Annotated in this window: 122 protein-coding genes, 1 other RNA gene and 3 pseudogenes (2 of these 126 running past the window's edge); 107 read left to right on the forward strand and 19 right to left on the reverse strand. The window is 43.8% G+C overall.

Annotated features, from left to right (window positions below; translation table 11 throughout):
* The 26 genes from aspS to GFC28_RS17555 form a co-directional block, all read left to right on the forward strand.
* Positions 1–607, forward strand: the end of a protein-coding gene (gene aspS, locus GFC28_RS17435) for an aspartate--tRNA ligase (protein WP_044744646.1). It extends 1,178 nt beyond the left edge of the window; the window shows 607 of its 1,785 coding nt (coding positions 1,179–1,785); its start codon lies beyond the left edge, outside the window; its stop codon occupies positions 605–607.
* Positions 608–657: 50 nt separating this feature from the next.
* Positions 658–841, forward strand: a non-coding RNA gene (ssrS, locus tag GFC28_RS17440) — 6S RNA.
* A gap of 455 nt (positions 842–1,296) precedes the next feature.
* The gene (locus GFC28_RS17445; protein WP_044744645.1) at positions 1,297–2,061 is read left to right on the forward strand and encodes a tRNA threonylcarbamoyladenosine dehydratase; all 765 of its coding nucleotides are present in this window, start codon (positions 1,297–1,299) and stop codon (positions 2,059–2,061) included.
* A 300-nt stretch (positions 2,062–2,361) separates the two neighbouring features.
* Complete coding sequence (locus GFC28_RS17450; protein ID WP_044744644.1) at positions 2,362–3,234, forward strand: TetR/AcrR family transcriptional regulator; 873 nt, start codon at positions 2,362–2,364, stop codon at positions 3,232–3,234.
* 62 nt (positions 3,235–3,296) lie between these two features.
* Complete coding sequence (locus GFC28_RS17455) at positions 3,297–4,586, forward strand: replication-associated recombination protein A (protein WP_044744643.1); 1,290 nt, start codon at positions 3,297–3,299, stop codon at positions 4,584–4,586.
* 58 nt (positions 4,587–4,644) lie between these two features.
* On the forward strand, positions 4,645–5,283 hold the full coding sequence (locus tag GFC28_RS17460) for a YczE/YyaS/YitT family protein (protein WP_044744642.1): 639 nt from the start codon (positions 4,645–4,647) through the stop codon (positions 5,281–5,283).
* Positions 5,284–5,293: 10 nt separating this feature from the next.
* Complete coding sequence (gene cymR / locus GFC28_RS17465) at positions 5,294–5,710, forward strand: cysteine metabolism transcriptional regulator CymR (RefSeq protein ID WP_044744641.1); 417 nt, start codon at positions 5,294–5,296, stop codon at positions 5,708–5,710.
* Between the two features lie 23 nt (positions 5,711–5,733).
* Entirely contained in the window at positions 5,734–6,879 is a 1,146-nt protein-coding gene (locus tag GFC28_RS17470; protein ID WP_044744640.1) for a cysteine desulfurase family protein, read from the forward strand.
* A 12-nt stretch (positions 6,880–6,891) separates the two neighbouring features.
* The gene (gene mnmA, locus GFC28_RS17475) at positions 6,892–8,007 is read left to right on the forward strand and encodes a tRNA 2-thiouridine(34) synthase MnmA (RefSeq protein ID WP_044744639.1); all 1,116 of its coding nucleotides are present in this window, start codon (positions 6,892–6,894) and stop codon (positions 8,005–8,007) included.
* Positions 8,008–8,083: 76 nt separating this feature from the next.
* The gene (locus GFC28_RS17480) at positions 8,084–8,746 is read left to right on the forward strand and encodes a tetratricopeptide repeat protein (RefSeq protein WP_044744638.1); all 663 of its coding nucleotides are present in this window, start codon (positions 8,084–8,086) and stop codon (positions 8,744–8,746) included.
* Between the two features lie 19 nt (positions 8,747–8,765).
* Complete coding sequence (gene recD2, locus GFC28_RS17485) at positions 8,766–11,123, forward strand: SF1B family DNA helicase RecD2 (RefSeq protein WP_044744637.1); 2,358 nt, start codon at positions 8,766–8,768, stop codon at positions 11,121–11,123.
* A 106-nt stretch (positions 11,124–11,229) separates the two neighbouring features.
* On the forward strand, positions 11,230–11,421 hold the full coding sequence (locus tag GFC28_RS17490) for a hypothetical protein (RefSeq protein ID WP_044744703.1): 192 nt from the start codon (positions 11,230–11,232) through the stop codon (positions 11,419–11,421).
* A 21-nt stretch (positions 11,422–11,442) separates the two neighbouring features.
* On the forward strand, positions 11,443–11,577 hold the full coding sequence (locus GFC28_RS19040) for a DUF3918 family protein (protein WP_172798665.1): 135 nt from the start codon (positions 11,443–11,445) through the stop codon (positions 11,575–11,577).
* 89 nt (positions 11,578–11,666) lie between these two features.
* Complete coding sequence (locus GFC28_RS17495; RefSeq protein WP_369818756.1) at positions 11,667–12,728, forward strand: AI-2E family transporter; 1,062 nt, start codon at positions 11,667–11,669, stop codon at positions 12,726–12,728.
* Positions 12,729–13,056: 328 nt separating this feature from the next.
* Positions 13,057–15,693, forward strand: a complete 2,637-nt coding sequence (gene alaS / locus GFC28_RS17500; protein ID WP_044744635.1) for an alanine--tRNA ligase — start codon at positions 13,057–13,059, stop codon at positions 15,691–15,693.
* A 73-nt stretch (positions 15,694–15,766) separates the two neighbouring features.
* Entirely contained in the window at positions 15,767–16,024 is a 258-nt protein-coding gene (locus GFC28_RS17505; protein WP_044744634.1) for an IreB family regulatory phosphoprotein, read from the forward strand.
* Positions 16,025–16,036: 12 nt separating this feature from the next.
* A complete protein-coding gene (gene ruvX / locus GFC28_RS17510; RefSeq protein ID WP_044744633.1) occupies positions 16,037–16,453 on the forward strand; it encodes a Holliday junction resolvase RuvX in 417 nt (138 codons plus the stop codon).
* A 14-nt stretch (positions 16,454–16,467) separates the two neighbouring features.
* Positions 16,468–16,761: a DUF1292 domain-containing protein gene (locus GFC28_RS17515; protein WP_044744632.1), complete on the forward strand. Its 294-nt coding sequence runs from the start codon at positions 16,468–16,470 to the stop codon at positions 16,759–16,761.
* A gap of 111 nt (positions 16,762–16,872) precedes the next feature.
* Entirely contained in the window at positions 16,873–17,967 is a 1,095-nt protein-coding gene (gene mltG / locus GFC28_RS17520; protein WP_044744631.1) for an endolytic transglycosylase MltG, read from the forward strand.
* 116 nt (positions 17,968–18,083) lie between these two features.
* Positions 18,084–18,737, forward strand: coding sequence for an O-methyltransferase (locus GFC28_RS17525; protein WP_044744630.1), 654 nt, complete (start codon positions 18,084–18,086; stop codon positions 18,735–18,737).
* Positions 18,734–19,663 (forward strand): peptidase U32 family protein, encoded by a 930-nt coding sequence (locus GFC28_RS17530; RefSeq protein ID WP_044744629.1) that lies wholly within the window; start codon positions 18,734–18,736, stop codon positions 19,661–19,663. The genes GFC28_RS17525 and GFC28_RS17530 overlap by 4 nt, the downstream gene beginning before the upstream one ends.
* 24 nt (positions 19,664–19,687) lie before the next feature.
* Positions 19,688–20,953, forward strand: a complete 1,266-nt coding sequence (locus tag GFC28_RS17535; RefSeq protein ID WP_044744628.1) for a peptidase U32 family protein — start codon at positions 19,688–19,690, stop codon at positions 20,951–20,953.
* Between the two features lies 1 nt (position 20,954).
* Positions 20,955–21,590, forward strand: coding sequence for a uridine kinase (gene udk, locus GFC28_RS17540; protein WP_044744627.1), 636 nt, complete (start codon positions 20,955–20,957; stop codon positions 21,588–21,590).
* A gap of 156 nt (positions 21,591–21,746) precedes the next feature.
* Positions 21,747–22,223 carry a transcription elongation factor GreA gene (greA, locus tag GFC28_RS17545; protein ID WP_044744626.1) on the forward strand — a complete coding sequence of 159 codons (477 nt, stop codon included), beginning with the start codon at positions 21,747–21,749 and terminating at the stop codon, positions 22,221–22,223.
* A 55-nt stretch (positions 22,224–22,278) separates the two neighbouring features.
* On the forward strand, positions 22,279–24,054 hold the full coding sequence (locus tag GFC28_RS17550) for a peptidoglycan D,D-transpeptidase FtsI family protein (RefSeq protein ID WP_044744625.1): 1,776 nt from the start codon (positions 22,279–22,281) through the stop codon (positions 24,052–24,054).
* A gap of 110 nt (positions 24,055–24,164) precedes the next feature.
* A complete protein-coding gene (locus tag GFC28_RS17555) occupies positions 24,165–24,788 on the forward strand; it encodes a YrrS family protein (protein ID WP_044744702.1) in 624 nt (207 codons plus the stop codon).
* Between the two features lie 29 nt (positions 24,789–24,817).
* On the opposite strand, the gene GFC28_RS17560 is transcribed toward GFC28_RS17555, so the two are convergent.
* Positions 24,818–25,024 (reverse strand): YrzA family protein, encoded by a 207-nt coding sequence (locus GFC28_RS17560; protein WP_044744624.1) that lies wholly within the window; start codon positions 25,022–25,024, stop codon positions 24,818–24,820.
* 379 nt (positions 25,025–25,403) lie between these two features.
* Between GFC28_RS17560 and GFC28_RS17565 the strand changes: the two genes are divergently transcribed.
* The 5 genes from GFC28_RS17565 (at position 25,404) to GFC28_RS17585 (ending at position 29,196) form a co-directional block, all read left to right on the forward strand.
* Entirely contained in the window at positions 25,404–26,045 is a 642-nt protein-coding gene (locus GFC28_RS17565) for a class I SAM-dependent methyltransferase (protein ID WP_044744623.1), read from the forward strand.
* A gap of 18 nt (positions 26,046–26,063) precedes the next feature.
* Positions 26,064–26,765 (forward strand): 5'-methylthioadenosine/S-adenosylhomocysteine nucleosidase, encoded by a 702-nt coding sequence (gene mtnN, locus GFC28_RS17570; RefSeq protein WP_044744701.1) that lies wholly within the window; start codon positions 26,064–26,066, stop codon positions 26,763–26,765.
* Positions 26,766–26,818: 53 nt separating this feature from the next.
* The gene (locus GFC28_RS17575) at positions 26,819–27,742 is read left to right on the forward strand and encodes a PLP-dependent cysteine synthase family protein (RefSeq protein ID WP_044744622.1); all 924 of its coding nucleotides are present in this window, start codon (positions 26,819–26,821) and stop codon (positions 27,740–27,742) included.
* Positions 27,743–27,744: 2 nt separating this feature from the next.
* Positions 27,745–28,878: a bifunctional cystathionine gamma-lyase/homocysteine desulfhydrase gene (locus GFC28_RS17580; protein ID WP_044744621.1), complete on the forward strand. Its 1,134-nt coding sequence runs from the start codon at positions 27,745–27,747 to the stop codon at positions 28,876–28,878.
* Between the two features lie 72 nt (positions 28,879–28,950).
* Positions 28,951–29,196, forward strand: coding sequence for a YrhC family protein (locus GFC28_RS17585; protein ID WP_044744620.1), 246 nt, complete (start codon positions 28,951–28,953; stop codon positions 29,194–29,196).
* 902 nt (positions 29,197–30,098) lie between these two features.
* Here the strand turns inward: GFC28_RS17585 and GFC28_RS20335 are convergent.
* Positions 30,099–30,242, reverse strand: a pseudogene (locus GFC28_RS20335) (transposase); the annotation flags it as partial.
* Between the two features lie 165 nt (positions 30,243–30,407).
* Here GFC28_RS20335 and GFC28_RS19050 point away from each other — a divergent pair.
* From GFC28_RS19050 to GFC28_RS17660, 14 genes and pseudogenes are all read left to right on the forward strand, one after another.
* Positions 30,408–31,315 (forward strand): annotated as a pseudogene (locus GFC28_RS19050) (transposase); the annotation flags it as partial.
* A 298-nt stretch (positions 31,316–31,613) separates the two neighbouring features.
* Entirely contained in the window at positions 31,614–33,830 is a 2,217-nt protein-coding gene (locus GFC28_RS17595) for a helix-turn-helix domain-containing protein (RefSeq protein ID WP_044744618.1), read from the forward strand.
* Between the two features lie 109 nt (positions 33,831–33,939).
* Positions 33,940–34,797 carry a 3-hydroxyacyl-CoA dehydrogenase family protein gene (locus GFC28_RS17600; RefSeq protein ID WP_044744617.1) on the forward strand — a complete coding sequence of 286 codons (858 nt, stop codon included), beginning with the start codon at positions 33,940–33,942 and terminating at the stop codon, positions 34,795–34,797.
* A gap of 72 nt (positions 34,798–34,869) precedes the next feature.
* Positions 34,870–35,649: an enoyl-CoA hydratase/isomerase family protein gene (locus tag GFC28_RS17605; protein ID WP_044744616.1), complete on the forward strand. Its 780-nt coding sequence runs from the start codon at positions 34,870–34,872 to the stop codon at positions 35,647–35,649.
* 170 nt (positions 35,650–35,819) lie between these two features.
* A complete protein-coding gene (locus GFC28_RS17610) occupies positions 35,820–37,172 on the forward strand; it encodes an MFS transporter (protein ID WP_044744615.1) in 1,353 nt (450 codons plus the stop codon).
* A 339-nt stretch (positions 37,173–37,511) separates the two neighbouring features.
* Positions 37,512–39,053 (forward strand): class I adenylate-forming enzyme family protein, encoded by a 1,542-nt coding sequence (locus GFC28_RS17620; protein ID WP_044744613.1) that lies wholly within the window; start codon positions 37,512–37,514, stop codon positions 39,051–39,053.
* Between the two features lie 19 nt (positions 39,054–39,072).
* A complete protein-coding gene (locus GFC28_RS17625) occupies positions 39,073–40,251 on the forward strand; it encodes an acetyl-CoA C-acetyltransferase (RefSeq protein ID WP_044744612.1) in 1,179 nt (392 codons plus the stop codon).
* 83 nt (positions 40,252–40,334) lie between these two features.
* Positions 40,335–41,444: a cupin domain-containing protein gene (locus GFC28_RS17630; RefSeq protein WP_082063736.1), complete on the forward strand. Its 1,110-nt coding sequence runs from the start codon at positions 40,335–40,337 to the stop codon at positions 41,442–41,444.
* A gap of 241 nt (positions 41,445–41,685) precedes the next feature.
* On the forward strand, positions 41,686–42,549 hold the full coding sequence (locus GFC28_RS17635) for a fumarylacetoacetate hydrolase family protein (RefSeq protein WP_044744610.1): 864 nt from the start codon (positions 41,686–41,688) through the stop codon (positions 42,547–42,549).
* A gap of 94 nt (positions 42,550–42,643) precedes the next feature.
* A complete protein-coding gene (locus tag GFC28_RS17640) occupies positions 42,644–43,870 on the forward strand; it encodes an FAD-dependent monooxygenase (protein WP_044744609.1) in 1,227 nt (408 codons plus the stop codon).
* Between the two features lie 15 nt (positions 43,871–43,885).
* On the forward strand, positions 43,886–44,314 hold the full coding sequence (locus GFC28_RS17645; protein WP_044744608.1) for an acyl-CoA thioesterase: 429 nt from the start codon (positions 43,886–43,888) through the stop codon (positions 44,312–44,314).
* Entirely contained in the window at positions 44,315–45,262 is a 948-nt protein-coding gene (locus tag GFC28_RS17650; protein WP_044744607.1) for a fumarylacetoacetate hydrolase family protein, read from the forward strand.
* Positions 45,253–45,753, forward strand: a complete 501-nt coding sequence (locus GFC28_RS17655) for a DinB family protein (protein WP_044744606.1) — start codon at positions 45,253–45,255, stop codon at positions 45,751–45,753. The genes GFC28_RS17650 and GFC28_RS17655 overlap by 10 nt, the downstream gene beginning before the upstream one ends.
* A gap of 16 nt (positions 45,754–45,769) precedes the next feature.
* On the forward strand, positions 45,770–46,894 hold the full coding sequence (locus tag GFC28_RS17660; RefSeq protein WP_044744605.1) for a cupin domain-containing protein: 1,125 nt from the start codon (positions 45,770–45,772) through the stop codon (positions 46,892–46,894).
* Between the two features lie 295 nt (positions 46,895–47,189).
* Here the strand turns inward: GFC28_RS17660 and GFC28_RS20030 are convergent, their stop codons facing one another.
* Positions 47,190–47,324, reverse strand: a complete 135-nt coding sequence (locus GFC28_RS20030; protein WP_255363068.1) for a hypothetical protein — start codon at positions 47,322–47,324, stop codon at positions 47,190–47,192.
* Between the two features lie 125 nt (positions 47,325–47,449).
* Here GFC28_RS20030 and GFC28_RS20340 point away from each other — a divergent pair.
* Positions 47,450–47,620: pseudogene (locus tag GFC28_RS20340) on the forward strand (transposase); the annotation flags it as partial.
* 135 nt (positions 47,621–47,755) lie between these two features.
* Here the strand turns inward: GFC28_RS20340 and sigK are convergent.
* Complete coding sequence (gene sigK / locus GFC28_RS17665; RefSeq protein ID WP_044744603.1) at positions 47,756–48,466, reverse strand: RNA polymerase sporulation sigma factor SigK; 711 nt, start codon at positions 48,464–48,466, stop codon at positions 47,756–47,758.
* A gap of 191 nt (positions 48,467–48,657) precedes the next feature.
* Between sigK and gltP the strand changes: the two genes are divergently transcribed.
* On the forward strand, positions 48,658–49,926 hold the full coding sequence (gene gltP / locus GFC28_RS17670) for a glutamate/aspartate:proton symporter GltP (protein WP_044744602.1): 1,269 nt from the start codon (positions 48,658–48,660) through the stop codon (positions 49,924–49,926).
* A gap of 149 nt (positions 49,927–50,075) precedes the next feature.
* Positions 50,076–50,672 carry an undecaprenyl phosphate transporter UptA gene (locus GFC28_RS17675; protein WP_044744601.1) on the forward strand — a complete coding sequence of 199 codons (597 nt, stop codon included), beginning with the start codon at positions 50,076–50,078 and terminating at the stop codon, positions 50,670–50,672.
* 7 nt (positions 50,673–50,679) lie between these two features.
* Here the strand turns inward: GFC28_RS17675 and GFC28_RS20035 are convergent, their stop codons facing one another.
* Positions 50,680–50,802 carry a hypothetical protein gene (locus tag GFC28_RS20035; protein ID WP_255357487.1) on the reverse strand — a complete coding sequence of 41 codons (123 nt, stop codon included), beginning with the start codon at positions 50,800–50,802 and terminating at the stop codon, positions 50,680–50,682.
* A gap of 321 nt (positions 50,803–51,123) precedes the next feature.
* Here GFC28_RS20035 and GFC28_RS17685 point away from each other — a divergent pair, with 321 nt between their 5' ends.
* Both GFC28_RS17685 and ytvI read left to right on the forward strand, forming a co-directional pair.
* On the forward strand, positions 51,124–51,903 hold the full coding sequence (locus GFC28_RS17685; protein WP_044744600.1) for an undecaprenyl-diphosphate phosphatase: 780 nt from the start codon (positions 51,124–51,126) through the stop codon (positions 51,901–51,903).
* A gap of 112 nt (positions 51,904–52,015) precedes the next feature.
* Positions 52,016–53,041: a sporulation integral membrane protein YtvI gene (ytvI, locus tag GFC28_RS17690; RefSeq protein ID WP_044744700.1), complete on the forward strand. Its 1,026-nt coding sequence runs from the start codon at positions 52,016–52,018 to the stop codon at positions 53,039–53,041.
* A gap of 71 nt (positions 53,042–53,112) precedes the next feature.
* Here the strand turns inward: ytvI and motB are convergent, their stop codons facing one another.
* From motB to pssA, 3 genes are all read right to left on the reverse strand, one after another.
* Positions 53,113–53,862, reverse strand: coding sequence for a flagellar motor protein MotB (motB, locus tag GFC28_RS17695; protein WP_044744599.1), 750 nt, complete (start codon positions 53,860–53,862; stop codon positions 53,113–53,115).
* Positions 53,855–54,646, reverse strand: coding sequence for a flagellar motor stator protein MotA (gene motA / locus GFC28_RS17700; RefSeq protein ID WP_044744598.1), 792 nt, complete (start codon positions 54,644–54,646; stop codon positions 53,855–53,857). Before motA ends, motB begins: the two co-directional genes overlap by 8 nt.
* A 332-nt stretch (positions 54,647–54,978) precedes the next feature.
* On the reverse strand, positions 54,979–55,518 hold the full coding sequence (pssA, locus tag GFC28_RS17705) for a CDP-diacylglycerol--serine O-phosphatidyltransferase (protein ID WP_044744597.1): 540 nt from the start codon (positions 55,516–55,518) through the stop codon (positions 54,979–54,981).
* A 123-nt stretch (positions 55,519–55,641) separates the two neighbouring features.
* Between pssA and GFC28_RS17710 the strand changes: the two genes are divergently transcribed.
* Positions 55,642–56,421, forward strand: coding sequence for a phosphatidylserine decarboxylase (locus GFC28_RS17710; RefSeq protein ID WP_044744596.1), 780 nt, complete (start codon positions 55,642–55,644; stop codon positions 56,419–56,421).
* 30 nt (positions 56,422–56,451) lie between these two features.
* Here GFC28_RS17710 and GFC28_RS17715 read toward each other — a convergent pair whose 3' ends face one another.
* The gene (locus tag GFC28_RS17715; protein ID WP_063504925.1) at positions 56,452–56,592 is read right to left on the reverse strand and encodes a sporulation histidine kinase inhibitor Sda; all 141 of its coding nucleotides are present in this window, start codon (positions 56,590–56,592) and stop codon (positions 56,452–56,454) included.
* A 340-nt stretch (positions 56,593–56,932) separates the two neighbouring features.
* Here GFC28_RS17715 and GFC28_RS17720 point away from each other — a divergent pair, with 340 nt between their 5' ends.
* From GFC28_RS17720 to GFC28_RS17755, 8 genes are read left to right on the forward strand one after another with little or no spacing between them, the layout of a single operon-like run.
* Positions 56,933–57,448: a YqeG family HAD IIIA-type phosphatase gene (locus GFC28_RS17720; RefSeq protein WP_044744699.1), complete on the forward strand. Its 516-nt coding sequence runs from the start codon at positions 56,933–56,935 to the stop codon at positions 57,446–57,448.
* Between the two features lie 4 nt (positions 57,449–57,452).
* The gene (gene yqeH / locus GFC28_RS17725) at positions 57,453–58,550 is read left to right on the forward strand and encodes a ribosome biogenesis GTPase YqeH (RefSeq protein WP_044744595.1); all 1,098 of its coding nucleotides are present in this window, start codon (positions 57,453–57,455) and stop codon (positions 58,548–58,550) included.
* 26 nt (positions 58,551–58,576) lie between these two features.
* Positions 58,577–59,419 (forward strand): shikimate dehydrogenase, encoded by an 843-nt coding sequence (aroE, locus tag GFC28_RS17730; RefSeq protein WP_044744594.1) that lies wholly within the window; start codon positions 58,577–58,579, stop codon positions 59,417–59,419.
* The gene (yhbY, locus tag GFC28_RS17735; RefSeq protein WP_044744593.1) at positions 59,413–59,706 is read left to right on the forward strand and encodes a ribosome assembly RNA-binding protein YhbY; all 294 of its coding nucleotides are present in this window, start codon (positions 59,413–59,415) and stop codon (positions 59,704–59,706) included. The genes aroE and yhbY overlap by 7 nt, the downstream gene beginning before the upstream one ends.
* A gap of 30 nt (positions 59,707–59,736) precedes the next feature.
* Positions 59,737–60,309, forward strand: a complete 573-nt coding sequence (locus tag GFC28_RS17740) for a nicotinate-nucleotide adenylyltransferase (protein ID WP_044744592.1) — start codon at positions 59,737–59,739, stop codon at positions 60,307–60,309.
* Entirely contained in the window at positions 60,296–60,865 is a 570-nt protein-coding gene (gene yqeK, locus GFC28_RS17745) for a bis(5'-nucleosyl)-tetraphosphatase (symmetrical) YqeK (RefSeq protein WP_044744591.1), read from the forward strand. The genes GFC28_RS17740 and yqeK overlap by 14 nt, the downstream gene beginning before the upstream one ends.
* A 4-nt stretch (positions 60,866–60,869) precedes the next feature.
* Positions 60,870–61,226: a ribosome silencing factor gene (gene rsfS / locus GFC28_RS17750; RefSeq protein WP_044744590.1), complete on the forward strand. Its 357-nt coding sequence runs from the start codon at positions 60,870–60,872 to the stop codon at positions 61,224–61,226.
* Positions 61,223–61,966, forward strand: coding sequence for a class I SAM-dependent DNA methyltransferase (locus GFC28_RS17755; RefSeq protein ID WP_044744589.1), 744 nt, complete (start codon positions 61,223–61,225; stop codon positions 61,964–61,966). The genes rsfS and GFC28_RS17755 overlap by 4 nt, the downstream gene beginning before the upstream one ends.
* 310 nt (positions 61,967–62,276) lie before the next feature.
* Here the strand turns inward: GFC28_RS17755 and comER are convergent, their stop codons facing one another.
* Positions 62,277–63,098 carry a late competence protein ComER gene (gene comER, locus GFC28_RS17760; protein ID WP_044744588.1) on the reverse strand — a complete coding sequence of 274 codons (822 nt, stop codon included), beginning with the start codon at positions 63,096–63,098 and terminating at the stop codon, positions 62,277–62,279.
* A 105-nt stretch (positions 63,099–63,203) separates the two neighbouring features.
* Between comER and GFC28_RS17765 the strand changes: the two genes are divergently transcribed.
* From GFC28_RS17765 to GFC28_RS17775, 3 genes are all read left to right on the forward strand, one after another.
* Positions 63,204–63,818, forward strand: coding sequence for a helix-hairpin-helix domain-containing protein (locus GFC28_RS17765; protein ID WP_044744587.1), 615 nt, complete (start codon positions 63,204–63,206; stop codon positions 63,816–63,818).
* A 70-nt stretch (positions 63,819–63,888) separates the two neighbouring features.
* A complete protein-coding gene (locus GFC28_RS17770; protein WP_044744586.1) occupies positions 63,889–64,338 on the forward strand; it encodes a ComE operon protein 2 in 450 nt (149 codons plus the stop codon).
* Positions 64,339–64,407: 69 nt separating this feature from the next.
* Positions 64,408–66,699: a DNA internalization-related competence protein ComEC/Rec2 gene (locus GFC28_RS17775; protein ID WP_044744585.1), complete on the forward strand. Its 2,292-nt coding sequence runs from the start codon at positions 64,408–64,410 to the stop codon at positions 66,697–66,699.
* 203 nt (positions 66,700–66,902) lie between these two features.
* Here the strand turns inward: GFC28_RS17775 and GFC28_RS19060 are convergent, their stop codons facing one another.
* The gene (locus tag GFC28_RS19060) at positions 66,903–67,037 is read right to left on the reverse strand and encodes a YqzM family protein (RefSeq protein WP_044744584.1); all 135 of its coding nucleotides are present in this window, start codon (positions 67,035–67,037) and stop codon (positions 66,903–66,905) included.
* A gap of 285 nt (positions 67,038–67,322) precedes the next feature.
* Here GFC28_RS19060 and holA point away from each other — a divergent pair, with 285 nt between their 5' ends.
* Complete coding sequence (holA, locus tag GFC28_RS17780; protein ID WP_044744583.1) at positions 67,323–68,372, forward strand: DNA polymerase III subunit delta; 1,050 nt, start codon at positions 67,323–67,325, stop codon at positions 68,370–68,372.
* Between the two features lie 172 nt (positions 68,373–68,544).
* On the opposite strand, the gene rpsT is transcribed toward holA, so the two are convergent.
* Positions 68,545–68,811, reverse strand: a complete 267-nt coding sequence (gene rpsT / locus GFC28_RS17785; protein ID WP_044744582.1) for a 30S ribosomal protein S20 — start codon at positions 68,809–68,811, stop codon at positions 68,545–68,547.
* Positions 68,812–69,021: 210 nt separating this feature from the next.
* Between rpsT and gpr the strand changes: the two genes are divergently transcribed.
* The 13 genes from gpr (at position 69,022) to deoC (ending at position 84,107) form a co-directional block, all read left to right on the forward strand.
* Entirely contained in the window at positions 69,022–70,140 is a 1,119-nt protein-coding gene (gene gpr, locus GFC28_RS17790; protein ID WP_044744581.1) for a GPR endopeptidase, read from the forward strand.
* A 77-nt stretch (positions 70,141–70,217) separates the two neighbouring features.
* Entirely contained in the window at positions 70,218–71,423 is a 1,206-nt protein-coding gene (gene spoIIP / locus GFC28_RS17795; RefSeq protein ID WP_044744580.1) for a stage II sporulation protein P, read from the forward strand.
* A gap of 12 nt (positions 71,424–71,435) precedes the next feature.
* The gene (locus GFC28_RS17800) at positions 71,436–71,774 is read left to right on the forward strand and encodes a YqxA family protein (RefSeq protein ID WP_044744579.1); all 339 of its coding nucleotides are present in this window, start codon (positions 71,436–71,438) and stop codon (positions 71,772–71,774) included.
* 222 nt (positions 71,775–71,996) lie between these two features.
* Positions 71,997–73,823 carry a translation elongation factor 4 gene (gene lepA / locus GFC28_RS17805; RefSeq protein WP_044744578.1) on the forward strand — a complete coding sequence of 609 codons (1,827 nt, stop codon included), beginning with the start codon at positions 71,997–71,999 and terminating at the stop codon, positions 73,821–73,823.
* 63 nt (positions 73,824–73,886) lie between these two features.
* Positions 73,887–75,029 (forward strand): radical SAM family heme chaperone HemW, encoded by a 1,143-nt coding sequence (gene hemW / locus GFC28_RS17810; protein WP_044744577.1) that lies wholly within the window; start codon positions 73,887–73,889, stop codon positions 75,027–75,029.
* A gap of 83 nt (positions 75,030–75,112) precedes the next feature.
* Positions 75,113–76,147, forward strand: a complete 1,035-nt coding sequence (gene hrcA, locus GFC28_RS17815) for a heat-inducible transcriptional repressor HrcA (protein WP_044744576.1) — start codon at positions 75,113–75,115, stop codon at positions 76,145–76,147.
* Positions 76,148–76,264: 117 nt separating this feature from the next.
* Complete coding sequence (gene grpE, locus GFC28_RS17820; protein WP_044744575.1) at positions 76,265–76,849, forward strand: nucleotide exchange factor GrpE; 585 nt, start codon at positions 76,265–76,267, stop codon at positions 76,847–76,849.
* Between the two features lie 21 nt (positions 76,850–76,870).
* Positions 76,871–78,703 carry a molecular chaperone DnaK gene (dnaK, locus tag GFC28_RS17825; RefSeq protein ID WP_044744574.1) on the forward strand — a complete coding sequence of 611 codons (1,833 nt, stop codon included), beginning with the start codon at positions 76,871–76,873 and terminating at the stop codon, positions 78,701–78,703.
* Between the two features lie 148 nt (positions 78,704–78,851).
* Positions 78,852–79,991 carry a molecular chaperone DnaJ gene (gene dnaJ, locus GFC28_RS17830; protein ID WP_044744573.1) on the forward strand — a complete coding sequence of 380 codons (1,140 nt, stop codon included), beginning with the start codon at positions 78,852–78,854 and terminating at the stop codon, positions 79,989–79,991.
* 8 nt (positions 79,992–79,999) lie between these two features.
* Positions 80,000–80,938: a 50S ribosomal protein L11 methyltransferase gene (prmA, locus tag GFC28_RS17835; protein ID WP_044744572.1), complete on the forward strand. Its 939-nt coding sequence runs from the start codon at positions 80,000–80,002 to the stop codon at positions 80,936–80,938.
* 15 nt (positions 80,939–80,953) lie between these two features.
* Positions 80,954–81,703 carry a 16S rRNA (uracil(1498)-N(3))-methyltransferase gene (locus tag GFC28_RS17840; protein ID WP_044744571.1) on the forward strand — a complete coding sequence of 250 codons (750 nt, stop codon included), beginning with the start codon at positions 80,954–80,956 and terminating at the stop codon, positions 81,701–81,703.
* A gap of 10 nt (positions 81,704–81,713) precedes the next feature.
* Entirely contained in the window at positions 81,714–83,069 is a 1,356-nt protein-coding gene (gene mtaB / locus GFC28_RS17845) for a tRNA (N(6)-L-threonylcarbamoyladenosine(37)-C(2))-methylthiotransferase MtaB (protein ID WP_044744570.1), read from the forward strand.
* Between the two features lie 366 nt (positions 83,070–83,435).
* The gene (gene deoC, locus GFC28_RS17850) at positions 83,436–84,107 is read left to right on the forward strand and encodes a deoxyribose-phosphate aldolase (protein WP_044744569.1); all 672 of its coding nucleotides are present in this window, start codon (positions 83,436–83,438) and stop codon (positions 84,105–84,107) included.
* An 8-nt stretch (positions 84,108–84,115) separates the two neighbouring features.
* Here deoC and GFC28_RS17855 read toward each other — a convergent pair whose 3' ends face one another.
* Complete coding sequence (locus GFC28_RS17855) at positions 84,116–85,042, reverse strand: Na/Pi symporter (RefSeq protein ID WP_044744568.1); 927 nt, start codon at positions 85,040–85,042, stop codon at positions 84,116–84,118.
* A gap of 153 nt (positions 85,043–85,195) precedes the next feature.
* On the opposite strand from GFC28_RS17855, the gene rpsU reads away from it, so the two are divergent.
* The 21 genes from rpsU to GFC28_RS17955 all read left to right on the forward strand — a co-directional run bounded on the left by rpsU (position 85,196) and on the right by GFC28_RS17955 (position 101,164).
* Positions 85,196–85,369, forward strand: a complete 174-nt coding sequence (gene rpsU, locus GFC28_RS17860; RefSeq protein WP_027407847.1) for a 30S ribosomal protein S21 — start codon at positions 85,196–85,198, stop codon at positions 85,367–85,369.
* A 14-nt stretch (positions 85,370–85,383) separates the two neighbouring features.
* On the forward strand, positions 85,384–85,830 hold the full coding sequence (locus GFC28_RS17865) for a GatB/YqeY domain-containing protein (protein ID WP_044744567.1): 447 nt from the start codon (positions 85,384–85,386) through the stop codon (positions 85,828–85,830).
* A gap of 98 nt (positions 85,831–85,928) precedes the next feature.
* On the forward strand, positions 85,929–86,126 hold the full coding sequence (locus GFC28_RS19425; protein WP_156487553.1) for a hypothetical protein: 198 nt from the start codon (positions 85,929–85,931) through the stop codon (positions 86,124–86,126).
* A gap of 158 nt (positions 86,127–86,284) precedes the next feature.
* Positions 86,285–86,569, forward strand: a complete 285-nt coding sequence (gene yqfC, locus GFC28_RS17870) for a sporulation protein YqfC (RefSeq protein WP_044744566.1) — start codon at positions 86,285–86,287, stop codon at positions 86,567–86,569.
* 17 nt (positions 86,570–86,586) lie between these two features.
* Positions 86,587–87,774: a sporulation protein YqfD gene (gene yqfD / locus GFC28_RS17875; protein WP_044744565.1), complete on the forward strand. Its 1,188-nt coding sequence runs from the start codon at positions 86,587–86,589 to the stop codon at positions 87,772–87,774.
* A gap of 3 nt (positions 87,775–87,777) precedes the next feature.
* Positions 87,778–88,740 carry a PhoH family protein gene (locus GFC28_RS17880; RefSeq protein WP_044744564.1) on the forward strand — a complete coding sequence of 321 codons (963 nt, stop codon included), beginning with the start codon at positions 87,778–87,780 and terminating at the stop codon, positions 88,738–88,740.
* Between the two features lie 309 nt (positions 88,741–89,049).
* Positions 89,050–89,520, forward strand: coding sequence for an rRNA maturation RNase YbeY (gene ybeY / locus GFC28_RS17885; protein ID WP_044744563.1), 471 nt, complete (start codon positions 89,050–89,052; stop codon positions 89,518–89,520).
* 3 nt (positions 89,521–89,523) lie between these two features.
* Positions 89,524–89,895 (forward strand): diacylglycerol kinase family protein, encoded by a 372-nt coding sequence (locus tag GFC28_RS17890; RefSeq protein ID WP_044744562.1) that lies wholly within the window; start codon positions 89,524–89,526, stop codon positions 89,893–89,895.
* 110 nt (positions 89,896–90,005) lie between these two features.
* Positions 90,006–90,404, forward strand: a complete 399-nt coding sequence (locus GFC28_RS17895; RefSeq protein ID WP_044744561.1) for a cytidine deaminase — start codon at positions 90,006–90,008, stop codon at positions 90,402–90,404.
* Positions 90,397–91,305 carry a GTPase Era gene (gene era / locus GFC28_RS17900; protein WP_044744560.1) on the forward strand — a complete coding sequence of 303 codons (909 nt, stop codon included), beginning with the start codon at positions 90,397–90,399 and terminating at the stop codon, positions 91,303–91,305. Before GFC28_RS17895 ends, era begins: the two co-directional genes overlap by 8 nt.
* Before the next feature lie 123 nt (positions 91,306–91,428).
* A complete protein-coding gene (locus GFC28_RS19065; RefSeq protein ID WP_080862293.1) occupies positions 91,429–91,572 on the forward strand; it encodes a YqzL family protein in 144 nt (47 codons plus the stop codon).
* Between the two features lie 30 nt (positions 91,573–91,602).
* Entirely contained in the window at positions 91,603–92,358 is a 756-nt protein-coding gene (gene recO, locus GFC28_RS17905) for a DNA repair protein RecO (protein ID WP_044744559.1), read from the forward strand.
* Between the two features lie 213 nt (positions 92,359–92,571).
* The gene (locus tag GFC28_RS17910) at positions 92,572–93,201 is read left to right on the forward strand and encodes a transcriptional regulator CcpN (protein WP_044744698.1); all 630 of its coding nucleotides are present in this window, start codon (positions 92,572–92,574) and stop codon (positions 93,199–93,201) included.
* A gap of 11 nt (positions 93,202–93,212) precedes the next feature.
* A complete protein-coding gene (locus tag GFC28_RS17915; RefSeq protein ID WP_044744558.1) occupies positions 93,213–94,013 on the forward strand; it encodes a pyruvate, water dikinase regulatory protein in 801 nt (266 codons plus the stop codon).
* A gap of 565 nt (positions 94,014–94,578) precedes the next feature.
* The gene (locus GFC28_RS17925) at positions 94,579–95,028 is read left to right on the forward strand and encodes a YaiI/YqxD family protein (RefSeq protein WP_044744556.1); all 450 of its coding nucleotides are present in this window, start codon (positions 94,579–94,581) and stop codon (positions 95,026–95,028) included.
* A 32-nt stretch (positions 95,029–95,060) separates the two neighbouring features.
* Positions 95,061–96,863, forward strand: coding sequence for a DNA primase (gene dnaG / locus GFC28_RS17930; RefSeq protein WP_044744555.1), 1,803 nt, complete (start codon positions 95,061–95,063; stop codon positions 96,861–96,863).
* A 33-nt stretch (positions 96,864–96,896) separates the two neighbouring features.
* Positions 96,897–98,021 (forward strand): RNA polymerase sigma factor RpoD, encoded by a 1,125-nt coding sequence (gene rpoD / locus GFC28_RS17935; protein WP_044744554.1) that lies wholly within the window; start codon positions 96,897–96,899, stop codon positions 98,019–98,021.
* Between the two features lie 195 nt (positions 98,022–98,216).
* Positions 98,217–98,750 carry a hypothetical protein gene (locus tag GFC28_RS17940; RefSeq protein WP_044744553.1) on the forward strand — a complete coding sequence of 178 codons (534 nt, stop codon included), beginning with the start codon at positions 98,217–98,219 and terminating at the stop codon, positions 98,748–98,750.
* Positions 98,751–98,883: 133 nt separating this feature from the next.
* Positions 98,884–99,246, forward strand: coding sequence for a cytochrome c550 (gene cccA / locus GFC28_RS17945; protein ID WP_044744552.1), 363 nt, complete (start codon positions 98,884–98,886; stop codon positions 99,244–99,246).
* Positions 99,247–99,335: 89 nt separating this feature from the next.
* Complete coding sequence (locus GFC28_RS17950; protein ID WP_044744697.1) at positions 99,336–100,046, forward strand: tRNA (adenine(22)-N(1))-methyltransferase; 711 nt, start codon at positions 99,336–99,338, stop codon at positions 100,044–100,046.
* Entirely contained in the window at positions 100,043–101,164 is a 1,122-nt protein-coding gene (locus GFC28_RS17955) for a Nif3-like dinuclear metal center hexameric protein (protein ID WP_044744551.1), read from the forward strand. The genes GFC28_RS17950 and GFC28_RS17955 overlap by 4 nt, the downstream gene beginning before the upstream one ends.
* Positions 101,165–101,198: 34 nt before the next feature.
* On the opposite strand, the gene GFC28_RS17960 is transcribed toward GFC28_RS17955, so the two are convergent.
* Together GFC28_RS17960 and vrrA are read right to left on the reverse strand one after the other, a co-directional pair.
* A complete protein-coding gene (locus GFC28_RS17960; protein ID WP_044744550.1) occupies positions 101,199–102,158 on the reverse strand; it encodes a 4-hydroxy-3-methylbut-2-enyl diphosphate reductase in 960 nt (319 codons plus the stop codon).
* 80 nt (positions 102,159–102,238) lie between these two features.
* On the reverse strand, positions 102,239–102,784 hold the full coding sequence (vrrA, locus tag GFC28_RS17965) for a VrrA/YqfQ family protein (RefSeq protein WP_052660994.1): 546 nt from the start codon (positions 102,782–102,784) through the stop codon (positions 102,239–102,241).
* Between the two features lie 167 nt (positions 102,785–102,951).
* Between vrrA and GFC28_RS17970 the strand changes: the two genes are divergently transcribed.
* The gene (locus GFC28_RS17970; RefSeq protein ID WP_044744549.1) at positions 102,952–104,262 is read left to right on the forward strand and encodes a DEAD/DEAH box helicase; all 1,311 of its coding nucleotides are present in this window, start codon (positions 102,952–102,954) and stop codon (positions 104,260–104,262) included.
* A 28-nt stretch (positions 104,263–104,290) separates the two neighbouring features.
* Positions 104,291–105,187 (forward strand): deoxyribonuclease IV, encoded by an 897-nt coding sequence (locus GFC28_RS17975; RefSeq protein WP_044744548.1) that lies wholly within the window; start codon positions 104,291–104,293, stop codon positions 105,185–105,187.
* A gap of 628 nt (positions 105,188–105,815) precedes the next feature.
* Here GFC28_RS17975 and GFC28_RS17980 read toward each other — a convergent pair.
* Positions 105,816–106,076, reverse strand: coding sequence for a DUF2624 domain-containing protein (locus GFC28_RS17980; RefSeq protein WP_044744547.1), 261 nt, complete (start codon positions 106,074–106,076; stop codon positions 105,816–105,818).
* A 403-nt stretch (positions 106,077–106,479) separates the two neighbouring features.
* Between GFC28_RS17980 and GFC28_RS17985 the strand changes: the two genes are divergently transcribed.
* Genes GFC28_RS17985 through GFC28_RS17995 form a run of 3 tightly spaced genes read left to right on the forward strand, consistent with a single transcriptional unit; the run spans position 106,480 to position 108,519 of the window.
* Positions 106,480–107,238, forward strand: coding sequence for a metal ABC transporter ATP-binding protein (locus GFC28_RS17985; RefSeq protein ID WP_044744546.1), 759 nt, complete (start codon positions 106,480–106,482; stop codon positions 107,236–107,238).
* Positions 107,239–107,253: 15 nt separating this feature from the next.
* Complete coding sequence (locus GFC28_RS17990; RefSeq protein ID WP_044744545.1) at positions 107,254–108,087, forward strand: metal ABC transporter permease; 834 nt, start codon at positions 107,254–107,256, stop codon at positions 108,085–108,087.
* A 6-nt stretch (positions 108,088–108,093) separates the two neighbouring features.
* Entirely contained in the window at positions 108,094–108,519 is a 426-nt protein-coding gene (locus tag GFC28_RS17995; protein ID WP_044744544.1) for a zinc uptake transcriptional repressor Zur, read from the forward strand.
* Here the strand turns inward: GFC28_RS17995 and GFC28_RS18000 are convergent.
* Positions 108,514–109,101: a nucleotidase gene (locus tag GFC28_RS18000; protein ID WP_044744695.1), complete on the reverse strand. Its 588-nt coding sequence runs from the start codon at positions 109,099–109,101 to the stop codon at positions 108,514–108,516. The genes GFC28_RS17995 and GFC28_RS18000 overlap by 6 nt on opposite strands.
* A gap of 143 nt (positions 109,102–109,244) precedes the next feature.
* Here GFC28_RS18000 and GFC28_RS18005 point away from each other — a divergent pair, with 143 nt between their 5' ends.
* A complete protein-coding gene (locus GFC28_RS18005) occupies positions 109,245–109,598 on the forward strand; it encodes a hypothetical protein (protein WP_044744543.1) in 354 nt (117 codons plus the stop codon).
* A 24-nt stretch (positions 109,599–109,622) separates the two neighbouring features.
* On the opposite strand, the gene ispG is transcribed toward GFC28_RS18005, so the two are convergent.
* Positions 109,623–110,726 (reverse strand): flavodoxin-dependent (E)-4-hydroxy-3-methylbut-2-enyl-diphosphate synthase, encoded by a 1,104-nt coding sequence (ispG, locus tag GFC28_RS18010; RefSeq protein ID WP_044744542.1) that lies wholly within the window; start codon positions 110,724–110,726, stop codon positions 109,623–109,625.
* Positions 110,727–110,819: 93 nt separating this feature from the next.
* Positions 110,820–111,143 (reverse strand): type IV pilus assembly protein FimV, encoded by a 324-nt coding sequence (locus GFC28_RS18015; protein ID WP_044744541.1) that lies wholly within the window; start codon positions 111,141–111,143, stop codon positions 110,820–110,822.
* Between the two features lie 411 nt (positions 111,144–111,554).
* Here GFC28_RS18015 and GFC28_RS18020 point away from each other — a divergent pair, with 411 nt between their 5' ends.
* The 4 genes from GFC28_RS18020 to helD form a co-directional block, all read left to right on the forward strand.
* Positions 111,555–112,460, forward strand: coding sequence for a phosphate ABC transporter substrate-binding protein PstS family protein (locus GFC28_RS18020; protein ID WP_172798666.1), 906 nt, complete (start codon positions 111,555–111,557; stop codon positions 112,458–112,460).
* A gap of 368 nt (positions 112,461–112,828) precedes the next feature.
* Positions 112,829–113,719: a phosphate ABC transporter permease subunit PstC gene (gene pstC, locus GFC28_RS18025; RefSeq protein ID WP_044744539.1), complete on the forward strand. Its 891-nt coding sequence runs from the start codon at positions 112,829–112,831 to the stop codon at positions 113,717–113,719.
* A 1-nt stretch (position 113,720) separates the two neighbouring features.
* Positions 113,721–114,638: a phosphate ABC transporter permease PstA gene (gene pstA / locus GFC28_RS18030; RefSeq protein ID WP_044744538.1), complete on the forward strand. Its 918-nt coding sequence runs from the start codon at positions 113,721–113,723 to the stop codon at positions 114,636–114,638.
* Between the two features lie 472 nt (positions 114,639–115,110).
* Positions 115,111–115,343: the beginning of an RNA polymerase recycling motor HelD gene (gene helD, locus GFC28_RS18035; RefSeq protein WP_044744537.1), read on the forward strand. 2,134 nt of this gene lie beyond the right edge of the window; the window shows 233 of its 2,367 coding nt (coding positions 1–233); the start codon lies at positions 115,111–115,113; its stop codon lies beyond the right edge, outside the window.

Genomic DNA, 115,343 nt, shown 5'->3' on the forward strand with positions numbered 1-115,343 from the left:
GCTGTTTGTCGCTGATTCCAAAGCGGTGGTCGCTGATGCTCTCGGTGCATTGCGTCTGAAGCTTGGAAAAGAGCTGCAGCTGATTGATGAAACCAAATTCCAGTTTCTCTGGGTCACAGATTGGCCGCTTTTGGAGTATGATGAAGAAGAAGGGCGCTATTATGCGGCCCATCATCCGTTTACAATGCCGGTGCGCGAAGATTTGCCTCATTTGGATACAGATCCGGGAAGCGTGCGTGCCCAAGCTTATGACCTTGTATTAAACGGCTATGAATTAGGCGGTGGCTCGCTGCGCATTTTTGAACGCGATGTACAGGAAAAAATGTTTAAAGTGCTTGGATTTACAGAAGAAGAAGCTCGCGAGCAGTTTGGCTTCTTGCTTGAGGCATTTGAGTATGGAACGCCGCCGCACGGAGGAATCGCTTTGGGATTAGACCGCCTTGTGATGCTGTTGGCAGGACGTACGAATTTACGTGATACTATTGCCTTTCCAAAAACGGCTAGTGCAACCTGCTTGTTAACAGAAGCACCGAGCCATGTAAGCGATAAGCAATTAGAAGAATTGCATTTAACTGTGGATGTAGAAAAAATCAAAAATTTCAGTTAATTCCCTTCTTGAAAAGGCGAAAAAAATATGATATGATGCTTTCAAACCTAACAGTCCTGATGTGTTCGTCGTATAACCTATTGTTTTGACCGAACAATATGTTATACGGGAGTCCGCAGTTTTCAAGCGGCGTACATGCCTCAAACCGAGAGGACGTGCAAACCTTGAAACAGGACACCCACCTGCGTGGAGCGGGATCAAAACGAAGGCATCGACGGCACGATTGGGACTTGAGGCGATAAGTTGAAAAGCTTGTAAATCCAATAAAGATGAGTCATTTGTGCCAAATCGGACACATGTCGGGAGCCAGGCAAAAAGGAAGTGTTCGGACTTGGCCAAATGAAAGGGAATGAATCCCCTATGTAAAGAGAATCCTTTACATAGGGGATTTTTTATCCATTCGTGGTGTTAGATCAAATCCATTCCCTTACTCCACGCTCTATACATAGGATCAATAAGCAGGATCTGGCAAAGCTTGCGGTCGTAAAGGCAAGCGCTCCACTTTCTTCGATGATCGAAAAGTCTCTCGCTTTTTTTCTGACTTTCTAAACGGTTCATTCTATCATTTCTCAAACAGATGGATGTTCAACTAATGGATTATCGAAAAATAAAATCCGATTGAAATACTGAACTTTATTGTGTAGGATAATATCGATGCAAAAATGATGAAAAATTCATGGAGGGTATCAATGCTACATCAATTTTCACGCAACGAATTAGCGATCGGCAAGGATGGACTAGAAACGTTAAAAAAGGCGACTGTAGCCATATTAGGAATTGGCGGCGTCGGCTCTTTTGCCGCTGAAGCACTGGCACGTTCGGGGGTCGGTCGGCTCGTCTTAGTAGATAAGGACGATGTGGACATTACGAATATCAATCGACAAATTCACGCGCTTCTTTCCACGGTAGGTCGTCCGAAAGTGGATCTAATGAAAGAGCGTATTGCGGATATTAACCCTGAATGTGAAGTTATCGCACTCAAAATGTTTTATACTGAAGAGACGTACGAGCAATTTTTCAGCTATGGGCTCGATTTTGTCATTGATGCTTCTGATACGATCACGTATAAAATTCATTTAATGAAAGAATGCTTGAAGCGCAATGTGCGGATTATCTCAAGCATGGGAGCGGCCAATAAAATGGACCCCACTCGTTTTCGCATTGCCGATATTTCGAAAACCCATACAGATCCCATTGCCAAAGTGATTCGGACTAAGCTGCGAAAAGAAGGAATCCGCAAGGGAATCCCTGTTGTTTTTTCTGATGAAAAACCGATTATTATTCGCGAAGATGTCCGCAAAAGGGTCGGCAACGATCAATCGGCGATTCGCAAAGCGCAAATGCCGCCATCATCGAATGCGTTTGTCCCTTCCGTAGCGGGGCTGATTATGGCTTCATATGTTGTGCGCGAGCTGCTAGAAGGAATCAAAATTTATCGCGTTGGTGAAGAATGAGCAAAGCAGGGCTTGCCTATGAAGGCAGCCCTGCTTTTACATAGATTTTCATTCCGTTTGTGCTGACAAAAGCATTGGAAAGGCTAATTTCTAAAAAGCGATGGAATAAGAGGATGAACGTCGCTGACATGATGGACACAGATGGGTGTTTTGGTCGAACAATTTTTTATCTGTCAAGCCAAGTGGAAGGAAAAGAAAAAGAGGGCTTGTCAAGCTTTCCTTTTTAGCCATTCAAATTCGCTTTTTGGTCATGTTATAATAAAAATAATTAGGATAGATAAGGCGAGGAAGGAGAGCGCATTGAATAAAAAAGAAACCATTATTCGGGCAGCTATGAAGCTATTTGCACAAAAGGGATATCACGCAACGTCGATGCAGGAAATTGCGGAACAAAGCGGAATGGCGAAAGGTTCGCTTTATAATTATTTCAAATCGAAGGAAGAAATCGCGGTATCGATTTTTCGTTACCACTATGAAATTTTGTTTCGCAAACTATTTGAAGTCAGCCAAGACAAAAATCTATCGGCAAGAGAAAGATTTGAAAAGCAGCTTTCCATTCAAATCGAAGAGTTCATTCGCCATAAAGAATTAGTGCGAATGCATATGGGGGAGCAGGCGGTGAAGGTGAATGATGAGGTTCATCAACTTGCTTTCCGCATTCGTGCTCGAATATTAAATTGGTATCGCCAAGCTATTATTGACATATATGGAGAGCCGGTTCGCCGCTTTTCGCTTGATTGCGCTGCCATCTTAAACGGCATGCTGAAGGAGTATATGTTTTATGTGGCGGTTGAGCAAAAAGAATTGCAGCGTTCCCATTTTGTTCCTTTCGTGCTTCGGCGCCTTGATGCGATTGTCAAAAGTCTGAAGGAGGAGGAAAAGCCGCTGCTAAACGATCAAATGATGGAAGATTATCTCTGTCTCGGACTATCAACTAAAGAGGAAGCGAGGCAGCAAATTGTCGCCTACATTCATCAAATGATGGACATGCTTAAGGACACGAGAATAAATGAAAGCGGCATCATCGACTCCCTTGAGACGTTAGAGCAAGAGTTTACCCAAGAGGATGACGTCCGAAAATTTATGGTTGAAGCCATTTTGCTTTATTTAGAACGCTTTTCGCTGCCATTGTGGAAGGAATTGAACGAAGCGATTGCCCGCTATTTTGCATAAAGTTCTCTGCTTTTGGAGCAGAGAGCTTTCTATTTTCAAAGGAACGAAGGAGGAAGCGAAAGATGCTTTTTTCACAAGAGCCCCTGTCGATCCGCATGAGGCCAAGAACGATTGATGAAGTGGTGGGACAGCAGCATATCATCGGTCCGCATACCGCTTTATATAAAATGATTCAAAACGGCTATGTGCCTTCCATGCTTTTATATGGAGAACCAGGAGTTGGGAAGACATCGCTCGCTTATGCGATTGCTGGAACTGTCGAGCGGGAATTTTTTGCATTAAATGCAACGACATCGGGAAAAAAAGAAATGGAAGAAGTGGTCGCGGTTGCAAAAATGTCGGGAAACGTTATTCTATTTATTGATGAAATTCACCGCTTTAATAAAGCACAACAAGATTATTTGCTGCCTAATATAGAAAATGGGTTGATCACATTGATTGGGGCCACGACGGAAAACCCGTTTCATGAAGTGAATCCGGCTATTCGCAGCCGCTGTGGACAAATTAAGCAGCTAAAGCGATTAACAGTTGAAGAGGTCACGGTTTTGCTACAACGAGCGCTGCACGATGACAAAAGGGGATTTGGCACTTTACCGATTGAAATGGACGACCGTTTGCTGCAACGCATTGCTGTCGGAACAAACGGCGATGCCCGTTCTGCATTAAATGCATTAGAAGCGGTTGTGTATGCTTCGCCAAAAAGCGGAGACCGCATTGTCGTCGATGAACAAACTGTCTCACAGTGCATAGAAAACAAAGGATTTTTCCATGACAAAAAAGGGGACGTCTATTATTCGTTATTGTCTGCATTCCAAAAAAGCATCCGAGGAAGCGATGTCGACGCGGCGCTTTATTATTTGGCGAGATTATTGGAAGGCGGCGACTTATCCGCTATTTGCCGGCGTTTGCTGGTGATTGCCTATGAAGATGTCGGCTTGGCCAATCCGCTGATGGGCATCAAGGTGAACGCGGCCATCCAAGCGGTGGAACGGCTGGGGCTTCCTGAAGCGAGGATTCCGCTGTCAGTTGTGACAATTGAATTATGTCTCTCGGCGAAATCCAATTCAGCATACAAAGCGATTGACCAAGCGATCCGTGATATCGAGCAAGGAAAGCTGGGAGAGATTCCTGCCCATCTAAAGGATGCGCATTATAAAGGAGCTAGCGTTCTTGGCCATGGAATAGGGTATCAATATCCGCACGACCATCCAAATGGGTGGGTAGCGCAGCAATATTTGCCAAGCGAGCTGGAAGGAACACAATATTATGTGCCGAAAGAAAACGGCGATGAGAAGCATTATGCGAAAGTGTATGAGCGTCTCTGTTCATTAAAAAGCAAGCAAATGAAGTAAGATGAAAAGTATGGTATAATGATTTCCGATTTATTGATTAAAAAAGTGGGGCGTGAATATGAAAGAGTCGATTGTTCGCTGGACCGTTTATTTTCTTGGTTTATTGGTCATGTCGTTTGGGATTGTTTTAACCATTAAGGCGGACATGGGAAGCGCTCCATGGGATGTGCTTCATATCGGTCTATATCGTCAGCTTGGCTTGACGATTGGTACATGGTCTATTATTGTGGGGATTATGGTTTTGGCGGCTTCCTCGCTTCTTTCGAAACAATGGCCCCAAATAGGGGCTTTTCTTAATATGTTGCTTGTGGGCTTGATGATCGATATGTATATGATGATCCCAGCACTGCAAACTCCCCATACATTTATCGGGAAAATGGCGATGCTCTTTGGCGGAATCATCATAACAGGCTATGGAATGGGACTTTATATTTCGGCGAAGATGGGAGCTGGACCGCGCGATAGCTTAATGCTCGTATTGATGGAGAAAACCGGATGGAGAGTGGAGTACATCCGCATTGCGATGGAAGTGTTTGTTTTGTTGGTCGGCTGGATACTGGGAGGACCTGTATCGATTGGCACGCTGGTTTTTAGTGTTACGATCGGCAAGGTCATTGGCATCGCCCTGCCGCAATGTCAGCAATGGACGGCGCGGATGGCAGTGGCGAAAACGGGAATGAATGGTTTAAGTCGTTAGGAGGAATAGGATGAAAATTTCAACAAAAGGTCGATACGGTTTAACAATGATGATTGAGTTGGCAAAAAAATATGGAGATCGCCCGATTTCGCTCAGATCGATTGCAAAAACGCATAATTTGTCTGAGCATTATTTAGAGCAACTCGTTTCGCCGCTTAGAAATGCAGGGCTTGTAAAAAGCATCCGCGGAGCGTATGGCGGCTATGTGTTGGCCGATCATCCGGCGAAAATTACGGCGGGAGATGTGATTCGGGTGCTTGAAGGGCCCATCAGCCCTGTAGAAGAATTGGAAGAAGAAGAGCCGGCTAAGCGTGAGTTGTGGATTCGCATTCGTGATGCTGTACAGGAAGTATTAGATAGCACAACACTTGAAGATTTAGCGAAATATAGCAATGGGGATCAAGAATCCTACATGTTTTATATTTAAGCAGTGAGAAAGGAGAATTTTGGTTGGAACGTATTTATCTTGACCATGCGGCGACATCTCCCGTTCATCCTGCCGTCGCTGAGCGAATGCTGCCGTTTATGACAGAATGCTTCGGCAACCCGTCGAGCATTCATTTTTTCGGCAGGCAAAGCCGGCTTGCGTTGGATGAAGCGCGTGAAACAGTAGCAAAAAGCCTTGGCGCAAAACCTTCGGAAGTGATTTTTACAAGCGGTGGAACAGAGGCGGATAATTTGGCGCTCGTAGGAGTGGCCTTAGCGAACCGGGAAAAGGGAACCCATATTATTACTTCATCTGTCGAGCATCACGCTGTTTTGCACACGTGTCATTATCTTGAAAAACAAGGGTTTGAGATTACTTATCTTCCAGTTGACGAATATGGAAAAATTTCATTGACAGATCTGAAAAAAGCGCTCCGCAACGATACCATCCTCGTCTCGATCATGTTCGGCAATAATGAGACCGGAGTGTTGCAGCCTATTCAACAGATCGGGGAAATGCTGAAAGACCATCCGGCTTTTTTCCATACGGATGCTGTCCAAGCATATGGGCTGATCCCCATCGATGTGAATCAACTTCATATTGATTTGTTGTCTGTTTCCGCACATAAAATTAATGGGCCGAAAGGTGTTGGCTTTTTATACGCTAAAGAAACCGTTAAGCTAATGCCTCGTTTATACGGGGGCGAGCAAGAGCGAAAACGGCGGGCTGGAACGGAAAACGTCGCCGGAATTGTCGGGATGGCAAAAGCCGTTGAAATTGCGCAGCAAACGATGAGCGAAAAAGCAGAGAAGTACCGTTCGTTTAGGAAGAAAATGCTCGCTATTTTTGCGCAAGCAGGGATTTCATACGCTGTCAACGGTGATGAACAGGAGGCGCTACCGCATGTATTGAATGTCACGTTTCCGGGAACGAACGTAGAATCGCTGCTTGTGAATCTTGATTTAGCGGGAATCGCCGTATCGAGCGGCTCAGCATGTACAGCTGGTTCCATTGATCCATCGCATGTTCTTGTGGCGATGTTTGGCAAGGATTCTGACCGCATCCGCTCCTCGATCCGCTTTAGCTTCGGGCTTGGAAATACGGAAGAACAAATTGAAAAGGCAGCGTATGAAACCGTAAAAATTGTTCAAAGACTTGTAAGCAAATAGAGGAGGAGAGAGATGAACAAAGCACCAAAAGACACGCGCGTCGTTGTTGGCATGTCCGGAGGGGTGGACTCATCGGTGGCTGCCCTTCTTTTAAAACAGCAGGGATATGATGTGATCGGGATTTTTATGAAAAATTGGGACGACACAGATGAAAACGGGGTGTGTACGGCAACGGAAGACTATGAAGATGTGATGCGTGTCTGCAATCAGATTGGCATTCCTTATTATGCGGTAAACTTCGAAAAACAGTATTGGGAGAAGGTATTTACGTATTTTCTTGATGAGTATAAAGCAGGGCGCACGCCAAATCCGGATGTGATGTGCAACAAAGAAATTAAATTCAAAGCGTTTTTAGAGCATGCGATGTCGCTTGGCGCCGACTATTTGGCGACAGGGCATTACGCGCGTGTTGCCTATTGCGATGGCGAATATAAAATGCTGCGCGGAGTTGATCAAAACAAAGATCAAACCTATTTTTTAAATCAGCTGGGACAAGCCCAATTATCGAAAGTCATGTTCCCGCTTGGAGAGCTTGAAAAAGCGCAGGTGCGTCAAATCGCCAAAGAAGCAGGACTGGCGACAGCAGGGAAAAAAGATAGCACAGGCATTTGTTTTATTGGTGAACGGAATTTTAAAGAATTTTTAAGTAACTACTTGCCAGCTCAGCCAGGAACCATGCAAACACTTGATGGCGAAATAAAGGGCAAGCACGACGGAATCATGTATTATACGATTGGACAGCGTCATGGTCTCGGCATTGGCGGGAATGGCGAGCCATGGTTTGTCGTTGGAAAAAATGTGAAAGAGAATATTTTATATGTTGCGCAAGGATTTGAGAATGAGCTGCTATATTCTGATTCGATCATCGCCACGAATGTCAGCTGGGTATCGGATCAAGTGCCGGCTGAACCGTTAAAATGTACCGCCAAATTCCGTTATCGTCAGCCGGATAACGGCGTTGCGGTTCATATCATCGACGACCGGACGGTGCGCGTTGTATTTGACCGTCCCGTTCGTGCTGTTACGCCGGGTCAAGCTGTCGTGTTTTATGATGGAGAAGAATGTCTTGGCGGCGGGACCATTGATGAAATTTTCCGCAATGGAGAAAAGCTTTGGTATGTGGGATAGCTTTGTAAAAACCTCAGCTCTTGGCGGAGTTGGGGTTTTTCCATTAAGATAAATGCAAAAGGGAGAGTTGGAAACGATGGAGAATCAAAATGCATTAGGCATTCAGCACATGCAGCAAGGGCGCTATGAGGAAGCAGTGAAATGCTTTCATGAAGCTATTGAAGCCAATCCAAACGATCCAATCGGCTACATTAATTTTGGAAATGTATTAGCGGCCGTGGGGGAAGAAGAGAAAGCGATCCGTTTTTTTAAAAAAGCGCTTGAGCTTGATCCAGAAGCGGCCACTGCTTACTATGGGCTTGGCTCCCTTTACTATAATCGCCAGCAATTTGTTTTGGCAAAGGACATGTTTGAACAGGCGGTGCAAAAAGGGATGGAGGACGGCGATGTATTTTTTATGCTCGGGATGTCACTCTTGCTTTTAGAGCAGCCGCGTCTGGCTTTGCCGTATTTGCAACGCGCCTCCGAATTGAACGAAAATGATGCAGAAGCGCTTTTTCAGCTTGGCTTGTGCTTAGCGCAGCTTGAACTTGTGGATGAAGCGATGAACTGCTTCGAGAGAACCGTCGCTTTAGATGAAGGGCATGCCGATGCCTATTATAATTTAGGAGTGGCTTATGCTTATAAAGATGATGCACAGCAGGCACTTCATATGTTTAGCAAAGCGCTTGCCATACAGCCAGATCATTTGCTTGCAGGACATGGGAAAAAATTGATGGAAAAAGCGCTGGAAAAATAAAAAAAGGCAGGGATTCCAATTGCAGCAGCAAGAATCATGGGCGTTAGGGGAAAAATCGTTTATTAAAGGGACGCATATCGTCACTATTTTTCATAACGAAAGTAACCTTTATTCCGTGGTCCGCATTCACGTTGAAGAAACGAATGAAGGGTATGACGAGCAAGAGGTTGTTGTAACTGGATATTTCCCGCGTATGAACGAACATGATGTTTATGTGTTTTACGGCGCTTTTAAAGATCACCCCAGATTTGGACGGCAATATGTAGCCGAGTATTTTCGAAAAGAAATGCCGCAAACAAAGGAAGGGTTGATCTATTATTTATCGAGCGATTTGTTTAAGGGGATCGGAAAGAAAACAGCGGAACAAATTGTGGAAGCGCTCGGGGACCAAGCGATTTCAGTGATACTAGCAGATCCGGAAGCGCTCGCGAAAGTGCCTAAGCTTCCGAAAAACAAAGCGAAAGAGCTATACGAAACGTTAAAGGAGCACCAAGGCCTTGAACAAATTATGATTGCTCTTTCTCAGTTCGGCTTTGGTCCGCAGCTGTCAATGAAAATTTACCAAGTATATAAAGAAGCTGCACTTGATGTCATTCAAAAAAATCCGTATCAGCTTGTCGAGGATGTAGAAGGGATTGGGTTTCGGCGAGCCGATGAGTTAGGCCAGCAGCTCGGCCTTTCCGGCAGCCATCCAGATCGTGTCCGAGCCGCCTGTTTATATGTCATCGAAAGCGATTGTTTGCAAGAGGGGCATGTATATGTGACAAAAGAACAGTTGCTTTTTAAAGCTAAGCAGCTGCTTGAATCGAAAAGAGGAGAGGACATTCCTCCTGACATGATTGAGCGTGAACTGCTTGATCTAGCCAAAGAGGAAAAAGTCATTCATGAAGATGGCCGCTTTTATATTCCGACTCTTTACTTTGCGGAAAAAGGAATCATCACTAATATAAAGCGCCTGCTTGAACAAAAGGTAACAAGATTTCCAGAAGCGGAATTTTTGCTGGCGCTCGGCCGGTTGGAGGAGCGGTTGGATGTACAATATGGCCCGTTGCAAAAGGAAGCGATTCAACAAGCGATTTCTTCCCCTCTGTTTATTTTGACAGGCGGGCCGGGAACGGGAAAAACGACGGTGATAAAAGGGATTGTGGAGATTTTTGCCGACCTCCACGGCGTTTCGCTTGACCCGAAGGATTATCATAAAGAAAATCCTTTTCCGATTTTGCTTGCTGCGCCAACTGGGAGAGCCGCAAAACGAATGAGCGAAGCGACAGGATTACCAGCGATGACGATCCATCGTTTACTTGGTTATAATGCTGCAGAAGGATTTACTCATCATGAAGATGAACCGATTGAAGGAAATTTGCTCATTGTCGATGAAATGTCCATGGTGGACACATGGCTAGCTAACCAATTGCTGAAGTCCCTTCCAACTGGTATGCAAGTCATTTTGGTCGGTGATGAGGATCAATTGCCGTCAGTCGGACCGGGGCAAGTATTAAAGGATTTGTTAAAAACGTCGCGAATTCCTACTATTCGCTTGACAGAAGTATATCGTCAAGCAGAAGGATCCTCCATCATTGAATTGGCCCATTGTATGAAAAAAGGGGAGCTTCCTGCTGATCTAAGCTCTCCGAAAACAGACCGTTCCTTTATTCGCTGTAAAGCTGAACAAGTGGTTGATGTCGTGAGGCAAATTGCTGATAATGCGTGGAAAAAAGGATATTCGGTAAAAGATATTCAAGTGCTCGCCCCGATGTATCGCGGTCCTGCCGGCATCGATCGTCTCAATCGAACGCTTCAAGAGCTGTTTAATCCAAAATCGCCACAAAAGCGCGAGCTGTCCAGCGGCGAAACGGTTTATCGCGTTGGCGATAAGGTGTTGCAGCTTGTCAATCAACCGGATCAAAATGTGTTTAATGGCGATATTGGTGAAATTGTCGCCATCTTTTACGCGAAAGAAAATACGGAACAGCAGGACTTGGTTGTCGTATCCTTTGATGGAAACGAAGTCACTTATACAAGACAGGATTTAACACAAATTACCCACGCTTACTGCTGTTCGATTCATAAGGCGCAGGGCAGTGAATTTCCGATTGTGATTTTGCCGGTGGTGAAAAGCTATTATCGAATGCTACAGCGGAATTTGTTATATACAGCGGTGACAAGAAGCAAAAAATTTTTAATTTTATGCGGTGAGGAGGAAGCTTTTCGCATCGGAACGGCACGCTGTGATGACGGGGTGAGGCAAACGACATTAGCTGAAAAAATTCAACAGCTGTTTGAGCCTGCTGATGAAACGGAGCTGCCGTTAGATGATGCGGGGATCGGGATGGAAAACGTTTCACCGTATGACTTTATGATAGAAGAAACAAAATAAAACCATAAGGCACGCATCAAGCGCTCTTCCTTAGCCATGTATATTTTTACAACTGCTTGTCTAACATAACAGGTAAATGATGATGTGAAGAGGAGCGTGCCTTTTGGTGTTGAAATGTCCAAATTGCCAAAGTAAGGATTTGGGAAAAATAGGTGTGAATCAATATTACTGCTGGAACTGTTTTATTGAATTAACCATCAATAAAGGGATGATTCATACTCATCAAGTCGAAGAAGACGGAACGCTCAGCTCGCTTGATGATTTATTCAGCGATGAAGAACGAACGCTTTCGTCTTAAGGGAAGCGAGGAGGAATGACCATGAATCGTACAATGAAATCGCTCGCTGCTATTGGTTTGGGCGTTGCAGCTTACCAGCTTGTTCAACGCAATGGTGGTATGAATATGCGGAAAATGAAGAAGATGGGAAAGAAAATGATGCGTTCATTTATGTAACGAAGAGGGGGAGCCTATATAAAGGCCCCCTTTTTTGATGTATAATCTCCTCTCCTTCTTTTCAAACTATGGGAACAGGAGGGGTATTCGTGCAAAATGAGCAAATGCGTTTTTTCATTCGTCTTACCAAAATGCTGTTAGTCGTTATACTTCTATATTTTATTATGAGATTGAGGGATTTTTGGCTGCCTATTTTACGGCTCATTGTTACGGTATTAACTCCGTTTATCATTGCGGCTTTTATCGCCTATTTGCTTCATCCGCTTGTCGAGCATATTCATAAAAGAGGAATTCCAAGAGCATTAGCTATTTTAATGATTTATATCGTATTTTTTGGAGGGGTGGGTTATGGCGCATACAAAGGGATTCCTGTGCTGCTTGATCAGCTGCAGGAATTGACCAAAAGCTTACCGATGCTGGCGGATACGTATCATGGATGGACGACGAAAATCCATGACCAAACAGCGAAATGGCCCAAAGAAATGCACAAGCGCGTGGAAACCTCTATTCTGGAAGTGGAGGCCTTGCTTGGCCTTTGGTTGACAAAGGCGGTTACGAGCGTCAAAAGCATCTTGAATTCAGCGATGGTCTTTTTACTTGTACCATTTATCGCCTTTTATATGTTAAAAGATATGGATGAAATGAAGCAAGCGGTTTGGAGACTAACACCGAAAAAGTGGCGAAAAGAAGGAATCGAGTTTCTAAAAGATGTAGATGAGTCTTTAGGAAACTATATCCGCGGCCAGTTATTTGTTTGTACTTTAATTGGAGGGGTGGCTGCGCTTTCACTTTGGATTGCCGGCATGAATTATCCGCTTTTATTGGGGCTCATTATTGGCGCAACGAATGTCATTCCTTATTTTGGTCCGATTATTGGAGCGATACCGGCGGCCCTTTTGGCTGCGACGATTTCAACAAAAATGATGATGATTGTGATGGGGATTATTTTTTTATTGCAATTTCTCGAAGGAAACGTGTTATCGCCGCTGATTGTTGGAAAAAGCCTGCATATGCATCCCTTAATTATTATGCTCTCTTTGTTTTTAGGCGGGGAGCTTGCTGGAATTGTGGGAATGATTATTGCTGTTCCTTTTGTGGCGGTTTTAAAGGTGGCTGTTTTACATGCGCGCGAGCGTTTTAGTACACATTGACAAACGAAAGACGCTTGTCTATAATCTTTGAATGAAAAGGTATACATACAAGGCGATGAAGGATCGAGTATGTTACAGTCCATCTTAACGCGCACATGCGCACAGAGAGGAATTTCCGCGGCTGAAAGAAATTCCAGATGAAGGGTAACAGAACGCTAATCCCGAGCGCAGGAAAAACCTGACGGAGCAGCCACGTTACGGCTGATCGAGGTGATGGACGTCCGTCCATAAGCAGGGTGGTACCGCGAGCGTAACTCTCGTCCCTGAGCAAGGGATGGGAGTTTATTTTTTATACCATACTTTAATATGACTGAAGGAGGCACGAAAGATGAAAAAGCTTACATCAGCACAAATTAGGCAAATGTTTTTAGACTTTTTTAAAGAAAAAGGACATTCGGTAGAACCAAGCGCGTCTTTAATTCCAATTGACGATCCGTCGCTCCTATGGATCAACAGCGGAGTAGCGACATTAAAAAAATATTTTGATGGGCGCGTGATTCCAGATAACCCGCGCATTTGTAATGCCCAAAAATCGATTCGTACGAACGATATCGAAAATGTCGGCAAAACGGCGCGCCACCATACGTTTTTTGAAATGCTCGGAAATTTCTCGATCGGTGATTATTTTAAGCGTGAAGCGATCCATTGGGCTTGGGAGTTTTTAACAAGCGAAAGATGGATTGGTTTTGATCCTGACCGCTTATCTGTTACGATTCATCCGGAGGATGATGAAGCGTTTGAAATTTGGCATAAAGAAATTGGGTTGCCGAAAGAACGGATCATCCGTTTAGAAGGGAATTTCTGGGATATTGGAGAAGGCCCGAGCGGACCGAATACCGAAATCTTTTATGACCGCGGGGAGCAATTCGGTAATGATCCAAATGATCCAGAATTATATCCGGGCGGCGAAAATGAGCGTTATTTAGAAGTATGGAATCTTGTTTTTTCTCAATTTAACCATAATCCAGATGGCACTTATACGCCGCTGCCAAAGAAAAATATTGATACAGGCATGGGTTTGGAGCGCATGTGCTCTATTATACAAGATGTGCCTACTAACTTTGATACCGATTTATTTATGCCAATTATTCAAGCAACGGAACAAATTTCCGGCGAAACATACCGCGTGGATGCGGAAAAAGATGTCGCGTTTAAAGTGATCGCTGACCATATTCGGACGGTGACGTTTGCGATTGGCGATGGCGCTTTGCCGTCCAATGAAGGGCGCGGTTATGTATTGCGTCGCCTGCTTCGCCGAGCGGTGCGGTATGCGAAGAAACTGAATATCGACCGTCCGTTTATGTATGAATTAGTGCCGACAGTCGGTGAAATTATGGTTGACTACTATCCGGAAGTGAAAGCAAAAACGGAGTTTATTCAAAAAGTGATTAAAAATGAGGAAGAGCGTTTCCATGAGACGCTTCATGAAGGATTAGCCATTTTGTCAAGCGTTATCCAAAAAGAAAAAGCAAATGGCAGCCGCACTATTTCTGGAACAGATGTGTTCCGCCTTTACGACACATATGGATTCCCAGTTGAATTGACAGAAGAATATGCCGCCGAAGAAGGAATGACGATTGATCATGCCGGCTTTGAACAAGAAATGGAGCGTCAACGCGAGCGGGCTCGCGCGGCGCGTCAAGATGTCGATTCGATGCAAGTGCAGGACAGCTTACTTGGCGGCCTCAAAGTAGAGAGCCGATTTGTTGGCTATGACGAGCTCCATACTTCTTCTTCTATTGCTGTTATCGTGAAGAATGGCGAGCTTGTTGAGGAAATAAAAGAAGGAGAAGAAGCGCAAATTATACTTGATGTGACGCCATTTTATGCAGAAAGCGGCGGTCAAATCGCCGATCAAGGCTTTATCGAAGGAGAAGCGGCGAAAGCTTATGTAAAAGACGTGCAAAAAGCGCCAAATGGTCAGCATTTGCATCATGTGGTGGTCGAAAAGGGAACACTGAAGAAAGGCGAAACTTATCAGGCCTACCTGCTTGAAGAAAAACGCAACCGTATTGTCAAAAACCATACAGCCACCCATTTGCTGCACCAAGCGCTGAAAGATGTCCTTGGTACGCACGTCAATCAGGCGGGATCGCTGGTCACTCCAGAACGTTTGCGTTTCGACTTCTCGCATTTTGGACAAGTGAAACAAGAAGAGCTAGAGAAAATTGAGGCGATTGTTAATGAGCAAATTTGGCGCAGCCTTCCTGTTCAGATTGATTATAAGCCGCTTGAAGAAGCGAAAGCGATGGGAGCAATGGCGCTCTTTGGTGAAAAATATGGCGACATTGTCCGCGTTGTTCAGGTGGGGGACTACAGCTTAGAGCTTTGCGGCGGCTGCCATGTAACGAACACGGCAGCGATCGGTCTTTTTAAAATTGTGTCCGAATCGGGCATTGGGGCTGGCACGCGCCGGATTGAAGCGGTCACGGGAGAAGCCGCTTACCGTTTTATGAATGATCAGCTTGCTTTATTACAGGAAGCAGCGCAGCAATTAAAAGCGAATCCAAAAGATGTAGTCGGAAGAATTGAAGCATTAATGAATGAAATCCGCCAGCTACAGCGTGAAAATGAATCGTTAGCGGCGCGCCTCAGCAATATGGAAGCCGCTCATCTGGCCGATCGAGTACAAGAAGTAAACGGCATTCAAGTTTTAGCAAGCAAAGTCCATGCGGCAGATATGACTAGCTTGCGCACAATGGTGGATGAACTGAAACAAAAGCTTGGTTCAGCTGTGATCGTCCTTGCTTCCGTACAAGGCGAGAAGGTAAACCTCATTGCGGGCGTAACCAAAGATTTAGTCGAAAAAGGCTATCATGCAGGCAAACTGATTAAAGAAGTGGCTGTTCGTTGCGGAGGCAGCGGGGGAGGCCGCGCCGACATGGCTCAAGCGGGAGGAAAAGACCCGCAAAAAATAGGAGAAGCCTTGCAATTTGTCGAAGAATGGGTAAAATCCATTTTATAATTTCACTCTAATGGTGTACAATGGATGTAAGGTATGGCGATGCCAGTGTGAATGGAGAGCGAGGTGCATAACGGTGAGCTCATTTGATCAAACGATGCGGTTCAATTTTTCGGAAGAGCCGCCAGAAACGAATATTCGCGAAGTATTATTGACAGTATATGAGGCTCTTCAAGAAAAAGGGTATAATCCGATCAATCAAATTGTCGGCTATTTGCTATCTGGCGACCCAGCTTACATCCCTCGTCATAAAGATGCTCGTACGCTTATTCGGAAAATTGAACGGGATGAATTAATTGAAGAATTGGTGAAATTCTATTTACAGAGTCGTTGAAAGGATTGATTTATGCGCATATTAGGATTAGATTTAGGGACAAAAACGCTCGGGGTGGCCGTGAGCGATGAATTCGGTTGGACCGCTCAAGGAGTAGAAACCATTCCGATTGATGAGGAAAAAAAGCAATTTGGCTTGGAGCGGCTTCGTGAAATTATGGAAGAATATCAGGTGGAAACGATTGTGCTCGGTTTTCCTAAAAATATGAACGGCACAGTTGGCCCACGCGGTGAAGCGAGCCAGCGTTTTGCGGAATGGCTGAAACGCCAATTTTCCTTGCCCGTTATTTTATGGGACGAGCGTCTGTCGACAACAGCGGCAGAACGTATGTTGATCGCTGCGGATGTAAGCCGAAAAAAACGGCGCCAAGTGATCGATAAAATGGCAGCCGTCATCATTCTGCAGTCGTATCTTGACAGTAAACGATAATTGGAGGAAATAACATGGAACATGGTGATAAGCAGATTACAGTCGTAGACGAAAACGGAAACGAGCAGCTATGCGAGGTATTATTCACATTTGAATCTGAGGACTTTGGAAAGTCGTACGTTTTTTATTATCCTATTGGGGTTGAGTACGAGGACGAGGAAGAAACAGAGATTCACGTTTCCGCTTTTATTTCAGGAGAAGGCGAGAAGGAAGGAGAACTTCAGCCGATCGAAACGGAAGAAGAATGGGATATGATCGAAGAAGTATGGAATACATTTTGTGCGGATCAGGAAGAAGACGAGGAATAAATTCCTAAGGCGGCCGGGTGAGGCCGTCTTTTTTTGTAGAAAAAAATAAGAGATAGAAGAAAAAAGCAGAAATTTGTAGTATAATATCTCGAGAATGAAGGGAGGGATTATATGGACCATAATGGATTTGCTTCAAAGGATATCCAAACAGTAAGAAGAGTGGTCTTTATGATTAGCGCGCTTGTTTGCGTATTGTTGCTGACAACCGTTATAGGCGGTTATGTATATATCCGATCTGCGCTTCAGCCTGTCGATCCAGAGGATAAAAAAACCGTTCAAGTCTCGATTCCCATTGGCTCTTCTGTAAGCGATATTGCTGCAATCCTTGAAAAAAAGGGGATCATCAAAAGCGCGGCTGTATTTCGCTACTATGTCAAATTTAAAAATCATGCTGATTTTCAGGCAGGAAACTATCAATTGACTCGCTCGATGACGTTAGAAGAAATCATTTCCTCACTAAAAACAGGAAAAGTGATGAGGGAAATGAAGCTGAAAATCACGATTCCGGAAGGAAAACAGTTAACGCAAATCGCGACGATTATCGCTCAAAAAACAGGGTATAAGCAGGAACAGGTCATGAATCAACTTAATGACCGTGCTTACATTCAAGAGCTGATCAAAAAATATCCGACGGTTCTGTCGCCAGATATCTTAAACAAAAATATTCGTTATCCGCTTGAAGGATATTTATTTCCAGCGACTTATTCCTTCCCGGAAGAAAAACCGCCGCTACCTGCTATTATCGAGCCAATGATCGCCAAAACGGCAGAAGTGCTTGCAAAATATGAAGAAAAGAAAACCGAGAAAGGATTTACGACCCATCGGCTATTGACAATGGCTTCACTCATTGAGGCAGAAGCAACGGAAAAGGCTGATCGTCAAAAAATTGCGAGCGTATTTTATAACCGTCTGCGCATCGGAATGCCGCTGCAAACCGACCCAACGGTGCTTTACGCACTAGGAAAGCATAAAGAACGCGTTTATTATAAAGATTTAAAGGTCAATTCTCCTTATAACACTTACATCCATCAAGGATTGCCGCCAGGCCCGATCGCAAATGCGGGAGAGATGTCGATTGAGGCGGCTTTGGAGCCGGCAGAAACCGGATATTTCTATTTTCTTGCTACTCCAGCCGGCGAAGTCATTTTTACGAGCACATTGGCTGAGCATAATCGCGAAAAGGCAAAGTATATTGGAAAAGAATAAATATTTCGCATTTCTGCCCGTTTTATGATAGTATATATAAAGTTATGGGTATGATCCTATATATTTCGTTCATAAGAGTCTAATGTGGACTCTTATTTTTACGAGGAGGAGCACGTTTGTTATCGCATGACATCATTCGCTATTTGCAAGATCTTATGCCAAAACGCGAAACAGTAATCCAAGAAATGGAAGATTATGCCCAAGAGCATCGTGTGCCCATTATGGATGCTGTCGGGATCGAAGTGGTGTTGCACGTTTTGCGTCTTATTCAGCCAATGCGCATTTTAGAAATCGGAACAGCGATTGGCTATTCGGCTATTCGGATGGCGCTGGCGCTGCCGAATGCGACGATCGTTACGGTCGAACGCGATCAAGAGCGGTATGAAAACGCGCTTTTTTATATAGAGCGAACCAAAACAGCTCATCAGATTCATGCGCTGTTTGGCGATGCGCTTGAAGTATCCAGCGAAGTAGAAAAATATGCCCCATTTGATGCCATTTTTATCGATGCAGCAAAAGGACAGTATCAGCGGTTTTTTGAAATGTACGAGCCGTTTTTGGCTCCCCGTGGCGTTATCATTACCGATAATGTCCTTTTTAAAGGGCTTGTGGCGGCAGGAGATGGGATTGAAAATAAGCGAATTCGTTCGCTTGTGAAGAAAATTCGCCAATATAATCAGTGGCTGATGCAAAATGAAGCTTATGATACCGTCATTTTGCCGGTCGGCGACGGCATTGCCATATCGAGAAAAAGAGGTGAGAAACAGTGAAAAAACCAGAATTGCTTGTAACACCGACAGACGTTTCCCATATCCATGCTTTGGCGCAGGCAGGAGCGGATGCCGTTATAGTTGGCGAACAACGCTATGGTTTGCGCTTAGCTGGAGAGTTTAAGCGCGCTGAAATGGCGGAAGCGGTGGAAGTGGCCCGCCAGCATGGGATTCGCGTGTATGCGGCGATGAATGCGATTTTTCATAATGAGAAAATAGACGAACTAGGTGGTTATATTCGTTTTTTAGCTGATATCGGCGTGGATGCTATCGTATTTGGAGATCCTGCTGTATTAATGACTGTACGTGAAGTAGCTCCGCATATGAGGCTCCATTGGAATACGGAAACAACGGCAACCAATTGGTATACATGCAACTACTGGGGGCGAAAGGGCGCGAAACGCGCGGTTTTAGCACGTGAATTAAATATGGATGCCATTATGGAGATTAAAGAACATGCAGAAGTGGAAATTGAAGTGCAAGTGCATGGAATGACATGTATGTTTCAATCAAAGCGGTCGCTCATCGGCAACTATTTTGAATATCAAGGAAAAATGATGGAAGTTGAAAAGCAAAAGTATGAAAAAGGAATGTTTCTGCATGACAAAGAGCGCGGTAACAAATATCCGATTTTTGAGGATGAAAACGGGACGCACATTATGAGCCCGAATGATATTTGCATTATTGACGAGCTTGAGGAAATGGTGGATGCGGGAATCGATAGCTTTAAAATTGACGGTGTGCTTCATGAATCGGACTATATTACGAAGGTGACAGCGATCTATCGCCGTGCCATTGATTTATGTGCGGGGAACCGCGAGCAGTATGAAGCGGAAAAAATGCAGCTGTTGGAGGAAATTGAAGCGATTCAGCCAAAGCATCGTCCTTTAGATACAGGATTCTTTTTTAAAGAAACGATTTATTAAATGCAACATAAAGGAGGGAGCGGTATGTTGAAAAATGATCAAATTTCGCAAATCGTGAATGGAAAGCGTGTGATTGTGAAAAAGCCTGAGCTGCTTGCTCCTGCCGGTAACCTAGAAAAATTAAAAGTAGCTGTCCATTATGGAGCGGATGCTGTCTTTATCGGCGGCCAAGAATATGGGCTTCGTTCCAACGCCGACAATTTTACGCTTGAAGAAATGGCAGAAGGAGTCCAATTTGCCAATAAATATGGTGCCAAAATTTATGTGACGACAAACATTTATGCTCATAACGAAAATATCCCTGGACTTGAGGAGTATTTACAGGGGCTTGAGGAAGCGGGTGTGCATGGCATTATCGTGGCGGATCCTCTGATCATTGAAACGGCTCGCCGGGTAGCGCCAAAGCTAGAGGTGCATTTAAGCACCCAGCAATCTTTGGCTAACTGGAAAGCGGTGCAATTTTGGAAGGAAGAAGGACTGGAGCGCGTCGTGCTGGCCCGTGAAACAAGTGCCGAGGAAATTCGTGAAATTAAAGAGAAGGTGGATATTGAAATAGAAACCTTCATCCATGGGGCGATGTGTATCGCCTACTCAGGGCGCTGTGTCTTGAGTAACCATATGACGGCTCGCGATTCCAATCGCGGCGGCTGCTGTCAATCATGCCGTTGGGATTATGATCTGTACAAGCTTGATGGCAGCCAGGAAATCGCTTTATTTGATGAAAATGATGATCCATTTGCCATGAGCCCGAAAGATTTAAATCTTATTCAATCTATTCCAAAAATGATCGAATTGGGCATTGATAGCTTAAAAATTGAGGGACGGATGAAGTCGATTCATTATGTGGCCACCGTTGTCAGCGTCTATCGCAAAGTGATCGATGCCTATTGTGCCGATCCAGACCATTTTGTGATTCAAAAAGAATGGCTCGATGAGCTTGATAAATGTGCCAACCGTGATACCGCACCTGCCTTTTTTGAAGGGGTGCCAGGATATAAAGAACAGATGTTTGGGGTGCACAGCAAGAAAACAACCTACGATTTTGCTGGTTTTGTGTTGGACTATGACCGCGATACGAAAATGGTGACTTTGCAGCAACGCAATTTCTTTAAACCTGGCGATGTTGTTGAATTTTTTGGTCCGGAAATCGATAACTTTACCCAAGTGGTGGGCACGATCTGGGATGAAGATGGAAACGAGATCGATGCAGCGCGCCATCCTTTACAAATCGTAAAATTTAAAGTAGAGAAGGATGTCTTCCCGTACAACATGATGAGAAAGGAGCGCTAAGATGGGGAAGAAGCCGGTGGTGATCGGAGTCGCAGGCGGCTCCGGTTCGGGGAAAACGAGTGTTGTCAGAGCCATTTATGAGCATTTTCAAGGGCATTCGATTTTAATGCTTGAGCAGGATTATTACTACAAAGATCAAAGCCATCTTCCATTTGAAGAGCGTCTAAAAACAAACTATGATCACCCTTTAGCTTTTGATAATGATTTATTAATTGAGCATTTGCATAAGCTGCTCAGCTATGAGCCGATCGAAAAGCCGGTTTACGATTACACGCTGCATACAAGAGCGGATGAAGTCATTTATGTCGAACCGAAAGATGTGATTATTTTAGAAGGAATTCTCGTATTAGAAGATGAGAGATTGCGCAACTTAATGGATATTAAAGTATATGTAGACACAGATGCCGATATTCGGATTATTCGCCGGCTGCAGCGCGATATGAACGAGCGCGGCCGAACATTGGAATCCGTGATTGACCAGTATGTTTCAGTCGTTCGTCCTATGCACAACCAATTTGTTGAACCGACGAAGCGGTATGCCGATATTATTATTCCGGAAGGCGGTCACAATCACGTAGCGATCGATTTGATGGTTACAAAAATTCAAACAATTCTTGAACAAAAGTCTTTTTTGTAATAACATAGCATAGATAACATATGAAGGATGAACGTTTCTTACCGTTCGCGGACATTTGGCTTAAGGGATATGCATATTCATAAAGCCTTATTTGTACGAACGCGCTTTGCCGTTCGTACCTTTTATATACATAACTATTTAAGGAGGTAAGGGGATATGTCAAATGAAAAACAATATCCAATGACGAAAGCAGGGAAGGAGAAGCTTGAACAGGAGCTTGAATATTTAAAAACGGTCAAGCGCAAGGAAGTCGTTGAACGCATCAAAATCGCACGCGGATTTGGCGATCTTTCCGAAAACTCCGAGTACGATGCGGCAAAAGATGAACAGGCCTTTGTAGAATCACGTATCCAAACATTAGAAAACATGATTCGCAATGCGCAAATTATCGAAGAAGACACTGAAAATCCAGATATTGTATCTCTTGGAAAATCTGTGACTTTTGTTGAGCTGCCTGATGGTGAAGAAGAAACATATACGATTGTCGGAAGCGCTGAAGCGGATCCGTTTGAAGGAAGAATTTCCAATGATTCACCAATTGCTAAATCGCTAATCGGGAAAAAAGTAGGCGATGAAGTCAGCGTACAAACACCTGGCGGCGAGATGCTTGTCAAAATCGTAGCTGTACAGTAATAGAAAAGGTTTTAAAATCTTACACCTCGTCAACAATGAAGACGAGGTGTTTTTTATGAGCAAAAAACGGATGATCATCATGAGTGCACTTATACAACTTGGCATTTTTTTATTAATTGGCCGTCTCGTCCAAATTCAACTAGTGAGCACGGAATCATTTTCAAAAAATCATGTGAATTTAATTGAGGAAAGCGTGGCTCAACGAACTCAAGAAATGGTCATTAGCGATGGGCGCGGAACGTTTGTGGATCGCAGCGGTCAGCCGCTTGCAGAACAATCTGTTCCTTCCCTTATCCTGTTTCCTTTTTTAAAGAAAATGGATTGGCCAGTGGAAAAGGTGGCGGACATTTTACACGTTTCCGCAAGCTCCATTCGTTTACAGCTACAAGATGCGAAAGAACCGTTTGTGCTTTTAGCGGAAGACAGACCGCTTTCATTAACAAAGAACCAAATAAAAAAAATTAACCAGCTCCACATTCCGGGTGTCCTGGCCATTAATAAACAATATCCATTGGAGCATCCGTATGCTGAACATCTGCTCGGTTTTACGCGAGAGGATCCGCAACTGCTGCGAGAGCGTTATCGTGACCGGAACCTTTCGCCGCACACAAAAATCGGGATTCATGGATTAGAAAAGGCATTTGATGAATTTTTGCTGCCTGAGGGAGAAACAAAGCTGTTATACCATGTCGATGCAGAAGGCGGGCCGTTATTTGGCATTGATGTGAAATATAACGATCCGGGAAATCCTTTTTATCCGATTACGGTTCAGACAACACTCGATCGCAACTTGCAGCGAATAATGGAAGAGGTATTAGAGGAGCACCAATTGAAAAAAGGAGGAGCTGTGCTGTTGGATGTAGAGACAAATAGCGTCTTGGGGATGGCCAGCCGACCAGCGATGGATCCGCGCGATCCATATAAAAATAATGCCGCGGAAAATCAAATGCTTCTCCCGCAAATTCCTGGCTCGGTCTTTAAAACGGTGATCGCTGCTGCTGCTATCGATAAAGGGGTGGCTACTAACAAACGAGCATTTGATTGCAGTCGAAAAATTGACGGCGCTACCCCTGATACGGAGCATTCCTATGGCATGCTGCCTTTCGATGAAAGTTTTGCTGTCAGCTGCAACAACGCGTTTGCTACTTTAGGAAAAGAGCTTGTCAAGCAAGACCCTAACGTCATTGAACAATATGCGCAAATGCTTGGTTTGTATCCGCTTGTCGGCTGGGAGGGAGATGTATATCATTTTAAAAATTTCCGCCAGCTTCCTGAAGAAAAAAGCGGGACGATTTGGTATGACAAAAGCGACAAGTCCGTTCCTCTAGCCATAGCGCAAACGTCGATTGGACAGAAAAATGTCCGTGTTTCTCCGCTTGCTATCGCTAACATGATGGCCACGATTGCTAGGGGAGGAGAAGCAGAACAGGTAAGAGCCGTCGAGAAGATGCTCTATAAAAATGGAACCACCTTCTTTTCGTTTCATAAGCAGCCGTTTTCGAATGAAGGGTCACTGTCGCGGTCGACAGTGACGAAATTGCAGGAGCTGCTTCGCAAGGTCGTTACCGATGAGCGCGGCACAGGCCGGAGATTTCAAACGCTTCCCTATGCGGTAGCAGGCAAATCGGGAACGGCGCAAACGGAAAAAAAGGCGGCAAATGGAGAAGCGCTGATTAATAAATGGTTTGCGGGCTATTTTCCAGCAGAAGCGCCTAAATATGTGCTGGTTGTTGTTGATCTTGACAGTCCGAACTCACAAGCTGTGACAAATGATGTATTTTATGATATTGTCAAGAGAATATATGAGTTTGATACGAAACAACATTCATAGGACGGAAATCCGAAATCATCAAGAAATCGTTTATGAGGATGAAGCAAAATGTTACAATAAAAACGATCGTAAGGACGCAGGGAGGGATAGGATTGGCAAAAGAAAAAGAAATGAATTCGCGTTTTGAACAGCGTGCCAAACGCCGAAAGATCAATCGCGTGTTAAATATCGCTCTTGTGTGCGTGTTAATGTTGATTATCTTTTTTAGCTGGCAGCTGCTTTTCTCGCACGATGATAAGGACAGCGCACAGCCAGCGACAAAAGAAAAAGTCATAAAGAAAAAAGAAGAGGACGATGAAAAGGTGGAAGTAGAAATAGGCGATACAAAAACAACACAAGAGAAGGACGGTGAAACAGCTGATGAAGAGGAACAGCCATCCGAAGAAGAACAACCATCACAGGAAGTAATTGAAACAGCTGGCGATCCTTCTTCTGGAGTGTTGAAGGAAATTATTAATCCATCGTGGCAGCCAATTGGGACGACGCAAACAGAGCCGCATGTCACTCAATTTGACGAGAATTCAGTCGATTGGAAGGAAATGCTGGATGCTGTCAGCTATGCCACTGGAGTGTCGCCAGCAGATATGATTGTGTGGTTTATTGGCAACAATGGTCCGAATAAAGCGGTGGCTACCATTTCTCCTAAGGACAAAAGCGCCAAATATCGCGTGTATATTGAATGGGTGGAAAATCAAGGATGGAAACCGACGAAAATGCAGCAGCTAAAACAATAAACGGATTTCTCCATAAGCGAGAAATCCGTTTATTTTTTGGCTTTGAAATGAACAACGGCGCTGTAAAACCGCTGTCCGTTTGCTGAGACATGCATTTGATGGGAAACATGATGAACCTCGAGCAAAAGCGCTTTATTATGCTCGATTTGTTCATTGATTTTTTTCTCTAAGGTGGCTAAATCTGCGGCTTCAAAGCATTCGACTTTATCTTGGATCAAGTCAAGCGAAATGTTCAATGGCTATCCCTCCTTCTTAATTTATACAAATAAATAGGCGATTGCGCTTATGATTGCTTGGAAAAGCTCTATTTTTCGGCGATCGGACGCAAGTGAACGTGCCGTCGTCACGCTAAAGTGCGTGACAGAGAAGCAAATGACGAGTCCAATTCATTGGTTTGGAAGCAGCACAATATAATTCGGTCACCCGACCGTCGGAATCAAACAATCGCCTAACCGAAGCAACGAAAATAATGGATCTGCCCAATTCTCTATATACACATGTAGTGTAGCATATTTTCATTGAACAAATGAAAAAAATATGATAGATTGAGAACAGCATAGCAGTTAATTCATAGTATACTTATATGAATTATAAAAATTTTGGAGTGTGACATCGATGGGTAGAGAATTCCTTGATTTATTTGAAACGTGGGCACAGTCATATGATGAATCTGTTCATGGACATGACGAGCAATATCGAGATGTATTTGCTGAATATGATACGATTTTAAATACAGTTGTTGAAAAATCAGGAAATGGTGTGTTGGAGTTTGGCGTCGGCACAGGAAATTTAACGCAAAAATTGCTTCGCAGCGGCAAAACGGTTTATGGTATTGAACCTTCGGAGCCGATGCGCCAAAAGGCGTTTGAAAAGCTGGGCGATACGGTCACGATTCAGGACGGCGATTTTTTAAGCTTTCCGTTGCCGAATGAACCGATTGATACGATTGTCAGCACATATGCTTTCCATCACCTGACAGATGAAGAAAAAGAACAAGCGATTAGCCAGTATGGAAAGATGCTGAACAAAGGTGGTAAAATAGTGTTTGCGGATACAGCTTTCGTCGATCGCGAGGCTTTCGAGCAAATGGTCATCGAAGCAAAGGAAAAAGGGTTTCATGATTTGGCTGAAGATTTAAAGCGTGAATACTATCCGACATTGCCGGTGCTTGAGAGCATGTTTACGAAGCACGGATTCTCTGTGTCTTTTGTACCGATGAACCGTTTTGTTTGGTTGATGGAGGCTACGAAACAATAGGTGAAAGAGGTTGAAGGGATGAAGGTAGCAATTATTGGAGCGATGGAAGAAGAAGTCGCCATTTTAAGAGAAAAAATGGACAACCGTCAAGATACGGTTGCTGCCAATTGCGAATTTTACACAGGAACATTAAACGGTGTTGATGTTATTTTATTAAAATCAGGAATCGGCAAAGTCAATGCGGCCATGTCAACGACGATTTTGCTTGAACGTTTTCGGCCGGATTATGTGATTAATACAGGCTCCGCCGGCGGATTTTCCGCTTCGCTCAATGTGGGGGATATTGTCATTTCCAGCGAGGTTGTTCATCATGATGTTGATGTGACGGTATTCGGCTATGAATATGGGCAGGTACCTGGTATGCCTGCACGCTATGCGGCGGATGCTAAACTTGTTGCTATCGCGGAAGCAAGTGCTGAGCGCATTCAAGAAATCCAAGTGGTCAAAGGCTTGATTGCGACAGGCGATTCATTTATGAACGATCCGGAACGAGTAGCATTTGTGCGCGAGAAGCTAACAGATTTGCATGCAGTGGAGATGGAAGGGGCAGCCATTGCGCAAGTATGCTTCCAATTTGGCGTCCCGTTCGTTGTGATTCGCGCCCTTTCTGATATTGCTGGGAAAGAATCAAACGTGTCATTTGAGCAATTTTTGCACAAAGCAGCGCTCCATTCTTCCGAGCTTGTTCAAATGATGGTGGATGAATTAAAACATTCATAGGAAGGAGAGGGAATGCTCTCTCCTTTTTTCATGATGAAGAAAGAGGTGACAGCATGAAAGTAGCCAAAAGTGTTCACGAATTAGTCGGAAATACTCCGATTGTGGAAATTACCCGGTTTCCTCTGCCAAAAGGCGTGCGTTTGTTTGCTAAACTGGAATATTTGAATCCGGGTGGAAGCGTAAAAGATCGCCTTGGCCAAGAATTGCTGCAGGATGCGTTTGAAAGCGGCAAGCTAAAAGAAGGTGGAACCATTATTGAACCTACGGCTGGCAATACAGGGATCGGATTAGCGTTGGCGGCCATTGGCAAAAACGTCAATGTGATTTTTTGTGTGCCGGAAAAATTCAGCGTGGAAAAACAGCAGCTCATGCGGGCGCTTGGCGCAACAGTTGTTCATACACCGACGAGCGATGGAATGCAGGGAGCGATTAAAAAGGCGAAAGAACTGCTAGCAGAAATTCCAAATTCATATTGCCCACAGCAATTTGCCAATCCGGCGAATCCAAGAACGTATTACAAAACGCTCGGTCCAGAGCTTTGGGAGCAGCTTGATGGAAACATTGATATTTTTGTAGCTGGTGCGGGGACAGGCGGAACATTCATGGGAACGGCGCGATTTTTGAAGGAAAAAAATGCGGGCATCAAAACCGTCATTGTTGAACCAGAAGGCTCCATTTTAAATGGTGGAGAGCCTGGGCCACATAAAACGGAAGGGATCGGTATGGAGTTTCTTCCAGAATATATGGATGAGAGCTACTTTGATGCCATTCATACGATTGCGGATGAAGATGCTTTCCGACGCGTGCAGGAATTAGCAGCAAAAGAAGGTTTGCTCGTTGGCAGCTCTTCAGGCGCCGCTTTCCACGCCGCTATGCTTGAGGCTCTTCAGGCTCCGCCTGGGACCCATATTGTCGTGATTTTTCCAGATAGCAGCGAACGGTATTTAAGCAAAAAAATTTACGAAGGTGGGATATAACAATGAGACGGAAAACGAAGCTGATCCATGGCGGAGTTGCTGGCGATCCGCATACGGGAGCCGTATCAGTGCCGATTTATCAAGTGAGTACGTATAAGCAAGAGGGCGTCGGCGGACATAAAGGCTATGAATATTCCCGCACAGGAAACCCAACACGCCATGCTCTAGAAGAGCTTATAAAAGACCTTGAGGAAGGCTATGCAGGCTTTGCCTTCAGTTCAGGCATGGCGGCGATTACAGCGGTCATGATGCTGTTCAATAGCGGCGATCATGTCATTTTAACGGATGATGTGTATGGCGGTACGTACCGTGTCATGACAAAAGTGCTCCACCGCCTTGGCATTGAATCGACATTTGTGGATACAAGCGATTTAACGAACATTGAAAAGCAGCGGCGTCCGAACACAAAAGCCATCTATATCGAAACGCCAACCAACCCGTTATTAAAAATTACGGATTTGAAAGAGGCGGCAGCCATCGCCAAACGGCACGGATTGCTGACGATTGTCGATAACACCTTCAGCACTCCATATTGGCAAACACCGATTGCGCTTGGTGCGGATATCGTCGTTCATAGCGCAACGAAATATTTGGGCGGTCACAGTGATGTGGTCGCAGGGCTTGTTGTTGTAAATTCGGAGCCGTTAGCTACAGATTTGCATTTTATTCAAAATTCAACTGGCGGCATTCTCGGCCCGCAGGATTCATGGCTGTTGATGCGCGGTATAAAAACGCTCGGTATCCGCATGGAAGAGCACGAGCAAAATACGCGCAAAATTGTTGAGTTTTTAGCAGGACATCCAGCAGTGAAAAACATCTACTATCCAGGACTTGAAACACATCCGAATCATGAAATTGCGAAAAAGCAAATGCGCGGCTTTGGCGGCATGGTATCGTTTGATGTGGGAAGCGCTGAAAAAGCGGATCAGTTATTAAACCGCGTTCAATATTTTACCCTAGCGGAAAGCCTTGGAGCTGTAGAAAGCTTGATTTCGCTTCCAGCAAAAATGACACATGCCTCCATTCCGAAAGAGCGGCGTGAAGAGCTTGGCATTACTGATGGACTTGTCCGCATTTCGGTTGGTCTTGAAGATGTGGAAGACTTGCTAGAGGATTTAACACAAGCATTGGCATAAATTACATCGCCTTCTTTTCGCCTTCCTATGGTACAGTGAAAAGAGAAGCACGGAGCAGGGAGGGAAGCGGAATTGCATCAATGGGAACGAAAGCAGCTTCGCGCAAAGGCGAATGATTATAAAATGTACAGTCTCGTTTTGTTGGCGATCGGCGCGCTGTTTTATCTCGGTGTGATTTTACCTGATGTGCTCGAAGCTGGCAAAAAGCCATTGGTCCTTATTGCGATCGCGGCTTTTTTGGCCGCTTCGATCTATTTTCTGCGCCGTTCAGCCGCATGCAGGCGGATGCTTGAAGATGAGGACGAAATGTCTCTATAGAAAGCCGATCCTTCCTTTGTGAAGGATCGGTTTTTTATGGTTTTATAGGCCGGATTACTTACAATTAATATGATGGCTATTTAATAAGGACTCATGGACTATAGTCCTCCTGATTGCCTCTAGAGCGAATTTCGCAAATTGTTCAAAAACCGGCTGCGTTCCCTGCTTTTCATCGATGTAAAATAAAAATAAACAACCGTTAAGGGAGGAAAAAGGGATGTTCGCCATGGTGATGGGGATTGTTATTACAGCGTCAATTGCGTTCATTATTAGCGCAGAAGTCAGTGTGGAAGCGGAGTGAAGTAGAAGAAAGCGGCCTTCTTGAACAAGAGGCCGCTTTTCATGTAAGAGGTTAGTTCTATCTAGCAGAAAGCAAACGGAACTTAGTCATTGAAAAAATTAGTTTATGTTAAATAATGGAATTGTTACGATTTAGACATATCATGATTTAAAAGCTACATGAATTCTATTGGCTCATGAAGTTTACATATAAAAGTAGGTTTTATTCTTACATGATGTCGAACGTTTGTGTTATGGTCGTCTATCTAAAAAGGAGAGGCTGAAAAGATAAAATTTTTATTGTTGTATCAAGATTGCTCATTTTTTTAGAAAAAATATATATTCAGAAATACCCCAAACAGTATGACTTTTTTATGATGCGCCGCCTGTGCTTCAGGGCAATGAGGTGAACATAGATCGATAAAAAACAGAGTATTTCGACAAATAATGACAACATTTTTATTTAGGTTTCTTTGTTTTATCCGAATTTAGTGGGATATAAAGGGATTCGTTTATGACAAAGAAAAAGAATTTTAGCAAGTCTTAATAGATTCAGATTAATTTTCCGACATAACCACCTGGCTGATGTGCTGGAGCACTTTTTCTGGAAATTTAGAAAGGCACTACAAAAATGAAATAATCGATTCTCTCAACTCCTTTCGATTGGGCTGGAACCGATTGGAAATGTCACTCTCTTTCAGCCGGTCCCAAATTCGTTCAACAAAGTTTAAATTCGGTGAATAAGAGGGGAAGAATACAAAAGTTAGCTTGTTCTTCGCGCTCCTGTTAAAAAAAGCTGAAGAACTTTGGCGTAATGAATTTTTGCTTTATCTAAAAAGACCGGTGAAACGTACACTCCGAGGCAGGGATTTGGGGACTTGTGTTGAAAATCAGAATTAATAGAAGAATCTTGGAATGGAGTGTGAGCGATCATGAAAGCCCCAAAAAACCCCTCCGACTCACCCTCGTCTGTTTCAAGTCATCGATATGGAAGAATTGGTTCCCGAAAACCATATCCTGCGCCAAGTCAACGAAACGGTTGATTTTTCTATCATTCACGATTGGATGGCTCCCTTGTACACTGACAAAATTGGTCGTCCGGCCGCCACCCCGGAACGATTGCTTCGTCTAAGGCTACTCTCGTATTTGTTCAACCATTTGGAAGGGGAGTTGTATGAGATCCTCCCGATGTTATGGTTTTGCGAACTCGACTTCGAGTCGGTCCTGCGTTCGGATCCCCATCATCCACCCTTCCGGATCGGGACTACGCTTGTTAAAGCACGGAAACGATGGCGCAAACACGGGATCTTTAACCGATTGATGACCTATGTGGTTGATCAATGCATCGCGGTGGGGCAGGTCTTGCCGGACGTGCATATGGCCGTGTGCGGGCGAATGCTTCTTCGATCCACCATTTGCGAGAGGTGCAGCTCGCTTCGCTTCGTTTTCGTCCCCCGTCGCTGACGATTCGAACCTTGTCCGCGGACAACGTATGGAACCACGGAGAATTTGGAAGCTCTCTTCGCCCAAGGAATCACGCCGCTGGTATCACTGCGCCGCAAGGAGATGGAAGCCATCCCGGCATGGAAGTGTCGAACGAGCGATCCGGGAAGCCAAAAGCCAAGCGAAAATCCCCGAGGTTCAGATTCACAATCTGGCGAAACTCATTCAGCAACAAGGAAACTGTCGATCCATCCAATCCCTTCGCACTCGTTGTGAGCATCTGTTCGCCGAAGGGAAAGAAGTCCATGGGCTGGATTGCGCCCGCAGCCGCGGCTTGGACGCCGTGGAAGGACCGATGCTTTTGACCGTGGTCGTTCAAAATCTGAAACGACTATGCTAGTTTCGAAAAAAACGAGGGGGGACCGGCTCTTTGGCATGCGCAAAACTGGAATCCAGAACAGGGAAGCCTTCTTGCCCTTGTGTCCATTGGCGCCAAATGGTTGTGAGAATAGCCTTTAAGATTCGACACAGTGGAAGCGTATCTCCATTAATTCACCGGCCTTCTATACATCGGCGGGGATTGAAATATTGGCGCGCGGCATGGGGCAGGGGGAAATCGACACCGCTAGAAACAAAGCATTCTTGAGAGGGCGCAAAGCCCTGAGGCATTCATTATTTCTAGGAGGGCAAGTGCTGTGGAGGAAAGCAAGCGACAAAAGCTGATGAAAAAAATTGAAAGCCATTTGCGAACGACAGCAAGAAAGCTTGTGAAATTTGACACTGAAGGGGAAGCGTTGCAATACTTGGTGAATTCATTTCGGGCGGAGCTGGAATGTGAATTGATCGCCATTGTTTTAAAGGAAGGGGATGAGGTTGTTCCAACATTGTATCAAGGCGATTTCTCTCGTGGAATTTCTTATTCACCGATCGCGATAGCCAGCTGCTTGCCCCGGCTGTTTGAAGGGAGCACAACGTTTCGAGAGGTGGATGAAGCGTGCACATGCTCATTGATCAGCTTATTGAGAAGAAATGGCGTAAAAACGTGGTTCAGTGTTCCAATTAAGGATGAAGAAAATGAATATGGCATTTGTATGATCGGTTTTCAGCGCTACGTTTCGCTGTTGGCCGAGGCGAGGCAACTGTTTGACGATTTTGGAGAAGATGTTGCACTGGCCATTACGGTCGCTCGGAAAAAGGAAACGCAGCGGCGCAAAATGGTCGGTCTCGAGTGGCTTGCTCAACACTTTTCGCTTGATACGCCGCTTGAGCAGTTTGTCGAAAAAATTGTGGAACGGGCAGGTAAGGGGACGAATGCAGGCGGTGCCTGCATGTATTTATACCGGGAAGAGGACAACAGCTTCGTTGTTCACCCCCCTTTATACGGCAAAGTAGCTAGCCCGAAACAAGTAATGATGAAAAATAACTATCGGGTCAGCGATTATTTCCCTTTTTTGGAGAAACCAGGCGGGGATGAGTTAACGGTGTCGCTTGTCGTCAACTTCAAAACAATTGGTGTCCTGCACGTGGAGCGGAAAAACGAAGGGACATTTACAAAAGAAGACACCGAGATCTTGGACATGCTAGCGAACTACGTGGCCGTGATGCTGGAAAATGTCCGTCTGTACCAACAAGAGCGGGATCATACCCACCGCTTGCGTTTCCTGCTTCAATACCAACAAAAATTGATGAAGGAAACGATTCAGCATGAAGATTTTCAGGGCATTACCAAAACATTAAGCCAAATGTTTGATAAATCGGTGATTGTCTTTGATCGTTTTATGCGGCCGATCGCGCATGAACTAAAAGGGTTCAACGGACAACAGCTGCAACAGATTGCGAAGCAGGCATTGAAACAAGTGCTAGGACAAAGCCGTATGGGGGGGCATATCCAACTCGACGGGTTGTCAGATGTGTCGATGGTGGTTTGGCCGATTCATCATGGGGGAGATGCGGTTGGCTATTTAGCCATTGAGACATCGCCAAACGAAATGGATGATTTTTTTCTCCTTGGCGTCGAATTAGCCCGCAATATTTTTTCAATTCAATTTACGAAACAAAAGCTTGTGTTTGAGACAAAAGAACAGCTGAAAGACAGTTTTTTGCATAAGTTGTTGGCTGCGGAAATCGAAGATGAAGAGAGCATCATCCAGTACGTCAATGTATTTCAATGGAACATTTTCGAAGAGCATCGGCTTGCTGTGCTGCACTTGCAGCTGGATGAATATGGGCCGGTGGATTTCATCAAACAAAATGCGGAGAGGACGGCGCTCTGGAATCGTCTGAAAGTGCGGATTGCTGCTGAGGACTCCAGCTTGTTGTACGGAGCTGTCGAAGACCAATATATTTTGATCGCTCCAGCAGCAAAAGAAAGAAAGAATCCAGAAAAATATTGGAGCGAATGGCAACAGCGGATCGGCCGATGGGTCGATGAAGAGAAGGTGGCGTGCCGTGTGTTTTTAGGGATCGGGGGAAAGGCCACGTCGATTGGCGATTATTATGTTTCCTATCGACAGGCGATGCAAGCGTTGCAAGTGATGCTCCGCAATTTTCCTAGAAAAAGTGTAGCGTTTTTTGATGAACTCGGGGCGTACACGATATTGCACCATTTAAAAGAAGTAGAGGCCGCGAAACTGTTTGTCGATAAATACCTCGGTCCGTTGCTCCAGCATTCCGCGGGACGGAATACTGACTGGCTGCAAACGGTGCGCGTCTTCCTTGATTGCAATGGTCATTTGACCGAAACGGCCGAAAAGCTGTATATACATCGCAGCACCCTTCAATACCGGCTCGAAAAGATCGAAGAAATGCTCGGCTTCTCCTTGAGCGGAGCAGATCAACGGTTCAATTTGATGATGGCATTGAAATTATACGACTTATACGGTCTGACTTCCTTCAAAATGCTGAAAAGATAAGCATGTTTTCCTGCATCATGCAGGTATTTTTTTATTTTCACCTTCTTTATAATCAATAGCAAAGATAATACAGAAAATTGAAAAAATAACGATAAGGAGGACTTGTTAAATGGTATCAACGATCGGAGTCGTAGGAGCAGGCACGATGGGAAGCGGCATTGCCAACTTAGCTGCTTTATCGGGATTTGACGTGATACTCGTCGATATCGATGAGTATATGTTGCAAAAAGCGCGCTCACGAATGGAAGCGTTTATGGACAAAAGTATCGCCAAAGGGAAAATGACCGCCAAGCAAAAACATGAAGCGCTCGAAAAGGTGAAGGCGTCGACCGATTTGCATGAGATGAAGCAGGGGGACGTCATCATTGAAGCGGTTGTTGAAAACATGGATGCAAAAAAAGAGGTGTTCTCTCGGTTAGACACGATTGCACCGCAACATGCTATTTTAGCGACAAACACCTCATCGATGTCCATCACCGAAATCGCCTCTGCCACCAACCGTCCAAGCCAGGTCGTCGGCATGCATTTCTTCAATCCTCCGCAGTTGATGAAACTCGTTGAAGTGGTGCGTGGATACCAAACAAGTGATGAAACAGTAGAGAGGGCAAAAGAACTGGCTCTAAAGCTGAGCAAAGAACCGGTTGAGGTGAAGAAAGATTCCCCGGGATTCATTGTCAATCGTATTATGATTCCGCAATTCATCGAAGCGATCCGTCTTGTTGAAGAGGGAGTAGCTTCGCTGGAAGACATCGACAAAGCGGTGACGCTCGGCTTGAACTATCCGATGGGGCCGTTTACGTTGCAAGATTTTGCCGGAGTCGATATTGGCCTGCATGTTATGGATTATTTTTATCAAGAGTTTAAGGATAACCGATTTGCAGCACCTTTATTGTTGAGACAGCTTGTTCGAGCAGGAAGGCTAGGCCGAAAAACGGGAGCTGGATTTTACGATTACGAGGATGTTTGATAGGCACGGAGCAGCGGTGTTTTGTCGTATGTTGCCCACGCTATACTAGCAAACTTTAGGAGGGAATCAATTATGAACTACGAATTTTTGCAATATGAAATCGACAATCGGGTAGCGGTTGTGTACATCTACCGTCCGCCGTTCAATCCATTAAATACGAAAGTGTTTCATGAGTTGTCGGCGATCATCGATGAACTGGAAGCCCATTCGCAAGTCGGAGCGATCATTATTACGGGAACAGGGGAAAAAGCGTTTGTTGCCGGAGCAGACATTCATGAGATGATGGATCTGGATTTGGCAGGAATGATGGAAATGAACAAAATTTCGCGAGCAGCGTTTTCTAAAATTGAAAGCGCATCCAAACCGGTGATTGCAGCTGTGAATGGGCTGGCGCTCGGAGGAGGCTGTGAACTGGCGCTTGCGTGCGATTTGCGCATCTGTTCAGAGAATGCCAAGTTTGCGTTCCCAGAGGTCAATCTCGGCATCATCCCGGGCGGCGGAGGGACGCAGCGGTTGCCACGCATTGTGGGCCAGGGGATAGCGAAAGAATTGCTTTATTTTGGTGAAATGATCGACGCTGAACGAGCACTTGCCATCCATTTGGTGAATAAAGTCGTTCCAGCCAACCAATTGTTGCCTACCGCGAAAGAATGGGCCGAAAAATTGGCGCAAAAACCGGCCATTGCCATGCGCATGCTGAAAGAAGCGGTAAATACAGGAGCCAACGTAGACCTGCATTCGGGGCTGATCGTGGAAACTACCTGCTTCGGAAACGCGTTTGCCACTGAAGACCGGAAAGAAGGAATGCGGGCGTTTGCTGAAAAACGGAAGCCGGTGTTTAGCGGGAAATAGATATTGAAGGTCGGCAGTGATGTGGTCAGAAGTTATTAAACTAGTATATTGTCTGATCGTATTAGGATAAACGTTCGTTGCCTTTGTGAAGCGGCTAGTTTTTTACTTCGCTTCCCCAAGATGGCGGATGACGAAGGATAAAAATGTAAATATATTGAGGGGGAATCCATGTGAAACGAATTCATCCGGTTGATGTGATTGACAGTAGCCCAATCCGTTCGTTCCACATTTGGCTTATGGTTTGGTTGTTTCTAGTGATTACGTTTGATGGGTATGATGTTGTCATTTATGGCGCTTCGGTTCCCTTATTGATTCAAGAATGGGGAATTTCAGATGTCACCGCCGGCGCCATCGGCAGCTATACGGCCATTGGGACAGCCATTGGAGCGGTATTGTTTGGCATGCTGGCAGATCGAATGGGACGTAAAAAAATTATTTTGCTGACTACATTTTTATTCGCCTTTTTTACGTTCCTTGCTGGATTCGCTCCAAACCCAACTTTATTCACCATTTCTCGGATCATCGCTGGGATTGGCCTTGGCGGCGTTATGCCTAATGTTATTGCGTTAGCGACAGAAATGTTTCCGAAACGAATTCGTACAGCGATCGTGGCTTCCATTTTTTGTGGTTATTCTGTCGGAGCTATTGCGGCAGCATTGACGAGCCGAGCGCTTTTGCCGACGGTTGGCTGGGAGTCTATCTATTGGATTGGAGGCCTTCCGTTATTACTCCTTCCATTTTTAATGAAAGATATCCCTGAGTCAATCGGGTTTCTTCTCGCCAAAGGAAGAGAAGAGGAGGCACGAAAAGTTCTTTCTTTGATTGATCCCCATATTGGCCATGATGATGCAGTTGAGATAGTAAAAAGTGGAATCGAAACTCCAGACGCTTTGCCTATCGTGAAACTATTCACAGAGAAGCGAGCGTTTAGCACAGTCATGTTCTGGGTCTCTTGTTTCAGTGCATTTGTTCTGATTTACTCAATGAATACATGGCTCCCCCGACTCATGATGAAAGCAGGTTATGATTTGAGCTCCAGCCTCGCATTTACTGCTGTGATGCAAATTGGAGCGATCATTGGCACTGTAGTCTTCGGTCCGTTAGTGAATAAATGGGGATTTAAAAAGGTGCTTGTTCCCTTGTTCTTCAGTGGAGCGGCTGCTTTATCGTTGATCGGTTTTATGAGCAGCACATTCATTGCGTTTACGCTGATCGCCATTATTGGAGCCGCCTCAGTTGGTGTCCAAAACATCGCTAATGCGTTTGTCTCGCAATACTATCCGGAAGCAATGCGGTCCACCGCTTTAGGGAGTACAATGGCGTTCGGCCGAATTGGAGGCATTGTCGCACCAACATTTGTTGGCGTTTTGCTGTCCTTTAACTTGCCACCCCAATATAATTTTGCTGCTATTGCTAGCGCCGCGGTATTAGGGGGGCTTGCCGTGTTGTTGGTACAAGAAAAATATGCGGTGTATCGCAAGCTACAAGTGGAGACAACGAACGGGCAAGCAACCATTTCATGAGGGAACGCCCCTATGGATGGAACAACGCTAGACAACAGGATGACACCGGAGAAGCTGGCGGGATTTCCGCCGTGCGACCTTGAGTCCCGAAGCGAGCCTGGCCGCCGGCCTCCGCCTGATGACGAAACCGGGCCGAAAGAAATCATTGATAAGATATTCTGTGGCGGGGATGTGTCACGGAGCTCTTATTATTTTAAAACGTTCCTTTATTTTTGAAGTGAGTGATACGTTTTTTAAATAAAATGGTGTTTGTCGGTGAAGGAATTCGAAAGACAATAGAAGTAGAAGTTGCGTTTTATCAAGTTGGTTAACTTTTGGGGAAACGGAGGATGAGGAGCGATGGAAATGGTTCGTGTTTTGTCTGTTCCTCAGCTATTGGAACGAGCGGTAGCGGACAATCGGTCCAAAGAGGCTATTTATGACCTTCGGCGCCGAATCACCTATGGCGACTTGCACAAGGAAGTTCGTCAACTGGCATCGGCGTTGGTTTCGCTCGGCATCAAACAAGGGGATCGGGTCGGTGTTGGTTTGCCGAACTGGCTGGAAACGGTGCAACTGTTTTTTGCTGTCGCCCAAATTGGGGCCATTGTCGTTCCTTTCAATCCTAAATATCGGTGCCGCGAAGTGGAGCAAATTATGAGAAATTCTGGGATGACAGCCGTTTTTGTGTGTGAGGAGCTTGAACAGCATATCGGATTGGATTTCATTCGCGCCATTGCCGGTCATGTTATTACGGTACGGTTTGTCAAGCCAGGGTTCCTTTCCTTGGAACAGCTTATGACCTATGCGACCGATCAACCGCTGCCAGCGGTGGCAATTGATCCACAACATGACCTGTTTTGCCTTTTATATACATCTGGTACGACCGGAGCACCCAAAGGGGTGATGATCACTCATCACGGCATCGTCCAATCGGGCGTGGCGATTGCCAACAGCTTGAAGTGCCATCAAGATGATGTGTTTCTTATTTGTACGCCGATTTTCCATGTGTTCGGCATGGCGTGCAACTTGATATCGGCTGTATATAGCCGGGCCAAAATGGTGCTGCAGGAAAGGTACAGTCCAAGGGAGGCGTTACAGCTGATCGAACAAGAAAAAGTAACGATTCATCATGCTGTGCCGGCAATGTTTCATATGGAGCTAAACGTATTGAATGATGAATCATTTGATTTGTCTTCATTGCGCGTGGGAATGACAGGAGCTGATATTTGTCCGTTGGAGACAGTGAAAGCGGTGCGTGAAAAAATGGGAATGGTATTATGCATATCGTTTGGGACAACAGAGACGGTCTCTGTCACGATCACCCCATTTGAAGCGAAAGAAGACAGAATATTCGAAACAGTCGGGAAGGTGTTAGAAGGAAATGAAGTGAAAATTGTTAATGAACGAAGAGAGGCGCTTCCGCCAGGGGAAATTGGGGAAATTGCCTGCCGAGGGTTTGGTGTCATGAAAGGATATTACAACATGCCGGAACAGACAAACAAAGTGCTTGACGAGGATGGCTGGTATTACACCGGCGATCTTGGGATTATGGATGAATGCGGATATATTCGGTTTATGGGACGGAAAAAGGAGCTGATCATCCGCGGTGGATACAACATTTATCCAAAAGAAATCGAAACCATTTTGCAGCAGCATCCGGGCGTTTTCGCTTCGGCGGTGATCGGTCTGCCTGATCCAGTATTGGGAGAGGCGGTCTGTGCTGTGATTCTTCCTAAGGAAGGAGCTCATATCACCGAAGCGGACATCGTCGAGTTTTTGCGTCCATTGATTGCAGATTATAAAGTTCCAAATCAAGTTGTGTTTGTGGATCAATTTCCAACGACGGCGAGCGGAAAAATTCAGAAAGGGAAATTAAAAGAGATGTTAACAGAAGGTTGAACATTCGGGAGGGAAGAATATGCGGACAGACATTGTATTGGTTGAAGGAGCGCGCACGGCGTTCGCCGAATTTTGTGGTTCGTTTCGCGAGATTTCTGCAACCGATCTCGGGGCCATCGCGGCGAGGGGGGCGATGAAAAAGGCGAACGTCGAACCGGAAGAAATCGATCATGTCGTGTTTGGCAACGTTCAACAATCAAGCCGGGATGCTCATTTGCTTGCCCGCCATGTCGGTTTGAAGGCAGGACTGTCGATTGATGTGCCAGCTGTGACGGTAAACCGGTTGTGCGGGACGGGGCTGGAGACGATCATTATGGCGGCGCGCCTCATTTTAACGGGGGAAGCGGAAGTGATATTGGCAGGAGGCACTGAAAACATGAGTCAAGTGCCGCATGTCATTCGTGGCATGCGTTGGGGAACACGGCTAGGCAGCTTGACGGTGGAAGATTGGGTGTGGGATGGGCTATATGATACGGTCGGCGGCTGCAGCATGGCTATGACAGCTGAAAACTTGGCGAAAGAGTATCACATTACGCGCGAAGAAGTTGACCAACACGCGCTCCGTAGCCATGAACGGGCGCTTGAGGCTATTAAAAAAGGATATTTTCGCCAAGAAATTGTTCCTGTCACGGTGCAAGAGAGGAATAGGGAAACGATCGTTGACACCGATGAGCACCCGCGCCAAACAAGCTTGGAGCAGTTAAGGGCGCTTCACCCGCGCTTTCTTGAAAACGGAGTCGTGACGCCAGGCAATGCCAGCGGGATAAATGACGGGGCGGCGGCGGTCATTATTGCCTCGGGGGACTATGCCGCGAAGCGCGGCTTGAAACCACTCGCCCGCCTCGTTTCGTGGGGAGTTGTCGGTGTTGAACCAAAGTACATGGGGATCGGCCCGGTCCCAGCAATCCGTCAAGCGCTGAAAAATGCGAAATTGTCAATCGATGACCTTGACTTGATCGAGATCAATGAGGCGTTTTCAGCCCAATATTTAGCATGCCAAAAAGAATTGGGGTTTGACGACGAGAAAGGCAATGTCAACGGCGGAGCCGTTGCCCTTGGCCATCCGTTGGCGGCTTCGGGAACGCGCATTACCTTGACGCTGATTTATGAGTTGGCAAGAAGAAAAAAGAAATACGGCGTTTCTTCTCTATGCATCGGCGGCGGGCAAGGGATTGCGGCGGTTTGGGAGAGATTGTAATGGGTTGAAGCAGAGTGACCTATGATCGCAGTGGCGGTTTTTCCGTTCGGTTCTTTAAAAAGTAAAAAAATGGAGAGGTAATGATGGAAAATACAAAAACGAAAGCGCTTGAGCGTCTTCATGAAGAATTGGAGAAAGTGTATTTAGGTCCATTGTGGGAGAAACTTGGAAAAATGGTAACGCCCGAGCCCGATCATGAAGTGGTTTCGTACTTGTGGAAATGGGAGACGATCCGCAAGCATTTGCTGGAGGCTGGAGAGTTGCTTCGCTTAGGGAGAGAGAGCGAGCGTCGAGTCGTTTATTTGCAAAATCCATCTCTATTGAAACGAGGTCTCATCGGTTATTCGACCAACACGCTGTACGTGGGAGTGCAACTGTTGTTGCCGGGCGAAGTGGCTCCTGCCCATCGCCATAGCCAATCGGCGATTCGATTCATTATTGAAGGTGAAGGGGCTTATACGGCCGTCAATGGCGAACGAACGTATATGGAACGCGGGGATTTGATTTTGACCCCGGCATGGACGTGGCACGATCACGGTCACGAAGGAAAGGAACCGGTCATTTGGATGGACGGCCTCGATGTCGGGTTGGTAAGAAATTTTGCTGGCTCGTTCTTTGAGCCTTATTCCGAAGATGTATTCCCTGTTGTCGGCCCTCACAACGGTTCGACGTTCAAATATGCAAGGGGAGCGCTGCGCCCGGTTTCCGACCGGAAGCGAAAAGGCTACCCATCTCCGTTGATCGCCTATAAGTGGAAAACAACGAAACAAGTGCTTGAGAACTTGTCCAACCTTGATCCTGATCCGTATGACGGCTATGCGGTCGATTACATCAACCCGTTGACTGGAGGATCAGCAGATTTACGCATTGGAACAACGATGCAAAAATTAACCCCTGGGATGCACACAAAGGCGCACCGCCATGTCCATAGCGCCGTGTATCATATCCTTGACGGTGAAGGATATACGATTATCAACGGTGTCAAATTTGAATGGGCAAAAGGTGATTTCTTCATTTTGCCACCTTGGAGCTGGCATGAGCATGTCAATACAGGAGACAAAGACGCCTACTTATTCTCTATTAATGATTTTCCGATCATGGAACGGCTTGATTTGGAAAGGGAAGAAGCGTATGACCAAAACGGCGGTTATCAATCTGTCATGGATGTGTTCGAGCCACTTTCCCAACTCTAATATACACACGGTTTTCTCAAGGTGTGCCTAACGATTTTAAACAGTCAAGATGATTTTCGTCTGTATGCCCCAATCAAAAAAGCGAGGGTTGTACGGTTGAATGGCAAAATAGCAACTGCTTGAATCTTTGGAAGTTGCGGATGAGCTGCCGACGACAGCATCAGTGAGCAAAGGAATGTTGCGCAAGCAATCAATACGCGCCGATGGAAGGCAAGCAGGGAAATAGGAGTGAACGAACCATATGAAACTAGCGCTATTTGATGATTTTCAGATCGGAGTCATTGTCGATGATGTCATTTATGAGATTGGAAGCCGATTGTTCAGCCGTTTTCATCAAGGTGTCGGTTTTTGCCCCATGACGCAACTGATCGCTGCGTTTGATACCTATCGTCTGAACATCGAAAACCATTTGCACGAATTCCCAGCTTATGCGTTAACGGACGTTCGGCTGCGCCAACCGTTGAAAAAACCGGGAAAAATCGTTGCGGCTCCTGTCAACTACGTGTCCCACCAACAGGAAATGAAAGTGGAGCATACAGCAAGAGGACTCGGCTTTTTCTTGAAAGCTCCTTCTTCCATCATCGGGCCTGGCGACACGATTGTTTTGCCTGATCTGAATCGCCGTTTCGACCATGAATTAGAATTCGCATTTGTTATCGGAAAAACGGCGAAAAATGTCAAAGCAGAAAATGCCTACGATTATATATTTGGCTACACCGGGTTGATCGATGTCACGTTGCGTCCAGATGATGAGCATCATGAGGAACGGTGTTTGCGCAAATCGTTCGATACGTTTACCCCGATGGGACCGTGGATCGTGACGAAAGAGGAAATTGCCGACCCCAACAACGTCAATATGGTGCTGACAGTCAACGGAGAAGTTCGGCAACAAGTCAATACAAAAAAAATGATTTGTTCGGTTGCTGAACTTGTAGAAATTTATTCGCACATTATGACGCTTGAACCGGGCGATGTCATTACGACAGGAACGCCGGATGGAGTGGGACCGATTCGAGACGGGGATGTCATCGGCATGGAAATTGAGGGGATCGGGGGCTATTCCGTTCACGTTGCCTTAGCTTCCCACACGGCTGCATTGCGATAGTGGTTTTTTATCGGGTCGGTTGCCGAGCGCAACCGCCCATAACAAAAGGGCTAAACAAATATAGATGATATGAAAACGGAAAGGAGAAGAGAGGATGAACCAATCAAACGTTCAACGGCGTTCAGTTCTTGTTGTCGGGGCAGGCCCCATCGGATTAACGGCAGCTTTAGCACTGCGTCATTTTGGACTTCCGGCGACTATATTGGAAGCGGAATCAAAAGACCGCCTTCGTCCGGGAAGCCGAGCGATTTATTTTCATAAAGCGACGTTGCAACATTTAGAGGACATTTTTCCTAGGTTAGGCAAGACATTTGCCGAACACGGCGTTGTATGGCCGATCAAGCGCGCGTTGTTCCGCGGCAAGGAAGTGTATATGAAGCGGTATCCGGCTCCCGATCCGAATGAGCTTCCGCCGTTTACAAGCTTGCCACAAGTCGAGGCGGAAAAATTTTTGTACCAAGCTTGCCTTGAGTCAGGAGTCGAGTTTGTCTGGGAGACGCCGGTTGCCGAGGTCAAAACTGATGAGAGAGGAGTTGTTGTTATCACCCAATCAGGCGAGCGCTGGACGTGCGACTATTTGATCGCCGCCGACGGGGCCCGTTCGACGGTTCGTCAGTCGGTCGGCATCGAAATGGAAGGTCCGCGGACGAAAGACTACTTTGTTGTCGTCGATGTGAAAGAAGACGAAAACGATCCGCTGCCTTTAGAGAGGGTGTTCCATTATCAACATCCGGCTGTGGAAGGGCGCAACGTTCTCTTTGTGCCGTTTGCTGGTGGGTGGCGTATTGATTTGCAATTGCTTAACGGTGATGATCCGGAGCAGCTCGGCAGTGTGGAAGGAGTGAAGCAATGGCTGCCGAAAGTGATGCCGGAAAAATATGCTGGCCGCATTACCTGGGTATCGACGTATCGCTTTTTCCAAGTTGTCGCCAAGTCGCTCACCGACCAGCATCACCGCCTGTTGTTGGCTGGAGAGGCTGCGCATTTGTTCGCCCCGTTCGGCGCCCGTGGCATGAACTCCGGCGTGCCGGATGCGATTATGGCGGCAAAGGCGATTCAGGCGGCGCTGAATGCCAAAACTCAGGAGGAGGCCAAAACAGCCATTGCCGCTGCTGCCAATGAGCGCCTGATTGCGGCGAGATACAATCGCGATTGTGCGGGGATCGCGTTAGAGCACATTCAAGGCACCGATCCGGTGATCAATATAAAACGCGAAGTGGCCGCTTCATTAGCACCGATTTTGCCGCGCTTTGGCAAGTGGCTCGATGAAGGGCCGTATGGGCCGAAATCGGGACCGCCGCAGCTATCGACGAAATATTGAGCAGGAGGGAAAGCAATGGAATATTATTTCCAAGTCCGCTGGGGAGACACAGATGCGGCGGGAATTGTCTTTTACCCGAATTTTTATAAGTGGATGGATGAAGCATCCCATCACTTTTTCGCCAGCCTTGGGCATTCAACATGGAAATGGTTTCAAAAAGAGAGAATCGGGATGCCGATTGTCGAAGCGAAATGCACGTTTCATGCCCCGCTCTTTTTTGAGAACCAGGTTTGTGTAAAGTGCACGATCGTCGAATTGTGGGAGAAATCGTTTCGCATTCAGCATCAGTTTTTCCGTGGGGAGAAGCTTGTTGCCGAAGGGTATGAAGTGCGGGTGTGGACGACGTTTGCCGGAGACAGGCCGAAAGCATCCCCCATTCCAGACGAGCTTCGTGAAAAGATGAAACAGGAAGCAGCCATGATCACACACAAGGAGGGATTATGAATGAAAATTATCAACTACCGATTAGGGGATGCGGTGCGTGCTGGATGCATCGTGGATCACCAAGTCATCGATCTTCATCAAGCATATGTGGCGCGGCTTCGAGCAGAAGGGCACCCGCGCGCCGAACAGCTTGCCGCGGCGCTCGTTCCGTATAATACGATCGAGTTGCTTGAAGGCGGGGAGAAGAGCTTGGAAGAGGCGCAAAAAGCGATGGAATTCGCGTTAGAAAACGGGCTTGTGATCGACCGTGCGAGCGTCAAAATCGAAGCGCCAATAGTAAAGCCAAACAAAATCATTTGTGTCGGCCACAATTATCGCGAACACATTTTGGAAATGAAACGAGAGTTGCCAGAATATCCGGTTATTTTCGCTAAGTTTAGCAACGCGATTATTGGCCCAGAAGATGACGTTCCGTTGCCGCCGATTACGAATCAGCTTGATTATGAAGCTGAATTTGCCTTTGTCATCGGCAAACGGGCACGGAACGTGAAGCAGGCGGATGCGCTCGAATATGTCGCTGGGTATACGATTGTCAATGACGTCACAGCAAGGGATTTGCAGCGGCGAACGATCCAATGGCTGCAAGGGAAAACGCTTGATGGGAGTGCGCCGATGGGACCGTGGCTTGTCACGAAGGACGAAATTCCTGATCCGCATTCGTTGGAGATTTCATTGACCGTTAATGGGGAAGAGCGCCAACGGTCGAATACGAGAAACTTAGTGTTTAACGTCCATTATCTTGTTGAGTTTTTGTCCCATATCATGACGCTTGAGCCTGGGGATGTCATCTGCACCGGAACGCCGGGTGGCGTCGGGGTGGCCCGCCATCCGCAAGTCTTTTTGCAACACGGGGATGTTGTACGTATTGAAGTGGAGCGCATCGGCGTGCTGGAAAATCGGGTTGTTGCTGTGCCAAGCCAGGTGGAGGTGGAGTCGTCATGCCGTTGATTGCGCAATACCGGAAAGAAATAGAAGAAGCAGTAAAAAAGATCATTCAAAAGGTCAGTTTGTTGCCAGAGGATGTGGTCCGTTGGAAGCCGTCTGACGATGAATGGTCGATCATGGAAATTCTTTGCCACGTCGAAGAAGTGATCGGCTATTGGACGAGGGAGCTTGTACGCGTCATTCAAGCCGGCGGTGGCGAGTGGGGCCGTGGGCTCAATGATGAAGCGAGATTGGCGGCGGTTTGCCAGGCGGATGCCCGCGCTGTCAGTGAAGTCATCCATGGAATTGAGCAGGCAGCGATATGGGCCGATGAACAATTGGCGACCTTAAGCGATGAACAGCTGGCGCTCGAAGCGCCGCATCGCAATCCGAAATTTGGCGCCAAGCCGATGACGTTTTTAGTCGAGCATTTTTTGACCGAGCATTTAGACGGCCATTTGCGGCAAATTGAACGAAATTTGCACAGGCATGAAGCCGTGCAATCGAAACAATGAGAAGGGGGAAGTTCGTATGGCGGAAACGAATCCGTTTTTCCAAAGCAAGGAAGTGAAAGAGTTTACAAAAAAAATTGAACAGTATCATTTAGGTCCGCTTTGGGAAGCGATTCCGGACTTGATGCATAAAGAGCCGAGGCCGGAAGCAGTGCCGTATTTATGGAAAGGAGAGACGATCCGCAAGCTGCTTTTAGAGGCGACGCAAATTTTCACACCGGAACGGGGCGGCGAGCGGCGGGCCATTTACTTGCAAAACCCGGGACTTAAACAACGCCAGCCGTGGGGGTGGGCGTCAACGACAAATACGCTGTATGCGGCCGTCCAGCTCATCTTGCCAGGTGAAACGGCTCCATCCCACCGTCATACTCAAAACGCCATGCGGTTCATTATAGACGGAAAAGGGGCCTACTCCATTGTCCAAGGCGAACGGCTGTTTATGGAAGAGGGCGACTTTCTCATTACTCCAGGCGGATTATGGCACGGTCATAGCCATCCTGGCGAAGGACCGATGTTTTGGATGGATTGTCTAGATATTCCGTTTATTTACGCCACAGGCGGCACGTTCTTTGAACCGTATCCGGACGGCATCGAGCCGCCAGCGCTTCCGGACGATTATTCGGCGCGCAAGTACCGCGGCGGTATGGTTCGGCCGATTGGCGACCGCCAACCGAAAGCAGCGCCGCTTGGGTTGTATAAATGGAAGCAGACGGAAGCGGCGTTGGAGGGGCTTAGCGATTTCGAGCCCGATCCGTACGATGGCATCGCCGTTGAGTACATCAATCCATCGAACGGTCAGACGGCCAATCCCAACATTAGTGCGTGGATGCAAAAATTGCCGGTCGGTTATCATTCCAAGGCCCACCGTCATACGTATTCGGCGATTTACCACGTGTTTAAAGGAGAAGGATATACGGTCATTAATGGCGTCCGCTTTAACTGGACGAAAGGCGACTATTTCGTTATCCCGAACTGGGCTTGGCATGAGCATGTGAATACGTCGAATGAAGACACGCTTCTGTTCTGCGCCAACGATTTGCCGATCATGGAAAAGCTCGGATTGCAGCGTGAGGAAGCATATCCGAACAATAATGGTCATCAAACGGTTGTTAGAGAGTTTGAGCCGGCGGCGGTGTTTAGCTAGACAGCATTCCCCTGTGACTGCGAACAGTTGCAGGGGAAATTTTTGTACGGTTAGCCATTCTAGCTATGGTGCACATGGGCCACGAATGGCTAGGAGCGAAAAAGAATGAGCACGGTTTCTTCGCTTGGGCAAAGGGGGATGAACAAGTCGAACAGTCGCTTCGCCAATTCTGTAAATTAGCCCACTATTTTGGGGCCACTTTTTTTAACTTATTTTGGACTAAAATTCGGAAATACCTCGCAAAATGCTTGCGAATTCTCTCCGATTTTGCACGCTTTTTCCGACGGCTTGCACACTATTTCAAACGAGAATCGTAAAACCAAAAGGAACCACTTGACTTGGCAATGTGGACAACGATGGATCGACGGAAAAGCATTCTGCTTCCTGCATAGGTTTGCACATCGACTCCAAAGCCGTACAATTGAATCATGATCTCGCTCTCCCCCTCCGAAACAATTCACTAAAAATTTAGCACGCTCTTTCAGAAAAGGGGAGCAGAGCATCCTGAAGGAATTTGCAAAAAAGAAGATTTTTTATGCGGAAATAAAATGATAATTCAATCAGAATGTCCTTTTCTCTCAAATGGTGCAAACCATTGTTTGGGACATGTGAGAGCCTTATCATAAAGCGATTCAATTAGCGACGATCGTCATTGATAAATACCATGTTGTTCAAAAAGTCATACAAGTCTTAGACAAAGTTAGAAAAGGATTGGCAAAACTAAAAAATTTTCATCAGCATGATCATATTCTTTTTTTGTTTTTGTAAAAAAACCTATAGATAGACAGTTCTAAGAACATCACACACCAATAATCTTTTATTGTCTATCTATAGGGAAGATGAACATACTAGAATACTTCTCTATATCCGCTTCTCTTTTTCATTTCGATAAAATTCGTGGAACATTTTCATTAATGCCCGCTTTTCGATGCGGGAGACGTAGCTTCTGGAAATGCCAAGCTCCTTGGCGATTTCGCGCTGGGTTTTTTCCTTTTGCAAATCCAGTCCAAAACGGCTGATAATCACTTCTTTTTCCCGCTCATCCAGCACATCAATATACTTTTTGACTTGCTCGATTTCCATGTTTAAATGAATCTCGTCGGCGACATCCTCTCCTTCAGATTTCAGCACGTCGATAAGGCTGATTTCATTTCCATCGCGATCCTGTCCGATGGGTTCATGAAGGGATACATCCTTTTTTGTTTTTTTCAAGGAACGAAGGTGCATAAGAATCTCATTTTCAATACATCTTGCTGCGTAGGTTGCCAGCTTGGTTCCTTTTCCTTGGGAGTAGCTTTCAATGGCTTTGATTAAGCCGATGGTGCCGATCGAAATTAAATCCTCTGCGTCCTCTCCTGTATTCTCAAATTTTTTGACAATGTGAGCGACAAGCCGCAAATTATGCTCAATAAGCAGGTTTCGCGCTTCTTTATCGCCTTCTGCCATTCTCTGTAAATATTTTTCCTCTTCTTGAGCGCTTAGTGGTTGGGGAAATGCGTTGTTTTTAATATATGAGACTAGAAACATTAACTCTTTGATAAGGAATGCCAATGCGGAAAAAATGCCAGACATGTCTTCACCCCACCCTTTTCGTTTTAGGCATGTGCCTACTTTATATGTATGAACAGGGAAGATTGTCTGTGTTTGGACATCTCAAAAAAAGAAAGGTAATAATTTACATTATTATACGAATATTCTTGACATACTAAAATGAACATATTAGAATAACTTTTGTTGCTTTATGTCTGAAAGGGGGATCGTACATGAAAAAAATCGGATTAGCATGGCAAATTTTAATCGGCTTAATTCTTGGAATTGTTGTCGGAGCGATTTTTTATGGAAATCCAGCAGTAGCCACGTATTTGCAACCGATAGGAGATATATTCCTCCGTTTAATTAAAATGATTGTGATTCCAATTGTTGTTGCAAGTCTCATAGTGGGGGTTGCTAATGTCGGTGATATAAAAAAGCTTGGAAGATTGGGCGGAAAAACAATTATTTATTTTGAAATTATTACAACAATAGCAATCGTTGTGGGCTTATTAGTCGCTAACGTGTTCCATCCAGGTACCGGCATTAATATGAAGTCGCTTGAAAAGACTGATATTCAATCGTATGTTGATACGACGAATGAAGTGCAGCACCATTCCATGATTGAAACCGTTGTGAACATTGTCCCTAAAAACATCTTTGAATCACTCTCAACAGGAAACATGCTCCCGATTATCTTCTTTTCTGTTATGTTTGGTTTGGGTGTTGCTGCGATCGGGGAAAAAGGAAAAGTGGTATTACAGTTTTTCCAAGGTGTCTCCGAAGCGATGTTTTATGTCACAAACCAAATTATGAAATTTGCTCCATTCGGTGTATTTGCTTTGATTGGTGTAACGGTTTCGAAGTTTGGGGTACAATCGCTTATTCCGCTAAGTAAGCTAGTTATCACAGTGTATGGAACGATGCTTTTCTTTGTGATCGTCGTTCTTGGAGCAGTTGCTCGATTAGTTGGAGTGCGGATTTGGCACTTCATTAAAATTTTAAAAGATGAGTTAATCCTTGCTTACAGTACATCCAGTTCAGAAACAGTACTGCCGAAAGTGATGGAGAAGATGGAAAAATTCGGCTGTCCGAAAGCGATTACATCTTTTGTCATTCCGACAGGCTATTCGTTTAACCTTGATGGATCTACGCTATATCAAGCATTGGCCGCTATTTTTATCGCACAGCTATATGGTATTGATCTGTCGATTTCGCAGCAAATTTCACTACTGCTCGTGCTTATGATCACATCAAAGGGAATTGCAGGAGTGCCTGGCGTGTCGTTTGTTGTTTTGCTGGCGACTTTAGGAACGGTGAACATTCCGATTGAAGGACTGGCCTTTATCGCTGGAATCGACCGAATTTTAGATATGGCACGCACAGTGGTAAACGTAATCGGAAACTCACTGGCTGCTGTTGTTATGTCTAAATGGGAAGGACAGTACAATGAACAGAAAGCAGTAAAATATATAGAGGAAATCACGCAGAAAAGTGCGTAATGATATCGCGGCTATCTCATTTATGGGATAGCTGTTTTTTATCGGTCCCGTTATTTTTATTTTTTTCTGTCCAAACATATAGTATAATCTTGATTTGAGTGAATATGGTTTTAATGAGGAGCTTGGCTCGTGAAGTAGGAGGAAGAACGATGCACGAATTGATCCAAAACATTCTAATGTTTTTAATCGATTTAGGCTACATAGGAATCGCGCTGGCATTGATGATTGAAATCATCCCAAGCGAAATTGTTTTGGCATACGCCGGGTACTTAGTATCGCGTGGAGAAGTATCGTTCACTGGAGCGGTTATTGCAGGAACGATCGGTGGGACCATCGCACAGCTGTTCCTTTATTGGATGGGGCTTTATGGAGGGCGTCCGTTTTTGGATAAATATGGGAAATATTTGTTGATTAAGAAAAAACATCTTGATTTATCTGAAGAATGGTTTAAAAAGTACGGTTCAGGGGTTATTTTCACAGCCCGCTTTATTCCGGTTGTCCGCCATGCTATTTCCATTCCGGCAGGGATTGCTAAAATGCCATGGACGAGGTTTACTTTGTATACGACGTGTGCCATTATCCCGTGGTCTATTTTCTTTATTTTTCTTGGGGAACGTCTCGGAAGTAAATGGCAGGAAATCGATGAGTTCGCTCAGCCGTATTTACGGCCAATTATCATTATCGCTATTGTAATCACTGTTTTATATGTAGCCTTTCATCTTTATCGTCGTCGGAAAAACAGATAAAGATGTGCTAAATGCTTACGCTCGCTTTTCTTTGATTTTGTTTGCGAAGCAGCAGGCTTCTTTTTGCCGATTGAAGCAGAGCGATATCAACAAACATCCGCATTTGCCATCTTTGAAGCATTTTGCTCATGTCCCTTTTCCATGTTTGATAAAAGGGAATCGTTTGAATGGATGTATTGTTGCTATGAATATTAATGGGGAAGCAATGACTCGATTAAAACAAAAAATCTCTAGTATGGCTTTTCACGGGAAGGTTGTCCCAACCACAAACGGCTTCACTAATTTATCAATGCATCGGAAGCGCCGCTGTATCGCGCGAGCGCGCGAAAAAGATAAGCGATTTGTGCGTCCAGCGGCTTTCAAAGATGCCTTTCACTTCAATAAAGAATCTGTTCCAAGCTGAACGGAACCGAATGTGATTCTGTTATGAAAAGCGGAAAAGGGGGATAACATGAGCAAGCTAGAGGCGTTTATTCTAGGGATTATCCAAGGATTAACGGAGTTCTTGCCCATTAGCAGTACGGGTCATTTATATTTAGGAAGACATCTGTTTGGATTGGATGAAGCGGGGCTGTTTCTTGATACGATGCTGCACATTGGAACGTTGTTTGCTGTTTTTGCTATCTATAAGAAAGAATTGCTTTATATGATTCGCAGGCCGTTTAGCAAGCTGACTTTTCTGTTGATTGTCGGCACGATCCCGGCCGTAGTCATCGGACTGCTGCTTCAAGATTATTTTGAAGAGATCTCAAAAACAGGTGTAACCATCGGTTGGGAATTTCTCATTACAGGCGTATTTTTATGGTTTGCGGATGGCATCAAAAACGGCTATAAACGGATGGAAAATCTCTCATATACGGATGCGTTTGTCATTGGAATGTTTCAAGCCGCTGCTATTTTTCCAGCGATTTCTCGTTCCGGTCTTACGATTGTTGGAGGGTTAATGCGGAAATTAGATCGGGAAACCGCAGCTTATTTCTCCTTCCTCTTATCGATTCCAGCAATTGCGGGAGCGATCGTCTTACAATTCGTGGATGTATTCGCAGGCAAAGCGGAAAACATTTCTGCTGGCGCATTGTTTATGGGCACACTCTCTTCTGCTATATTTGGCTATATTGCTGTGAGGTGGATGATTCAATATTTACAGAGACACTCGCTAAAAGCATTTGCCGTATATGTATCGATTCTCGGTTTACTTGTTCTCTCTCTTCAGATGACAGGAGTTTTTTAAAGCGGTCCGTAGCTTGTGGCCGTTTTTTTATTGATTATACAGAATGAATCGGCTATATTTAACATAGCGTTGACTCGAAAAGAAACAGAGATGGGATGAATAAGGGACGATGATAAAAAAATGGCTTGTAGTGATTGTGATTATTGCAGTTGGTTGTTTTTTAATTCCTTATAGCTTGCCGCTTATTTTAGCATTTATTACCGCGCTGTTGCTGGAGCCGGCCATTCAGAAGTTAATCAAAGGCGTTCGGTTAAAACGAATTCATGCTGTAACGATTGTGTTTTCCCTGTTTGTGCTAGTGATCGGTTTTCTTTCTTATTTTATTGTGGCCATTTTGGTTCAGCAAACGATGATGTTTTCACAAAAACTGCCATTTCTTTTGTCAGAGATGACCAATGTGGTGAATCAGCTTATTCGACAATGGCAATCTTACTCAAGCTCTATTCCGAAGGAGATTATCGTTTCACTTGAAAATAGCGTAGAAACTGTTAAGAATTTATTGTTGTCGTTTGCAACCAATTTCACTCAGTCGATGATTCGCTATATTACGATGATTCCGGAATTTATTATTCACTTTCTTGTCTATCTCGTAGCTCTTTTTCTCATTAGCCTAGACTGGCCGCAGTTAAAGAAAGGGTTTGAAAACCATTTATCCGACCGCACCAAGCAGCGTCTAACCATTATCGTCACGCAACTCAGCCGCGCAGGCATCGGCTTTATTAAAGCACAATTTTTGTTAAGCCTTATTACCTTTCTGTTAGCCTTAGGAGGCTTGCTCATATTAAGAGTCGATTACCCGATCCTTTTTTCGCTTTTAATCGTGATTGTTGATATTTTGCCGATTTTAGGAACAGGGTCGGTGCTTGTACCATGGGGGATTTTCAACATTATGAACGGCCATAGCGGGACAGGAATTGGCTTAATTGTTTTGTTTGTGCTGATTACTGTTATTCGCCGAACAATCGAACCCAAAATTTTCTCTTCTAACTTGGGAATCAGCTCCCTGGCTGCGTTAATAAGCGTATATTTAGGCTTCCGCTTACTGGGGGTGGCGGGGCTGTTCATTGGCCCAGCGCTTGTCATTATTATCGAGGCCATGATTAAAGCAGGAGTGATTAAATTTACATTTAAAATTTAAAAAGGCTGACATCTTGTCAGCCTTTTTCATATATTTCCTGAACTCTGGGAAAGAATTCAGGAATGGGAAGTTTAGTTGGCTGTTGTGTTTGGCGCAATTAAAATCTCGACGCGTCGGTTTTTCATGCGCCCCTCTGGAGTAGCATTAGATGCGACCGGCTTAAACTCGCCATAGCCTTTGGCGCTGAATAAGCGGGGATCGAGCTGTTTGTTTTCTAATAGCAGCTTCATAAAGTTGACAGCCCTCATGACGCTTAACTCCCAGTTGGATGAAAAGTTGGAGTTGCGGATCGGCACATTGTCTGTATGGCCGCTAACGATAATGTTGCGCGGCGGATTCATGACAAGCAGCCGAGAAATTTCTGATGCGATTTGTCGGTCTTGCAGCCTTACTTCAGCGCTTCCAGAGTCAAATAAAACATCGTTTAAAATGGTGACCAACAATCCTTCTTCCGTTAGCGTTGTTTTTAGTTCACCTTGCAAATGCTGCTGTTCGATATATTGATTAATTTTTGCTTGAATTTGCTGCAGCTCTTTCTGTTCATTTTTCGCTTGTTGATTTTTCGTTAGTTTTTCCTTATCTGGCAGCGATGTTTGGGGATTGTCCTGCTCTACAGGGCTTGGGAAATCCAAGACTCCTGCTCCGCCCGATAAAGCGCTGCTGAAGGAGCGGGCGATCTCTTGGAATTTTTTTTGATCGATCTGGCTGCTTGCGAATAAAACGATAAAAAGCGCAAGCAGCAATGTCAAAAGATCGGCATAAGGAATCAGCCATGATTCATTAATATGGTCATCATGCTGCGACTTCTTTTTTTTACTCATCTTTTGCCTCTCCCTGCTCCATTAATTTTTTTCGTTCTTTTTCTGGGAGGTAGGACGCTAATTTTTGTTCGATTGAGCGAGGCGCCTGTCCTTCTAAAATGGACAACACTCCTTCAATCATGACTTGTCTGACTTTTACCTCTTCCTTCGATTTTTGTTTTAGCTTGTTAGCAAATGGATGCCATAATACATATCCGGTAAAAATCCCTAATAGTGTCGCAACGAATGCGGCACTGATAGCGTGTCCGAGCTCGGTTACATTGTCCATATTTCCCAAAGCTGCGATCAATCCGACCACTGCCCCCAATACTCCAAGCGTCGGAGCATATGTACCTGCTTGCGTAAAAATAGCGGCATTCGCTTGATGACGTTCCTCCATAGCCGCAATTTCTTCAGACATGACATCGCGAATAAAGTCTTGCGTTTGCCCGTCAATCGCAAGGCTGAGTCCGTTACGTAAAAACGGATCATCGATTTCGGCGACTTTTGCTTCGAGTGCCAGTAATCCTTCACGGCGTGCGATATTCGCCCATTCAACAAACAAAGGGATCAGCTCTTCAACAGTTGGAATCTTTTGTTCCTTAAAAATGACGCCAAACAGCTTAGGAAGACGTTTAATGTCACGTATAGGGAAAGCAATTGTCACAGCAGCTGCCGTCCCGACAATGATAATGAGAAAAGCAGCTGGATTCAGCAAAACGCTTGGGCTGACTCCTTTAAAATACATTCCGAACCCTACCGCAATAATACCAAGAATAATGCCGATAATTGTCGTTTTATCCAAAATAACCCCTCCATTACTTGCTCAAAATGCTATGATGATTGCTTCGTCTTTGCTCGACACATATGATGTATTCAAATTTATCATATAATTAATGCAATAGCTTGAAAAGAGAATTTAGTATGAAACTTAAAAAATATGTAAGATCATGTTGAAAAATGATGATAAAAACAGTCATTTTTTTTACAAAAGATGTAAATGGCAGAAAGTATCCGAATGCTTCTGTGAAGCGGTTCGCTGGTTGACATGGGAACGGCAAAAGCTTAAATAGCGGGAAAGGGAGAACCCGTCTCTGGATTTCAAAAAAAGCTGCCCAAGGAGATTGGGCAGCAAATTTACATTTTTTTGAGCTTAAAGGTTCCAACCATGAGAAAAGATAAAATCATGATTAGGAAAATAAAAAATTGTGGCGGGAAATAGTGGATCGTTAAATAACTCAAGGTGAGAAGCACACCAGCTGCTGTGATAGGCAAGCCGGAAAAATAGCCGTTATTTTCGGTAATATTAAATCGCGCCAAACGAAATGCCCCGCAGCCGATATATAAAATCGTAAAAAACGCGCCAGGCGCTCCAAAATCGTGCAATAAACTTTGATAAATCAATAGTGCAGGAGCGACTCCAAATGATATAATATCACTCATTGAGTCCAACTGTTTGCCGAGCTCAGATTCAATATGAAGCTTCCGAGCTACCGTTCCATCAAAGCGGTCAGCGAGTGCTGCCAAAAAAATGAGCAACAGGCTGGCATTTAATTGTCCTTTCATCGTGAATATAACGGATAAGCCTCCCAAGGCAAGATTCGTTAATGTTAATATGTTAGCGGTGTGTGTTTTTAGTTTCTTTAGCGTGTGATCCAGATAATCCGATAAAAACATTTCTCCTCACTCCTTTTCAACTATGGAACGGAACGACAAATATACACTTCCCATTATAAGCATTTTATTTATAATATGGGAAGTAGTAAAACATGATTTTACATAAAATTGGAGGGAATATGGTTGTTAAAATGGTTATATCGCTTCATGATTGAATTAACAAATCATGCAGTTTCTTCAAAATTCATTGCTTTTTTTACCAAATCACGGTTAAGTGCTTGGTTAATACCATCCTATGCAAAAATATATCGAATTAATCAAGAGGAGATGGAAAAAAGCTTAAATCATTACAAAACGCTTCAACAATTATTTATTCGCAAGCTAAAAGAAGGAGCAAGACCGATTGATGAAGCGGAAGACAGCATCATTAGCCCGGTGGATGCGGTTATTGAAGACATTGGAATCATCAGTGAACAAAAAGATATCACTGTGAAAGGAAAGCAGTATTCAATTCCAGAAATGCTGGGAAGTGATGCTCTAGCTGAAAAATATTTAAACGGACTCTTTGTTATTTTATATTTGAGCCCAAGTCATTATCATCGAATTCATAGCCCAATATCTGGTGTTGTAACTCGCCAATGGTCACTTGGCACAAAATCCTATCCTGTGAATCGGCTTGGTCTAAAATATGGAAGGCGGCCGCTATCGAAAAACTACCGAATGATTACAGAGGTGAACTCAGATGGTAAGCATGTGGCCATTGTGAAGGTAGGGGCTATGTTTGTCAATAGCATAGAGCTTACCCATCCTCACGATCAATTGATTAAAGGACAAGAAATGGCCTATTTCTCATTTGGTTCGACCGTTGTTTTATTATTTGAAAAAGATAGCGTGGAGATCGATTCGCGAATGACGGTCCCGATGGCCATTAAAGTAGGAGAACGAATCGGATTTTGGAAATAAAAATAAAAAAAGAGCCTGATGGCTCCGTTATTATGATGAAAGCTTGATTTTATGTCCTAATGAGCGTCGGAGAATTTCTCTTTCAATCATTTCAATAAACTCAGGGCTTAGCTTAAGCTCCTTCGCTTTATAATACGATTCGATAAGCAAATCGTCCGGTAAACGCTTCATGGTGAGAAACCTCCTTTAACAATGGTATAAAAGTAACAACCAATACATATAATGGTAAGTTATCTTTCCTATACTTTACCACGATTATGCATAGAGAACAATCGTTCTAATATCCACAACAAACAGTGGATAATATGTGGAAAAGTTGTTTATAAGCATTAAAAAGCATCATAGATGGCTTGTGAATGATGTGAGTAAACTTATCCACAACTTGAAGATATGAAGAATTTTGTCGAAAAATTTTTTAGGTTTGTATATATTTGTCAAAGTTTGTTTTGAAACTGGCACAAAAATTATGTATGATGAGGGAAGCTGGAAGAGAAACGAAAGGTGTGGGAAAATGCTTCAATATTTTTTGCCGAATGAATATGTCAAAAGTGTTCTTGACATCACTCCAGATGAATTAAAGCAAAAAGGAATCAAAGGAATTATCACCGATCTCGACAACACGCTGGTGGAATGGGATCGCCCGGCTGCGACGCCACAGCTTATCAAATGGTTTGCGGAAATGAAAAAACACGGCATTCAGATTGTGATCGTGTCTAATAATAATGAAAATAGAGTGAGAACGTTCGCAGCTCCTCTTGAGATCCCTTTTATTTTTGCAGCGCGGAAACCTATGGTTCGAGCGTTTCGCCAAGCTTTGCAGGAAATGAATTTGAAAAAGGAGGAAGCGGTTGTCATCGGCGATCAATTGTTGACTGACATACTGGGTGGAAACCGGCTTGGCATGCATACGATTTTAGTGGTACCTGTAGCGCAAACCGATGGATTTTGGACGAGATTCAATCGAAAAATCGAACGAAAGCTGTTAGAGATGATGAAACGAAAAGGAATGGTTTATTGGGAGGAATGAGAAGATGATCCGTTGTATTGGTTGCGGAGTGCTGATTCAGACAGAAGATCAAAATAAAATAGGCTATGCCCCTCCTGCCGCTTTGGAAAAGGAAGAGGTCATTTGCCAGCGTTGTTTTCGACTCAAGCATTATAATGAAATTCAAGATGTCTCTTTGACAGATGATGATTTTTTGAAAATTTTGCATGGAATTGGCCAATCGAATGCATTAGTTGTAAAAATTGTTGATATTTTTGATTTTAACGGCAGCTGGCTGCCAGGGCTGCATCGTTTTGTTGGACGCAATAATCCGATTTTGCTTGTCGGCAACAAAGTAGACTTGCTTCCGAAATCTGTTAAATACAATAAGCTTGTGCAATGGATGAAAACATCTGCAAAGGAACTAGGGCTTCAGCCGCTAGATGTGTGCTTAATCAGCGCTGCGAAAGGAATTGGCATCAAGAAAGTGATGGAAGCGATAGAGAAGCATCGTTCAGGAAAAGACGTATACGTAGTCGGCTGTACCAATGTGGGCAAGTCGACATTTATTAATCGCCTGATTGAAGAGGCGACAGGTAAAGGAAGTGTCATTACAACCTCATATTTTCCAGGTACAACGCTAGACTTGATCGAGATACCGCTTGATGATGGGGCCATGCTTTATGATACTCCTGGGATTATCAATCAGCACCAAATGGCGCACTATGTCGATAAAAAGGACTTAAAAAAGATTACTCCGAAGCGGGAAATTCATCCAAAGGTGTACCAAGTCAACGAACAGCAGACCCTATTTTTTGGGGGACTGGCTCGGCTTGATTATGTAAAAGGAGGACGGCGCTCGTTTGTATGTTATTTTTCCAATGAATTACTGATTCATCGAACAAAAATAGAAAAGGCCGATGAGCTTTATGAGAAACAAAAAGGGGATTTGCTGCAGCCGCCGCGAAAAAGCTATGCAGAGGAGTTTCCTTCTTTAGTTGCCTACTCGTTTACCATTAAAGAGCCAAAAACGGATATTGTTTTTTCTGGACTCGGCTGGGTGACGTGCAACGAGCCGGGAGCTCATGTCGTCGCACATGTGCCAAAAGGTGTGAACGTGCTGCTTAGGAAATCGCTGATTTAATTTCGTTGTTTTAGGGGGAGAAGAAAATGAAACAACTTTATGGAGTGATTGGTTGCCCTGTGCATCATTCATTGTCGCCGCTAATGCACAATGACGCTTTTCAGCAATTGGGAATAGAGGCTTATTACCATGCCTTTCATGTTGAAAAAGATCAGCTTCCAGCGGCTATCCAAGGTCTAAAAGCGCTCGGTATTGCAGGAGCAAACGTCACGATTCCGCACAAAACAGCGGTTATGCCGCTGCTTGATGAAATTGATGAGATGGCCCAGCGCATTGGGGCTGTCAATACGATTGTTAATGAAAACGGACGGTTAATCGGCTATAATACAGATGGCCCTGGCTTTGTGCGAGCTCTTTGTGAAGAAACAAAGACCGTCATTAAAGGAAAACGGATTTTGCTCGTTGGAGCAGGGGGAGCGGCCAGAGGCATTTATTTTGCATTAGCTAGTGAACAGGCGGCACGAATTGATATTTGCAACCGGACAAGAAGTACCGCTAAGCAGCTAATCGAGGAAGCAGATGTCTCAATTGACTCATCTGTTTATTCAATCGAGGAAGCGGAAAAACATCTTGATGAATATGAGATCATCATTAATACGACTCCTGTCGGCCTTTATCCGAATGTTGAAGCGATGCCGCTATCGCTTGATCGCTTAAAAGCCGATACCGTTGTAAGTGACATTATTTACAATCCATTGGAAACAAAGTGGCTGCAAGAGGCGCGACAGAAACGCGCCATTGTGCAAAATGGGGTCGGGATGTTTATTTATCAAGGAGCGTTGGCATTTGAAAAATGGACGGGAATCTTTCCAGATGTCAAACGCATGAAACAAATCGTGATTCAACAGCTAGGAGGAAGCGTATGTTAACAGGTAAGCAAAAACGGTTTTTACGTGCAAAGGCCCATCATTTAAAGCCGATTTTTCAAGTGGGAAAAGGTGGAGTCGGCGAAAATATGATCAAACAAATCATCGATGCGTTAGAAGCGCGTGAGCTTATTAAAGTAAGTGTGCTGCAAAATTGCGAGGAGGATAAAGACACAGTAGCGACGCAACTGGCCAATGGAGCAGGAGCAGACCTTGTACAAACGATAGGCAATACCATTGTGCTTTATAAAGAATCAAAAGAAAACAAACAAATCATTTTGCCTCGCTGAAAATACCCAGCTCACTAAGGAGAGGGGAAAATGAGTAAAATTGGAATTTTTGGAGGGACTTTTGATCCGCCGCATAATGGACATTTGCTAATGGCGAATGAAGTGTTGCAGGCATTAGATCTATCAGAAATTTGGTTTATGCCCAATCGGATTCCTCCACATAAGCATGATGAACAAATAACAGATAGCGCCGATCGACTTCATATGCTTGAGCTAGCCATTAGCGATCATCCACAATTTAAAATTGAAACGATCGAATTGCAAAGGGAAGGCCCATCCTATACGTATGATACTATCTGTCAACTCAAGGAACTGTATCCTAAGCATCAATTTTATTTTATTATCGGGGCGGACATGGTAGAATATTTGCCGAATTGGTATCGGATCCATGAGCTGGCTCATCTGGTGACATTTGTTGGGGTCGGACGTCCGGGCTTTTCGCTTCGCACATCCTATCCATTAATCGAGGTAGAGAGTCCGGAATTCGCTGTTTCTTCTTCGCTTATTCGCGAACGTGTGAGGGAAGGAAAAAGTATTCGATACTTAGTGCCAGAGCGCGTCAGATTGTATATTGAGGGGAAGGGATTATATGAATCGTCATGAAGCGTTGGAGATTGTAAAAAAACAGTTGACTGAACATCGCTATGAGCACACGATCGGCGTAATGGAAACCGCGATTGAACTAGCCCGGCGTTATGGAGAAGATGAAAAGAAAGCTGAATTGGCTGCGATTTTTCACGATTATGCGAAGTTTCGTCCAAAAGAGGAAATGAAACAAATCATTTTAGAGCAAAATATGCCCAAAGATTTACTTTCCTATCATTCTGAGCTTTGGCATGCGCCAGTTGGTGCTTATTTAGTGCGAACAGAAGTAGGGATTGAGGATGAGGAAATTTTAAACGCGATTCGCTATCATACATCTGGCCGTGCGGAAATGACCTTGCTTGATAAAATTGTTTATGTGGCAGATTATATTGAACCTGGTCGCATTTTTCCAAGAGTCGATGAGGTGCGCGAGCTGGCGCGGAAGGATTTGGATCAGGCGCTGATCCGGGCTTTACAAAATACGATTCAATTTCTGCTGAAAAAAAATCAACCGATTTATCCCGATACCATTTATACGTATAATGCGCTCATAATCAACAAGAAGGGGGAATGAAAAAATGACGGAACGCGATATTTTACGAATGGCCATTCAAGCGGCTGATGAGAAAAAAGCTGAAAATATTATTGCTTTAAATATGAAAGGAATTTCTCTTGTCGCGGATTATTTTATGATCTGCCATGGGAACTCCGAAAAGCAGGTACAGGCGATTGCGCGGGAAATTAAAGAAAAAGCGGAAGAACATCAAATTCCAGTGAAACGCTTAGAAGGCTTTGATGAAGCTAAATGGGTGCTGGTGGATTTAGGCGATGTCGTTGCTCATGTGTTTCATAAAGAAGATCGCCTATACTACAATTTAGAACGGCTTTGGGGAGATGCTCCATTTGAGGACGTAGCGAGTGATTTGGCGCGATGACATATGAATCGTTTGCTTATTGGTATGATGAGTTAATGAAGGAAGCGCCATATGATAAATGGAAGGAATTTGTCAATAAAAAAGTTGAACAATATGGGCGCAAAGGCACAAAAAGGCTGCTCGATGTTGGATGTGGAACAGGAGAGTTGGCGGTTCGTCTAGCTCAATCTGGCTTTTCTGTGACCGGTGTAGATCAATCAGAAAACATGCTCGCCATTGCACAAGCAAAAGCGGAGCAGCATCATGTGCATATCGAGTTTTTTGAGCAGGATATGAGGGATTTAAATGGATTTTCTCCTTTTGATGCCGTGCTGATTTTTTGCGATTCCCTTAATTATCTGCCAACAGAGCAGGATGTTCAGCAAACCTTCCGCCGTATCTATGAGCTTTTGCATAAAGATGGCTTGCTATTATTTGACGTTCATTCTATTTATAAAATGGATCATATTTTTCAAGATGCGGTTTTTGCAAGCAATGATGAATCGATCAGCTATATATGGCTGTGTAATGCCCTAGACACTCCTCATACAGTGGTTCATGAGCTTACGTTTTTTGTCCAAGAAGAGGATGGACGTTACGAACGATATGATGAAGATCATATTCAGCGGACATTCCCAGCGTTTCAATATGAGCAATGGTTGAAGGAAGCGGGCTTTACTGTAATGGAGATCAGTGCTGATTTTACGGATCGCCCTCTCCATGATACGGCGGAACGGCTTTTCTTTGTTGCTAAAAAATAAGCTGTCCACTCTACCGTGGACAGCTTTTTAGTTATGACGGCTGATATTCGCAGTGCTGTTGTCTCTATGGAAGGAGGCTGATTAGGTGAGAGAACAGTATCTCTGCTTGAAATAGGAGAATTGAGAAAGCAGTTTCATCCGGAAGCTTATGATTGTGAATGATGTATTATTTTATTTTGTTTAAATGGGATTAAGGTATGCTGACGTACAGGATACAGCGCTGGGTATCACGCTTTATGGACAAATTTTTTACTCAAGAATCGGTACGCTTGTCATGTTTCAGAAGGAATTTTTTGATCTTTGGCGAATTTTAATTTTGAAACTGCTGTTTAATTTTCTCAATCTCTTGATTGAATTTCGCATGTGTTCTTTCAAATACATGCTCAAACAATTCACCTAATTCCTCTTCAAGTACAGACAGCCCCTCTCCGGTAATTCCTCCTTTTACGTGTACTTTCTCCTGCAGAGTTGGAAGAGTGTACACATTCTTTTTTAGCAATTCTCCTAGCCCGATCATCATTTCGCTCGTTAAAATAGTCGCCATTTCTCTGGAAATATTCGTTTTCTCAACAGCGGCATGAATAAATCGCTGCAGTAAATAGCTGAAAAAGGCAGGACCACAGCTCGCAAGATCGGAAGCAATCCGCGTAATATCTTGTTCAATCACGCAAGGTGTAGAAATTTTTTGAAATAATTCCTTTATATATGTTTGATAATGAGACGAACAGCGATGCCCAAATGTAATAAGCGATGCTCCAGAGAGTGCGCGATTCGTAATGCTTGGAATGACCCGAACCACATGGCAAGGGACAATGGATTCGAGCTGCTGGACGGTAATAGGGCTAGTAATAGAAATGAGACAATGATCTTTTGTCCAATAAGGAGACAGCTGTTTTAAAAGGGGGTGAATATCTAATGGTTTGACACATAGTAATATCACGGTCGCACGTCTGATCACATCCTCTGGAGATGCTGCCACTTCGACCTCTGCGTGTTCCTTCTGGATGTCCAATGCTTTTTGAAGCGTGCGATTAGTCAGAATCAGCTCATTTGGGTTGACCGCTTTCGCTTCTAAAAAAGCCTCAATTAAAATTCTCCCCATATTTCCTGTGCCTATCACTCCGATTTTCACGGCTTCTCCCCCCTTCTCTGTTTATTTGGCCGATATCTGTCCTCTCAACGATATGTATGAACAAAGAGACGTTTTTATGCATCATTTTCGAAAGGGTGATGAACAATGAAATGGCTTGCGGCCAAAGAAAAAAAGCAGCGGTATATGCTCGCGCTGGCGGCTATGGCGATTGCTGCAGCATTTTTTTATCAGCAATCTCATCAAGAGAAGAGTGCTTCTTATGAACTTCCGCTGCCTTCTGAAGAATCGGAGCAAAAAGGACAAAAGGAACAAGATAGCAAGCAGCAGGATCAACCGGAAACCATTGTAGTTGACGTGAAAGGAGCGGTTGTCCACCCTGGGGTATATGAAATGCTGGAAAACGCGCGGGTGAATGATGTCATCGCTAGAGCGGGGGGATTGACAACAGAAGCAGACCAAACAAAAATCAATTTAGCTGCTAAAGCCTATGACGAAATGATGATTTATGTCCCTTCTAAAGGGGAAACGAGCATGCCGATGTCTCCGCCTGAAGAGAAGGAGGAGAACAAGGTTGATATTAACCATGCTACTCAAGAGGAGATAGAGCAGCTAAAGGGAATCGGTCCGGCTAAAGCGGCAGCTATTATTGCTTACCGCGAGGAAAACGGTCCCTTTAAAAAAGCTGAAGATTTATTGAATGTATCAGGAATCGGTGAAAAATCTCTGGAAAGCTTAAAAGCACAAATTGTGATTCGCTAGCAAAATTGACGGTTTTTTCTTCACTCGCTAAACTAGTCTTATATGTTTATGGTTAGGGGAGAGTCAAGAAATGGAAAGGATTACTTGGGATGAGTATTTTATGGCGCAAAGCCATTTATTAGCATTGCGCAGCACATGTACACGCTTGGCGGTCGGAGCGACGATTGTGCGTGATAAACGAATTATTGCTGGAGGATATAATGGATCGATTGCTGGAGGGGCACATTGTATTGATGAAGGATGCTATGTGATTGATAATCATTGCGTCCGTACGATCCATGCAGAGATGAACGCCATTATTCAATGCGCCAAGTTTGGCGTGCCAACAGAAGGCGCTGAAATCTATGTCACGCATTTTCCTTGCCTTCATTGTTGCAAGGCGATTATTCAGAGCGGTATTCGCGCAGTCTATTATGCGACTAACTATAAAAATCATCCGTATGCACTTGAGCTTTTTCAACAGGCAGATGTAATTGTAAAGCATGTTCCTTTTAATAAGGAGATCCTGTCTCTTTTATAAAAGTAACCGTGCTCTTCTGCCGTCTGATTTTTGCGGCGGCAGAAGGCAAGAAAAAGGAGATTTTGGATAATGAGAGGAAATGGTGTGTATGTAGCGATAGCAGCTATAGGGGGAATCACAGCTGGCTATCAGCGGTTACATGGGCTTCATTTCGTGATGGCAGTTTATTTGCTGTTTTTGCTAAGATATAAGCGTGATTTGCTTCCTGCATGTTTACTTGCGGCGGCCCTTTTCTATCTCTATATGATTTGGACTGAGACCCATAATCAAACCGTTCTTCCGAAAAATAAAACCCATTTTTCGCTGCGCTTGATAGAGCCTCCTGTCATTGATGGCGATCAGCTGAAGGTAAAGGGAAGGACGAAAGAAAAGGAAAAGGTGCAGCTTTTGTATAAAATCAATCGTGAGCGCGATAAAAAAGAGCTTTTCCAACTTCGCATGGGAATGGTTTGCCGATTTGAAGGAAGATTGGAAGCTCCTGAACCCGCACGGAATTTTTTCGCTTTTGATTATCGAAAGTATTTGCGCTCCCAACAAATTCATTGGATTGTAAAGCCCTCTTCCTTTTCTGTCGCTGCTTGTAAACAGACACGGCTTCATCCTGTTGAAGTGCTTCGATCGATCAGAGAAAAAGGAATGGATGAAATTAATGAGCATTTTCCTCCTGCGGTGATTGGCATTGTGCAAGCGTTAATCTTTGGCGAACGCGAAGAAATGGACGAGGCTCTGCTTGAAGGGTACCAAAAGCTAGGGCTAGTGCATCTTTTAGCGATTTCTGGCTCGCATGTCACATTGCTTGTCAGCGGCTGCTTTTATCTATTCATTCGCTTTATAACAAGAGAAGCCGCCGCATTGATTCTCATTCTTCTTCTTCCTTTGTACATGATCCTGACAGGCGCTTCGCCATCCGTCGTCCGCGCTTCCGTTATGGCCATGATGTTATTATGGAGCCGTTATCGGAAGTTCAACATTCCTCTTTCTGATATCCTCAGCCTTACATGCATCGTGATGTTACTGATTCAACCATACGATTTGTTCCAGCCGGGATTTCAACTATCCTTTATTGTTTCCTTCGCGCTTATTTTATCCATGGATTGGATTGAGCAATACCGTTCATCCATGATGCGGCTTTTTGCTGCAACGTTGGTTGCACAAATCAGCTCCCTTCCGTTTTTGCTATACCATTTTTTTGAGTTTTCGCTGTTAAGCATTCCGTTGAATATGATTTTTGTTCCGTTTTATTCGTTTATAATTTTGCCGCTCTCCATCATCGCTCTTGTTGCACATTATGTTGTGGAGCCGTTGAGCTTACCTTTTATCTATCTCCTTGAACATGTGCTTGATTTTGCTAATCGCTTTGTTCAGTTTTTCGCTTTTGATCGTTCGCTTGCATTTGTTTTAGGACGGCCGTCCATGCTGCTGCTTTTATGTTATGGAATGGCGATTGTATGGGCCTTTACGCAAATGGAGCAGAAAAAATATCGCGCTTTTGGGTATGTAGTGATAGTAATTGCCTTTCATGCCGCTTTTCCATACATGAACCGCTATGGTGAGGTCGTCTTTTTGGATGTGGGGCAAGGCGACTGTATTTATATTGAATTGCCATACAGAAAGGGAGTATATCTTATTGATACGGGAGGAACGGTTCTTTTACCAAAGCAGTCATGGCAAAAGCGGAGGAGCGAGTGGCGTGTAGGCGAAAAGCTAGTTGTACCGTTTTTAAAAGCCAAAGGAATTCGCCAATTGGATCAACTCATCATTACGCATGGAGATGCCGATCATATGGGAGCGGCACCTGAAGTGATAAGAAGCATACGGGTGAAGGAGCTGGTGATTGGCAACGAAAGCCGTGCGTATTCACCATGGCAGACTGCGCTTATGGCTGGTATGAAGGATCGAAAAATGAAGATTAGAAAAGTGGAAAAAGGAGATGATTGGAAGGTAGGAGAAGCATCATTTTATGTACTGAATCCATCAAGAACGGCTCTCCCTTCTAATGATAACGATCGTTCCGTTGTATTATACGCGAAATTGGGGGGATTATCATGGCTGTTTACAGGAGACTTGGAAGCTGAAGGAGAAGGACGGCTCATTCGTGATTTTCCTCACCTTCAGGTTGATGTATTAAAAGTCGGGCATCATGGAAGTGCCACATCGACCTCCGAGCCCTTTCTAAAGATGATAAAACCTCAGATTGCCATTATTTCTGTTGGCAAGAACAACCGTTACCATCATCCGCATCATGATGTAATCGCTCGGCTTAAAAAGCATGGGGTTCGAATTTTGCGAACGGATGAGCATGGAGCGATTCGCTATCGCTATACGAAAAAAGCTGGAACCTTTACTTTTATGCTGCCATAATATAGTATCACCAGCATGAGCGGCACCTTTCGCTTTACTCCAGTTTGGCCGCATTACAACGCCATGATAAGGTTATATGAATGGTTGCAGATGAGATGGACTGCAAGCAGCAGCCAATGCGTTAGGGGATAACAGAACTCGACATTTTTTGGCATGCCGCATACAAAAAAAAGAGACTGCTCTAAAAAGCAATCTCTTTTCCATCATGAACCAAAAAATTTTACTAATGTGGCGATAATGAACATAGTAGCGAAGAAGCCGAACGAAACGATGAATCCGACGCCGGAATCAACTGCATCATTGCGTTTGCTTTGTACATTTTTTTCAAATTCGTTCATGATTTACCCCTCCTCGTGCAATCATTTTTAGTATACGTCAAAAGAAAAAAAAAATCTATATAACAATTGATCATTTCCTTTGCTGACAACAGTTGACACAAATAGTTTAAGGGGCACGGGATAATATAAAAATACCCGTTGATAAATAAGATCCTAGGACTTATTTATCAACGTTTATATAAATGGGAATCGGCTTACATCGTTTGCCGGTTCCCTTGTAAAAACCAAGAAAACAGTGTATCTTTTCATCATGGATGGTTTTAAAAAAGAATGGAGAAGAGAAATATGACTGTGAACTTTTTGGGAAAAATGATAAAGCAAACTCTGTCGCCTCTTTATTTATTATACGGAACGGAAACATTTTTATTAAATGAAGCATATGAACGAATTGTACGTACAGCTTTACGAGAAGAGGAGCAGGATTTTCATTTATCGGTGTATGATTGTGAAGAAACACCGATCGAAACAGCAATTGAGGAAGCGGAAACCCTGCCCTTTTTTGGGGAAAAGAAGGTTGTTGTGATCAAAAATCCGTATTTCCTCACTTCTGACAAGGGAAAGGAGAAAATAGAGCATAATTTAAAAAAGCTTGAGCAATACATAGCTTCTCCTTCTCCTTTTACGATTGTTGTTTTTCTTGGTTCATATGAAAAATTGGATGAAAGAAAAAAAATCACGAAGCAGTTAATGAATGAAGCGAAGGTTTTTGTCGCCTCCTCACTTAATGAAAAAGAATTGCGGCAATGGATGGAAGAACGGGCACATGCGAATGAAGTCGCCATTACAGAAGAAGCAAAGAAAACCTTACTGCAGCTGGCGGGGACGAACTTGATGTCGCTTGCTAATGAACTCGATAAGCTTTCACTGTTTGTTGGCCATCAAGGAACCATTGATGGTGAAACCGTGACGATGCTTGTTTCGCGGACACTTGAACAAAATGTTTTTGTATTGGTGGAAAAGGTCGTTCAACGCAAAGTGAGAGAAGCATTGCAAGTATTTGGTGATTTAATGGAACATAATGAAGAACCTATTAAAATTGTTGCGTTGCTAGCGGCCCAGTTTCGGCTTTTGTATCAAGTTAAATGGCTTAATGCCAAAGGATACGGCCAGCAGCATATTGCTTCGTCGCTAAAGGTCCATCCGTTTCGCGTTAAGCTGGCTATGGCACAATCGGGATTATTTTCGGAACAGGAATTGCTCGATATCATTCACGACTTGGCTGAAGCGGATTATCAAATGAAAACAGGGGTGCTTGATAAACGCTTGCTTATTGAATTGCTGCTAGTCAAATGGAGCAAAGCGAACGAGACAAATGAACAGTCTTTTGTTCGGTGAACTCCTCCCATCCCCACTTCGTTCAGAGATGGGGGTGTCAGCTTGGAGGATTTTTGGATGAGAATCATAAAAAACGGAAAGGCTTGTGCGCGTATTTTCTTAATTTCCAGCTAAAGACAATTTTATAAAAATCAAAAAAGAAAACGACCTCAAAAAGGTCGTTTATTTGTTGTTACGCTGTGATGCTGTTTAATTTTTTCGCTAGACGGGATTTTTGGCGGCTTGCTGCATTTTTATGAATTAATCCTTTGCTTGCCGCTTTGTCTAATTTTTTAGAAGCAAGGACAAATGCTTCTTGTGCTTTTTCCACTTCTTTTGCTTCTACAAGCGCTTCAAATTTTTTAATCGCTGTGCGCATGGCTGATTTCATCGCAGCGTTGTGAGCACGGCGTTTCTCGCTTGTTTTCGCACGCTTAATTGCTGATTTAATATTTGCCAATGTCTTTCACCTCCGTAATGCTGTCCATATACGTGATTCTTTTGTCATGTTGATCGATATAGACATATCAAGAACAAATGATATTCTATCAAACACATTTCAATTATGCAAGACTATTCAAGCAAAAATACTTTACTTATTAAAGAATGAAATAAGAAGAAAGCGGCGACAATAAATAAAAACGATCGTTTTTGAGAAGGAGGAGCATCGATGAATCGACCATTAGATCTTAGCGTTTATTCCGTGCGGACAGATTTGGCTGTTGAAGCTCATGAAATGGCCATTGAAGAGCGATTGCAGCAAAAAAAAGAGACTGCCTCTCCGATTGAAGGAGTCACGATTCATGATCGTGAAATAGACGGAATTAAGCTATCATATGTTGAAGTAACCGAGGAAGGAGCGCAGTCCATTGGCAAGAAGCCAGGAACCTATATCACGCTGGAGGCTCAAGGGATCCGGGAACAGGATACAGAGCTGCAAAAAAAGGTAGAGGAAGTGTTTGCGAAAGAGTTCCATGCTTTTTTGCAGAAGCTGAATATTCCAAAAGAAGCAAGCTGTCTTGTTGTGGGGCTTGGAAATGATCATGTTACTCCAGATGCGCTCGGTCCGTTGGCGGTAGAGAATTTATTAATTACAAGGCATTTGTTTCAGCTTCAACCGGAAAGCGTGCAAGAAGGCTTTCGTCCTGTAAGCGCGCTTGCTCCCGGAGTAATGGGAACAACAGGAATTGAAACGAGCGACATTATTGACGGTGTCGTTGAAAAAACCAAACCGGATTTTATTGTTGTCATTGATGCACTAGCGGCTCGTTCAATTGAACGAGTAAATGCGACGATTCAAATTTCAGATGCTGGCATTCATCCCGGATCAGGAGTGGGAAATAAACGCAAGGAATTAAGTAAAGAAACTTTAGGGATTCCTGTCATCGCTATCGGTGTGCCGACGGTTGTCGATGCTGTGTCGATTACAAGCGATACCATTGACTTTCTTTTAAAGCATTTTGGCAAAGAAATGCGTGAAGGGAATCGTCCCTCTAGTGCTCTTGCTCCAGCTGGATGGATGTTTGGAAGAAGAAAAAAATTAACCGAAGAGGATCTGCCTACACAAGCACAGCGATCGACGTTTCTTGGCATGATTGGAACCCTGAGCGATACAGAAAAAAGAACGCTTATTCATGAAGTATTGGCCCCGCTCGGACATAATTTGATGGTGACGCCGAAAGAAGTCGATATGTTTATCGGGGACATGGCCCATTTGCTAGCGAGCGGCTTAAACGCAGCGCTGCATGGCCAGATTGATCAAGGAAATACAGGGATGTATACGCACTAATCATAAAAAAGATGTTCTATCTTTTTAAGCTTGACCATACTGTTAAATTAGTAGACAAGCTTAGAAAGGGTGAGAACATGAAAAGGTTTCGCTCTCGGCAAATGGTCGTCACCATTCAAGGGACAAGCATTAAAAAAGTTGTGACTTTAGCCGTTTTAGGCTGGATGATGATGTTTACGGTTGTCGGGGTCATGACATCGTTAAAACCTGAATATCGAATTACCTCTTCTTCTGTTAATAGTGTGACCAATCATTTTCCTGAGGAAACGTTCATTCATTTATTTAGTTTTGAAAACCATTATTTTTTACAAAGCTTGCCGAAAGAGCGACAGAACATTAGTTATTCATCTATTTTGCTGCGTATGATTACGAGCATTAATCCAGATGATCCCCGCAGTCTGCTTGGCAGCGAATTGCCTGGCTTTGCTCTATATGATAGTAAGATTGTGGTGGCAGGAGAAGGAACGGACTATACAAACATGCCTTACGAATCGGCACCGCCGCTTGAAGTGATGCTGGCTGAACGCGAGGCATCCATCGAAAATTTAGAAAAAGCGGATCAAGATCAAGATAAACAGCCAGTGCCTCCGCCAACGAAAACGACTGGCGGACGGAAAGTCGTTTATGTTTACAGCACCCATACGTATGAATCGTATTTGCCAGCGCTCAAAGGGGCAAATAATCCAGATCAGGCCTTTCATCGTACGGTCAATGTAACGAAAGTCGGACAAAAATTGCAGGAGGAACTTGAGAAACGAGGGATTGGAGCGGTGGAAAGCACCGTTGATGTTCAACAAAAATTATCAGAAAAAGGAATGGACTATGCGCAATCATATGACATGTCAAGACAGGTTGTTATGCAGGCGATGGGCCAAAACCGTGATTTACAATACTTGATTGATATTCACCGCGATGCCCAAAGACGAAAATTTACAACTGCGACTATTAACGGAGTTAGCTATGCGCGTGTTGCGTTCATTGTTGGCGGAGAAAATGCAAACTATGAAAAGAATTTACAACTAGCAACACAGCTTCATCAGCTTTTACAAAAAAAATATCCGGGATTAAGTCGGGGGGTCATCGAGAAGAAAGGAAGAGGAACAAATGGAAAATTCAATCAAGATTTATCAAATAATGCGTTACTCATAGAGTTTGGCGGGGTAGACAATACGTTTGATGAACTTTTCCGATCCGCAGCTGCTGTTGCCGATGTGTTTAGTGAGCATTATTGGCAGGCAGAAAAAGTGCAGGCTCCAGCCTCTGATCCGCCGCAAAAGCAGTAAGGAGGAAGCAAAATGGCAAAATTCACCCTTCAATTTTTGACGGCTGTTATCCTTCTTTTCTTTGGTGTCTTGCTTGGCATGCAGCAGGCGAATCAAGGGATGATCAAAATGAAGGGCTACAATGATCCGTCTTTTCAGACCGTGTTCCATGTTGCAAAAGATAAAAACGGCGAAATGGAAGCAATGGTTATGGGAAATAGAGTAAGTATCGAAAATATTAGTGAGAAGAAAGAGAAGCTTGAACAGATGAAAATGTTCAATCTGTTTTCAGAGCTTGGAAAGCGTTTGGCGGAAGGAGTTCGTTCTGTTATTCAATCCCTTCTTTCTTTTGTAGGACAGCTGATCGAATAAAGTCGGGCACAGGCTCGACTTTTTTTCTTATCCTTTTTAAAGGGTTCGGGCGTTGCCTAGCTTCAATTGCCGTCGGCTCGAATCGCCTCACTCCGCATTGTGACGGTGACAACCTTCTTGGAGGGCGCTTTGCGCTTTTCTTATTTCTCTCATTGAATCTTAACCGTTGTGTTGCTATAATCAAAGCTAGTGTAGTTTCGGGTAACAGTAGGAGTGAAAAAGATGAATCGTGAACAAAGACTGGAAAGAAGAGAAAAAATCCGCAACTTTTCTATTATCGCTCATATTGACCATGGAAAATCGACGCTTGCAGATCGCATCCTTGAAAAAACGGGGGCGCTTTCGCAGCGAGAAATGAAAGAGCAAATGCTAGATTCTATGGAGCTAGAGCGGGAGCGCGGCATTACGATTAAGTTGAATGCTGTTCAGTTAAAGTACAAAGCAAATAATGGAGAGGAATACATTTTTCACCTTATTGACACGCCAGGGCATGTCGATTTTACCTATGAAGTGTCGCGCAGTTTGGCGGCATGCGAGGGGGCTATTCTTGTTGTTGATGCGGCGCAAGGAATTGAAGCGCAAACGCTGGCAAATGTCTATTTGGCTCTGGATAATAATTTAGAGATTTTGCCGGTTATCAATAAAATCGATTTGCCAAGCGCTGAGCCTGAGCGCGTTCGCCAAGAAATTGAAGATGTAATTGGTTTAGATGCTTCTGAAGCGGTGCTTGCTTCCGCTAAGGCCGGCATCGGCATTGAAGAGATTTTGGAGCAAATCGTTGACAAAATTCCGGCGCCGGCTGGTGATCCAGATGCGCCATTAAAAGCGTTGATCTTCGATTCGCTGTATGATCCGTATCGCGGCGTAGTGGCCTATATTCGCATTGTGGAAGGAACGGTTAAGCCGGGACAAAAAATCAAAATGATGGCGACTGGAAAAGAGTTTGAGGTAGTTGAAGTAGGGGTGTTTACGCCAAAAGCGAAATTGGTTGATGAGCTAACCGTGGGCGATGTTGGCTTTTTGACCGCTTCCATTAAAAACGTAAGCGATACGCGTGTAGGGGATACCATTACAGATGCCAAAAATCCTGCGGCCGAACCGCTTCCGGGATATCGTCGCTTAAATCCGATGGTGTTTTGCGGAATGTATCCAATTGATACAGCCAAGTACAATGATTTGCGTGAGGCATTGGAAAAATTGCAGCTTAACGATGCCGCGCTACAATTTGAGCCCGAAACATCGCAGGCGCTCGGTTTTGGTTTTCGCTGCGGCTTTTTAGGGCTGCTACACATGGAGATTATTCAGGAACGCATTGAGCGCGAGTTTAATATCGATTTAATTACGACAGCGCCAAGCGTAGTGTATAAAGTATACTTGACCGATGGTGAGGAGGTTCAAGTGGATAATCCATCCAACATGCCAGATCCACAAAAAATTGACCGGGTGGAAGAACCTTACGTCAAAGCGACGGTCATGGTGCCAAACGATTTTGTTGGAGCGGTAATGGAACTATGTCAAAGCAAGCGCGGCATCTTTGTCGATATGCAATATATGGATGAAAAAAGAGTTATGCTTATTTATGAAATTCCGCTTTCAGAAATTGTCTATGATTTCTTTGATATTTTAAAGTCAAGCACGAAAGGATACGCATCGTTTGATTATGAGCTCATCGGCTATAAGCCTTCAAAGCTTGTGAAGATGGATATTTTATTAAATGGGGAGAAAGTCGATGCCCTTTCCTTTATCGTTCATCGCGACTCAGCCTATGAGCGCGGAAAAGTCATTGTTGAGAAACTGAAAGATTTGATTCCGCGCCAGCAGTTTGAAGTTCCTGTGCAAGCAGCGATCGGCAATAAAATTATTGCCCGCTCGACGATCAAAGCATTGCGGAAAAACGTGCTAGCTAAATGCTATGGCGGTGACGTATCGCGGAAACGCAAGCTTCTTGAAAAGCAAAAGGAAGGAAAGAAACGAATGAAGCAGGTCGGATCTGTCGAAGTTCCACAAGAAGCGTTTATGGCTGTGCTCAAAATGGATGATAAAAAATAATGCCATACGAGGCTGTCTCATGATGAGATGGCCTTGTTTGTTATGAAAAAGGAGCGATGAACATTGATTCAAGCCGCTTATTTGCATATTCCGTTCTGTTCGCAAATTTGCTATTACTGTGATTTCAATAAAGTATTCTTTAAAGGACAGCCGGTGAACGAGTATTTGCAGGCGATAGAAACCGAAATGGAACAAACAGTGGTTCGATATCCTACACAAAAACTTGATACCATCTTTGTAGGTGGGGGGACGCCGACCGTACTGGAAATGGATCAGCTTGACTTTTTTCTCAATGCCATTCATAAGCGCCTTCCTTTTACTGCGGACGAAGTGGAATTTACCTTCGAGGCGAATCCGAACGAGTTGTCGCGGGAAAAACTGCAGCTGTTAAAAGACGCAGGAGTCAATCGCCTAAGCTTTGGCGTACAGACGTTTGATCATGAATTGTTAAAAAAAATTGGACGAACTCATCGGCGAGATGATGTGTTTCAAATCATTGGGATCGCTCAAGATATCGGTTTTGCAAACATTAGCGTTGATCTGATGTACGGTTTGCCGGGACAGACGCTTGCACAGCTGCGCGATTCTTTGAATATGGCGTTTGCACTCAACATTCAGCATATTTCTGCTTATTCGCTCATCGTTGAACCGAAAACGGTGTTTTACAATTTAATGAGAAAAGGAAAGCTATCTTTGCCAAGTCAAGAAGAAGAAGCAAATATGTACGAGGTCATTATGGAAGAAATGGAGAAGAACGGCTATAAGCAGTACGAAATTAGCAATTATACCCGGCCGGGATTTGAAAGCCATCATAACCTTACGTATTGGAGTAATGAAGAATATTACGGATTTGGTGCAGGGGCGCACAGTTATGTAGCCGGCATAAGAAACGCGAATGCTGGACCGATCAAAAAATATATTGATTTAGTTGAAAAAACGGGAGAAGCGTATATTGAACGCCATGTGGTAACCGAGCAAGAGCAGAAAGAAGAAGAAATGTTTTTAGGCCTCCGCAAAATAGAAGGCATTTCCAAACAGCGGTTTATGGAAAAATTTCATTGTCCAGTCCATGAGGTATTCCATGAACCGATTGAGCAAGAAAAGCAGAAAGGGCTATTGGAGGAAACGGAAACTCATATTCGTCTTACTCACCAAGGAAAACTGCTTGGAAATGAAGTGTTTCAGGCATTTATTGGAGTAATCTAAAGTTGACAGATGTGCGGGGATTTGGTACTTTAATAATAGATTTAGCACTCAATATGTTTGAGTGCTAACAGAGGTGATGATCGTTGTTAACTGATCGCCAGTTATTGATTTTGCAAGTGATTATTGACGATTTTATTCGTTACGGCCAGCCTGTCGGTTCGCGAACGCTTTCGAAGAAGGAGAAAATTACCTTCAGTTCAGCAACGATCCGAAACGAAATGGCTGATTTGGAGGAATTGGGATACATTGAAAAAACGCATATTTCATCAGGCCGGGTACCGTCGGAAAAAGGCTATCGTTATTACGTCGATCATCTATTGTCACCACAGCATCTTACAACGGAGGATATGAGGAAGATTAGATCGATTTTTGCAGAACGAATTTATGAGCTAGAGAAACTCGTTCAAAAATCGGCGCAGATTTTATCGGATTTGACAAGCTATACATCTATCGTTCTCGGTCCGGCTGTGAAAGATAATAAGCTGAAAAGAATTCAAATCATTCCTTTAAATAAAGAAACAGCGGTAGCCATTTTTGTCACGGACAAAGGCCATGTAGAAAACCGCGTGATTACGATTCCGGCTTCCGTGAATGCTTCTGATTTAGAAAAAATGGTCAATATTTTGAATGAGCGATTGATTGGTTCTTCTATTATGGAATTGAAGGATAAGATTTATAAAGAGGTTGCCAACGTCCTGCGTGCCCACATTTATAATTATGACAGCATGTTAAAAACCATTGCGGATATGATTGAGCTGCCGCGGGAAGAAAAGCTGTTTTTAGCGGGAAGAGCTAATATGCTCAGCCAGCCAGAGTTCAATGATATTCAAAAAGTTCATTCTTTAATGAAAATCATTGAACAAGAAAAAGAGTTTTATCGACTGCTGCGTCGAAGCAGCAAAAAGGGAATTCAAGTGACAATTGGCCATGAGAACCAATTGAGCGGCATGGAAAATTGCAGCTTAATTACAGCAACCTACTCGATCGGAGAGGAGCAGCTGGGAACGATTGCAATTCTAGGGCCGACGAGAATGGAATATTCGCGTGTCATTACCGTTTTGAATCAAGTGGCTTCTGACTTAACAAAGGCGTTGACAGATTGGTATCAAAATGGGTAGCATTGGTCATATTGGATAATGGATGGATGGTGTGAAGCACCCCATCCTTTCCTTGTGAATAACTTTTCGATTATACATATATTGGACTTATTTGTTCACTTAAGGGAGGTGAAGCCGATGGAAAACGAACAAAAAGAAATGCTTCAAACAGAAGAGGAAGTTACATATGAACAGCCGCAAGAAGAAGTGAATGAGTCATTGACAGAAGATAAATCAATTACTGATGACGAACAAGATCAACTGACAGCGGCAAACGAACAAATCGCTGAACTTCAGCAAAAGCTGCAGGAATTAGAAAATCGTTATCTTCGCCTGCATGCAGATTTTGATAATTTCCGCCGCCGTACAAGACTTGAATTTGCGGCAGCGGAAAAATATCGCGCACAAAATTTAGTGACAGATCTTTTACCGGTGTTAGATAATTTCGAGCGCGCTTTAAAAATCCAGACAGAAGACGAAACAGCCAAATCCATTTTGCAAGGGATGGAAATGGTATATCGCTCTTTGATTGATGCATTGAAAAAAGAAGGCGTTGAAGTCATCGAATCAATTGGAAAACCGTTTGATCCTCATCTGCATCAAGCCGTGATGCAGGCAGAAGATAGCGGATATGAGCCCAACACGGTCGTTGAAGAATTTCAAAAAGGATATAAATTAAAAGATCGTGTCATTCGTCCAGCAATGGTGAAAGTGAGTCAATAATGTCATAGGAGGGTGATACGGATGAGCAAAATCATTGGTATTGATTTAGGAACAACAAACTCTTGTGTAGCTGTATTAGAGGGCGGCGAGCCGAAAGTGATTCCAAATCCAGAAGGAAACCGAACCACTCCGTCAGTTGTGGCGTTTAAAAACGGAGAACGGCAAGTGGGGGAAGTAGCGAAGCGCCAAGCGATTACGAACCCAAATACGATCATCTCGATCAAACGCCATATGGGTACCGATTATAAAGTGGAGGTTGAAGGAAAACAATATACTCCACAAGAAATTTCAGCTATCATTTTACAATATTTAAAATCGTATGCGGAAGCCTATTTAGGCGAGCCGGTTACAAGAGCGGTCATTACGGTTCCAGCTTATTTTAATGATGCACAGCGCCAAGCAACAAAAGATGCGGGACGCATTGCCGGATTGGAAGTTGAACGTATCATTAACGAGCCGACAGCGGCAGCGCTCGCTTATGGACTTGATAAAATGGAGGAAGATCAAACGATTCTCGTATATGACTTAGGTGGCGGGACGTTTGACGTCTCGATTTTGGAGCTTGGCGATGGCGTGTTTGAGGTAAAAGCGACAGCTGGGGACAACCATCTTGGCGGCGACGATTTCGACCAAGTCATTATCGATTATTTAGTTGAACAATTTAAAAAGGAACATGGCGTTGATTTAGGAAAAGATAAAATGGCATTGCAGCGCTTAAAGGATGCTGCTGAAAAAGCGAAAAAAGATCTTTCTGGCGTTACGCAAACCCAAATTTCATTGCCGTTTATCAGCGCGAATGAAACAGGACCGCTTCACTTAGAAATGACATTAACGCGCGCAAAATTTGAAGAGCTATCTGCCCATCTTGTGGAACGTACAATGGGACCGGTGCGTCAAGCATTGAAAGATGCAGGCCTAACACCATCCGATATCGACAAAGTGATTCTTGTCGGGGGTTCGACGCGCATTCCTGCTGTGCAAGAAGCAATCAAAAAGGAAATTGGAAAAGAACCGCATAAAGGGGTCAACCCAGACGAAGTGGTCGCGATTGGAGCTGCTATTCAAGGCGGCGTGATCGCTGGGGATGTCAAGGATGTTGTATTGCTTGACGTGACTCCACTTTCTTTAGGAATCGAGACGATGGGCGGCGTATTTACGAAATTAATTGAACGCAATACGACGATCCCGACAAGCAAATCGCAAATTTTCTCAACGGCGGCGGACAATCAAACGGCGGTTGATATTCACGTTCTTCAAGGAGAACGCCCAATGGCGGCAGATAACAAAACGTTAGGCCGCTTCCAGCTAACCGACATTCCACCGGCTCCGCGCGGTGTGCCGCAAATCGAGGTCACATTCGATATTGACGCCAACGGTATTGTCCATGTGCGCGCAAAAGATTTAGGAACAAACAAAGAACAATCCATTACGATTAAATCATCTTCTGGCCTTTCCGAAGAAGAAATTCAACGAATGGTGAAAGAAGCGGAAGAAAACGCAGAAGCGGACAGAAAACGCAAAGAAGAAGCGGATCTTCGCAACGAAGCCGATCATTTAGTATTTACAACAGAAAAAACACTCAAAGAGCTTGAAGGAAAAGTGGACGAAGCGGAAGTGAAAAAAGCGCAGGAGGCTAAAGAAGAATTAAAAGCCGCTTTGGAGAAAAAAGATATCGAAGAAATTCGCACAAAGAAAAATGCGCTGCAAGAAATCGTTCAGCAATTGTCCATTAAGCTATACGAGCAAGCCGCTCAACAGGCGCAAGCTCAAGGGCAAACAAATGCAGACGGCGCTGCGAAAAAAAATGACGATGTAGTTGATGCGGAATTTGAAGAAGTAAAAGACGATAAGTAAAAACGGGAAAAAGTCAAAGTCAGGCCTGCCTTGGCTTTGACTTTTTTTCTAGAAAAAAAGCAACGATAGGAAAAATAACACCTATTGCATATATAAAGAAATGGATGGTACAATTAGCTTTATGTGAGTGAATCGGGAGTGGATGATGATGACAAAGCGAGATTACTATGAGGTTCTCGGGGTAAGCAAAACAGCGACAAAAGATGAAATAAAAAAAGCATACCGAAAACTTTCAAAACAATATCATCCAGATATTAATAAGTCACCAGATGCAGCTGAAAAATTTAAAGAAATCAAAGAAGCTTATGAAGTATTGAGCGATGATCAAAAGCGAGCCCATTACGATCAATTTGGTCATACGGATCCTAATCAAGGCTTTGGCGGCTTTAGAAGCGATGATTTTGATTTTGGCGGCTTTAGCGGTTTTGGTGGTTTTGAGGATATTTTCAGCTCCTTTTTTGGCGGAGGAAGGCGGCGTGATCCGAACGCTCCGCGGGCTGGTGCTGATTTACAATATACGATGACACTGACATTTGAAGAGGCAGTGTTTGGAAAAGAAACGGATATAGAAATCCCTCGCGAAGAAACGTGTGACACGTGTCATGGATCAGGAGCAAAGCCGGGAACGAAAAAGGAAACATGTTCACATTGTGGCGGAACGGGACAAATCAGCATAGAGCAGGCAACGCCGTTTGGACGCATTGTGAATCGCAGAGCATGTCATTATTGCGGAGGCACAGGACAATTTATTAAGGAAAAATGTGCGACTTGCGGCGGTAGCGGTCGGGTGAAAAAGCGGAAAAAAATTCATGTGAAAATTCCAGCAGGTATTGACGACGGACAGCAATTGCGCGTAGCTGGACAAGGAGAACCAGGCATAAACGGAGGTCCAGCGGGCGATTTATATATCGTGTTTCGTGTAGAGCCGCATGAATTTTTTGAACGCCATGATGATGACATTTATTGTGAAATTCCGCTGACATTTGCACAGGCAGCTCTTGGTGATGAAATTGAAGTTCCGACGCTTCATGGAAAAGTAAAATTGAAAATTCCAGCAGGCACACAAACAGGTACAAAATTTCGCTTAAAAGGAAAAGGTGTGCCCAATGTGCGCGGATATGGTCAAGGGGATCAGCATGTGATTGTGCGCATTGTGACGCCAACTAAATTAACGGAAAAGCAGAAGCAGCTGCTGCGCGAATTTGATGAATTGGGAGACCAAAGCATGCACCAAGGACCGCAAGATAGCTTTTTTGAGAAAGTAAAAAAAGCGTTTAAAGGGGAATAAACACATTTATGAAATGGTCAGAAATCAGCATTCATACGACACAAGAAGCAGTTGAGGCGATTTCGAATATTTTGCACGAAGCAGGTGCTGGGGGAGTCGTCATTGAAGACCCTTTTGATTTAACAAAAGAACGTGATACCACATTTGGCGAAATTTATGAGCTAAATCCCGATGATTATCCGGATGAAGGAGTCATCATTAAAGCTTATTTGCCAGTCAATAGTTTTTTAGGAGAAACAGTTGAGGAAATTAAACAAGCGATCAATAATTTAATGCTCTATAATATTGATATAGGAAAAAATAAAATTACGATCAGCGAAGTGAACGAAGAAGAATGGGCGACAGCGTGGAAAAAATATTATAACCCAGTAAAAATTTCTGAAAAATTTACGATCGTGCCAACATGGGAGGACTATGAACCGGTTTCCACTGATGAGTTTATTATTGAGCTAGATCCTGGAATGGCTTTTGGCACAGGCACACATCCGACCACAGTCATGTGTATTCAAGCGCTAGAAAAGTGTGTGAAACCAAGTGATACCGTCATTGATGTTGGGACTGGATCAGGGATTTTGAGTATTGCGGCAGCGATGCTTGGAGCCGCTTCTGTTCAAGCGCTTGATTTAGATCCAGTGGCCGTAGACAGCGCCAAGCTAAATGTGAAATTAAATAAAGTTCAAGATATCGTATCGGTTACCCAAGGGAATTTGCTGGATAATGTAAAGGAGCCGGCCGATATTATTGTGGCCAATCTTCTAGCAGAAATCATTATGCGTTTTACAGATGATGCGTACCATCTGGTAAAAGAAAACGGATATTTTATTACATCTGGAATTATTCAAGCGAAAAAACACGAGGTAAAAGAAAAGTTGATTGAATCTGGATTTGTTATTGAAGAAACACTGGCGATGGAAGATTGGATCGCATTAATTGCAAGAAAAGCATGAAAAGAAGGTGGCGGTTTGCAACGGTATTTTGTCTCAAAGGATCAAATTCATCATGACCAAATTGTCATGACTGGGGACGATTATCACCATATGGTACGCGTCATGCGCATGAGGGAGGGAGATGCGGTTATTTGCTGTAATGAAAACGGCAAAGCCGCTTTATGTGAGATTGTGCGGATTTCCAGTGAGAATATGATGCTTCGCATTATAAAATGGATAGAGGAACAAACAGAGCTTCCAATACGGATTTATATTGCTCATGGGCTGCCAAAGGGAGATAAATTTGAATTGGTCATTCAAAAAGGAACAGAGCTTGGTGCTTTTGCATTTATCCCCTTTTTGGCGGCTCGCTCTGTTGTTAAATGGGAAGCGAAAAAAGCGGATAAAAAGCTGGAAAGATGGAGGAAGATTGCAAAAGAAGCAGCTGAGCAAGCGCATCGTACGCGCATTCCTGATATCTACCAGCCGATGTCTATGGAGCCGTTTATTGAATTTGCACGAATGCTGGACTATCGTATGGTTGCTTATGAAGAAGAAGCAAAGCAAGGAGAAGCAGCAGCTTTGCGAAAAGTTTTGCGACAGATGAAGCCGGGCGAGTCGATGCTCGTTTTATTTGGGCCAGAAGGCGGTTTGGCGGAGCATGAAATCACGAAGCTTCAGGAAAACGGTTTTTTCACATGTGGCCTCGGACCGCGGATTTTGCGGACGGAAACAGCCCCGCTTTATGTATTAGCGGCTGCATCATATGAATGGGAATTAAGGTGAGGTGAGAATAATGTCAACAGTGGCTTTTCATACGTTAGGTTGCAAAGTAAATCATTATGAAACAGAAGCGATTTGGCAGTTATTTAAACAAGCGGGCTATGAACGAAAAGACTTTGAAACTCATGCAGATGTGTACGTGATAAATACATGCACAGTGACGAATACGGGCGATAAAAAAAGTCGTCAAGTTATTCGACGTGCCATCCGGCAAAATCCTGATGCGGTTATTTGTGTCACAGGCTGTTATGCGCAAACCTCTCCAGCTGAAGTTATGGCGATTCCTGGGGTTGATATCGTAATCGGAACGCAGGATCGCGCCAAGATCCTTGAATATATTGAACAATTTAAGCAAGAGCGCCAGCCGATTAACGGGGTTCGAAACATTATGAAGACCCGCGTATATGAAGAAATGGACGTTCCTGCCTTTACGGATCGGACGCGAGCTTCTTTGAAAATTCAAGAAGGCTGCAATAATTTTTGCACGTTTTGCATTATTCCGTGGGCGCGCGGCCTCATGCGTTCACGCGATCCGAAAGAAGTCATTCGCCAAGCGCAACAGCTTGTTGATGCCGGCTATAAAGAAATCGTACTAACAGGCATTCATACAGGTGGCTATGGAGAAGATATGAAGGATTATAATTTTGCTGCGCTGCTTCGCGATATGGATGAACAGGTAGTCGGCTTAAAGCGGCTTCGCATTTCATCCATTGAAGCAAGTCAAATCACCGATGAAGTCATTGAAGTTCTCAAGCGTTCCGATAAAATTGTCCGCCATTTGCACATTCCGCTTCAATCTGGGTCCAACAGCGTATTAAAGCGGATGCGCCGCAAGTATACGACTCAATTTTTTGCTGAGCGGCTTGTTCAATTGCGGGAAGCGCTGCCTGGGCTGGCGGTCACATCGGATATTATTGTCGGATTTCCTGGTGAGACGGAAGAAGAATTTATGGAAACGTATGAATTTATCCGTGACCATCAGTTTTCGGAACTTCATGTATTTCCATATTCGAAGCGTACAGGAACACCTGCGGCGCGCATGCTAGACCAAGTCGATGAAGAGGTGAAAAACGAGCGCGTTCATCGCCTCATCGCTCTTTCTGACCAATTGGCGAAGGAATATGCTTCGCAGTTCGAAGGACAAGTGCTTGAAGTCATTCCAGAAGAGCCATATAAAGAAGAGCCGGACAGTGGCTTATACGTTGGATATACCGATAATTACTTAAAAGTAAAATTTCCAGCCACTGAAGAAATGGTCGGTCAGCTTGTAAAAGTGAAAATTACGAAAGCGGGCTATCCATATAATGAAGGAGAATTCGTCCGCGTAGTATCTGATCAGGTAAAGGAAAAAATGAAATTAAGCTCGTAAAACCCAGCGATTAGCTGGGTTTTTTGCTTCTGTCAGAATGGATATCTTGTCTCCAGCTTCAAACGCCAGCGGCTTGAGTCGCTCCGCATCGCACTGCAGCGGCGACACGTGGAGCCTCATCGCTGAACTACTCGCGCAGGGTCAAGCTTGATTCGAGCTCTCGTCGGCGGCGCTTGGGCGTTCATCGCCGCTCGGTGGGCGCTTTTTTTAACCTCATCCATCGAGAAGTTTCCCGCCTCTTAACGGAGTGGAAGTGAGAGAGGTTCATTGAACAAATTTTGCTTGTCGGCTAGTTTTTGCGGTTGAAAAATGGTATGATGATAGAGGTCAGACTTCTCTATTTCAACAGAAAGGAGCGGCATTCATATGGCAAATCAATTGGCAAAAATGATTGACCATACACTGCTGAAAGCGAATACAACAAAGGAACAAATTGTTCAATTATGTGAAGAGGCGAAACAATACGGCTTTGCTTCTGTTTGTGTAAATCCAACATGGGTAGCGGCTGCAGCTGAGCTGCTAAAAGGCACTGATGTGAAAGTTTGCACAGTCATTGGTTTTCCTCTTGGAGCCAATACTCCGGAAACAAAAGCATTCGAAACGAAAGATGCGATCGCTAATGGCGCAACAGAGATCGATATGGTTATGAATATTGGTGCTTTAAAGGACGGAGCGGACGAGCTTGTGGAACGTGATATCCGCGCTGTCGTCGAAGCGGCTAAAGGAAAAGCCCTTGTGAAAGTCATTATTGAAACATGCTTGCTAACGGAAGAGGAAAAAGTGCGCGCCTGCCGCTTAGCCGTACAAGCAGGGGCTGATTATGTCAAAACATCTACAGGCTTCTCTACCGGTGGTGCTACGATTGAAGATATCGCATTAATGCGCCAAACGGTAGGACCGGATATGGGTGTGAAAGCGTCTGGCGGCGTCCGCGATCTTCAAGGAGCCGAAGCGATGGTGAAAGCGGGAGCGACGCGCATCGGTACAAGCTCTGGTGTTGCGATCGTTCAAGGAAAAACGGCGCTTACTGATTATTAATATGCAAGTTATTTTTTATGGATGAAGGTAATCCACGCTTCAATGAAGCGAGTGAATGGCAGAGCGGCGACTGAGCAAAGAACATTGAATAAAACGCTGACATGCGCCAGCTGGACGTCAGGTTTGGCAGCTAAGCTGCCGGCAAAGGAAGCTAAAGGATGAATGAGAAAAAAGAAAATACCTACTCCAGCAATGTTCAGCCATAAATGCGTATAAGCTGTAAGCTTTGCTTCCTGGCTTGTACCAATGCTGGCTAAAAGGGCCGTTACGCATGTTCCGATATTGGCGCCAAGTAAAATCGCAATACCGGCCGGCAATGTGAGCAAATGCTCATGAAGAAAGCCCATCGTAATACCGATCGTCGCTGCGCTTGACTGAATAATCGACGCGAGGAGCATGCCGACAGCAATTCCTAATAGATTAGAGCGATCGGTCTTTTTTAGCCACTCGTAGACAACGGGGTAAGAAGCAAGCGGCTTTGCAAGATCGCCAAATCCTTTCATGGCAAAAAATAAGCAGGCAAGCCCAATCAAGATCATACCGATACTGTAGCTGATGCGATGCCGAAGAAAAAAGACAAAAAAAGCTCCGGTCAGCAGCATGGGAATAGCACTTGCTCCCAGATCAAGCGTAATAATTTCCGTTGTGATGGTAGAGCCTATGTTGCTGCCTAAAATAATGCCGATCGATTGGCGAAATGTTAAATAGCCAGTTGTTACAAGGCCTACGGTGATGATCATCATCGCCGAACTGCTTTGCAGAAGAGCGGTAAGCGCTGTTCCTGTGAGAAATCCTTGAAAGGGTGTTTTCGTAAAATGCAGCAGCCATTTCTTCAGGCGATGGCCAGAAAGAGCGTAGAGACCTGCTTTCAGCATAAACATTCCAAGCAAAAAAATGCTAATATAAACGCTAAATAAGATCAATAATGACAACATGTCCTTCTCTCCTTTCATCACCATTGTATGGACAAGAAGGAGAGACGATGACTGCTTTTTTAGTTGACCTCTTTTATCGGATATATTATAATTGACAGGTACATGTTTAGTAATACAAATGCAAGTGGCGTTGTTCGGAGGGAGGGAAGTAAGATGTCAAAAACAATCGTTCGTAAAAACGAATCGCTTGAAGATGCTCTTCGTCGCTTCAAACGTGCTGTTTCAAAAACAGGTACGTTACAAGAAGCAAGAAAGCGTGAATTCTATGAGAAGCCAAGCGTAAGACGCAAGAAAAAGTCTGAAGCGGCTAGAAAGCGCAAGCATTAAAAGAGGGTGTATTTATGGGTCTTCTTGAACGTTTAAACGATGATATGAAGCAAGCGATGAAAAACAAAGAAAAAGAAAAACTCTCCGTCATTCGGATGGTCAAAGCATCGTTGCAGAACGAAGCGATCAAGCTTGGAAAGGGCCAATTATCTGAAGATGAAGAGCTGACTGTACTTTCTCGCGAATTAAAACAACGTAAAGACTCCCTCCAAGAGTTCGAAAACGCTGGTCGTTCAGACCTTGCTGATAAAACAAAAGAAGAAATTCGCATACTTGAGCTATATATGCCTAAGCAGCTTACAGAAGAAGAGCTAACAGCCATTATTAAAGAAACGATTGCCGAGGTTGGAGCTTCTTCAAAAGCTGATATGGGAAAAGTGATGGGAGCAATCATGCCGAAAGTAAAAGGAAAGGCGGACGGCTCTCTCGTTAATAAACTTGTTCAGCAGCACTTAGCGTAACAAGAAATACATGACTGACATCACCAATCCCCTACAGATCAAGATGAAGGACCGTTTAGAGATGTTCTTCAGCGCCGATCTGTGGGGGATTGTTTTTTATGTCAGAATTTGTCTCTTGTTTTTTTGAAAGAAATCAGGCGCTGTCTAACTTCAAGCTGCATCGGTTCAAGTCGCCCCACACAGGATCAAGCTTGATTCGAGCTCTCCTCGGTGGGCGCTTTTCTTATGATAAAAAGCCTGAAGGTAGGGAACAGCAAACCTTCCTTCTCTTACTGACATATACCGGTGTTACCTAAAAATGCAGCATGTCATGTAGGGGAGCGTTGATGCGAAAAATAGGGGTTGATACATAATGTAAACGGTCTTGGCTTATGCCAAGGCTTCTTTTTTTATGTCAGATGTGCTACATACCTATTTTTTTTCATATGTATGAGATGAAAGGGGGTTCTTTTCGATGATGAAAAAGTGGCGCCAGCAAGTGAGAAATTGGTTGACAAACCAGTTAGAACTGCCTGCTGATCTAGTGATGGACCTTCCCCGTATTACCATGATTGGACACATACATATTTATATCGAAAACCATCGCGGATTATTAACATTTAGTGATAAAGAATTGCGCTTGCTTTTAAAGCAAGGACAGCTTCTTGTTCGCGGCGAGCAATTTGTTATCAAGACGATTCTACCTGAGGAAATTTTATTAGAAGGAAAAATTCATCATGTCATTTATTTAGATGAATAGCATTGAGGAGGAAAAAAATGAAGAACAAGTGGATGAATTTTTTATCAGGAAGCGTAAAGGTTAAAGTTCAGGGAAAAGGAATCGAACGGTTTGTAAATAAATGCTTGCGAAACGGCATTCATATTTGGAATGTTAAAAAGCAGAATGAACACACAGCAACCTTTTTTATCTTTCTAAAAGACGTTCGAGCTATGCGAGTAATGGTGCGAAAAAGCGATTGTAAACTATTTTTTATCGGAAAAAGCGGTCTGCCCTTTTTGGGGAAAAAAATGCTCAGAAATACTGGATTTCTCATCGGAATTTTTTTATTTTTTGCGCTTGTTTTTTTGCTTTCTAACATGGTCTGGAATGTTCGGATCGAAGGGGCTAAGCCGGAAACAGAATACCGAATTTTGAAGGAACTCAAGCAAATGGGGGTTGAAAAAGGAGCTTTTCAATTTCTGTTAGATCCTCCTGAAGTAATTCAACAGAAGCTGACCGATCGCATTGAAACCATTACATGGGTCGGGGTTGAATTAAAGGGGACGACCTTTTACTTTCAAGTGGTAGAAAAAAAGAAGCCGAAGGAACCGGAAGCGGTGGGGGTACGCCATTTAGTGGCGAAAAAGAAAGCCGTCATCACTCATATGTTTGTCGAAGAGGGACAACCGCTTGTTGCTGTTCATGATTATGTGAATAAAGGACAAGTTTTAGTGTCGGGAATTATTGGAAAAGAGGGGAAAACGAAGCTTGTGCCGGCTCGTGGAAAAATTTTTGGAGAAACATGGTACAAGTCTACAGTTGTCTTGCCGTTTGATTCCGTGTTTCAAGTATACACAGGAAAGTATATGGAAAAGCATTATATAGCGATTGGTTCTTTTTCACTTCCGGTTTGGGGGTTTAAAAAACCGCCATTTAGCCATTATAAAACCGAAAACCAAAAAAGGGCCCTGCAGTTCTGGCGATGGAAGCTGCCGATTTATTACGAGCGGGTGATTTATCGGGAAAACGAGGAGGTTAAGCGGAGCTATACATGGAATGAAGCGCTGCAGAAAGCAAAAGAAATGGCGCGAAATGAGCTGGAGGGCAAACTAGAAGCAGATGCTTCCATTGTAGGTGAAAAGATTTTGCATGCAACCAAAGAGAATGGTAAAGTAAAAGTAGAGATTCATTACCAAGTAGTTGAAAATATTGCGATACCACAACCTATTGTTCAAGGAGATTAAGGGATGTCAGAGGAGTTTGTGACGATTAGCCAGCAATTAGAAAATGCCAATGAAGCGATTGCCCTTTTTGGCATTCATGATGTTCATTTAAAACGAATTGAGCAAGAGCTGGGCGTTTCGATTGTGACGCGGGGAGATGCCGTGCACGTTTCAGGAAACAGCGAAAGCGTTCGGCTCGTTGATGAGGTGCTGCGCCATCTGCTCATCGTGATTCGCAAGGGAGTCACGATTAGCGAACGCGATGTGATGTATGCGATTCAAATGGCGAAAAGCAACACGCTAGAGTATTTCATTGAGTTATATGAGGAAGAGATTACGAAAAACGCTAAAGGAAAGCCGGTTCGCGTCAAAACATTAGGACAGCGCCAATATGTAGCGGCGATTAAAAAGCATGATCTTGTATTTGGCATCGGCCCGGCGGGAACAGGAAAAACCTATTTGGCAGTCGTTATGGCTGTTCATGCACTTAAAAATGGATACATCAAGAGAATTATTTTAACTCGTCCAGCAGTCGAGGCGGGAGAAAATTTAGGCTTTTTGCCAGGAGATTTGAAAGAAAAGGTGGATCCGTATTTACGTCCGCTTTATGATGCTCTTCATGATATATTGGGTACTGATCATACACAGCGTCTCATCGAGCGAGGGACGATTGAAATTGCACCGCTTGCTTATATGAGAGGGCGCACGCTTGAGGATGCATTTGTGATCTTGGATGAAGCGCAAAATACAACGCCATCGCAAATGAAAATGTTTTTAACAAGGCTTGGATTTGGCTCGAAAATGGTTATTACAGGCGATATTTCTCAGATTGACTTGCCTAGGGGCGTTCAATCTGGGTTGGCTGCAGCCAAGGATATTTTATCATCTGTTAGCGGCATTTCATTTGTCTTTTTGGAGCAGGCTGATGTTGTTCGCCATCCGCTTGTCGGAAAAATTATTGAAGCGTATGATCAAGCGGGCGTATAAGAATAGGGAAGGCTTCTTTTCAGCCAATAGATAGAAATTTATCATGGAGCTGCATTTATGGTATGATGAAAAAACGAGGGGTTTACGGGCGAAGGGCGTAAATCAGCAACTATGTTATGCTGCAGCATAAAGGCAGTCGAAATTCGTTGGTTAGGCCGCGATTCTTTAAATGAAAATAATATTTGACAAACGCGGTCTTCGTGATTTAAACATTATTATAGCCCGGTCATGCGACAGACCCATTAACATGATGGGTCTCTTTTTATCGAAGGGGCATCAACGAGAAGAGAAGGAAAAGGTGAAGAAAAAATGGCACTACATATTGATTGGTTAGACGAAACAAATGAAGTAACTGATGAGCAGATGGAGGTCATCGCCAAATTATTAAATTATGCGGCTGATGTTGAACAGATTCCAGATGAGGCGGAGGTTAGCATTTCTTTTGTCGATAATGAACAAATCCGGATGATTAATCGTGAGTATCGCGGGAAGGATCAACCTACTGATGTGATTTCGTTTGCACTTGAAGAGATGGGGGAAGGAGAAACGGAAATCATTGGATTAGATGCACCGCCGGTATTAGGAGATATTATTATTTCCGTTCCGAAAGCACAAGAGCAAGCGAAAGAATACGGCCATTCCTTTATGAGAGAATTAGGATTTTTAGCTGTGCATGGCTTTTTACATTTGTTAGGATATGACCATGAAACAGAGGAAGACGAAAAGGAAATGTTTGCTAAGCAAGAGCAAATTCTGGAACAATACGGGTTGAAACGATAAACGATGAAGCAGTGGCGTCAGCGATGGAAACGGTTTCGAAATGCGTGGTCAGGAATGGTGGCAGCAGTAAGGGAAGAGGTGCATATGAAAATTCACCTTATGCTTGCTGCTATCGCCATTGTTTTCGCTATTGTTTTTCATTTTACGAAATGGGAATGGCTTATATTGCTGTTGACAATTGGCGCGGTGATCAGTTTAGAAATGGTGAACACGGCGATTGAACGGACGGTCGATTTAGTAACAAAAGACTTTCATCCGCTTGCCAAAGCAGCCAAAGACATAGCGGCCGGCGCTGTTTTGCTTGGTGCGATCATGGCGGTTATGATAGGAGCCATCCTTTTTCTGCCACATTTGTATAATTGGGTATTGAAATGAGAAAATTCGAATTTTTCTGTTATATATACATGAATAGAGATGAAAAATTTCTTGATTTCCTGTAAAATAAAAAGGAGGAGTTTTTCCTCAAAAAGAAAGGAAGAGCATCATTGCATACACAGGAATTGATCACGGAAGCGAAAAAAGCGAGAGAGTATGCTTATGTACCGTACTCCAAGTTTAAAGTAGGCGCTGCTTTATTAACTAAAAACGGCAAAGTCTACCGCGGCTGCAATATCGAAAATGCCGCTTATAGCGTGTGCAACTGTGCAGAACGGACAGCGTTGTTTAAAGCGTATTCTGAAGGAGACACCGATTATGCGGCATTAGCGGTGATTGCTGACAGCTCCCGTCCGGTCCCGCCTTGTGGAGCGTGTCGTCAAGTGATTGCTGAATTATGTCCGCCAGATATGAAAATCATTTTGACCAATTTAAAAGGAGACATTCGAGAATTAACAGTAAAAGAATTATTGCCAGGAGCATTTTCAGCGGAGGATTTGCATGAATAAGGAACAGTATAAATCAGGATTTGTTTCCATTATCGGTAGACCAAATGTAGGAAAATCAACGTTTTTAAACCGTGTCATTGGTCAAAAAATCGCTATTATGAGCGATAAACCGCAAACGACACGCAATAAGATCCAAGGCGTATACACAACGGAAAGCACACAGATCATTTTTATTGATACGCCTGGAATCCACAAGCCAAAGCATAAGCTGGGCGATTTTATGATGAAGGTGGCGCAAAACGCTTTAAAAGAAGTCGACTTAATTTTGTTTATGGTAAATGCTGAAGAAGGATTCGGCCGCGGCGATGCTTTCATCATAGAGCGGCTGAAGGAAGTAAAAACGCCGGTGTTTTTAGTCGTTAACAAAATCGACCAAGTGCATCCGGACGAATTGCTACCTCTTATTGAGCATTATCAGTCACAATATCCGTTCGCAGAAATTGTGCCGATTTCAGCGTTACAAGGAAACAATGTCGAAACGCTAATCGAGCAAATAAAAAAATATTTACCGGAAGGTCCGCAATATTACCCTGCTGATCAAATAACGGATCATCCCGAGCGTTTTATTATCGCTGAATTAATTCGGGAAAAAGCTCTTCATTTAACACGCGAGGAAGTTCCTCATTCCATTGCAGTCGTCATTGATTCAATTGAACGCCCAGAAGATCATCACACCATTTATGTTAGCGCGACGATTATTGTTGAACGTGACTCACAAAAGGGCATCATTATCGGAAAGCAAGGGCGAATGCTAAAAGAAATTGGGCAACGAGCCCGTCAAGACATTGAAGCGCTGTTAGGTTCTAAAGTGTTTTTGGAGCTTTGGGTTAAGGTCCAAAAGGATTGGCGAAATAAATTATCTCAATTGCGCGATTTCGGATTTAGAGAGGACGAATATTAACAAATTTTGTGTAACATAAATTGATTGTAGGGAAGCCAAGCTATAAATAGCTTATTGAACGTGTAAGCGCTGCTTGCACGCAACCTTTATAAAGCGATCCTACAGGCGGAAAGGTGTGGTTCGATGCTAGAATTTACGTGGAAGCTGTTTAGCCAAACGGGGAATATCGACACATATCTCCTTTTCAAAGAGCTTGAGAGGGAGCATCAGCCAAATGGCGATGAACAAGAAATCGAGTTTACGGAAATGGACCAGCCGATTTTCTAAGCTGCTTTTTCCAGCTTGGTGGTGATCATATTGTTTGAAAAATGCGAAGCAATTGTGCTTCGAACGATTGATTACGGGGAAACTCATAAAATTGTTACCTTGCTGACGAGAGAATGGGGAAAGGTGGCTGTTATGGCTCGAGGAGCGAAAAAGCCAAACAGTCGCCTTTCTTCTGTGACGCACTTATTTACTTATGGACATTATTTAATTCAAAAGAGTCGCGGAGTAGGAAGCCTGCATCAAGGTGAAATCATTGATGCACTGAGAGGGATTCGCGAAGATATTTTTGCAACAGCTTATGCTTCTTATGTCGTCGAGCTAACAGATAAAATTATGGAAGAACAGCGCCCCAATCCTTATTTATTTGAGCTGCTTCTTCAGACATTAAAATATATGAATGACGGACTCGATTTAGAAATTCTTACATATATTTACGAGATGAAAATGCTGCGGGTGATCGGATTGCCTCCTTCGTTAGACGGATGCGCGGTTTGCGGGCGAAGCGAGGGGAGGTTCTCCTTCTCCATAAAAGAAGGGGGATTTCTTTGTGATCAATGCGAGGAAAAGGATCCGTACCGCTTTTCTCTTTCTTCGGCAGCGGTTAGGCTGTTGCGGCTTTTTTACCATCTTGATCTGTCAAGGTTGGGCAAAATTTCGGTTAAGAAGGAAACGAAAAACGAATTACACCACGTTATTTCCGCCTATTATGACGAATATTCCGGACTTTCGCTAAAAACGAAACGATTTTTAGAACAAATCGAGCAGCTAAAATCTCGGCTGCAATAATAAAGGGCTGTCACGAAGCTGAGGCAGCCCTGTTTTTATATGGAAGCGGTCTGTCGATGGCGTCTTTGCTTGAGGGAAATCAGGAGCAACGATGCACGTATTTTTAGAACAAAGCGAATTTTCTTGATTTCCTTTCGTAAAATGAATCATTACGTTATAATAGGTTCGTATGAGTACAGCCTTTTTTAGTTTTTGGTAAGGTGGTGAGTGAAAATCGAACTGAATAAACGCCAAGAACAAATTTTACAAATCGTCAAAGACCATGGACCGATTACCGGGGAAAACATCGCAGAAAAATTAAATTTAACAAGAGCGACGCTGCGTCCCGACTTGGCGATTTTAACAATGGCTGGCTATTTGGAAGCAAGACCGAGAGTCGGCTATTTTTATACAGGAAAAACAGGAACACAGCTTTTAGCGGATCGAATAAAAAAAATGAAAGTCAGTGACTTTCAATCGATTCCTGTCGTAGTCAATGAAAATGTCAGCGTATATGACGCCATTGTGGCGATGTTTCTTGAGGATGTCGGGACATTGTTTGTCGTGGATGAAGAATCTTTATTAGTGGGTGTCTTGTCGCGCAAAGATTTATTGCGAGCGAGCATTGGCAAGCAGGAGCTGACTTCGATTCCGGTTAACATCATTATGACAAGAATGCCAAACATCAATGTCTGTTATAAAGATGATCTGTTGATTGATGTGGCTGAGCGGCTCATTGAAAAACAAATTGATGCCATGCCGGTCGTAAAAAAAACAGACAAGGGATATGAGGTGATTGGACGAATCACCAAAACAAATATTACAAAAGCTTTTGTTGCGCTAGCAAAAGATGATTTACTCTAAGGAGGATGAAGATGAATCAACGCGTTGTATACGTGGTTTCTGATTCAGGCGGAGAAACCGCTGAATTGGTCGTCAAAGCGGCCGCAAGCCAATTTAATAGCGCTGCTATTCAACTAAAGCGCGTTCCTTATGTAGAAGATGTCTCCACGTTGAAGGAAGTGGTTGCGCTAGCCAAAATGAATCATGCGATTATTGCTTTTACGCTTGTCGTGCCGCAAATGCGCCAGTTTTTAATTGAAGAGGCTGAACGTGAAGGTGTGGAGCTATATGATATTATTGGTCCGCTTATGGAGAAAATGAGCCATTTATTCAATATGACTCCTCGCTATGAACCAGGGCAGGTTCGCGTATTAGATGAAGATTATTTTAAAAAGATCGAAGCGATTGAATTTGCTGTAAAATATGATGACGGGCGGGATCCGCGCGGCATTTTGCGTGCTGATATTGTGTTGATCGGGGTGTCACGCACTTCTAAGACGCCGCTGTCACAGTATTTGGCTCATAAACGCTTAAAAGTCGCCAATGTGCCCATTGTGCCGGAAGTCGAGCCACCAGAAGAATTGTTTAAAGTATCTCGAGAGAAGTGCTTCGGCTTAAAAATCAGCCCTGAAAAGCTGAATTCCATTCGTCGGGAGCGGCTCAGAGCCCTAGGGCTTGACGATAAAGCGATCTATGCGAATATGGAACGCATTAAGGAGGAGCTTAATTATTTTGATCAAGTAATTCAGCAAATCGGCTGCGATGTCATTGATGTGACGAACAAAGCGATCGAAGAGACCGCGAATATTATCATGAAAAAACGGAAGCTATAAGGGGAGGCCTCATGATTTTCATTGCTATCCATGCAATGTTATCAATGGCTTCTTTTTTTATTTGTTTCGGTCTTCGACTTTTCAGCGATCATTCGTGATATTTTTGAGTTGCCTTTTAGCTGGAAAGTGCATGATTTTGCAGCATCTATCGTTTTGTTCGTGGTGCCAGATAATGTTGTCTTAGTGTTAGGTAAAGAAATGGAAGCGCATATAGCCGTTCCAAAAATAGAATCCTTTTTTCGAGGATCGGAGATAAGCCAAGGTCGTTGAACTCCATAGTTGTGCATGGGTTAACATGTCGAGTTCCGTCTATGGTTGAACATAACGCTCGACTAGCATCATAGGCATTCTTTTATTTTTTTCTGGCGCATTCGTATTGATTGTATTATAATAAAAAATTGTGATAAAAATAAACCGTGCTACGTTTAGAGCAGAGATAGAACGAGTAAACTATTGATAGCTTATTGTCAAGAGGAAGATGTCGACAAAATTCGTTTATGTTCATAGGAGGAGAAGAAGGATTTTTGAAGATGGTGTAGAATGTAAAAAAGGCGACGGGCGACATATGACTGTTTTTGTCGATGCAGACGCTTGTCCTGTAAAAGATGAAATTTTCTCTCTTGCTCGTCAATATAATGTACAAAGTGTTTTTGTATCTTCATATAACCATTTTTCACATGTGGCGGAAATGGAGTGGGTATATGTAGATACGGAAAGAGAAGCTGTTGATTTGTATATTGTTAATCATGCGCAAAAGGGGGATGTTGTGATTACGCACGATATCGGATTGGCAAGCTTATTAGTCAATCGGGACATTTGTGTGATGTCTCCTCAAGGAAAAATGTATAGCGAAGATGGGATAGGACATGTGCTCTATATTCGCTATCTTCATGCAAAACAACGGAGACAAGGTGTGCGTATGAAAGGAATGAAACGTTTCTCTGACGAAGAGCGGCAGACCTTTCGAAAAAGTTTCGAAAAAATTTTGTCGAAATCCGCAGGAAATAAGGCATAGGACGAGAATAATAAAATTACGGAGTTGTTCGTATGGGATACCGCATTCCCGAAGAAATGATTGAAGAAATCCGGCGATCAGTCGATATTGTTGATGTGATCAGCGATTACGTTCAGTTGAAAAAACAAGGACGTAACTATTTTGGACTATGTCCGTTTCATGGAGAGAAAACGCCGTCTTTTTCGGTTTCACCCGAAAAGCAAATTTTCCATTGCTTTGGTTGTGGAGCGGGCGGGAACGTGTTCTCGTTCCTAATGGACATAGAAGGCCTTTCGTTTACCGATGCAGCTGCAAGGCTGGCAGCGAGGGCCAATATAGATTTGACGCCTCTCCCTCTTGATCATCAGCATAAAAGGCCAGCTGAAACAAGCGATGCCAAAAAAATGATAGAGGCGCATGAACTTTTAAAGAAATTTTATCATCATTTGCTCATAAATACAAAAGAGGGGCAACATGCGCTTGATTATTTACAGGAGCGAGGCATGACCCGCGAAGTAATCGAGCAATTCGAAATCGGCTATTCGCCTCATTCTTGGGATTTTGCTGTGAAGTTTTTAAAAATCCGTGGGTTTCCGCTTGACCTGATGGAAAAAGCCGGACTCGTGATTCGAAAGGAAAACGGAGAATATTTTGATCGTTTTCGCAATCGTGTGATGTTTCCGATCCATAATCATCACGGAGAAGCGGTCGCGTTTTCCGGACGCATTTTAGGAGAAGGACAGCCGAAGTATCTAAACAGTCCAGAGACCTCGATCTTTCATAAGGGTAAGATTTTATATAATTTTCATCAAGCTCGGCTGCATATTCGAAAGCTACAGCAAGCTGTTTTATTCGAGGGGTTTGCTGATGTTATTTCAGCATTTAAAGCGGGAGTTTCAAATGCTATCGCGACGATGGGCACAGCGTTAACTGACGAGCAAGCGCGCATTCTCAGACGCAACGTGGAGTCGATCGTCATTTGCTATGATGGTGATACAGCAGGGGTGGAAGCCACTCTTCGGGCAGCGGAGCTTTTAGAAAAAGCAGGATGCTACGTAAGAATCGCCGCTGTTCCTGATGGCCTTGATCCAGATGAATATATTAGAACATACGGCCTAGAGCGATTTCGGCATAATGTGCTTGAAGCGAGCGGCACATTGATGGCTTTTAAAATGGCCTATTTGCGTAAAGGAAAAAATCTGCAAAATGAAAGCGAGCAAATTCGCTATATTGAAGAGGCGCTAAAGGAAATCGCCCAGTTATCGAATCCCGTCGAGTTAGATTATTATCTGCGGCAGCTGGCAGATGAATTTTCTCTCTCCTTGTCAGCTTTGCAGCAGCAGCTGGAGCGCTACAAAAAAACGAGAACAGCCGCTTCTTCAAATAGTAGGCAATCGACTGCGGCTCCGCAACTACCATCGAAGAAACTTTTTCCAGCATTTCATAACGCTGAGAGGTTGTTGCTTGCTCACATGCTTCGAAACCGAGATGTGGCCTTTACTGTGCAGCAGACGATTCAAGGCGATTTCAACATTGAGGAGCATCGGGCAATTGCCGCTTACATTTATGCGTTTTATGAAGAAGGAAACGAACCTGATGTCAGCGCGCTAGTTGCGCGAATACCCGATGGATTAAAACCGCTTGTGACGGAGCTATCAATGATGCTTATCAATGAAAACCTTTCATCACAAGAATTAAATGATTACATGAAACATGTGTTGAATTACCCAAAATGGTTAAACCTAAAGCAAAAAGAGCAAGAAAAAATCGAAGCGGAGCGCCAGAAGGATTTTCTGAGAGCTGCACGCATCGCTAAAGAAATTCTCGAAATGAAAAAGTTGTTATCTAGTTCATAATGTCGTCTGAAAGTTTTAGAAGGAGGGGACGAAATGGCTGAAAAATCAGCTCGTTCAAAACAAGTCGACTCTGATGTAACTCTGGAACAAGTAAAAGAACAGTTACTGGAATTAGGAAAAAAACGCGGTGTATTAACATATGAAGAAATTGCCGAGCGCTTATCTGGTTTCGATCTCGATTCAGATCAAATGGATGAATACTATGAGTATTTAACGGAGCAGGGTGTGGATATTATTAGCGAATCGGATTTAGACGATGATCCAGATCTCGATGACCTTGTAAAAGAGGAGGAATTTGATCTAAATGATTTAACGGTTCCTCCCGGCGTAAAAATTAATGATCCTGTCCGCATGTATTTAAAAGAAATTGGCCGCGTTCCGCTGCTTTCTGCCGAAGAAGAAATCGAGCTGGCCAAGCGCATTGAACAGGGAGATGAAGAAGCGAAACGGCGGTTAACGGAAGCTAACTTGCGCCTTGTTGTCAGCATTGCCAAACGGTATGTCGGACGTGGCATGCTGTTTCTGGATTTAATTCAAGAAGGAAACATGGGTCTAATTAAAGCTGTTGAGAAGTTCGATTATCGAAAAGGCTATAAATTTAGTACGTATGCCACATGGTGGATTCGTCAAGCGATTACTCGGGCTATCGCTGATCAGGCTCGGACGATCCGCATTCCTGTGCATATGGTGGAAACGATCAACAAGCTGATTCGCGTGCAGCGCCAGCTTCTTCAGGATCTTGGCCGCGAGCCATCTCCAGAAGAAATCGCAGAGGAAATGGATTTGACGCCAGAGAAAGTCCGCGAAATTCTGAAGATTGCTCAAGAGCCTGTATCGCTTGAAACGCCGATCGGTGAAGAGGACGATTCACATCTAGGAGACTTCATCGAAGATCAGGATGCAACCTCCCCTTCCGAACATGCGGCATATGAGTTATTAAAAGAGCAGCTTGAAGATGTCCTTGATACGCTTACTGATCGTGAAGAAAATGTGCTCCGTCTTCGCTTTGGCTTAGATGATGGGCGCACTCGTACGCTTGAAGAAGTAGGAAAAGTGTTCGGCGTGACGAGAGAGCGTATTCGACAAATTGAAGCGAAAGCGCTCCGGAAGTTGCGTCATCCAAGCCGTAGCAAGCGTTTGAAAGACTTTTTAGAGTAATGTCTGCGCTGAAAAAATGGCTCTCAACAACATCGCATGAATCCATATGCAGAGCGTTGTGTGAAAAAAGAAGGATCTCCTTCTTTTTTCACGGGCTCTTGCCCGCGTCTACAAAATAAAGGTTGAGACCAATAGTTTACTTCTGCCGCAAGAGAAGTAAACTATTTTTATTTCCAACCAGGAAGGTCGATCAGCATGGATGAAAAACGACGCGAAATCATTGTAAGAGAAATTGAATATTGGAAGCGCTCACGCCTTCTTCCAGAGCAATATTGCGATTATTTGCTAGCGCTTTATACAGAAGGAGACCGCTCCTCGGCTCAGACGGCTGTGAGGAGGGCAGGCGCTTGGCTTCACATTTTCTTTATATTGTTAATTTGTCTTTTGTTGCCAATAAGTGTTCTTGCCATTTATTTTACTGAATTGTCGTTTGTTTTGCAAATGCTCCTTTTATCCTTTTTTATTCTTCTTTGCTTTATTGGAATATGGAAATGGAGAAAAGAAGCGAGGCTCGTGCATCTGCCGCTCATTATCGGCGCTTTTTTGGTCTTTTTGGCTTCTGTTCATTTGAGTGATTATTATTTTCCCAAAAACAAGCCGATCTCCGCTTTGGTGATTTTTTTAAATTGCGCATTGTGGCTTGTTTTTGGCCTTCGCATGCGGCTGCTTTATTTGACGATCTCAGGGGTGGTCGGCATTGCATTGCTCATTGGTTCCTTTTTTGTGTAATGTCGCTCTTTTTCGACGATTTTCAGCGAGAAAGTGATTTAGGGCTTTTCCTTCTTCCAGATTTACAGTAAAATAAAATTGTTTGTAGCGGTTACATTTTCAGGATAGTCTATACATAAGGGAGGTTAAACTGATGAATCGAAACCCGTTAATCCCATTTGTTCTTATCATGGTATTTGGGATTGGTCTAATGATTGCTCTTTCATTTAAAGGGCTTGGCGACGCTAAAGAGATGGCAAAAGAGAAAGAGGGCGGAGCTAAAACAGAAGAAACAGCAGCTGCAAAGCCAGAGGACTTTTATAAACAAACGTGTAGCAGCTGTCATGGTGTGAATTATGAAGGCGGCGTCGGTCCGGCATTAAAAGGTGTTGGAAAACGTCTCTCAGTAGACGAAATTAAAGATATCCTTCAAAACGGTCGCGGCAGCATGCCGGGAGGGCTTGTATCGCCAGAAAAAGCTGACGAGATGGCCAAATGGCTTTCAAAATTGCAATAATAGCCAAAGTCCCTTTACCTTGGGTGAAGGGATTTTTTGTTTATGATACAATAAAGGCGATCATGTCGCAGTGCGGAAAGGGAGATACAATGAATGAGTTAAAACTGTCAAAGCGGCTAGAAACCGTTGTTTCATTTATACCGAAAAAATCGAAACTGGCTGATATAGGATCTGACCATGCCTATTTGCCATGCTATGCGTATTTGCATGGCTATATTACGAAGGCTGTTGCCGGGGAAGTGGCTGACGGACCGTTCCGCTCGGCACAAAAGCAGGTCGAAAAAACAGGACTTAGCCAAGTTATTTTTGTGAGAAAAGGAGACGGTCTGGCTGTAATCGAGCCGGATGAAGTGGATTGTGTGACGGTTGCTGGGATGGGCGGAACGTTGATTGCTCATATTCTAGAGAATGGCAAGGAGAAATTATCAGGGGTTCAGCGGTTGATTTTACAGCCGAATGTCGGAGCACATGTTGTGAGAAACTGGCTGATTTCCCATGGATGGGAGCTTGTGGCGGAACGGATTTTGGAGGAGGACGGACAAATTTATGAGGTTCTTGTCGCCGAGCAAGGAAACGGTTTAAAGCCTTATAACCATGACCATATAGAGGCTGAATTGCTTCTTGGCCCGTTTTTACTGAAAGAGAGGAATGACATCTTTTTAAAAAAATGGCGAAGTGAGCTCGAGCATTGGAAGAAAATTATTGCGCAGCTTGAAGAAAAAGCACTCACGCAGGAAAGTATGAAAAAAAAGCAAGAGCTAGAGCGCAAAATTCAACTGATCGAGGAGGTATTGCGATGAGCAAGGTTCCAAATGGATATGAAGTCATTCAATTATTTGAACAATTTGCCCCGAAGTCGTTAGCAATGGAAGGGGATCCAATCGGTTTGCAAATAGGAACGCTGAATAAGCCGATTCATACTGTATTCATTGCGCTAGATGTGCTGGAAGAGGTAGTGGATGAGGCGATCGCTAATCGCGCGGATTTAATGATCGCCCACCATCCGCCTCTTTATCGTCCTCTGAAGCAGATTTTAACTGATCAAGCCCAAGGGCGCATCATTGAAAAATGCTTAAAGCATAATATCACAGTGTATGCAGCTCATACGAATTTAGATATCGCCCAAGGAGGCGTCAATGACTGGCTCGCTGAGGCGCTTGGACTGCAGGAAGTAGAGGTGCTTGCGCCAACGTATGAAGAGAAATTGAAAAAATTAGTAGTGTATGTTCCGAAAACTCATGCCTCTGCTGTTCGGGAAGCGCTTGGACATGCCGGCGCTGGCCATATTGGGAATTATAGTTATTGCACATTTAACAGTGAAGGGATCGGCACATTTTTGCCGGAAGACGGAGCGAATCCATTTATTGGAGCAAAGGGTGAGCTTGAACAGGTAGAGGAAGTGCGGATTGAAACGATTGTCCCCGCTTCTCTGCAAAAAAAAGTCATTGCGGCTATGCTGAAAGCCCATCCGTATGAAGAGGTCGCATATGATGTCTATTCGCTTGACAATCAGGGGCATACATGGGGATTGGGCAGAGTAGGGAAGCTGCTACAGGAAACGACATTGGGAGAGTTTGCAGAGCACGTCAAAAAATCGCTTGATGTCCCTGCGGTTCGTGTTGTAGGACAGCTTGACGATCCGGTGAAAAAGGTAGCTGTTGTCGGCGGAGACGGAAATAAATATATTCGGCAAGCGAAAATGAGCGGAGCAGATGTGTATGTAACGGGCGATGTTTATTATCATGTAGCGCACGATGCTATGGCCCTTGGGTTAAATATCGTTGATCCGGGACATAATGTGGAAAAAGTGATGAAACAGGGAGTTGCCCGCTTTTTAGAACAGGAATTTGCCAAGAAAAAGTGGAATACCGCTGTTTATGCGTCAAAAGTCCATACAGATCCGTTTACATTTGTGTAACCTACTGAATGGCGAAATAAAAACCGGGGCTGACTTAAACCCCGGTTTCTTGTTGCTTTGTTTTGACTTTCGGCAAGATTTTTTGCAGCGGTACTTTGCGCTCGCGTTTCCACGTTTCCGGATTGTTTGGATCAAACTGCTGGAGAAATTCGATCACTTCTTTGGTGATCGGAGTCGGTGTCGAAGCGCCAGCGGTGACAGCCACCTTTTTCGCATCTTTAATCCAATCGATTTCGATTTCGGTTACATCCGCTATGCGGTATGCTTTTGTTCCAGCGATTTCTTCCGATACTTGCGCAAGCCGGTTGGAGTTATTGCTCCGCGGATCGCCTACGACGATGGTTACATCTGCCTCTTTTGCCTGCTCGGCAACCGCTTCTTGGCGAAGCTGTGTAGCTAAACAAATTTCTTTATGCACTTCTACTTGCGGATACTTTTCTTGCACTTTCTTCATAATATCCGCTACATCCCATTGGCTCATGGTGGTTTGATTCGTCACCATTATGTGTTCACTATGAATATTTAGCTTGTCAACATCCGCTAGCGTCTCAACAAGATGAATGCGCGACGGATCGATACCAATGGCTCCCTCAGGCTCTGGATGCCCCTTTTTGCCGATATAAATGATTTCATATCCGGCTTTTAGTTTTTCGCGAATCAAATCATGGGTTTTTGTGACATCTGGGCATGTGGCGTCAATGGTGACAAGCCCTTTTTCACGAGCTCGCTTCTTCACTTCTGGAGAAACGCCATGCGCCGTAAAGATGACCGTTCCATGCTCAATTTTTTCAAGCAGTTCTAAACGGTTTTCTCCATCAAGCGTGATGATGCCTTCTTCAGAGAATGCATCGGTTACGTGTTTATTATGAACGATCATTCCTAAAATGTAGATCGGTCTTGGCAGTGTTGGATCTAACGCGGCATTTCTGGCCATTACCATCGCGTCAACCACTCCATAGCAATAGCCGCGCGGTGTTATTTTGATTACTTCCATTTGTAAAGCCCCTCCTTCGCTCTGCCCATTGGCACTTCTTTTTCATTATATCGGAGAAGGGGAAAGAATACAAAGAAGAACTAGATATACAATTTAGGGGTAGATGGTTTTGCTTCTTTTGGTGTTCTTTCCTTTGTTGTTGATTTGGCGGATGGCAGTTCGCGCGGCTTGTGCTCTTTCTGGTCTTTGGAATGCTGTTTCTTTTCTTCTTTGGCTTCCTTTTCTTTGGCAGGATTTATGTCTGATGTTTCAGACTCGCTGTTGTCATCCGTCGGCTTCAGCTCCCTAAAAATTTTAATCATCGCTGGAAGGTTTTTTACAAATGGTCCATATTGCTGAACCATTGGCACGACGTTTTGAGCAATTCCGAGCATCTTTTGTACATTTGTCAGCATGCCGCTAATTCCTCCGCCGCTTGTCGCTGTACTGGCGCTACTGACAGCGTTTTGCATCATGGGCAGCGAGGAGAAAGGAGAGGAAGGCATCATTGGTTGTCCGCGTGAAAGCAGCCTTGATAAAAATCCGCCCATTCTTGGCTGTGGATAGGCTGCTGGAGGCGAAAATGACGAGTTCATAAATGGAAATGAGCGAGTCGGCGGAGTTGGAGGCATTGGGGGTCTCATCATCTCTTTTTCCTCCTTTCTTAAAATAGTTTATAACATAAAATATGCGAGTATCATCGAAAGTGTTTTTTATTTAGACGGCCGCCTATAGTTGCATAGAAAAGAGAAAATCGGCTATAATGATAAGTCGAGTTTATTTGGCAATACGGCAAATGAAAGGAGATGAAGCAATGAAGGAAACACGGTTTGAGAGGTTTGCATTTCAGCCTTTTATCATAGAAGCCATTAAGCACCTGCGCTTTTATAAGCCAACGGAAATTCAAGAGCGCCTGATTCCATCGATTCTTCGCGGTGAAAGTGTGATTGGCCAGTCGCAGACAGGGACAGGAAAAACTCATGCGTATTTATTGCCGATCATAGAAAAAATCGATCCATCCCGTGAAGAGGTTCAAGCTGTGATTACAGCGCCTACGCGTGAGCTAGCGACGCAAATTTATCATGAGGCGTTAAAAATGATCAAACATTGCCCGCCAGATGCTGTGATTCATGCCCGATGTTTCATCGGTGGTACGGATAAGCAAAAGACGATTGAAAAATTAAAGAAGCAGCCACAGCTTGTTATTGGGACGCCTGGGAGAATTAATGATCTGCTGCGTGAACAGGCGTTGTTTGTCCATAAGGCGGACATGCTTGTGGTCGATGAAGCGGATTTAATGCTGGATATGGGATTTATTTTCGATGTCGACCAAATTGCAGCGAAAATGGCCAATCAACTGCAAATGCTCGTATTTTCAGCTACGATTCCTGAAAAATTAAAGCCATTTTTGCGAAAATATATGGAGAATCCTAAATATGTTCATGTTGCTCCGAAACAGGCGACGGCTGAAAAAATTGAACATATTCTCGTTCCGCTTCGTCATCGTGATAAATTAAAATTGTTGTATGACATGCTTGTTGCATACAATCCGTATTTAGCGATTGTTTTTACCAACACGAAAAAAATGGCTGATGAGGTAGCTTATGCCCTGAATGAAAAAAGATTAAGGGTAGGAGTGCTGCATGGGGATTTAACGCCGAGAGAGCGAAAAAAAATTATGAAGCAAATTCGTGATCTTGAATTTCAATACATTGTTGCTACGGATTTAGCGGCGCGCGGCATTGATATTGAAGGTGTCAGTCACGTGATTAATTACGAGCTGCCTCACGATCTTGAATTTTACGTGCATCGCGTTGGCCGGACTGGACGCGCTGGATATGAGGGAGTAGCAGCCACGATTTATGAGCCGTCCGATTATGATGCATTAGCCAAGCTAGAAAAAATGGGCATTGAGTTTATTCAGCGCGATCTTGTACGCGGAGAATGGACCGATTTGCCGGCATGGAATCAGCGAAGCAAACGGACGAAGCAAGCAGGAGAAATAGATCAGCTTGTCAAAAAAACCGTGAAGAAGCCAAAGAAAGTAAAGCCGGGATACAAGAAAAAAATGAAGGAAGAAATGGAAAAGCAGAAAAAAAGGCTGCGGCGCCTGAAAAATAAATAAGGGTTTAGGAAGGAAAGGGAGATTGGAGATGCTGAAAATTGGTTCCCACGTATCAATGAGCGGTAAGAAAATGTTGCTCGCTGCCAGTGAGGAAGCTGCTTCCTATGGAGCAAATACCTTTATGGTCTACACGGGCGCACCACAAAACACGAGACGAAAAAAGATTGAAGAACTGAATATTGACGCGGGACTGGCGCATATGAAGGAGCACGGAATTATAGAAATAGTCGTTCATGCTCCATATATTATTAACATTGGCAATACGGTGAATGCAGCGACATTTGAGCTTGGAGTGGAATTTTTGCGCGCGGAGATTGAAAGAACAGCTGCCATTGGCGCCAAACAAATTGTGCTTCATCCGGGCGCGCATGTTGGAGCCGGAACAGAGGCGGGAATTGCCAAAATTATCGAAGGATTAAATGAAGTCATTACATCTGATCAAGAGGTGCAAATCGCCTTAGAAACGATGGCCGGAAAAGGCTCGGAATGCGGCAGTCGTTTTGAAGAGCTGGCAAAAATTATGGATGGCGTTACACATAATGATAAGCTGTCCATTTGCTTTGATACGTGTCACGTTCATGATGCGGGTTATAATATTGTGGAGGATTTTGACGGTGTTCTTGAGGAATTCGATAAAATCATTGGACTTGAGCGGTTAAAGGTTCTGCATATTAATGATAGCAAAAATCCGCGTGGCAGCCGCAAAGACCGTCACGAAAATATCGGTTTTGGGCACATTGGCTTCCAAGCCCTTAATTATATTGTTCATCATCCACAACTGGGAGATGTTCCAAAGATTTTAGAAACTCCATATGTTGGTGAAGATAAAAACAATAAAAAGCCGCCATATCGTTTTGAAATTGCCATGCTGCGCAGCCGACAGTTTGATGAAGAGGTGCTAGCAAAAATTATGCAAGCATCATGATCAATAGAGGACTGTTCCGTTCTCTATGCATGAAAAGAATGAGGTAGTTGAATTTACCTTGGCAACATAGCGGGATTCATTCTGTTGCTGTCCATGATAAGCGAATCCCTGATGAGCAAGCGTGCCGAAAAATGAATGGAAAACAGAGAAGCGATCCTTCCCATTATATAGGATCGCTTTTATGTTCAAACATGTAACAGAGACCGCTTATAAATGGAGAAAATCGGTCTGTGAAATCTAATGAGATATAAAGCCATCCGTGATGCTAGTTGAGCGTGACCGAGGCAAGCCGCCACATCGCTTCCTGACCGCGAGTTTTGACAAATACCGCTCATTCATCATGATTGATGACAGCACGAAGGCTATTAGTGAATTGGTAATATATGGAATTGCAAGTTCTATAAACGATTGTCGGCGTTCGCAGCCGACAGACTTGCCGCTGTTATGTGATGGATGACGAAAAAGCAAGAGAAGGAATGGTTTCGGCTGTGAGCATTTATAGATACCGTTCGTTTCATCCCAGGATATTTCGCAAAAGAATTATCGATGCTTGTTGGTTGGATGATAGCAATAGCAAGGCAATGTATTTTGCCATAAAGAACGCGGTTTAGAACAAATGCGAAATTTTTTATTTTTTGCTGGTAAATTTCATAAATAGCTCGTTCGCTTGCTTGGCCGTTTGTGGTGATGTGATTTTCGCGAGCTCGCGAACCCATTTTGCTCTTTCTTGCGCATTAAAGATATTGATTTTGTTATTGCGGGCGATCTGGATGATTTGCTCCGCTTCCTCTAATGTTAGCGGAATATTATAATCCCGACTGTATGAAACAAGCTCTTCTGGAGTGATGGTTTTGATTTTTTGATTAATCAATTGTTGATAAAGATTCATGGTTCCTCTCCCCTTTGCGATGTATTGTATTATATGTGTATCGTATGAAGCGTAGGCCTAGAATGTGTTATGAAATTCTGTTGAAAGCCGCGGAATATCATGGGCACATGCTTTTTATGTGTCTGTATGGTCGAACGAAAACAAGGGAGTGCGCGTTAGATTGAATCGACCAGAAGTATAAGAGCATCGGAAAATGAAACGTTGCTCGAGAGCCGATTTTATTTACAAACGGCGATCTTTTCGCTATACTACATTCATAAATAAATCGTAATCATTCTTAATTTTTTATATTCATTCCTTTTTTGTATGAATGGATCAATAGATGATAGATCTTGTTTCAAGCGGCGAGGGAAGGGCTTTCGCCTAACGAGCCGCACTTATTTCATCAGTAGGTGAGAAGAAAATGACAGTGAAAACGGTATTAAGAGTGGAGAACGTGTCATTCCGCTATGAAAAAGAAAATGTGCTGGAGGACGTTACATTTGCTGTCCCGAGAGGAGCTTTTTTAGGGCTAGTTGGACCAAACGGCTCTGGCAAGTCAACGCTGCTAAAATGTATATTAGGATTGTTAAAACCTCAAAAAGGGAATATATTTTTATTTGATACACCGATTACGTCGTTTAAAGAATGGCATCGCGTTGGCTTTGTTTCACAAAAAGCGAACAGTTTTAACACAGGCTTTCCAGCCACTGTATACGAAGTAGTGGCAAGCGGGTTAACAGCTAAGCTTGGGTTATTCCGTTTTTTATCTCCTAAAGATAAACAAGCTGTTTTTGATGCGATTGACGCTGTCGGCATGAGCGAATTTTCTCGAAAAAACATTGGTGAGCTTTCGGGAGGCCAGCAGCAGCGGGTGTTTATCGCACGGGCGATTGCAAGCAGACCCGAGCTGTTAATTTTAGATGAGCCGACTGTTGGAGTCGATGTCCATCATGTCCAAAATTTTTACAACATGCTAGAAGAGCTGAATAAAGGACTTGGCATTACCTTTATATTAGTGACTCACGATGTCGGGACCATTACAGAAAAAGTGACGCATGTGGCGTGCTTAAACAAGCATCTCTATTTTCATGGGGGGGCCGGGGAATTTGCACAGCTTCAGAAAAGTGATTTGTCCCATTTTTACGGACACCATCTTCATGTGCTCTCTCATCAGCATTAGTGGAGGTACTTTGCAATGATCGGAGATATGTTTCATTATGAGTTTTTGCGCAATGCATTTTTTGCAGGGATGTTAATTGGCTTTATTGCCCCGCTATTGGGTGTATTTATTGTTGTGCGCCGCTTGTCGCTGATTGCGGATGCCCTCAGCCATGTCACACTTGCGGGTATCGCAGCCGGGCTGCTGCTGGAGAAAAAAATGGGGACATCGATAGGCTGGAATCCGCTTTACATGGGAATGGGCTTTTCTGTTGCTGGTTCGCTTTTGATTGAAAAATTACGCAGCGTATATAAGCACTATCAAGAGCTGGCGATTCCGATTATTTTATCAGGCGGAATCGGTCTAAGCGTTATTTTTATTTCGTTAGCTGATGGATTTAATACCGATTTGTTTACGTATTTGTTTGGCAGCGTAAGCGCTGTTAGTAGACAGGACGTCTGGATTATTTTAGGGATTGCCTTTGTTGTGATTGCAGTGATTTTTCTGCTCTATAAGGAATTATTTCTGCTTTCGTTTGATGAAGAATATGCGGTAGCATCAGGGATTCGCGCTAAGACGATTCATTTTATCTTTATTGTGCTTGTCGCATTAGTGATTGCGGCTTCAATGCGAATTGTGGGAATTTTGCTTGTATCGTCTCTAATGACGCTGCCAGTTGCTGCAAGCATTCGCATTGCTAAAGGATTTAAACAGACCCTGTTTTTTTCGGTATTATTTGGCGAATTAGCGGTAATTGTCGGATTAGTGGTATCGTATGAGATTGATTTGGCACCAGGTGGAACGATTGTGATGCTGGCCATCGTGATTTTGCTCATTTCTGTTTTTTGGAAAAAATGGAGAAGGAGATAAGGAAAAATGGATGTGGCGCAAGCGATTCAGTTAATGAAAAAAAGCGGGTTTAAGCATACGGGAAAACGGGAAGATATGCTCTACTTATTTGCCAAAACAGATAAGTATTTAACGGCCAAAAATGTATTGGATGCTTTAAAAGACGATTATCCTGGATTAAGCTTTGATACGATTTACCGCAATTTGTCCTTATTTGTGGAGCTTGGAATTTTGGAAATGACCGAGCTGTCTGGAGAAAAGCATTTTCGTTTTACTTGCAGCACCTCGCACCACCATCATCATTTTATTTGTATGGAGTGCGGAAAGACGAAAGAGATTGCGACTTGTCCGATGAATGAGCTAGCTGAGCATTTACAAGGGTATGAAGTATCTGGTCATAAATTCGAAATATATGGGAAATGTCCGGAATGTCAAGAGAACATCTCGTTATAACGAGATGTTCTCTTGAACGGTATGGAACCATTGTTCAAGTTGTTGTTTTGCTTCTATCCATGTATTGACGCGGATTACTTGCTTAGGCAAAGGTCCCTGGTTGTACGGAGTATCAAATAAAATTACAGGAATGCCGCACTGTTCTGCAATGTCACAAGCGTTATCATATTTATCCTCAAAAAAAGCAGCGATATCAAAGGCTTTCACTGCTGCAATTTTATCGTGAGAACCAACAAGCTCAATATGATGGTAATGAACGCCATTTTTTTTAAACCATTGCTCTGTAATATTATATAAATGCTTGCCTCGAGCGCTGATGTAAAAAAGCTCATATTCGTCCTTCCAGCTGTTGATCATCTCTAGAGCGTGCTGGGCGAGAGGCGCTTGCTCATAAATCATGGCCTCATACTGCTCCATCCATTGATCCATTTCTTCTTCTGTTGTGCCATATAAAGGAGCTAAATTGTACTGGGTAATCTCAGCAAGTGTCAGCTCCTTTTGAAATGACTGATTTAAATAAGGAATAAATGTGCTTGGGCACGTAACTGTTCCGTCGATGTCAATCCCGAGTCGTTTTTTCATGGTCGCTTCTGCCTCCTTTCTCCATCTATATTGTAACATATTACGTGTATTTTTCCTCGCGATGAAAACATTCGCATCAATATTTTGAAGGCGTTGAATCATACTATAAATGCTCCTTGATTTAAGGAAAGCGAGGGAATAACATGGCCGATGATCGAAATCGCTCGTATGACAATGAGAGCTACGTGCGATCAATAAGAGAAACAGACAGTGAACCTGATTTTATGGAGGAAACATCGTCAGAAATCGCTGAACCGATTCGTCATTACGATCGAAGTGATGAAAGAGAAGGAGCAGGAGGCGCAGGATTTGGCTGGACAGCACTCGCCCTTTCGCTTCTTTCCCTGTTTATGATGCCGATTATTTTAGGAGCAGCAGGAATTATTGTCGGCTTTATTGCACGCCGACGCGGCGCAAGAACTTTAGGGGCTTGGGCGATCGGGATCGGCATTGTGTCGATAATCGTAAAACTGTTTATTTTGCCGTTTTATTACTGAATAAAAAGCTTGACGCATCATGCGTCAAGCTTTTTGTGATTGTTTTTGCTTGGAGAAATATTCCTCAGCCAGTTTATCCACTTCTTTTTTCAATTCGTCAACCATTGTTTCTTCTGGAACTTTCCTTACAATTTTTCCATGGCGGAAAAGAAGGCCTTCTCCCCGCGCGCCAGCAATGCCGATATCAGCTTCTCGCGCTTCGCCAGGACCGTTGACGGCGCAACCGAGCACTGCGACTTTAATAGGGGCTTTGATTTTGGCGATATAGTCCTCAATTTCATTGGCAATGCTAATTAAATCAATCTCAATGCGGCCGCATGTAGGACAAGAAATCAGTGTAGCCGCGTTGGAGGCAAGGCCAAAGGTTTTTAATAGTTCTCTTGCAACCTTAACTTCTTCGACTGGATCGGCGCTGAGTGAAATACGGATCGTATTTCCGATGCCTTTGCTTAAAATGGCACCAAGTCCAGCTGCGCTTTTAACGGTTCCTGCAAATAATGTTCCTGACTCGGTAATGCCAAGGTGAAGTGGATAATCAAATGAGCGTGCAGCTTTTTCATATGCTTCGATCGCGAGACGAACATCGGATGCTTTTAGCGAGACGATAATATCGTGAAAGTCCAGCTCCTCTAAAATTCGAATATGATGCAACGCGCTTTCCACCATACCATCCGCTGTTGGGTATCCATATTTTTCTAATATCCGTTTTTCTAAGGACCCGGCATTAACGCCAATTCGAATAGGAACTCCCCGTTCTTTTGCCGCTTTCACGACCGCTTCCACTTTCTCGCGGCGTCCAATGTTTCCTGGGTTAATACGAATTTTGTCTGCTCCACCCTCAATGGCTTTTAGCGCTAGCTTATAATCGAAATGGATATCTACAACAAGAGGAATATTAATTCGTTTTTTTATTTCAGGGATAGCATTGGCTGCTCGTTCATCAGGGCAGGCTACGCGAACAATTTGGCATCCTGCTTCTTCCAGCCGTTTAATCTCAGCAACCGTTGCCTCCACATCATGCGTTTTTGTCGTCGTCATGCTTTGAATAACAACTTCATTGCTTCCACCGATCGTCAGGTTTCCGACGCGAACAGGCCGGGTTTTTGAACGATGAATTATTTCATTCACGAAACATTCGCTCCTTTTAAGAAACAAGTTCATGTCAACTTCTCAATTATTGTAACAGTGTTGGTCAACGGTTGACAAGAAATTCAGTTCTTTTTATTTATAGATGGGAAATTTATACGCTTTGCCAATTTGAATAGAGGTTGCTTTTATGCCCGGGTTGAGTGCTTCAAAATCTTCAATAAGCTTTTCAATCGAAACCGGCAGCGATTGGCCTTGTTCGCGTTCCATAATCGAAAGCAGAGTGTCTCCCGCTTGTACTTTGATGACCCGATAGCTGCTTGATGCAGCTGTTTCTGTTTTAGCAGAAGGTGCATGGGCCACTTTTTGTTCGGAAACGGGCAATGTTCCTTTTGTGACGTCATGATAAATAATATAAATCGCTAGACAAACGGCGCATATCTTCATTAATTTCCTCATCGCGGCTTTATGTCCTCCTAATGATGATCCCAACCCACAAGCACGGGGAATCTCCTTTAGATGAATGGCTCCTTTTCCGTTTCTCGTCCTATTTCTTCAATCAAAGAACAAATGACGGATAGATTGCAGTTATTAACTATGTATGCTTGTCCTTTATAAATATGCCTCTTTTCGATTAAAAAGCCCATAGCCAACGATCCAGAGCGAAGTCTTCCATGTAGGTAGGAGAGACTCGTAAAGAGCAAGTTGAAAGATTGTTTCAGATTTTGTTTTATTTTCTGTCCGTTCTAGAGTTTTGTAAAAAAAAGGAAATTATCTTTACTGAAACTTAACATTTCATTAATAAAAGCCTAAAACTTGTTCGATACAATGGCTTTGTAAATCAGATACAGAAAAAATATGGAGGGTAAAATGATGCTGAAAAGAAATCTAAAGCTAGCGATGGCAGCACTATTCATCACGGGGGCACTTACTGGATGTGGGAATTCTGATAACAACGATCAAACATCAGGAGCAACGAACGATCAAGGCAACGAAGGAAACACATCTTATTCCGGAACGGTGACATTAGCCGGTTCTACAGCGCTTCAGCCGCTTGCTGAAGAAGCAGCAACTGAGTTCATGCAAAAATATCCAGATGTTTCGATTACCGTGCAAGGCGGAGGAAGCGGTACGGGTGTCAACCAAGTAGCAGCTGGTGCTGTTCAAATCGGTAACTCAGATGTTCCATCAGCAGAAAAAATTGAAGACCAATCAAAAGCAGGAGAATTAGTTGACACTAAAGTAGCAGGCATTGCCTTTGCTTTAGTTGTAAATAAAGATGTAAAGGTCGAATCATTAACTGTTCAGCAAATTCAAGATATTTTTTCTGGTAAGGTGAAAAATTGGAAAGAAGTTGGTGGAAACGACGAGAAAATCAATGTCATTAACCGCCCGGCTTCTTCAGGAACACGTGCAACATTTGAAAAAACGATCATGAAAGACGTAGCCATTGATGAAAGCATTGGAACCGTTCAGGATTCTAATGGCGCAGTAGAGCAAGCGATTCAAACGACGCCAGGATCCGTTAGTTATGTAGCCATGTCGTACCTTGTAGGAGATAAAGCGAATGCTTTAACAACGCTAAAAATTGATGGTGCTGAACCAACGATTGAAAATATTAAAGCGCAAAAATATCCGTTCTGGTCTTATGAGTACATGGTCACAAAAGGGGAACCGAAAGACGCTGTAAAAGGATTTATCGACTTTATTAAAGGTGAAGAGTTTGCGGCAAAGGTAAAAGAAATGGGATATATTCCGATGTCGGAATTAGAATAATGTGATCATTCGTGGTGTTATATAGATTACGATGAATCCATATTGATCACCAAATGAATCAAGTTTCATCCGGTTTCGATGAACGGACGACCGAACCCACTGCTTATCGATCCATGAATGGATCGATAAGCGACTGGTTGTTTGGCGCTCCGTCACGCTTTGGCATGACCGAGGAAGCCATCGGCTTGTCTCTGAGCATCGATCAGGGTTTTTTACAGATATCAATCGTTCCATCTTTCCGTTGTATGAATACAGTACAAAGAGAACAACGTGAATCGATTATTTGGCACCATGAGTTGAGATCGATTGGGCTGGCTGTCCTTAAGTCAGTCCTATTCGTTTGAATGAATAGGGAAGGTGAAGATCTGGTGAAGGGGAAAAAACCAATTAATTACTGGAAAAGCGAGTATATTGGTAGATCATTAGTGACGGTGTGCGGATTTTTTATTGTGCTTGTGACTCTTGCCATTATCATCTTTATTTGCAGCAAAGGAATTCAGTCCTTTACACAAAGCCATATTCCACTTGGAGAAATGCTCTTTTCGAAACAATGGGCTCCAAACCAATCAGAACCTAAATATGGCGCCGTCATTTTCATTGTTGGCTCAACCCTTGTATCGGTTGGCGCTGTTGTTCTAAGCACACCGATCGCTCTTGCTTTAGCTGTATTTATTAACTATATTTCTCCTTGGTTCGGTACAAAGGTATTAAAGCCGGTGTTAGAGCTGCTTGTAGGGATTCCCTCAGTCGTTTACGGATTTTTAGGAGTAACGATTCTTGTACCGTTGTTTCGCGAGTGGTGGGGAGGAGTTGGATTCAGCTTAATAGCAGGTATGATCGTTTTAAGTATTATGATTTTACCAACCATCGCAAGCATCGCTTCCGATGCGATCGGCGCGGTTCCTCGTGCTTATTTAGAAGCATCGTACGGATTAGGTTCGACACGCTGGCAGGCGATTAGCCGTGTCATTGTTCCAGCAGCGCGCAAAGGAATTTTGACAGGAATTGTACTAGGTTTAGCCCGTGCTTTTGGTGAGGCGTTGGCTGTTCAAATGGTGATCGGAAACACCGTGAAGCTGCCTTCTGGATTGTATAGTCCAACTGCGACATTAACAGGTATTTTGACAATGGATATGTCCAACACGTTAAATGGAACAGCCTGGAATAATGCACTGTGGACATTAGCCATGATTTTGCTGCTGATTTCTTTCTTGTTCATTTTATTGATTCGAGCAATTGGACAAAGAGGTGAAAAATAACATGAAGGCGAGAACGGTTGACACCATTTGGACAGGGGTTTTATACGTGCTTTCGTTTATGGTTGTTGGATTGTTAGGTTATTTTGTCATCACCATTCTCATCAAAGGATGGGGATTTTGGGATCTAGACTTCCTTTCCGGTCTCCCGAGCAATACAAAAGAAGGGGGAGGCATAGGTCCTCAATTATTTAATTCGCTGTACATGCTTGTATTGACATTGCTCATTTCTGTGCCGCTTGGATTGGGAGCTGGCATTTACTTAGCGGAATATGCAAAGCAAGGGAGGCTGTTAAGCTTTATTCGCTTATGCATTGAAACAATGGCTTCTCTCCCTTCGATTGTTGTCGGTTTGTTCGGGCTTTTAGTATTTGTGACATTGACTGGCTGGGGGTATACGTTAATCGGCGGCGCTTTAGCGATTACGATTTTAAATCTTCCAGGATTAACGAGAGTATGCGAAACAGCGATTTTAGATGTTCCACACAGTGTAAAGGAAGCTAGCCTTGGGCTAGGAGCGACGAAATGGCAGACATTAGTCAAAGTGACGATTCCGGCAGCGCTTCCGCAAATTATTACGGGAGTGATTTTAGCAGCAGGAAGAATTTTTGGTGAAGCGGCAGCTCTTATTTATACGGCAGGATTAACCACTCCATTGCTAAACGCTTCAGCTGATCTGTCAAGTAAGATGCATCCGCTAAATATTTTTCGTCCTGCTGAAACATTGACTGTTCACATTTGGAAATTAAATTCGGAAGGAATTGTTCCTGACGCCAAGCTCATTGCAGCGAAATCAGCTGCCGTTTTAATGATTATGGTTCTGCTATTTAATATTGGAGCTCGTTTTGTCTCCGTGCTATTGCAGCGCTATTTCACTGGAAATAAACGCACGAATAAGCGAAAAATGAAAATAGCGTCTTAGAAAATACGAACTTTTCTCGAGATCATTCCCTTCTAGTAGACAGAAAAAGTCCCATGAGTCTGTCTATTAATGGAGGGAATTTTTTAATGGAAACGATGTGTCAAAAGCATTGAAAATGGTTAACGACAATGAGGATATTTGGCGGGAATAGAAGAACTAGAAATAGCTTGGGAAATTTCGTTCATCTAAAAATAAGAAAAGAGGAGAGGGAATAAAAAACGATAATAAAGTTACAACATGAGGCTCAACTATATGATGTGCTCTCCGCTGAAAAATGATCACATATTTGGATATTTTTTTGTGAGCCCTTTATAGAGCACTAAATGCATTGATAAACGAAAGAAAATATGATAAATTAATATAGAAACACACTTTTCATTATTTTTTACAATAATATCCCTATTATAATTTTATAACAAAAAACTCCCTTAGTCAACCCCTGTTTTCATTATTTTTTAAAGGAGTGCTTGGTATGAATACAGAACTTCAGCAGGAGCAAAAACGATTGGACAGCGTGATGGAGACAATTGCGGAGCAAATCGTCACGCTGGAAAATGAAACATTCCGTCGTCGTGAAGAAGTGATTGAGTTCCGCAAACATTTTTGGGATGATGTCAAGGTGAATACCGATACGTTCGATGATTTCCTTGAAACCATCATTGCCTTAAGACAACAGGCGCAGAATCTGTCTGTGAGCCAAAGCAC

The sequence above is a fragment of the Anoxybacillus sp. B2M1 genome, from assembly GCF_001634265.1.
GTDB classification, from domain to species: Bacteria; Bacillota; Bacilli; order Bacillales; family Anoxybacillaceae; genus Anoxybacteroides; species Anoxybacteroides rupiense.

Excerpts from the sequence above, each read along its gene's own strand:
- GFC28_RS17445 (WP_044744645.1), top strand. The coding sequence starts at position 1,297 with ATGCTACATCAATTTTCACGCAACGAATTAGCGATCGGCAAGGATGGA.
- GFC28_RS17455 (WP_044744643.1), top strand. The coding sequence starts at position 3,297 with ATGCTTTTTTCACAAGAGCCCCTGTCGATCCGCATGAGGCCAAGAACG.
- GFC28_RS17460 (WP_044744642.1), top strand. The coding sequence starts at position 4,645 with ATGAAAGAGTCGATTGTTCGCTGGACCGTTTATTTTCTTGGTTTATTG.
- cymR (WP_044744641.1), top strand. The coding sequence starts at position 5,294 with ATGAAAATTTCAACAAAAGGTCGATACGGTTTAACAATGATGATTGAG.
- mnmA (WP_044744639.1), top strand. The coding sequence starts at position 6,892 with ATGAACAAAGCACCAAAAGACACGCGCGTCGTTGTTGGCATGTCCGGA.
- GFC28_RS17480 (WP_044744638.1), top strand. The coding sequence starts at position 8,084 with ATGGAGAATCAAAATGCATTAGGCATTCAGCACATGCAGCAAGGGCGC.
- GFC28_RS19040 (WP_172798665.1), top strand. The coding sequence starts at position 11,443 with ATGAATCGTACAATGAAATCGCTCGCTGCTATTGGTTTGGGCGTTGCA.
- alaS (WP_044744635.1), top strand. The coding sequence starts at position 13,057 with ATGAAAAAGCTTACATCAGCACAAATTAGGCAAATGTTTTTAGACTTT.
- ruvX (WP_044744633.1), top strand. The coding sequence starts at position 16,037 with ATGCGCATATTAGGATTAGATTTAGGGACAAAAACGCTCGGGGTGGCC.
- GFC28_RS17515 (WP_044744632.1), top strand. The coding sequence starts at position 16,468 with ATGGAACATGGTGATAAGCAGATTACAGTCGTAGACGAAAACGGAAAC.
- mltG (WP_044744631.1), top strand. The coding sequence starts at position 16,873 with ATGGACCATAATGGATTTGCTTCAAAGGATATCCAAACAGTAAGAAGA.
- GFC28_RS17535 (WP_044744628.1), top strand. The coding sequence starts at position 19,688 with ATGTTGAAAAATGATCAAATTTCGCAAATCGTGAATGGAAAGCGTGTG.
- udk (WP_044744627.1), top strand. The coding sequence starts at position 20,955 with ATGGGGAAGAAGCCGGTGGTGATCGGAGTCGCAGGCGGCTCCGGTTCG.
- greA (WP_044744626.1), top strand. The coding sequence starts at position 21,747 with ATGTCAAATGAAAAACAATATCCAATGACGAAAGCAGGGAAGGAGAAG.
- GFC28_RS17550 (WP_044744625.1), top strand. The coding sequence starts at position 22,279 with ATGAGCAAAAAACGGATGATCATCATGAGTGCACTTATACAACTTGGC.
- GFC28_RS17555 (WP_044744702.1), top strand. The coding sequence starts at position 24,165 with ATGAATTCGCGTTTTGAACAGCGTGCCAAACGCCGAAAGATCAATCGC.
- GFC28_RS17565 (WP_044744623.1), top strand. The coding sequence starts at position 25,404 with ATGGGTAGAGAATTCCTTGATTTATTTGAAACGTGGGCACAGTCATAT.
- mtnN (WP_044744701.1), top strand. The coding sequence starts at position 26,064 with ATGAAGGTAGCAATTATTGGAGCGATGGAAGAAGAAGTCGCCATTTTA.
- GFC28_RS17575 (WP_044744622.1), top strand. The coding sequence starts at position 26,819 with ATGAAAGTAGCCAAAAGTGTTCACGAATTAGTCGGAAATACTCCGATT.
- GFC28_RS17580 (WP_044744621.1), top strand. The coding sequence starts at position 27,745 with ATGAGACGGAAAACGAAGCTGATCCATGGCGGAGTTGCTGGCGATCCG.
- GFC28_RS17600 (WP_044744617.1), top strand. The coding sequence starts at position 33,940 with ATGGTATCAACGATCGGAGTCGTAGGAGCAGGCACGATGGGAAGCGGC.
- GFC28_RS17605 (WP_044744616.1), top strand. The coding sequence starts at position 34,870 with ATGAACTACGAATTTTTGCAATATGAAATCGACAATCGGGTAGCGGTT.
- GFC28_RS17620 (WP_044744613.1), top strand. The coding sequence starts at position 37,512 with ATGGAAATGGTTCGTGTTTTGTCTGTTCCTCAGCTATTGGAACGAGCG.
- GFC28_RS17625 (WP_044744612.1), top strand. The coding sequence starts at position 39,073 with ATGCGGACAGACATTGTATTGGTTGAAGGAGCGCGCACGGCGTTCGCC.
- GFC28_RS17630 (WP_082063736.1), top strand. The coding sequence starts at position 40,335 with ATGGAAAATACAAAAACGAAAGCGCTTGAGCGTCTTCATGAAGAATTG.
- GFC28_RS17635 (WP_044744610.1), top strand. The coding sequence starts at position 41,686 with ATGAAACTAGCGCTATTTGATGATTTTCAGATCGGAGTCATTGTCGAT.
- GFC28_RS17640 (WP_044744609.1), top strand. The coding sequence starts at position 42,644 with ATGAACCAATCAAACGTTCAACGGCGTTCAGTTCTTGTTGTCGGGGCA.
- GFC28_RS17645 (WP_044744608.1), top strand. The coding sequence starts at position 43,886 with ATGGAATATTATTTCCAAGTCCGCTGGGGAGACACAGATGCGGCGGGA.
- GFC28_RS17650 (WP_044744607.1), top strand. The coding sequence starts at position 44,315 with ATGAAAATTATCAACTACCGATTAGGGGATGCGGTGCGTGCTGGATGC.
- GFC28_RS17655 (WP_044744606.1), top strand. The coding sequence starts at position 45,253 with ATGCCGTTGATTGCGCAATACCGGAAAGAAATAGAAGAAGCAGTAAAA.
- GFC28_RS17660 (WP_044744605.1), top strand. The coding sequence starts at position 45,770 with ATGGCGGAAACGAATCCGTTTTTCCAAAGCAAGGAAGTGAAAGAGTTT.
- GFC28_RS20030 (WP_255363068.1), bottom strand. The coding sequence starts at position 47,324 with ATGATTCAATTGTACGGCTTTGGAGTCGATGTGCAAACCTATGCAGGA.
- sigK (WP_044744603.1), bottom strand. The coding sequence starts at position 48,466 with ATGTCTGGCATTTTTTCCGCATTGGCATTCCTTATCAAAGAGTTAATG.
- gltP (WP_044744602.1), top strand. The coding sequence starts at position 48,658 with ATGAAAAAAATCGGATTAGCATGGCAAATTTTAATCGGCTTAATTCTT.
- GFC28_RS17675 (WP_044744601.1), top strand. The coding sequence starts at position 50,076 with ATGCACGAATTGATCCAAAACATTCTAATGTTTTTAATCGATTTAGGC.
- GFC28_RS20035 (WP_255357487.1), bottom strand. The coding sequence starts at position 50,802 with ATGAGCAAAATGCTTCAAAGATGGCAAATGCGGATGTTTGTTGATATC.
- GFC28_RS17685 (WP_044744600.1), top strand. The coding sequence starts at position 51,124 with ATGAGCAAGCTAGAGGCGTTTATTCTAGGGATTATCCAAGGATTAACG.
- motB (WP_044744599.1), bottom strand. The coding sequence starts at position 53,862 with ATGAGTAAAAAAAAGAAGTCGCAGCATGATGACCATATTAATGAATCA.
- pssA (WP_044744597.1), bottom strand. The coding sequence starts at position 55,518 with ATGTTTTTATCGGATTATCTGGATCACACGCTAAAGAAACTAAAAACA.
- GFC28_RS17715 (WP_063504925.1), bottom strand. The coding sequence starts at position 56,592 with ATGAAGCGTTTACCGGACGATTTGCTTATCGAATCGTATTATAAAGCG.
- GFC28_RS17720 (WP_044744699.1), top strand. The coding sequence starts at position 56,933 with ATGCTTCAATATTTTTTGCCGAATGAATATGTCAAAAGTGTTCTTGAC.
- yqeH (WP_044744595.1), top strand. The coding sequence starts at position 57,453 with ATGATCCGTTGTATTGGTTGCGGAGTGCTGATTCAGACAGAAGATCAA.
- aroE (WP_044744594.1), top strand. The coding sequence starts at position 58,577 with ATGAAACAACTTTATGGAGTGATTGGTTGCCCTGTGCATCATTCATTG.
- yhbY (WP_044744593.1), top strand. The coding sequence starts at position 59,413 with ATGTTAACAGGTAAGCAAAAACGGTTTTTACGTGCAAAGGCCCATCAT.
- GFC28_RS17740 (WP_044744592.1), top strand. The coding sequence starts at position 59,737 with ATGAGTAAAATTGGAATTTTTGGAGGGACTTTTGATCCGCCGCATAAT.
- yqeK (WP_044744591.1), top strand. The coding sequence starts at position 60,296 with ATGAATCGTCATGAAGCGTTGGAGATTGTAAAAAAACAGTTGACTGAA.
- rsfS (WP_044744590.1), top strand. The coding sequence starts at position 60,870 with ATGACGGAACGCGATATTTTACGAATGGCCATTCAAGCGGCTGATGAG.
- GFC28_RS17755 (WP_044744589.1), top strand. The coding sequence starts at position 61,223 with ATGACATATGAATCGTTTGCTTATTGGTATGATGAGTTAATGAAGGAA.
- GFC28_RS17765 (WP_044744587.1), top strand. The coding sequence starts at position 63,204 with ATGAAATGGCTTGCGGCCAAAGAAAAAAAGCAGCGGTATATGCTCGCG.
- GFC28_RS17770 (WP_044744586.1), top strand. The coding sequence starts at position 63,889 with ATGGAAAGGATTACTTGGGATGAGTATTTTATGGCGCAAAGCCATTTA.
- GFC28_RS17775 (WP_044744585.1), top strand. The coding sequence starts at position 64,408 with ATGAGAGGAAATGGTGTGTATGTAGCGATAGCAGCTATAGGGGGAATC.
- GFC28_RS19060 (WP_044744584.1), bottom strand. The coding sequence starts at position 67,037 with ATGAACGAATTTGAAAAAAATGTACAAAGCAAACGCAATGATGCAGTT.
- holA (WP_044744583.1), top strand. The coding sequence starts at position 67,323 with ATGACTGTGAACTTTTTGGGAAAAATGATAAAGCAAACTCTGTCGCCT.
- gpr (WP_044744581.1), top strand. The coding sequence starts at position 69,022 with ATGAATCGACCATTAGATCTTAGCGTTTATTCCGTGCGGACAGATTTG.
- spoIIP (WP_044744580.1), top strand. The coding sequence starts at position 70,218 with ATGAAAAGGTTTCGCTCTCGGCAAATGGTCGTCACCATTCAAGGGACA.
- GFC28_RS17800 (WP_044744579.1), top strand. The coding sequence starts at position 71,436 with ATGGCAAAATTCACCCTTCAATTTTTGACGGCTGTTATCCTTCTTTTC.
- lepA (WP_044744578.1), top strand. The coding sequence starts at position 71,997 with ATGAATCGTGAACAAAGACTGGAAAGAAGAGAAAAAATCCGCAACTTT.
- grpE (WP_044744575.1), top strand. The coding sequence starts at position 76,265 with ATGGAAAACGAACAAAAAGAAATGCTTCAAACAGAAGAGGAAGTTACA.
- dnaK (WP_044744574.1), top strand. The coding sequence starts at position 76,871 with ATGAGCAAAATCATTGGTATTGATTTAGGAACAACAAACTCTTGTGTA.
- dnaJ (WP_044744573.1), top strand. The coding sequence starts at position 78,852 with ATGACAAAGCGAGATTACTATGAGGTTCTCGGGGTAAGCAAAACAGCG.
- prmA (WP_044744572.1), top strand. The coding sequence starts at position 80,000 with ATGAAATGGTCAGAAATCAGCATTCATACGACACAAGAAGCAGTTGAG.
- mtaB (WP_044744570.1), top strand. The coding sequence starts at position 81,714 with ATGTCAACAGTGGCTTTTCATACGTTAGGTTGCAAAGTAAATCATTAT.
- deoC (WP_044744569.1), top strand. The coding sequence starts at position 83,436 with ATGGCAAATCAATTGGCAAAAATGATTGACCATACACTGCTGAAAGCG.
- GFC28_RS17855 (WP_044744568.1), bottom strand. The coding sequence starts at position 85,042 with ATGTTGTCATTATTGATCTTATTTAGCGTTTATATTAGCATTTTTTTG.
- rpsU (WP_027407847.1), top strand. The coding sequence starts at position 85,196 with ATGTCAAAAACAATCGTTCGTAAAAACGAATCGCTTGAAGATGCTCTT.
- GFC28_RS17865 (WP_044744567.1), top strand. The coding sequence starts at position 85,384 with ATGGGTCTTCTTGAACGTTTAAACGATGATATGAAGCAAGCGATGAAA.
- GFC28_RS19425 (WP_156487553.1), top strand. The coding sequence starts at position 85,929 with ATGTCAGAATTTGTCTCTTGTTTTTTTGAAAGAAATCAGGCGCTGTCT.
- yqfC (WP_044744566.1), top strand. The coding sequence starts at position 86,285 with ATGATGAAAAAGTGGCGCCAGCAAGTGAGAAATTGGTTGACAAACCAG.
- yqfD (WP_044744565.1), top strand. The coding sequence starts at position 86,587 with ATGAAGAACAAGTGGATGAATTTTTTATCAGGAAGCGTAAAGGTTAAA.
- GFC28_RS17880 (WP_044744564.1), top strand. The coding sequence starts at position 87,778 with ATGTCAGAGGAGTTTGTGACGATTAGCCAGCAATTAGAAAATGCCAAT.
- ybeY (WP_044744563.1), top strand. The coding sequence starts at position 89,050 with ATGGCACTACATATTGATTGGTTAGACGAAACAAATGAAGTAACTGAT.
- GFC28_RS17890 (WP_044744562.1), top strand. The coding sequence starts at position 89,524 with ATGAAGCAGTGGCGTCAGCGATGGAAACGGTTTCGAAATGCGTGGTCA.
- era (WP_044744560.1), top strand. The coding sequence starts at position 90,397 with ATGAATAAGGAACAGTATAAATCAGGATTTGTTTCCATTATCGGTAGA.
- GFC28_RS19065 (WP_080862293.1), top strand. The coding sequence starts at position 91,429 with ATGCTAGAATTTACGTGGAAGCTGTTTAGCCAAACGGGGAATATCGAC.
- GFC28_RS17915 (WP_044744558.1), top strand. The coding sequence starts at position 93,213 with ATGAATCAACGCGTTGTATACGTGGTTTCTGATTCAGGCGGAGAAACC.
- GFC28_RS17925 (WP_044744556.1), top strand. The coding sequence starts at position 94,579 with ATGACTGTTTTTGTCGATGCAGACGCTTGTCCTGTAAAAGATGAAATT.
- dnaG (WP_044744555.1), top strand. The coding sequence starts at position 95,061 with ATGGGATACCGCATTCCCGAAGAAATGATTGAAGAAATCCGGCGATCA.
- rpoD (WP_044744554.1), top strand. The coding sequence starts at position 96,897 with ATGGCTGAAAAATCAGCTCGTTCAAAACAAGTCGACTCTGATGTAACT.
- GFC28_RS17940 (WP_044744553.1), top strand. The coding sequence starts at position 98,217 with ATGGATGAAAAACGACGCGAAATCATTGTAAGAGAAATTGAATATTGG.
- cccA (WP_044744552.1), top strand. The coding sequence starts at position 98,884 with ATGAATCGAAACCCGTTAATCCCATTTGTTCTTATCATGGTATTTGGG.
- GFC28_RS17950 (WP_044744697.1), top strand. The coding sequence starts at position 99,336 with ATGAATGAGTTAAAACTGTCAAAGCGGCTAGAAACCGTTGTTTCATTT.
- GFC28_RS17955 (WP_044744551.1), top strand. The coding sequence starts at position 100,043 with ATGAGCAAGGTTCCAAATGGATATGAAGTCATTCAATTATTTGAACAA.
- GFC28_RS17960 (WP_044744550.1), bottom strand. The coding sequence starts at position 102,158 with ATGGAAGTAATCAAAATAACACCGCGCGGCTATTGCTATGGAGTGGTT.
- vrrA (WP_052660994.1), bottom strand. The coding sequence starts at position 102,784 with ATGATGAGACCCCCAATGCCTCCAACTCCGCCGACTCGCTCATTTCCA.
- GFC28_RS17970 (WP_044744549.1), top strand. The coding sequence starts at position 102,952 with ATGAAGGAAACACGGTTTGAGAGGTTTGCATTTCAGCCTTTTATCATA.
- GFC28_RS17975 (WP_044744548.1), top strand. The coding sequence starts at position 104,291 with ATGCTGAAAATTGGTTCCCACGTATCAATGAGCGGTAAGAAAATGTTG.
- GFC28_RS17980 (WP_044744547.1), bottom strand. The coding sequence starts at position 106,076 with ATGAATCTTTATCAACAATTGATTAATCAAAAAATCAAAACCATCACT.
- GFC28_RS17985 (WP_044744546.1), top strand. The coding sequence starts at position 106,480 with ATGACAGTGAAAACGGTATTAAGAGTGGAGAACGTGTCATTCCGCTAT.
- GFC28_RS17990 (WP_044744545.1), top strand. The coding sequence starts at position 107,254 with ATGATCGGAGATATGTTTCATTATGAGTTTTTGCGCAATGCATTTTTT.
- GFC28_RS17995 (WP_044744544.1), top strand. The coding sequence starts at position 108,094 with ATGGATGTGGCGCAAGCGATTCAGTTAATGAAAAAAAGCGGGTTTAAG.
- GFC28_RS18000 (WP_044744695.1), bottom strand. The coding sequence starts at position 109,101 with ATGAAAAAACGACTCGGGATTGACATCGACGGAACAGTTACGTGCCCA.
- GFC28_RS18005 (WP_044744543.1), top strand. The coding sequence starts at position 109,245 with ATGGCCGATGATCGAAATCGCTCGTATGACAATGAGAGCTACGTGCGA.
- GFC28_RS18015 (WP_044744541.1), bottom strand. The coding sequence starts at position 111,143 with ATGAGGAAATTAATGAAGATATGCGCCGTTTGTCTAGCGATTTATATT.
- GFC28_RS18020 (WP_172798666.1), top strand. The coding sequence starts at position 111,555 with ATGATGCTGAAAAGAAATCTAAAGCTAGCGATGGCAGCACTATTCATC.
- pstA (WP_044744538.1), top strand. The coding sequence starts at position 113,721 with ATGAAGGCGAGAACGGTTGACACCATTTGGACAGGGGTTTTATACGTG.